Consider the following 86,535-nt stretch of genomic DNA (forward strand, 5'->3'; position numbering starts at 1 on the left):
CCGTGGAGGGTGTGATCCGGTCGACGTTCGTCGTCGACCCGGACGGCTCGGTGCGCCTCCCGCTGTACAACGTCAAGGCGACCGGGCACGTTGCGTCGCTGCGCAAGAAGCTCGGCATCGACGCCTGACCGCCATCGACGCCTGACCGGCTAAACCGGCAGCCGCGGGACCGAGGCGAGAAGTCGACGCGTGTAGGGGTCGCTCGGCGAGCCGAGCACCTCGGCCGTCGCGCCCTGCTCCACCACGCGACCGCCCTGGAGCACCACCGTTTCGGCGCACAGGGAGGCGACGACCCCGAGGTCGTGGGACACCATGACGACGGTCATCCCTTCGGTGACGGCGAGTTCGCCGAGCAGTTCGATGATCTGGATGCGCGTGGTCACATCCAGTGCACTGACCGGCTCGTCCGCCAGCAGCACCGTGGGGCGTGACACGATCGCCCGGGCGATGGCGATGCGCTGCCGCTGCCCGCCCGAGAACTCGTGCGGGTACCGTCTCGCGGCGTCCGCCGGCAGCGCGACCGCTTCCAGAGCGGCGGCGACCCGCTCGCGCGCGTCGGCGCCGGAGGCGACCCGCAGGGAGGCGAGCGGCTCGGCGACGATCCGGCCGACACTCTGCCGGGGGTCGAGGGACGAGTACGGGTCCTGGAAGACCGGCTGCACGGCGCGGCGGAAGCGCCGCAACTGCTCCCGGTCGCGTGGGTCGAGGGGTTCGCCGTCGAACAGCACCGCACCGCTCGTCGGCCGGGCGAGGCCGAGGAGGAGGGAGAGCGCCGTCGTCTTGCCGGCTCCGGACTCCCCTACCAGCCCGAGGCTCCGCCCGGGTTCGACGACGAACGAGACGTCGTCGAGTGCGGATGTCGCGGCTCGCCGGTAGCGGAATCCCGCCTCGCGCAGCTCCAGGATCGCCGTCATCGCACCTCCAGCGCCGCATCGAGCTCCCGCGCGCTGCGCAGGAGTTCGGCGGTGTACGGGTCGCTCGGGGCGCGCAGGAGCTGAGAGATGGGGCCCTCCTCGGCCATTCGACCGCCCCGGAGCACGATCGCCCTCTGCGCCATGCGCGACACGACGGCCAGATCGTGGCTCACGAACAGCAGGGACATTCCGCGCTCGGCGACCAGCCGCTCCAGGAGCGCGAGGACTTCTGCCTGAACGGTGACATCGAGGGCGGTCGTCGGCTCGTCCGCGATCAGCAGTCGAGGGCTGCAGGCCAGTGCCGCCGCGATGGCGACGCGCTGACGCTGTCCTCCCGAGATCTCCCAGGAGTAGGCGCGGGCGATGCGCTCCGGCTCGGGCAGGCCGACCTCGGCGAGCGCGTCGAGCACGGATCGTCGAAGCTCGTCGCCGCGGAGTCCCAGATGGCGTCGGAGCGGCTCGGCGACCTGCCGGCCGAGGCGCATCAGCGGGTCGAGAGCGGTCAGGGGTTCCTGGAAGACGGTGGAGGCGACGCGTCCGCGCAGCGGAACCAGGTCGCGCTCGCGCGCGCCGATGACCTGCACACCGTCGAGGAGGACGCTCCCCGATGCGGTCAGGCCGTCGGGGAGCAGCCCTGTGAGCGCGAACGACGTGAGCGACTTGCCCGACCCGGACTCACCGATCAGGCTCAGCCGCTCCCCCGGCGCGAGCCGGAAGGAGACGTCGTGCACGAGCGTCGCGCCGTCTCGTGTCGCGACGGAGAGCCCCTGTACCTCGAGGACCTGCGCATCGGCATTCATCGGGATCTCCTCCGCGTGGGGTCGGCCACGTCGCGCAGTCCGTCGGCGACCAGGTTCACGCCGATCACGAGCACGACGAGCGCCACACCCGGTGCGATCGCACCGACAGGAGCCGTGGATACCGTCCCTTGCGCCTCTTGCAGGAGCCGGCCCCACGACGCGTTCGGCGGAGGTGCGCCGAGGCCCAGATACGACAGGCTGGCCTCCGCCAGAACGGCGACACCGAACTGCAGTGCCAGGTTCACGCTCAGGGTGGGCCAGATGTTGGGCAGGATGTGGCGAGCGATGATCCCGGACCACGAGGTTCCCGACGTGCGGGCCGCGGTGACGTACTGCTGAGCGAGCACCCGCTTCGCGAGCACCCGGGTCAACCGGGCGACCACCGCGGACATCGCCAGACCGATCGCGACGATGGCCGTGCCGAGGGATGCCCCCTGCGCCGCGACGATCAGCATCGCGAGCAGAAGCGTCGGGAAGGCGATCAGGATGTCGAGGGCGGCGGAGAGCGTGTCGTCGACCCACCGGGTGGCGAACGCCGCAAGGAGCCCGAGCGTGATGCCGATGATCGCGCCGATCACGACCGCACCGAGGCCGACCGCCAGCGCAATCCGTGCGCCGATCATCAGCTGCGTCAGCAGGTCGCGCCCGAACCGGTCCGTCCCCAGCCAGTGCGCGCCGCTCGGCTGCTCCAACCGCGTCCCGGACGTGTCCGACTGCGCGTACGGCAGCCAGAAGAACGACACCACAGCGACGATGACGACGATCCCGACGAGCGTCAGTCCGATGCCGAGCGTCACCGAGCGCCGCGCACGCCTCCGGGGTCGCCCCACCGGCTCCGGTGCGGCCGCTTCGGTCGCCTGCTCCACGATCGCACTCATACGTTGCCCGAGATGCTGCGCCGCAGACGCGGGTCGACGAGCCGCTGAGCGATGTCGGCGAGGAAGCCGACGATCAGGACGAGCAGGGTGGAGACGAACAGGATGCCCTGGATGTTCGGATAGTCGTGCTGCTCGATGGCCTTCAGCAGCATGCTGCCCAGCCCGGGCAGCGTGAAGACGCTCTCCACCACGACGGCGCCGAGGAACGTGGTCGCCAGCTCGATGCCGAGCACCGAGATGACCGGAACGGCGCCGTTGCGCACGCCGTGAGCCCACATCGCGCGTGCGAAGCCGGAACCGAGCGCCCGTGCATTGCGCAGGTAGTCGCTGCCGATCACATCCAGCGTCGCACTCCGCACATACCGGGCGATGGAGGCGCTCATCACGATCGCGATCGTGACGACCGGCAGGGCCAGCGAGGTGAGCGCCGCCGACGGATCGGACCAGTCGTCACGCGGGAAGCCACCCGACGGGAACCAGCCCAGGGTGATGGCGAACACATCCACGAGCAGGATGCCGACCCAGAACACGGGGACGGCGATACCCAGCTGCGAGAACGCGGACAGCAGCACGCCGTACCAGCGGTCGGCCTTCCATGCGGCCACGAAGCCGATCGGCAGGGCCAGCACCAGCGCGAGGGCGAACGACAGCAGCGTCAGCGGGACGGTCACCGACAACCGCGCCGCGATCTCCGGGCCGACCGGGAGGGAGCTGATGAACGACTCCCCCAGGTTCAGGGTGAGGAGACTGCCGAACCAGCCGAAGAACTGCTGTAGCAGTGGCAGATCGCTGCCGACCTGACGCTGCGCCGCCGCGATCTGCTCTTTGGTCGCACCGACCGACAGCAGCGCGTTCGACGGGTCGCCCGGGAGCACGCGCAGAAGGAAGAACAGCACGACCATGGCCAGCACCAGCGACACCACGAGGAACGCGGTGCGACGCAGGAGGTAGAGAGCCATGATGTTTTAAGCGTAGATGCTCGGGGAGCCGGGCGACGGCTCCCCGAGCATCTGTGGATAATGCGCGGTTCGGGTTACTTCTTGACGATTCCGTAGGCGTAGAACTGCGAGTTCAGCCCGTTCACCGGGTAGCCGCTCACGCTGCTGTCCGCCACCACGATCTGCGGGTACAGGTACAGCCAGGCGCTCGCGGCGTCCTTCGCGATCTGCTCGTTGACCTGCTTCAGCTTCGCGGTCTGCTCGGCCGTCGTCGTGGACTGCTCTGCCTCGTTCACCCAGGCCGTCACCTGCGGGTTGTCGTAGCCCCAGTAGAAGTCCGGGTTGCCGTACCAGACCACGTCGCGGTCGTTCACGTGCTCCTGCAGGGTCGCCGTGAAGTCGTGGTTCTTGAAGACCTTCGTGTACCACTCGTCCGCAGAGATGGAGTTGATGGTGACGGTGACGCCCACCTTCGCCAGCTCGCTCTTCAGGAACTCGGCCACGGCCGGGTGCGGGTCGTACGTCGGGGTGTCCAGCGTGAAGCTGAAGCCGTTCGCGAAGCCGGCGTCCGCCAGCTCCTTCTTGGCCAGGTTCACGTCGTACGGGTTCACCTTGGTGAGGTCCTCGTACCAGGGGTCGCTCGGCGGCACCATCGAGCCGATCAGCGTGCCGTAGTCGCCCCAGATCGAGTTGAGGAGCTTCTTGGTGTCGATCGCCGAGTAGACAGCCTTGCGGACCTCGACGTTGTTGAAGGGCGCGACTTTGTCGTTGAACGCCAGCAGCTCCTTGGTCGTCGACTTGCCGTCGGAGATCGTGTAGTCCTTGTTGCCCGTGAAGGTGGCCAGCGCATCCGGGCTCTGGATGCTCGTCACGATGTCGACGTGCTTCGTCTGCAGCGCGTTCGAGAGGGCCGAGGCATCGGTGAAGTAGTCGAACTCCACCTCTTTGTTCTTGGCCTGGTCGCCCCAGTAGCCGCTCCAGCGCTCGAGGCTCAGCGAGCTTCCGCGCTTCCAGGTGCCCAGCTTGTACGGGCCGGTGCCGTCCTCGGCCGTCTTGTAGTTCGATGTGCCCGGGCCGTAGATCCAGACGTAGCTGAGGTTGTAGGGCAGCGAGATCGAGCGGGACTTCAGGCTGATCGTCACGGTCTTGTCGTCCGGAGTGTCGATCTTCGAGATGACCGCCAGCTGCGACTTGCGGGCCGACTGCGAGTCGGCCGCGGTGACGCGCTCGATGCTGCGCTTCACGTCGGCGCTGGTCAGCGCCTTGCCGGAGTGGAACTTCACCCCGTCGCGAAGCGTGAACGTGTAGGTGAGGCCGTCCGCGCTTGTCGCATACTTCGTCGCGAGCAGGGGCTCGACCTTGCCGTCGTCGGTCAGCTTGAACAGGCCCTCGTAGACGTTGCCGTTCAACGCCTCGGTGACGCCCTGGCCGCCGCCAGCCGTGTTGTCGAGGTTGACGGGCTCGTAGAGGGAGCCGATGGCGATGGACGCGTCGCTACCGCCGGCGCTGGACGACGAGGCGCCCGCGCATCCGGCGAGCGCCAGCGCCGAGGCGAGGCCGACCGCGAGGGTCGCGAACAGGGAAGACTTTTTCACAGAGGTGCTCCAGTGCTGTGGGGGTGTGGATGCTGGGGTGTGGATGTGACGAGCTCGCGGGCGGCCGTCGCTCAGGGCTGGGAGCCGCCGCGCTGTGTCGCCTCGCGCCGTGCAGCTTGGCGAAGGGCGACACGCTTCTCACCCGCGGTGACCGCGACGGGGAAGCGGTTGTTGCGCGGCGGCAGCGGACAGTTGTACTGGTCCGAGAAGCCGCACGGCGGCACGAAGGCCTGGTTGAAGTCGAGGACGACGCGATCGCCGTCGCGCTCGACGAAGAGGAATCGGCCCGACGCGTAGGTGCCCTCGTCGCCGTCGGCGCCGTTGCTCGGGTCGCCGAAGACGAGCAGCAGCGTCCCGTCGTCGTCGAAGGCACTCAAGGTGTAGTGGATGCCGTCGCGCTCGAATGCGATGTCACCGGGGACGACGAGGTCCCGGGTGAGGCCGTTGTCACGGATGTGCTCGAAGGGGATGGTGCGGTCGTCGCTGACCGGCGTGAAGGTCGCTTCGATCACCCAGCTGGGATCGAAGGGGAAGACGTCGATGGTCTCGAAGGCGCGGATCGCCGACGACGCGGCGTCCCAGAGGCGGATGCCGCGCTCGACCTCCCCGGTCTCCAGGCTCCTCCGCGTGAGCTCCGTCGCGGTGACCGTTTCGGCATGCCCCGCCAGAGCGTCCTGAGCGGTGGTGGTGTCGCCTGCGGCGAGCCAGCGGGTCTCGATCAGGGCGAGGTTGCCGGTCGGCGCGGTGACGCTGCGGAGGCGGTTCGACCGCCAGGCGTCCCAGCCGTCACGGGCGCGCTCGATGGTATCTGCGGATGCGGAGGGAAGTGTGGAGATATCAGTCACGATGTCGGTCATAACGCCCCCAGTCTGCGAGATGTTCCCCGATCGGGCCGATTCGTGTTGCTCAGTGTTGCTAGAGCTCAGTGTTGCTAGAGCTCAGTGTTGCTAGAGCTCAGTGTTGCTCCGGGTCCGTCGTGCGCGGGGTCGCACGCACCACCGACGGCAGCACCGCGAGCACGCCGGCAACCACTGCGGGGACCAGCAGCGCCCAACCCAGGTCCGGCCGCGCATACAAGCCCTCGAAGCATCCCACCGCCACCGCCAGCTGCAGGATCTGGATGGTCACCGTCGAGGCGCGCGCCCAGCTGCGCCGGCGAACGAGCGCGACGACCGTCGCGACGACCCAGACGGCGGCGAGGAACGCGAGCACCGTGATCGCGACGGCCGACGGGTACGAGTCCGGACGCACCGTGAGCAGGTCGATGAGCAGCCACACTGCGACCGCGAGAACGAGCACCGCCTCCAGTGCGACGAGCACTGTGAGCACGATCAGGAGCGCCGGCCGGCGGGAAACCGGCGTCGTCGCAGCACTGTCGGAGGCGACTCGGTCGCCGTTTCGCGGGTCGGGCACTATAGCATCCTGACGTTTCCGGCTCGTGTTCTCAGCGTTATCCCATACAAAACTATTGATTCGGAATAACTGCTATGGGAGCATGTTCTTCGGTCGAGTTTTCGCTCACAGGGTCGTGGGCAGGTCTGATTCCCCCGGATCTATGCACCCTGCAACCCGGCTGCTTACCTGCATTCTATGGCCCCCTCGGGTCTGGAACCCCAGTAAACAAGGAGCACATCTTCATGGATTGGCGCGACAAAGCCGCCTGCCTCACCGCGGACCCCGAGCTTTTCTTCCCGGTGGGCAACACCGGACCCGCGGTCGACCAGATCGACAAGGCGAAAGCGGTCTGCGCGCGTTGCACCGTTACGGAGATCTGCCTGCAGTACGCACTCGAGACCGGCCAAGACTCCGGCGTCTGGGGTGGCCTCTCAGAAGACGAGCGTCGCGCCCTGAAGCGCCGCGCTGCCCGGGCTCGCCGCGCCTCCTGAGGCCGGCACCACCCAACGGCTTCACCGTCGTGGCACGGCTTCCAACCGCGCACACGACATCGCCGAGGCGGCGCTCACTCACCTAGCACCGAGCGCCCCTCGGCTTTTTCACGTTCCGGTCAGATTTTGGTCAGGTAGCGGAGCGGAACCTCGATGGTGACCTCGGTTCCCTGACCCATCAGGGTGTGCCAGTCGATCGCGCCCCCGAGTTCGCCCTGGATGAGCGTACGCACGATCTGAGTGCCGAGGCCCGAGCCGACCTTGCCTTCGGGAAGGCCCGAGCCGTTGTCGACGACCTTCACGGTGAGCGACTCCTCCGAGCGCTTGGCGATGATCTCCACCTGACCCTCACGGCCGGCCAGGCCGTGCTCCACCGCGTTGGTGACCAGCTCCGTGAGAGCCAGCGCGAGAGGCGTGGCGAACTCGGACGGCAGGGAGCCGAATCTGCCGGACTTCTTCGGGTGGACGGTGGTCGTGTGGCTCGCCGCCACCTCTGCGACGAGGAGGAGGACACGATCGAACACGTCGTCGAAGTCGACGATCTGCGCGAGCCCGGTCGACAGGGTGTCGTGAACGACGGCGATAGCGGCGACGCGGCGCATCGCCTGGCTGAGCGCCTCGCGCGCCTCTTCGGAGTGGGTCCGGCGGGCCTGGATGCGGAGCAGCGATGCGACCGTCTGGAGGTTGTTCTTCACCCGGTGGTGGATCTCGCGGATCGTCGCATCCTTGGTGATGAGCTCGCGCTCCTGGTGGCGCTGCTCCGAGACATCGCGGCAGAGGACGATCGCACCGACGCGCTGTCCGCGGTTGCGGATCGGGATCGCGCGCAGCGACACCGTGACGCCGCGCGCTTCGATGTCGGTGCGCCACGGCGCACGGCCGGTGACCACGAGCGGAAGCGACTCGTCGACGGTGATGGTGCCGGCGAGCAAACCGGTCGTCACGGTGGCCAGCGACTCGCCCTCGAGCTCACCGGTGAAGCCCATGCGGTTGAACGCGCTGAGCGCGTTCGGGCTGGCGAAGGTCGTCGTGCCGTCGACATCCAGCCGGATCAGGCCGTCAGCCGCTCGCGGAGCACCGCGTCGCGGGGCGGCGGGCGCGCCGAGATCCGGGAAGTCCCCGGTCGCGATCATGTTGAACAGGTCGTTCGCGCACTCGTTGAAGGTGAGCTCCTGGCGGCTCGGAGTTCGCGCCTCGCTCAGATTCGTGTGGCGGGTGATGACCGCCACCGGTTCGTCGGCGGTGTCGGGCGAGTGGACGGACAGCCGCCTGATCACCGGGACGGCGCGGACGCGCGTCGGCGTCTCCTCGTACCAGTCCGGGGCCGACGTGTCGATGATCTGCTTGGACCGGTACGCGTCGGTCACCTGCTGCCGCCACTCGGGCTTGATCCGCTGACCGACGAAGTCGCGATAGAACAGCGTGGCCGCCGACGAGGGACGCGCGTGCGCAACCGCGACGAAGTCGTCATCGGCGGTCGGAACCCAGAGCACGATGTCTGCGAACGCGAGATCGGCGATCAGTTGCCAGTCCCCCACCAACCCGTGCAGCCACTCGACGTCCTCCTCGGAGGAGCGGCCGTGGGCGTGAACGAGATCGCTGAGGGTGGACACCACCCCATCCTAAACGGCCCATCCTCATCGATGACGGGAGTTATCCACAAGGCGTATATGCCCTGGACCGAGCGATGCGTCCCTGCTTGAGTGAGGAATCGCGCATATCACAGGTCTATTTCAACACGGACCACCGACACACCTCATCAGGGAGATCCATGCACCACTCCGCCCTCGCCCCGACGATGCCGACCGCGAGCCGATCGGTTGTGCTCCGGCGACCCAGGCCGTGGCCCACCGACGTGACGGTCGACCCTGCTCCGACCGACCGCGATGCCGACGACGTAGCGCCCATCGCCGAGTCGGGGAACCCGGACCCGGCGACCCTCTGCTCGAATCTGGCTCGCTGCGTCATCGAGATCCTGGCGGGCGCCCGTCCGCTCGACCAGATCGGCCGCTGGGTGAGCGACTCCGTGTACGTGCACCTTCTCCGGCGCACCATGCTGGCGGTCCGCACGCGCGCCGTCTCGACGGAGGACCCGCTTCGGCCGCGCATGACCATCGGCGACCCGCGGCTCGCGTTCCCGTCCGAAGGCGTCGTGGAGGCGGTCGTCCTGGTGCATCAGCCGGCCCGCTCCCGGGCGGTGGCGATCCGGTTGGAGCGTCACCGGGCGCGCTGGCGCGCGACCGCGATCAATGTGCTCTGAATCGCGGTCCGCGAACGGACGAACGGCGGCCCCTGAAGGGACCGCCGTTCGTTCGTCGTTCAGTGCTTCAGCGGGTCAAGCCGTCAGCGCTTCTTGGCCTGTGCCCGGCGCTCGGCGCGGTTCACGGGGGCCTCCTCCGAGGCGTCCACGCGCTGGCCGAAGGCTCCGCGCTGGGCGGCGCCCTGCGCCGGCGCGGCGGCCGCCGGAGCGGCCTGCTGCTGGGCGCGCTGCGCCCGCGCGGTCGCCGCCTGCTCGATCTGCCCGCGCTGGTCGCGGACCTCCACACCACCCTGCTCGGCGGGTGCGGAGTAGCTGAGCCGTCCGTCGCTCTCGCCGCGGGCGAGGCCCTTGGCTGCGACGGCGGGCGCTTCCACCTCGCCGGCGGCCTGGTTGACCTCGACCTCCAGGTTGAACAGGAAGCCGATGGTCTCCTCGCGGATGGCGCCCATCATCTGCTGGAACATGGCGAAGCCCTCGCGCTGGTACTCGACCAGTGGGTCGCGCTGCGCCATGGCGCGCAGGCCGATGCCGTCCTTCAGGTAGTCCATCTCGTAGAGGTGGTCTCGCCAGCGGCGGTCGATCACGGAGAGCACGACACGACGCTCGAGTTCACGCATGGCGGGTGCGCCGAGCGACTCCTCGCGCCGCTGATACGCGATGCGGGCATCGGACAGGATCTCCCGGCGCATGAAGTCGCGGTTGATCTTGCCCTTGTTGCCCGCCTCGGCGATGACCTCGTCGATGCTCACGCCCACCGGGTACAGCGTCTTGAGTTCGGCCCAGAGCGCATCGAAGTCCCAGTCGTCGCCGCTGCCTTCGCCGGTGTGCTGGTCGAGGATGTCGTCGAGCACGTCGGTCAGGAACTGCTGCACCCGCTCGTGGAGGTCGTCGCCCTCGAGGATGTGCCGGCGGTCGCTGTAGATCGCCTCGCGCTGGCGATTGAGGACGTCGTCGTACTTGAGGACGTTCTTACGGATCTCGGCGTTGCGCGCCTCGACCTGCGACTGGGCACTGCGGATGGCGCGACTGACGACCTTCGACTCGATCGCCATGTCGTCCGGGACGCTGGCGCGGCCCATCAGGCTCTCGGCCGCTCCGGCGTTGAACAGCCGCATCAGGTCGTCGGTCAGCGACAGGTAGAAGCGGCTCTCGCCCGGGTCACCCTGACGACCGGAGCGACCACGGAGCTGGTTGTCGATGCGTCGGGACTCGTGGCGCTCGGTGCCGAGCACGTAGAGGCCGCCGGCCGCCACGACCTTCTCAGCCTCTTCCGCGACCTGCGCCTTCACGCTGTCGAAGACCTCTTCCCAGGCGGCCTCGTACTCGTCCGGCGTCTCCACCGGCGACAGACCGCGTGCGTTCATCTCGGCGACCGCGATGAATTCCGAGTTGCCGCCGAGCATGATGTCGGTACCACGACCGGCCATGTTGGTGGCCACGGTCACCGCGCCGAGCCGGCCCGCCTGTGCGACGATCGCCGCCTCTCTGGCGTGGTTCTTGGCGTTCAGCACCTCGTGTCGGACACCCTTCTTGGCGAGCAGCCGCGAGAGGTACTCGCTCTTCTCGACGGAGGTCGTTCCGACCAGCACCGGCTGGCCCTTCTCGTGGCGCTTGACGATGTCTTCGACGACCTGGTCGAACTTCGACTTCTCGTTCTTGTAGACGAGGTCGGACTGGTCGAGGCGCTGCATCGGCTTGTTCGTCGGGATCGGGACGACACCGAGCTTGTAGGTGCTCATGAACTCGGCCGCCTCGGTCTCGGCGGTACCGGTCATTCCGGAGAGCTTCTTGTAGAGGCGGAAGTAATTCTGAAGGGTGACGGTGGCGAGGGTCTGGTTCTCGGCCTTGACCTCGACGCCCTCCTTGGCCTCGATCGCCTGGTGGATGCCCTCGTTGTAGCGTCGTCCGACCAGGATGCGGCCGGTGTGCTCGTCGACGATCAGGACCTCTCCGTTCATCACGACGTAGTCCTTGTCGCGCTTGAACAGGGCGTTCGCCTTGATCGCGTTGTTGAGGAAGGAGATCAGCGGGGTGTTCGCCGACTCGTACAGGTTGTCGATGCCGAGGTAGTCTTCGACCTTCTCGATTCCGGGCTCCAGCACGCCGACGGTGCGCTTCTTCTCGTCCACCTCGTAGTCGAGCTCGGGCGTGAGGCGCTTGGCGAGACTGGCGAATTCGTTGAACCAGCGGTTCGCCTCGCCGGATGACGGACCCGAGATGATCAGCGGGGTGCGCGCCTCGTCGATGAGGATCGAGTCGACCTCGTCGACGATGGCGAAGAAGTGGCCGCGCTGCACCATGTCGCTCGCCTGCCACGCCATGTTGTCGCGCAGGTAGTCGAAGCCGAACTCGTTGTTGGTGCCGTAGGTGATGTCGGCGGCGTACTGCTCGCGCCGTTCCTCCGGCGTCTGGCCGCTGAGGATCACGCCAGTGGACATGCCGAGAGCGCGGAAGACACGGCCCATCAGCTCCGACTGGTAACTCGCCAGGTAGTCGTTGACCGTGATGACGTGGACGCCGCGACTGGCGATCGCGTTGAGGTATGCTGCCGTGGTCGCGACCAGGGTCTTGCCCTCACCGGTCTTCATCTCGGCGATGTTGCCCAGGTGTAGGGCGGCACCGCCCATGATCTGCACATCGAAGTGCCGCATGCCCAGCGTGCGCTTGGCCGCCTCGCGGACGGCGGCGAACGCCTCGGGCAGGAGGTCGTCGAGCGACTCGCCGTTGCCGTAGCGCTCGCGCAACTCGACGGTCTCGTGCGCGAGTTCCTCGTCGGTGAGTTCGCTGAAGTCGTCTTCGAGGGCGTTGACGGCTTTCGCGTACGCCTCCAGTCGACGGAGGGTCCGGCCCTCGCCGACACGGAGGACCTTTTCAAGAACTGAGGCCACTGATGCACTCCACTTTTTGCTCGGTCGGACCGACGGCCCGGCGCCCCGACGGACGCGCGCCGGACGGCAGACTCCGCCGACGCTAGGGACATGCTACTTGTTCAGCCCGCACGTTCGGGCTGTGCTGTCTGTGAGGGGCCTGGAGAACAGCCGATGGCGACCGCCGCCCGGGCGGCCGCCATCGGTGCTCTCACGAGTGCGGCAGCGGGTCAGCCGAGCTTGCGCGCCGCCGTGGCGACCTCCTGCAACTCGTCTGCTTCGTCATCGAGGGAGATCACGCCGTAGTCCCACCCTTTGCGGCGGTAGACGACGCTGGGACGTTGGGTCTCCTGGTCGACGAACAGGTAGAAGTCGTGGCCGACGAGCTCCATGTAGTAGAGCGCGTCGTCGACGGTCATCGGAACGGAGGCGAAGACTTTCGTGCGGATCACGACCGGGCAGTATTCCTCCTCGGCTTCGGGAGTCGCCTCCGTCTCATCGGACACAACCGGCGTGGAGCCCGTGCGGACCTGGTCGAGCACGGCGACCGGCGCCGCCGCGAGTCCGACCGCACTGAAGCCGTCGGTGCTCGCCTCGCGCAACGAGGTCGGCCTGTGCTGCCCGCGATGGACCTTGCGGCGGTCCTTCGCGCGACGCACGCGCTCCAACAGCTTTCCGAGTGCGATATCGAAGGCAGCGTATTTGTCCTGCCCCGTCGCCTCGGATCTCACCACCGCCCTGGGCCCCACGAGAGTGAGCTCGACACGATCGTCACCGTTCTGACTACCGAGCTTCTCGTTGTGGCGGCTGACCTTGATCTCGAACGAGATGGCTCGTTCGGCCAGGTGTGCGACCTTGTCCGATTTCTCGGTGGCGTACTCCCGGAACCGATCAGTGATGCCCAGGTTGCGTCCGATGATGTTGATGTCCATGGAGACCTCCCTGATCCGGCGCGATGTCCGCTCGATTCAGGAAGGGCGGATCGCTCGCGCCTTTTCGACTACCGTAGTGCCCGTTCACTCGTTCCGGAACCGGAAAACAGGTGGCATTCCCGGTGCGTGTGCTGGATGGTCGCTGGGTATTCGGGCCGGACCGGAGCGGCGTACGCGCAATCGACGCAGCACCGGCCACGAAGCCCCCGGCCGACCGGATCGCGCGCGCGGCCTCGACGACGGTCGCCCCGGACGTGACGATGTCATCGACGATCAGGCAGTCTCGGCCCGCAAGTCGCTTCGACGCGACGAAGCTCCCCTCGCGGTTTCCGGACCGCTCGGTCGCCGTCAGCCCCGCCTGGTCGGCTGTCTGACGCGACAGCCGCAGCGCCCGCCACAGCGGCGGCACGAGGATGTGGGCACGAGCGAGCACCGATCGGGTGGGGTGGTAACCCCGCCGGCGCCATGCGGCCCGCGTGGATGGGATGAGCACCGGCAGCACCGCCGCAGCCGCGCGCTCCCCCGTCCGATCCTGCTCGTGGAGCGCTTCTCCGATGGCGGACCGCAAGGCGCCGGCGAGGGCGCGTGCGACATCGACCCGGCCGCCGTCTTTGTAGGCGAGCAGGACGCGACGTGCGACATCTTCGTAGCGGAGCGCTGCCCAGACGGGGATGCCGTCGACCGACTCGACGTGCACTGCGGGCCGCAGCGCGTCGGCGCACCCGGCGCACAGCGCACGATCGGGACGCCCGCACCCCGCGCAGCGCACGGGGAGCACGATCGCGGCGGCGTCGAGCAGTGATTCACGGATCAGGGTGTGTGCTGTCATGGTTCGAGCATCCCGGGCGGCGGCTCGGCGCGGGCAGCAGATGCCGGGATCGGTGCAGAACTCAGGGATGGTCCGGGGTGTGGACGGGGATCAGGGCTGTCCCTGCTGCACCGCGACAGCACCGACCTTGTCGACCTGGGCCTGCCATCCGGTCCCCGTCGGTGCGAGCAGCGTCCCGTCAGCGCTCAGCACGACGTACGGCGCGAGGCCTGCCGCGCCGACGATCGTGCGCCCGCCGGCGGGGCCCGACGTCGCCGTCTGCGTACCGCCGACGGTCTGCTGCGCGATGCTCGTCGCAGCGCCGGTGGTCGTGGCCAGAACGGCGATCGTGAGGTCGCTGGTCCACGCGGCCGAGGTCGCTCCCGACGCCGGGACGGCGAGCTCGATCGGGTCCGTCAGGGCGTTCGGGGCACCGTTCGCGCCGCGGACGATACCTGCGGCCATCAGCGAGTACCCGGTGGTCGTGTGCAGCAGCGCGGCGATCCGGGTTCCATCGCGGGAGACCGAGAGAGACAGAATCCCGGTCGCGTTCGGCCAGTTCGCGGTCACGGCATGGGGGTCCCCGCCGTTCGCGGCCGCCACCTGAACAGCCCCGGGCGACGCACCGGGGACGCTCCAGACCCACCCTTCCGCATCCAGCGACGGGCCGATCAGGCCGTCCCGTCCGTCCACCCGCACGGGGTCTCCGTTCTTCCGGACGGAGTAGACGCCTGCCCCGGAGAGCACCGCGGCCTGGTCGCGGGACGCGCTCAGCGTGATCGCCGTCGGGTGCAGACCGGCGACCTTGTCGCTGAGCCCGCTGAGACCCGTGACCGTGTCGCCGTTCAGCGGCCCGAAGACGTCACTCCGGTAGACGTACGAGTGCGAGTCGACCGCGGGGTTGCGGACGGGTGCGTCCGCGGCGCTCAGCGACGGCACCTGCTGAGCGTTCCCTTCGATCGACAGCTGGACGCTCTGCGCGAGGCTGCCGAGCGACTGTTCGAGCTGGTACTGCATCCGCTGCAGCTGTGTCGGGTCGGCCTGGGATGCCTCCGAGCTCAGGTCGACGTGGGCGACTCCTCCCACCGTCGTCACCGAGGGAACCGCGAGCTGCGTCCCCTTGGGGAAAGCCGTGGTCACGGCACCGTTGAGCCACGGCGCCGGTCCGACGAGCAGCGAGCTGGCGACGCGTGTCGCGGCGGAGGCGACGCGCGCGGGGAACCAGCGCGCGTCCGGCACGAGAGAGGCGAATCCGGGGCTGTAGAAGTAGAGCGTCTGCTGCGTGTAGACCGCACGGAACGTCGGATCGTCGATCACCACGCCGTTCGGCGCGACGGAGATCCGCCACTCCCCGTTCTCGCGCACGAGCTGGTAGTTCAGCCCGACGGGGGCGGTGTTTCCGACCGGGTGGTAGGTCCCGACGGCGTCGACGTTCGCGACCGGGGTCACCTCGACCCGCCACAGCGACCCTTGGTCGTCGTAGGTGCGGTTGCGGCCGTCGTCCACGGTCACGGACTCGTCCGGGTTCCAGTTCGCGGCCATGCTGTGGGTGAGGTACTCCCGGGCCACCTGGAAGTTGTTCTTCGGGCTCGAGGCCGCGTCGATGAAGCCCTGCACGATGCGCTGCTGGCTCGCGCCCTTCTCCGGCGGGGACGGGTTGAAGTCGAGGTCGAGCGGGTCATTCAGCTGCGCGACCGGGCCGCCCTGCCGGACCGGCCCGGAGTCCGGGATGCTCGCGCAGGCGGCGAGCGCAGCCAGCGTGAGCGCGGCCAGCACGGCCACAGCGGCACGGACCACGCCCGCCCGCCTCCGCGCGGTCATGCGCGCGCCTCGCTACCCGTTTCCGCGGTCTCCCCTGGCGTCGTTCCGACACCGTCAGGCGCGGTGGCGCCCGCATCGGCTGGCGGGAGCGGCAGGGGCGAGCCGGTGATCTCGCGGCCGATCGAGCGCGGCAGCGTCAGCCGGAAGCACGACCCTGCGCCCGGTGACGACCACACCTGCAGCCACCCGGAGTGCAGGGTCGCGTCCTCCAGCGAGATGGCGAGGCCGAGTCCCGTGCCGCCCAGGGTGCGCTTGCGCGACGGGTCGGCTCGCCAGAACCGGTCGAAGACGTGGGCCATGTCCTGGGCGCTCATCCCGATCCCGTAGTCGCGCACGGTCAGGGCGACGGCGCTCTCGTTGCTGTCGATGGCCACCACCACCGGACGGCCCTCGCCGTGCTCGATCGCGTTCCCGATCAGGTTGCGGACCACGCGGCGGATGCGCCGCGGGTCCATCGGCACATCGAAGTATCCGCCCGGCGCGTCGAGTACGAGCTCCGACCCGTTCTGCTCGGAGAGGGTGCGCAGCTCGTCGACGCACTCCTCTGCCAGCCGCACCAGATTCGTCGGCTCGGCATCGAGGACGACCGACCCCGCGTCGTAGCGGCTGATCTCCAGCAGGTCGGACAGGAGCCGGTCGAAGCGCTCGATCTGGGTGTGCAGCAGCTCGGCCGTTCGTGCGGTCGCCGGCTGGAATCCCGCGCGCTGGTCGTAGATGACGTCGCCGGCCAGCCGGATCGTGGTGAGCGGCGTGCGCAACTCGTGCGACACGTCCGAGACGAATCGCTGCTGCAGCTGGGAGAGTGTCGCGAGCTGATTGATCTGGCTCTGCATGCTGTCCGCCATCCCGTTGAAGGAGCGCGCCAGCGTCGCGAAGACGTCCTCACCGCGCTCCGGGATGCGCACCGCGAGATCGCCCGCCGCCAGACGCTCACTCGTGCGCGCGGCGACCCGGATGGGCTCGACCACGAAGCGGACGATGACCCAGGTGATGGCGCCGATCAACAGGATCAGCGCCAGCCCGGCGAGCAGCAGCGTGTTCTGCACGAAGATGAGCGTGTTCTCGGAGTCGCGGAGGTTGTAGCCGATGTAGAGCTCGTACTTGCCGTACGACGGCAGGGTCAGTTGCGACCCGACCACGATTCCCGGGTCGGTGTCGCCGCCGACGGAGGGCAGCGAGACCGACTGGTAGTACTGCTTGGTCCCGCCGTTCTGCACCTTCTCCCGCAGCTCGGGCGAGATGACATTGTTCATCGCCGGGCTGCCGCGGTCGGGCGGCGCGAGGACGCCGGTGTCCTGCCCAGGGACGCGGTAGGCGGCGACCAGCCGGCTCGAGGTCGACGCCTGCACGCTCTGCAGCACCGTGTTGAGCAGGTTCTTGCCCGCATCCCCGGAGGAGACGTCCGAGGCGTTGAGGGTGGACTGCGCGGTGGTCGTGGCACGGCTGGAGTCGCGCAGTGCCTGATCGAGGCGCGACTGGTAGAGGTCGTTGCTGATGCTGAGCGCCATGTAGACGCCGGTGACGAGGATGGCCACGCCGGTCAGGAGCAGCGTGATCGCGACGGTGCGGAGCTGCAGCGAACCGCGCCAGAGGCGCGCCAGACGGGACGGCGCCTGCCGCCACCAGTCCCGCGTCGGCCACCAGCGCATCCCGATCTCCGAACGCTAGCCTGCAGCGCCGGCGCGGTAACCGACTCCGCGCACGGTCATCACGATCTTGGGGTTGTCCGGGTCCTGCTCGACCTTGGCGCGCAGTCGCTGTACGTGGACGTTCACCAGGCGCGTGTCCGCCTTGTAGTGGTAGCCCCAGACCTGCTCCAGCAGCATCTCGCGGGTGAAGACCTGCTGCGGCTTGGAGGCGAGAGCGAGCAGGAGGTCGAACTCGAGCGGTGTCAGGGAGATGCGGGTGTCGCCGCGCCGGACCTCGTGACCGGCGACGTCGACCACGAGGTCGCCGACGGACAGCTCGTCGGCTGGTGGGGAGGCCGGCGCCGGACGGAGCCGCGTGCGGATGCGTGCGACGAGCTCCTTCGGGTTGAACGGCTTGACCATGTAGTCGTCGGCGCCCGACTCCAGGCCTTTGACCACATCGGCGGTGTCGGATTTCGCCGTCAGCATGATGATCGGCGTGCCGGACTCGGCGCGGATGCGGGCGCAGACCTCGATGCCGTCGAGCCCCGGCAGCATCAGATCGAGCAGGACGAGGTCCGGCTTGGCGGACCGGAAGATGTCCACGGCGAGGCTGCCGTCTTCGCAGAAGACCGGGTCGAAGCCCTCCGTGCGCAGCACGATGCCGATCATCTCCGCAAGGGCGGTGTCGTCGTCGACCACCAGGATGCGACTAGTCATGTCTGACGTTCCCCGAACCCCTCCCGCGCGGTGTTTACCGCGAACGACATGACCAGCGTAATGGAGCAGGCTGCTACCGGCTTGAATGAAAGCATCGTGTGCCCTGTGGATGGGACATCGCGGGAGCGGCCGATGTGCCAGCATGGGACCAACGCACGACGCGCGGGGACAGAAGGGCACGGCGTGACCGACGAACAGAACTGGCAGGCTCCCGGCTCGCAGGGGGCGGCGCCCGGGGGCGAGAGCGCGCCGCAGCAGCCGCCGCAGCCGCAGTACGGACAGCAGCCGCCGTACGGGCAGCAGCCGCCGTACGGACAGCAGCAGCCGTACGGGCAGCAGCCGCCGTACGGACAACCCGGCTGGCAGCAGCCGTATGCGCCCGGAGCGGCGCAGCCGGGCTGGGCTCCTCCGCCGAAGCCCGGCCTCATCCCGCTTCGCCCGCTGACCTTGGGTCCGCTCCTGGCCGCGCCGTTCCAGGCGCTTCGCCGCAACCCGCGCATCACCGTGGGCGCCGCTCTGCTGCTGCAGGGCATCCCCTCGATCGTTGCGAGCGCGCTGATCGCCGCGGCGGTCGCCCTCCTGGTCGGCCGGGCTGTCTCCGGCTCGGCGGCCGATCGGCCAACCCTCGAGGCCGGCCTGGTGGGCGGCACCATCGTGCTCGGCGTGCTCTCACTGGTGATCTCGACGGTGTTCAGCGCCCTGCTGCAGGGTGTCATCGTCGGTGAGGTGGCGCGCGAGACGCTCGGAGAAAAGCTGACCTTCCGCGCTCTGTGGCGGCTGGTCCGCGGCCGGATCGGAGCGCTCATCGGCTGGACGATGCTGTTCGCTCTGGCCTGGATCGTCGCCCTCGCGCTGGTCGCGGCAGTCATCGTCGCCCTGGCGATGCTGGGCGGCCAGGCGGGAACCATCGGCGCGGTGCTGGTGGGGGTCGTCGGGGGGATCGGCCTCATCCCGCTCGCCATCTGGATCAACACCAAGCTGGCGATGGTCCCCAGCGCGATCGTGCTGGAGAGGTTGTCGCTCACTGCAGCCGTCGCACGATCGTGGCGGTTGACCACCGGATACTTCTGGCGGACGTTCGGCATCATCGCGCTGGTCGGGGTCATCGTGTACGCGATCACCCAGACGATCAGCATCCCGTTCGGGATCGTCGGCGGCCTGCTCGGAGGGGTGTTCGCGCCGACCTCCGCCAGCTCCCCCGACGCGGCGGACTCGATGTCCCAGCTCCTGGTGACGCAGCTCGGCGTCAACGGCCTGGCCAGCATCGTCACGGCGATCGTCGGTGCGATCGGGAGCGTCATCCAGACCGCAGCGGTGTCGCTGCTCTACATCGATCTCCGGATGCGCAAGGAGGGACTGGACCTCCAGCTCGTCCGCTTCGTGGAGGGCCGGCAGACGGGTCAAGACCTTCCCGACCCCTACTTGCCTCCCGTGGAGCAGCAGCAGCCCCCGTACCAGCCGCCCGCCGGGGCCGGGTGGCCCGCGGGCTGACCGTGATCCACGCCGACATCCCGGTGGACCCGAGCTCACCGGAGGCGCAGCAGTGGCTGCGCGACGAGCTCGCGCGTCCCGAGTACCAGTCCGCCAAGCCGACCTGGTTCGACGTCGCGTCCAAAGCGGTGCAGGACTGGCTGGCGTCATTGTTCCAAGGCCCGGGCGGCAACGCCGGGCCGGTGCTGCTGCTGGTCGTCGTCGTGATCATCGCCGGCCTCATCGTGGCCGCATTCTTCGTCTTCGGGCGTCCTCGTCTCAACCGCCGTTCGACGCTCGAACAGCGGTCGCTCTTCGGTGCGGAGGACGTCCGGACTGCCGCCGAGCTGCGCGCGTCCGCCCAACGGGCCGCAACCAGCGGCGACTGGGTGCTCGCCGTCGAGGAGCAGTTCCGCGCCATCGCCGTCGCACTCGACGAGCGCACGCTCGTTCGGGTGACGCCCGGAACCACGGCGACCGACTTCGCGCACCGCGCGGCCCTGGTCGCCTCGGACGAACGCGAAGCGCTTCGTCAGGCGGCCCGATCCTTCGACGAGGTGCGGTACCTCGACCGGCCGGGGACCGAGGCCGCGTTCCAGCAGCTCGTCGCGCTCGACCAACGTCTTCAGCGGGTCCGGGTCGCGACCCCGGCGGTGACCTCGTGACCGCGCCTGCACCCGTCCGGGAGCGGCCGAAGGCGCCCGACGCGAGAGCGGACGCAGCGGTCGCCGTCTCCCCCACCGTGCGCCAGACCGCCCGCCGAGCCGCCCCCTGGATCGTGCTGGCGGTGATCGCCGTCCTCATCGGGCTGTTCGCCATCCTGGTGACCGGCGGTCGGACAGGCCCCGGAACGCCGCTCGATCCTGCCAACCCGGCGCCGGCCGGAACCAAGGCCGTCGTGCAGGTGTTGCGCGGCCAGGGTGTGGACGTCCGCCCGGTCACGACCCTGGAAGCAGCCCGGTCCGCGGCGGCCGATGACGCGACCGTGCTCGTCTACGACCCCGAAGGCAACCTCTCCGCAGGCGGCTACCGCGGTCTGGCGGGCGACGGCCGCACCCTCGTCGTCGTCGCGCCGGGCTTCACCGCCCTGAAGACGATCGCGCCGGATGTCAGCGCCGCAGGCGAGCCGGGCGGCCCGGTACGCGCGGGATGCGGCGTCCCTGCCGCCCAGCGGGCCGGACGCATCGACCCGCGCAGCACGCCGAACACCGAGGACGCCGTCGTGCCCGGCACGTTCCGGGTCACCGGCGATGGCGTGGCCTGCTTCACCGACGGCACCGGACGGGCGTCCCTCGTCCGCACGACCTACGACGACTCGACGCTCTACCTCCTCGGGTCGGCGGACATCCTCACCAACGAGGGAGTCGACCGCCTGGGCAACGCGGCGCTCGCCCTCAACCTGCTCGGCAAACACCGCACGCTGGTCTGGTACCTGCCGTCGATCGGCGACCGGCCGGTGACCGGACCGCCGGATATCGCGGCGCTGACGCCGGGATGGGTCACCCCGGTCATGCTCCTACTGGTGGCCGTCTTCGTGGCCGCCGCCATCTGGCGCGGCCGGCGCTTCGGCCCACTGGTGGTGGAGAACCTGCCGGTGGTGGTGCGGGCGGGCGAGACCCGCGAGGGTCGCGCGCGCCTCTACCAGCGCTCGTCGGCCAGGCTGCGCGCCGCCGACGCGCTCCGTGTCGGCACCATCGGCCGGTTGGCGACGATCGCCGGGCTGCCGTCGACCGCGAACGTGCAGGAGGTCGCCGATGCGATCGCGGCGCTGCTCCGGGCGGACCGCGGCTGGGTGCGCGATGTGCTGCTCGACCGCATCCCGACCACCGACCGCGACCTGCTCGCGCTCTCCGACGATCTGGCGGAGCTCGAACGCGCCGCCACCGCCGCCGCAACGCCCTCCGCCGCACCGCCCGCTTCGGGCCCGAACGGAAGAATGGATGTATGACCGACGCCACGACGGGAACGACGTTCCCCGCCTCCTCCCCCGACGCCGCCGCCGAAGCCCGCCGGCTGCGGGCCGCCCTGACCGCGGTGCGCGCCGAGGTGGGCAAGGCGGTGGTCGGCCAGGACGGCGCGGTCACCGGACTCATCATCGCGCTGCTCGCCCGCGGTCACGTCCTGTTGGAGGGCGTCCCCGGCGTTGCGAAGACGCTTCTGGTCCGCGCGCTCAGCCAGGCGCTCAGCCTCGACACGAAGCGCGTGCAGTTCACGCCGGACCTGATGCCCGGCGACGTGACCGGATCGTTGGTGTACGACGCGCAGACCGGCGGCTTCGTCTTCCGCGAGGGGCCGGTGTTCACCAACATCCTGCTGGCGGACGAGATCAACCGGACACCCCCGAAGACGCAGGCGGCCCTCCTGGAGGGGATGGAGGAGCGCCAGGTGAGCGTCGACGGCGTGAGCCGGCCGCTGCCCGACCCGTTCATCGTCGCCGCAACGCAGAATCCGATCGAGTACGAGGGCACGTACGCCCTGCCGGAGGCGCAACTGGACCGCTTCCTGCTGAAGCTGACGCTGGACGTCCCGGAGCGCGACACCGAGGTCGAGGTCCTGCGCCGCCACGCGGCCGGCTTCAACCCGCGTGACCTGGCGGCGGCCGGCGTGATGCCGGTGCTCGGGGCCGCCGAGCTGGCGGCCGCACGGGCTTCGGCCGCCGCCGTTGGCGCGAACCCGGACGTCCTGGCCTACATCGTCGATCTGGCGCGGGCGACCCGGCGAAGCCCCTCGGTCAAGCTCGGCGTCAGCCCGCGCGGCACGACGGCGCTGCTGGCCGCCGCCAAGGCCTGGGCCTGGCTGTCGGGGTACGACTCGATCACACCCGACCACGTGCAGGCGATGCTCGTGCCGGTGTGGCGCCACCGCATCCAGCTCCGTCCGGAGGCGGAACTGGAAGGCGTGGGAGCGGACGCGATCCTGCAGTCGATCGTGCAGCAGGTCCAGGTTCCGATCTAGGCCGCGGACGTGACTGTATCCGGACGTTTCGTCGCCCTGCTGGCGCTCGGCGTCCTCCCTGTCGTCGTGCTCGGCGGACGCGAGAGCCTCGCCTACGCCGCGTTGGGCGGCTGGCTCCTGCTCTGCGTCGTGGTCGGCTCGGTCGACCTCATCCTGGCCGCTTCACCGCGCTCGGTGGTGCTCGAGCGAAGTGTGCCGGCGCGGGTGCGGCTCGGCGCGGAGGCGGTCTCCGAGCTGTACGTGACCAACACCGGACGTCGGACGCTCCGCGGCACCGTGCGCGACGCCTGGGAGCCGTCGGCCGGGGCCCAGCCGACGCGCACCGGGGTGGCCATCCCGGCGGGTGAACGTCGGCGGCTGGTCGCTTCGCTGCGTCCCTGGCGCCGCGGCGAGCGCCGCGTCCACAACGTCACCGTGCGTTCCTGGGGGCCGCTACGACTGTTGGCACGCCAGGCGACCCTGGAGGCTCCCGGCCGCGTCCGCGTGCTGCCGCCCTTCAACGCGCGCAAACACCTGCCGTCGCGGCTGGCGCGGCTCCGTGAGCTGGAGGGCAGCACCACCGTCCTGCAGCGCGGCCAGGGGACGGAGTTCGACTCGCTGCGCGAGTACGTGCGCGGCGACGACGTTCGGTCCATCGACTGGCGTGCGACGGCCCGTCGCCACGATCCTACGGGAGGGCGCGGAGCCCGGGTCATGGTCCGGACCTGGCGCCCGGAGCGCGACCGGCGCGTGGTGATCGTCATCGACACCGCGCGGACCTCCGCGGCCCGCGTAGCGGACGAGCCCCGCATCGACACGGCCTTCGAGTCGGCGCTGCTGCTCGCGGCCCTCGCCACGCGCGCCGGCGACCGCGTCGACCTGGTCGCCTTCGACCGTGTCGTCCGCGGCCGGGTGCAGGGGGCGAGCGGTCCGGAACTGCTCTCCCGGATGGTGGACGCGATGGCGGGCATCGAGCCGTCGCTGATCGAACTGGACTGGTCGGCCGTCCCGGCGCAGGTTGCCTCCGTCACGTCGCAGCGGTCGCTCGTGGTGCTGCTCACGTCGATCGAGTCGCCCGGGGGCTCCCGCGGGTTGCTGTCGGTGCTCCCGCAGCTGACGGCGAAGCACCTGGTGGTCGTCGCGAGCGTGACCGATCCGGACACCCTCGAGGCGACCCGGCAGCGGCAGAACCGGGATGCGGTGTACCGCGCCGCCGCCGCGGAACGGTCGCTGCTGGACGTCAGCCGCGTCGCGGCGGCCGTGCGGCGGCTCGGGGGTGACGTGGTGACCGGCTCGCCGGCAGACCTGCCGCCCGCGCTCGCTGACCGCTATCTGGCCCTGAAGGCTGCCGGCCGGCTCTGATTTGCACTGCTCCGGCCCGAGCGGCGCCGCGAGAGCGTTTCAGGCCGCGACGATGCGGCGCGTCCCGGCTTCGTACTCGGTCAGATCGCCGGTCTCCCCGGCACGGACGGCGCGACGACCCAGCACGAGCATGTAGGTCAGGAAAGCGGCCAGTGCGAGCGCCCCGATGGAGATCTTGGCCCAGACCGGGAGGCCGGACGGTGTGACGAAGCCCTCGATGAGACCCGAGACGAAAAGGGAGATCGCGCATCCCACGGCCACGGTGAACAGGGCGCGACCATCTTCGGCGAGCGCCTGGCCGCGGGTGCGGGCGCCCGGCGCGATCCACGCCCAGAAGATCCGCAGGCCCGCTGCCGCAGCGACGAACACGCTGGTCAGCTCGAGGAGGCCGTGCGGCACGATGTACGAGAACAGCACGTCACCGCGTCCGTACGCGAACATCACACCGGCGGCCGTCCCCACGCCGACGGCATTCTGGATGAGGACGTACGGCACGAAGATGCCGGAGATCCCGAACGCGATGCACTGGGCCGCGATCCAGGCGTTGTTCGTCCACACCTGGCCCGCGAACGACGACGCCGGATTGCTGGAGTAGTAGTCGATGAAGTCGTGCTCCACGTAGTGGCGGAGGTTCGCGTCGTCACCCAGGTTGCGGAGCACGTCCGGGTTGCCGGTGATCCACAGGGCGTAGAGGGTCGCGATGACGAAGGTGGCGATGGCGACCCCGAGCACGATCCAGCGCAACCGGTACAGCGCCGCCGGAAGCTGCAGGACGAAGAAGCGGGGCAGCTGCGAGAACAGGTTCGCCCCGGCGCCGGTGAAGCGCAGACGGGCGGAGGACAGAGCGAGGGACAACCGGTCGCCCGCCGCCGTCGAACCCGCGCTGGTCTGGATGGCGGAGAGATCGGCGGCTCCGGACTGGTACAGGTCGACCAACCGGTCGGCTTCCGCCCCGTCGAGGCGTCGTTTCGCGGCCAACCGGGAGAGCTCCTCCCAGTCGGCGCTGCGTGCTGCGGTGTAGGCGTCGAGGTCCATCTGCTTAGATGCTATCTATGATGCAGGCGGGGGCGGGTAGTGCGTCGCAGGCCGACCGCGAGGTGGTCATCGGCGAGGCCGTGACCCTGGACGTGAAGCCGGCCAGCTACATCCTGCGCGCCGCCGGAACCATCATCGACTGGCTCCTCTACATGCTCGTCATGCTGGGCTGCATCCTGCTGCTCGCCGCCACCGGTGGCGGCCTGGATGAGGCGCTCGCCCGGGCGCTCATCGTGCTCATCCTGGTGTTCGGGATGGTCGTCCTCCCGACGACCGTCGAGCTGGTGTCGCGCGGCCGCTCCCTCGGCAAGCTGGCCGTCGGCGCGCGGATCGTCCGCGACGACGGCGGCGCGATCGGCTTCCGCCACTCCTTCATCCGCGCGCTGGTGGGCGTGCTCGAGATCTTCATGACCGTGGGCGCGGTCGCTGCGCTCACCGGCCTCCTGAACTCACGGTCGAAGCGCCTCGGCGACCTGCTGGCGGGTACTTACAGCCAGCTGGTCCGCGTCCCGCGGCCGAAGCCCCTCCCGCTGTACCTGGCGCCGCACCTGGTCGGCTGGGCGTCGATGGCGGACGTCGCCCGACTGCCGGATCGGTTATCGCGGCGGATCGCCCAGTTCGTCCGCCAGGCGCCGGAGTTGACGCCGGCCGCCCGCCTGGGTCTCAGCACCGAACTCGCTCGTGAGGCCGCGCCGTACGTCTCCCCGCTCCCGCCCGTCGACGCGGAGACCTTCCTCGTCGCCGTCGCCGTACTGCGCCGGCAGCGCGATGCCCGCGGGCTCGCGCTCGAACAGCAGCGGCTGCAGCGCCTCGACACCGTGCTCGGCGCGCAGCCGCACGCCTTCCCCGACCGCTGACCGGCCCGACCGCTGACACGACCCGACCGCTGACACGGCCCGACCGCTGACACGACCCGACCGCTGACCGGAGGACCCCCTGTGACCCGTCGCCGCATCGTCGACCTCAGCCACCCCATCCGGGCTGGACTCATCACGTACCCGGGTCTTCCCGCTCCGACGATCACGCCGCACCTGACCCGGGAGGCGTCGCGGAACGTCTACGCGCCCGGCACCGAGTTCGCGATGGACGTCATCACCATGATCGGCAACACCGGCACCTACCTCGACAGCCCGTACCACCGCTATGCGGACGGTCCCGATCTCGCTGGGCTCGACCTGTCGACACTGGTGGGCCTGCCGGCCGAGGTGCTGCACGTCGCCGCAGGCGAGCGCGGCATCCCGGCCTCCGCCCTGAACGGCTTCGGTTCGCCGGGCGCTGCGGTCCTCCTCCACACCGGATGGGATGCGCACTTCGGAACGCCCGCCTACGCCACGGGCGCGCCGTTCCTCACCGAGGAGGGGGCGCGGTTCCTCGCAGACAGCGGAGTCGCGCTAGTGGGCATCGACTCGCTCAACATCGACGACACCGAATCGGGCGGTACCCGACCGGCGCACAGCATCCTGCTCGCGGCCGGCGTCCACGTGGTCGAGCACCTGACCTGCCTCGGCGAGCTTCCGGAGCGCGGCGCATTCTTCACCGCTGCTCCGCCGGCGATCAAGGGCTTCGGCACGTTCCCAGTGCGGGCCTTCGCGGAGCTGCCCGCAGACTCCTGAGCCTGGCTCCGGGGTCCCGGTGGGTGGCTCAGTCGTGCAGGATGCGCTGGAACAGCACGTGGTCCTGCCAGCGCCCGGCGATCTGCAGGTAGTTCGGGGCGACGCCGATCCGCTCGAACCCGACGCGCGTGAGCACCGACTGGGAGGCGTGGTTCGCGAGCAGGGTGGCGGCCTGGAGGCGGTGCAGACCGTAGTTGTCGCGGGCCGCCTCGACGACCGCCGTGAGCGCCTCGGAGGCGAGTCCCCGGCCGGTGTGGTCCCGATCGAGCCAGTAGCCGACGGTCGCCGACTGGAAGGCGCCTCGCACGATGCCGCTCAGCGTCATCCCGCCGGCGATCTCCTGGCCGTCGGCGAGCACGAGCGGGAGGGTCGCATCCATGTCCCGCAGGGCCAGCAGCTCACGGGTCTGCGAGAGCTGGCCCTCTTCGGTGAAGAAGTCTTCGGTGCGGGTGGGGTCCCACGGGGCGAGGTGGCCGCGGTTGCGCTGGTAGGCAGCCGCGAGCGGCGCGGAGTCCTGCTCGGTCCGCACCCGGAGGATCAGGCCGCCGGGCAGCTCCCGGTCGGCGAATTCGAGAGTCATCAGTAGCGGTAGTGGTCGACCTTGTAGGGGCCGTCGACCGGCACGCCGATATAGGCCGCCTGCTCATCCGTCAGGGTGGTCAACTCCACACCGAGAGCGTCGAGGTGCAGCCGGGCGACCTTCTCGTCGAGGTGCTTGGGCAACACGTACACGCCGACCGGGTACTTCTCTGGCGACACGTAGAGCTCCAGCTGCGCGAGCACCTGGTTGGTGAACGAGTTGCTCATGACGAAGCTGGGGTGGCCGGTGGCGTTGCCCAGGTTCATCAGGCGGCCCTCGGACAGCACCAGGATGCTGCGGCCGGTGGGCAGCCGCCACTCGTGCACCTGCGGCTTGATCTCCACCTTCTCTGCGCCCGGGAGCGCCTCCAGCGACGCCATGTCGATCTCGTTGTCGAAGTGGCCGACGTTCGCGACGATCGCGAGGTGTTTGAGGGCGAGCAGGTGGTCGAGCGTGACAACGTTGAGGTTGCCGGTGCCGGTGACCAGGATGTCGACCTGGTCGATCACCGACTCCAGCCGCGCGACCTGGTAGCCGTCCATCGCGGCCTGCAGCGCGTTGATCGGGTCGACCTCGCTGACGATGACGCGAGCGCCCTGCCCGCGCAGCGCCTCCGCGGCGCCCTTGCCCACATCGCCGTACCCGGCGACGAAGGCGACCTTGCCGCCCATGAGCACGTCGGTCGCACGGTTCAGGCCGTCCGGGAGCGAGTGGCGGATGCCGTACTTGTTGTCGAACTTGCTCTTGGTGACCGAGTCGTTGACGTTGATCGCGGGGAACAGCAGCTCCCCGGCTTTCGCCAGCTCGTACAGGCGGTGGACGCCCGTGGTGGTCTCTTCGGTGACGCCGAGGATGTCGGCGGCGATCCGGGTCCAGCGGTCCGTCGAAGCCGCGAGGGACGCGCGGAGCGCGGAGAGGATCACGCGGTACTCGTGGCTGTCGCCCTCCGCGTCGTCCGGCACCGAGCCCGCCTCCTCGAACTCGCGGCCCTTGTGCACCAGCAGGGTGGCGTCACCGCCGTCGTCGAGGATGAGGTTCGGGCCCAGATAGTCGGCGCCGTCGGCCGCCGCCTCGGCGGACCAGTCGAAGATCTGCTGGGTGCACCACCAGTACTCCTCCAGCGTTTCGCCCTTCCAGGCGAAGACCGGCTCACCGGCGGGCGCCTCCGGCGTACCCGTCGGGCCGACCGCGATCGCCGCAGCCGCCTCGTCCTGCGTGGAGAAGATGTTGCAGCTCGCCCAGCGCACGCGGGCGCCCAGGGCCACCAACGTCTCGATGAGGACGGCCGTCTGCACCGTCATGTGCAGCGAGCCCACGATGCGTGCCCCGGCGAGCGGCTTGCTCTCGCCGAACTCGGCGCGCAGGGCCATGAGCCCCGGCATCTCGTTCTCCGCGAGGCGGATCTGGTGACGTCCCGCTTCGGCGAGGGAGAGGTCGGCGACCTTGAAGGGCAGGGCGGTCGAGGTGGGAGCTGGCATGCTCCCTATTCTCGCATGGGCGGTGGAGCTCACGAGGGCCGCGGCCTCTGCCCCGGTCGCCCACGGAAGTGATTTGCCCTAAATGTGCGGATAGCGCGACTCATAACCGCGATTTGGGGCAAATGTCGGGACGGACGGACGGGAGAGGAGGGCGGGAGTCAGGCGCGGATGAGGGAGAGCACCTCGTCGCGGATGCGCGCCATCGTGGCCTGGTCGGCGGCCTCCACGTTCAGGCGCAGCAGGGGCTCTGTGTTGGAGGGACGGACCGAGAACCACCAGAAGGGGTCGTCCTGGCCGACGCGTCCCGTGACGGTGAGTCCGTCGAGCTCGTCGAAGTCGGCGCGGCCGGCGAAGGCCTCGACCACGCGGGTGAACGCGGTGGGGACGTCGTCCACTGTCGAATTGATCTCCCCCGACATCGCGTACGGAGAGTACTGGGCCGCGAACTCCGACAGCGGGCGCTCCTGCGCGCCGAACTCGGCGAGCAGGTGCATCGCGGCGAGCATCCCGTTGTCGGCGCTCCAGAAGTCGCGGAAGTAGTAGTGGGCCGAGTGCTCGCCGCCGAACACGGCGCCCGAGCTCCTCATGGCGTCCTTGATCAGCGTGTGCCCGACGCGCGTGCGCAGCGCCACCGCTCCGGCCGCCTCGATCGTCTCCGGGACGATGTTGGAGGTGATCAGGTTGTGGATGACGGTGATCTCCGCATCCGGATCCTCGGCACGAGCGCGGGCGATCTCGCGCACGGCGACGATCGCCGCGACCGCCGACGGGGTGACCGCCGAACCGCGCTCGTCGACGACGAAGCAGCGGTCGGCGTCGCCGTCGAACGCGAGGCCAAGGTCCGCGCCGTGCTCGACGACGGCGTGCTGCAGATCGACGAGGTTCTTCGGCTCCAGCGGGTTGGCCTCGTGGTTCGGGAACGTCCCGTCCAGTTCGAAGTAGAGGGGGATGATCGTGATCGGCAGCGCCGGGAGGCCCGCGGCCTCCTCCAGCACGGCCGGAACGGTGAGCCCGCCCATCCCGTTTCCGGCGTCCACCACGATGGTGATCGCGCGAATCGTGCTCAGGTCGACGAGCGACCGCAGGTAGGCCGCATAGCGTTCCAGGACGTCCTCCTCGCGGAAGGACCCTGGCCGCTCGAGCGCCGGGATGCCGTCCCGCAGGTACGCGTCGGCGCGGTCGCGGACGGCTCCGAGACCGGTGTCCATGCTCAGACCCTGAGCGCCCGCCCGGGACAGCTTGATCCCGTTGTAGGTGGGCGGGTTGTGGCTCGCGGTGAACATCGCCGCCGGCGCCTGCAGCGATCCGGAGGCGAAGTAGGACTCGTCGGTCGAGCACAGGCCGATCGACACCACGTCCGCGCCGCGGGCCTGGGCGCCGCGGGCGAAGGCCGACGCGAACGACGGCGACGAGTCGCGCATGTCGTGACCGACGATCACATCGCCGCCCGCGGCATCCACCTCGTCGACGAAGGCGGCACCGATCGCTTCGACCACGTCGTCGGTGAGGTCCTTCCCCACCAGCCCCCGGACGTCGTAGGTCTTGACGACGGCCTGCAGTCGGGGGTCCCTGGCGGTGCTCATTGCCCTAACCTATCGCGACGCCCCAGCGGGCCGGTCGTCACTCGGCGATGCCGACGTGCCGGACGATCTGCCAGCCCTGCGGCGCGGAGAGCCGCTCGGCGTGGATCGCGCACAGGTCGTACGAGTGCGGTTCGTGAGAGAGGCTGAGCGGGCCGATGACCGCCATCGAGTCCGCGTAGACGTACGTCAGCGTCTGGATGGCGTCGCGGGGACACGCGACACGGGAACAAGGGCGGCTCAACATCGGGCTCAGAATAGCGGAGCGGAGCGGACGTAGGATGGCGACATGCCCCGCAACCGCCGCACCAGCAGCCAGCCCCCGGCAACCAGCCGCTGGCGCAGCCGCCACGGCCGCGGGGCGCGGGGACCCGTGACGGGACCCCACCTGCCCATGCTGCAGAACCGGATCGACTTCTTCGACATGACGGTCGCCTCCACCGCCGACTACCTGAAGGGCGTCTGGCCCGAGGAGCTCGCGAGCGTCCACTTCGAGGTCGCCGCGACACCGATCGGCAACTCCGGGGGCGACGGCGTCGACCGCTGGCGGGTGGACCCGGTCCGTCAGCGCATCGTGCTGTACCGGGTGCCCATCCAGCGCCTCACCAAGCTGCACCGCGACGACGAGCTGCACCGGCGCATGTACATCGAGGGATGCGTCTTCCGCGCCGTCGCCGAGCTGCTCGGCAAAGACCCGTGGGACCTCGCACCGGACCGCTACCGGCACTTCTGACGGCTAGTTCGGGTACACCGTGATCGGTGCGGCGAGCGCTCCGGGGGGCGACAGCGCGAAGCTGCTCGCGCGTCCATCGGCCCCCACACTGACGCTGCCGCGCAGCCCGTCGGCCCCGGTGACCCGGTAGGCGCCGGGCCACAGCGAGAGCACAGCGCCGCCCTCGGCGGGGACCGTCAGCTTGGCCGGCGAACCGTTCCCGGAGAGAGCCGTGACGGTGACCGCACGATCGGATTCGCCCGCGTTCGAGAGGTGCAGGATCGCCGACCCGCCGGTGGGGATCGTCGCAAGCAGCTTCTTCTGCAGCGGCTGCGCCGACGAGAACCAGGTGAAGTCGCGTGTCGCCGTGCCGATCACCGACGTCCGGACCGCGGCGACCACCGGAACGCTGGAGTTGACCGTGACGGTGTAGTTGCCGTCCTTCAGGTGGTCGAGCGGCACTTCGGCGACCGTCCCGGCCTTGACCGTCGTGGCCGACGAGTTGCCGGCGGCCGTGCCGGTCTCGCCGACAGCGCCGACGGTGATCTGCGCGTCCTTGTCGCCGGGGGCGAGCACCCGGACGACGGGATAGTCGACGCCGACGCCCTCAGCCGACTGCGCGCCGGCGATGGCGTCCATCGACGCGATGGTCACACCAGGGATGATCTGCTGGCGGCCCGGCGCAGCGCTCGCTCCGGCGAGCTCGGCGCCTCGCGGCTGGATGCCCTGCTCGTAGCTCTGCTGCATCGAGGCGACGACTTCGCCTCCGGTGGTGCGCACGCGGACCACCGGGGCGGAGGCGGAGGGTGCCAGCCCGGCGAGCGGCACGACCTTCTGGGCGCCGGCCGGGACGAGGATGCCCGTGGCGCCGGGTGCGCTGACCGCACCCGACTCCGTGTAGATCGACAGCTCGACGGTCGCATCCACCTTGCCGGCGTTCGACAGCAGTACCAGGCTCGTCTGGCCGAGTGAGGTCGCACCGGCCACCAGCCAGGCGTCGGAGCTGGGCTCGTCGCAGGCGGCGACAGCAAGGCCGGCCAGGTCGTCGGTGAACGCCGTCTGGGTCTGTGCGACCGCGAAGAGCGGAGGTGCGGTCGCGCCCTGCGGGGTGGAGACGGACGCCACGAGCGGCGCCTCGTCGCGCGAGGTGCCGTCCGCGTCAGGCTTCAGCGCGTGCTTCTGCACCTCGACGCCGTCCGCGTTGGACGCGAAGGTCGGGGTGCCGACAGCACTCGGCCGGGTCGCGGCGCCCGCGTCGGCGGCGAGCGCCAGCAGCGGCCCAGGGCAGACGCGCTGCTGGTCGGCGGGCACAGGGGTGACCGTTTTCGACGGTGCCGCGATGGCGAAGTCGGGAAGCGGGAGGAAGGTTGCGCCGACGACGGCGACGATCGCGACACCGATGCCGACGATTCCGCCGACGGCGCGCATGCCGATGCGGGCGAGGCCCTTGCGGTCAGCCACGGTCGCCTCCCTCGAAGCGGGCTCGGGGTCGGATGATGGTCTCCTCCAGGCCGTCCTCGAGCGTGGTCGGGGCCGGCGGCGTTGTCACCCGCTCCATCTCGCGATCGACGTCGTGATGGATGTCGCGATCGACGTCGGACTCGACATCGGGCCCGAACTCGGGTTCGGAGTCCTGGGGTGCGACGTCGGCGTCATCCGCCGTCGTCTCCGGGCTCGGCGACGGGACCTCGTCCTCCTCGGCCGACTCGACGACGGCCTCGTCGTCCGGCTCGGCCTCGTATTCGTCGAGGGTCTCGTCGGCAACACCGTCGGCGGGTGCCGGCGGGTCCGGTTCGTCGTCGGGCTCGACCGCCCGTTCGTCGTTCTTCCGGTGCGGACGGCGCGCGGACAGTTCCGAGACGCGGTCGGCGGAGCGCGTGGTGGGGATGGCGAGCAGCAGAGTGGCACCGACGATCAGCCCCTGGACCACCAGCACGATCACGCGCCAGAGGCCGCCGGCGTCGGCCGGGATCCGCGCTGCGGGCGGCACAACGGCCGTGGCGCGATCGAAGGCCCAGAGCCGCCCCGTGCTGGTGGAACCGACCGGCGCCAGCAGCGGGTTCGCATCCATGGCGACCTCGGCACGCACGCGGGTCGCATCGGCGACCGTCCCGTCCGGCGCCCGCAGCGCGCCGGCGGGCGGCGTCAGGAGGACGAAATCCACACCGAGGCGCTTCAGCTCGGAGGACGCGTCGTACCCGCTGCGGGAGGACAGATTGCCGGCGAGCACGGCAAGGTCCCGCTGCCCGGCGGTCATCGCTCGCTGGGTGGACGCGAGGGTGGACTGATCGTCGAGCGTCTGGCCGCTGCCGCGCAGGATGTCGGCGCGGATGCCGCCTCCTGCCTGCGGCACGATCCGCAGGGTCCCGGTGCGTGGCTGCGTCGCCGCCTTGGCGGTCACCACGGCGGGCAGCGTGCGTCCGTCGCTCTCGGCGACGGCGGTCTGGCCGTGCAGGCCGGCAACTCCGATCGGCACCAGGGCGACCGCGAGCGTGACGACGACCACCCACGCCGGATAAACCGCCGCACGCCCGATGGCCGACAGTGCGAGCACCGCCGCGCCGACCAGGCCGAGCCAGTAGAGGCTCACGGCGCTTCCGGGCCAGATGGGCACCACCGTGCCACCCGTGACCGCGAGCTGCAGGTGCAGGGCGACGACGGCCGTCACGAAGCCGGCCAGCGCGACGAGCAGCGCGACGATCGCGCGGACCGTTCCGCGCAGGAAGAGCGCCAGGAGCGCCAGGATGCCGAGCGGCGCGAGCAGGATGGCGACGATGAGGGTGGCCGAGGTGGCGGGCAAGCCGAGGCTCGCGGCGAGGGTGTGCCAGCCGCCGAGCGTGCCGTCCGGGAAACCCAGTGCCAGCTGCCATGCCGGCGTCTGCCGGGCGTCCAGCGGCACGCCGGGGTCGGCGAAGACCGAGAGCCAGGCGCCGCGCCCGATCTGCTGCCAGGCGAGCGGCGCGAACAGCACGACGGCCGGCAGCGGGATGAAGACGATGCGGGCCGCGCGACGCCCGGCGAAGGCGATGGCGGCGATCCACGCGATGGCCAGGGCGGGGATCAGGATGGGCGCGCAGGCGACCGTGGCCGCTGTCAGGAGAGCCGTGGTGGCGCTGGCCGCCCAGGACCGCCGGGCGGCCAGACCGACGAAGAACAGCCACGGCAGCAGGATGTGCGCGAGGACCGCGGCCGGACGTCCGCCCAGCAACGCCACCAGCAGGGTCGGAGCGAGAGCGTAGGCGAGGGCGCCCACCGTCCGGAGGACGCCCCGGTTGGTCAGCCGGGCCGCGGCGAGCCACGCGCCAAGGGCTGCCAGGGGCAGGGCGAGCAGCCAGAGCAGCACCAGCGACTGGGACGGCTGCCAGAACGTGATCGTGCCGAGCACCGCCAGCACCGCGGAGAACGGGTCGGCGGCGCCGGTGAAGCCGAGGCTCACATCCCGCCACCCGTAGCCGAGGTTCGCCCACAGCTGGCCGACCGACGCGTCGAGCGGGAGCAGACCGCCGCCGCTCAGCGCGCCGGAACCGATCAGGGGGAAGAACAGCGCGACGCCGACGAGGAGCGCCACGAGCACCGTCCATCCGCCGCCTGTGCCGAAGAAGTCGAGGTCCTGCCGTTCGCCCTGCTGCTCCACCAGGGCCGCCTCGCGCTTGAGGGCGCGCGCCCTGCGCACTTCCGCGAACGGGATGCGCAGCGGCGCGACGGCCGCCCAGCCCACCTCGCGGGCACCGGCCAGGCGACGTCGCGCGTTGCGGACGGCGAGCCCGGAGAACGCGACGCGGAAAGCCGCACCGAGCTCACCGCCGATCGAGCCCGGCTCCTTCCGGAGCAGGCGGACCAGGCCGCGCACGATGGCGAGCGGGACGAGAGTCAGCCAGTGCAGTGGGACAGCCCAGCCGGGCGCGTAGGCCATCCGGCGGTGCAACTGCGCCCGGCGATGCTCGCCGGCGAGCCGGCGGCGGACCGTCCACTTGCGTGAGAGGTTCGGCCCGGCCAGACCGTCACCGGCGATGGCGACGCGCGCCTGGGCGACCAGGGTGACGCGGAAACCGGCGAGCCGGGCACGCGTGCAGAAGTCCAGACCGTCGTCGACCGGGAGGGCAGGGTCGAAGCCGTCCAGCCGCTCCCACAGGGCCTGCCTGACCAGCATCCCGGCGCCGGAGACAGCGAGGACATCGCTCAGGCCGTCGTGCTGGGCCTGGTCGAGTTCGTTCTCGACGAGGGGTACGGAAGCGCCGAACGGCGTCATCGCCTCGCCGAACTCGCGGATGAAGGCGGGGTCTTCCCAGTCGACCAGCTTCGGACCGACGACGGCGACGGACGGCGAGACCTCGAGTGCGGCCAGCAGGGCTTCCAGCGCCTGGGGCTCCGGGGCGGTGTCCTGCGCGAGCAGCCAGAGCAGTTGTTCCGACCCTGAGCTGGGGGGCAGCACGCCGACCGCTGCGGAGACAGCTGCGCCGAACGGGCGCTTCTCGGGGAGCGAGATCAGCTGGCTGGGCTGCGATTCGGACAGCAGTTGCCTGGCGTCGTCGACGGCGCCGCAGTCGACGGCGATCACGGCGTCCGGTCGGCGGGTCTGCTCCGCGAGGGCGTCGAGAGTGCGCTGCAGGTGTGGCCCGCCGCTCTGGGCGACGACAATGGCGGTGACTCTCGGATACATCGGGAGTCAGCCTAGGTTGGGTGCGCGCCGATCTCGGCTTTGACGTGGGCGCGGCGCGGATCAGCCCGGCGGGTCGAAGGCCGGTTCAGCCTGCGCGCTTGCGGAGCTTGCGACGCTCGCGCTCCGACAGCCCGCCCCAGATCCCGAACCGCTCGTCGTTGGCGAGCGCATACTCGAGGCACTGGGATCGGACTTCGCAGGAGGTGCAGATGCGCTTGGCGTCGCGGGTCGAGCCGCCCTTCTCCGGGAAGAACGCCTCAGGGTCGGTCTGAGCGCACAGAGCGTCGGTCTGCCAGGACAGCGGATTGTCGTCCTCGACCTCCGCCTGGCGGACTCCGGGGACCCCGAGTTTGACCGGGTCGACGAACCAGTCGTCGGGTACCCCCGCACGATATTCTGGAACTGGCATATCGGTCTCCCCACCCATGCACTGCTGAAACACGAGATTCCCGTGTGCCACTAATTACACCGTTGTCATTCGCTCACGTCAAGTCGCGAATCGTAAAGCCTGCACCGCTGGTCGAGAGTTCGCGACGCGCCGGGGAACGACAACAATCGCGACACGCCCGGTCGGGGCAGCCCCCGCCGGAGACGGTGTCAGGACGCCGCCTGGCGTGCTTCCCAGGCGCTGCGCACCATCTCGTCGAGGGTGTGTCGCATCTTCCAGTCGAGATCACGCGCGGCGAGCTCTCCTGAGGCCACGATCCTCGCCGGGTCGCCCGCGCGTCGAGGCCCCACTTCTGGGGTGAAGGCGATGCCCGTCACCTCGGCCACCGTCGACATGATCTCCCCGACCGAGACGCCGTCACCGCTGCCCAGGTTGTAGACCGCCTCGATCGGCTCGCCCGCATCCAGCCGCTTCGCCGCGGCGACGTGCGAGACCGCCAGATCCGCGACGTGGATGTAGTCGCGAACGCAGGTGCCGTCCGGCGTGGGGTAGTCGGTGCCGTTGATGCGCGGGGTGCGACCCTCGGCCAACGCGTCGAACACCAGGGGGAAGAGGTTGTGCGGGCTGGTGTCGCGCAGGCTCACGTCTCCGGAGCCGACGACGTTGAAGTATCGCAGCGAGGTGCGGCGCAACCCGGCGGCAACGCCCTGATCGCGGAGGAGCCACTCGCCGATCAGCTTGGACTCGCCGTAGGGCGACTCCGGGCTCTTCGGAGTCGACTCCGTGACGATGTCCACGTCCGGTGTCCCGTAGACCGCAGCGGACGACGAGAAGACGATCGCGTCGACGCCGGCGTCCTGCATTGCGGCCAGCAGCACGGCGGTCGCTGTCACGTTCTGCTCGTACGTGTGCAGCGGACGCTGAACCGAGACGCCCGCGTACTTGAACCCGGCGACGTGCACGACGCCGCTGATCGGGTTCTCGGCGAAGATCGACGACAGCAGGTCGCCGTCCAGGATGGTGCCGCGGTAGAAGGGGACGCCGGCCGGCACGAACTCCGCATGCCCGCTCGACAGGTCGTCCACGACGACCACGTCGATCCCCTGCTCACGGAACGCCCGCACGACGTGCGCTCCGATGTAGCCTGCTCCTCCGGTCACCAACCACGCCACGGGGGTACCTCCTGCTCGATGGAGCTTCCCACCCTAGCGGCGGGGAACGGAGGAGACCTGCGGCCGAATCGACTCCCCGGCCTCCGATTCCACCCGCCGCACGGCGTGTCCTACGTTTCCTCCTCCCTTCCCGACGCGGCGGGAAACGGAGGATTCCCGCGAACAAATAGCGGAATCGGCGGGAAACGGAGGGCGGCTCAGCCGGGTGACGGCGGAACTCCTCCGGTCGGTCGGCTCGGGTCTCGGGGGCGGGACTCAGACGAACGCGGCCTGCCCGGTGATCGCCCGGCCCACGATGAGGGTGTTCATCTCGCGCGTGCCCTCGTACGAGTAGAGCGCCTCGGCGTCCGCGAAGAACCGCGCGACGTCGTACTCGAGCACGATGCCGTTGCCGCCGAGGGCCTCGCGGCACCAGGCGACCGTCTCGCGCATCCGTGCCGTCGCGAACGCCTTGGCAAGCGCGGAGTGCTCGTCGCGCTGCTCGCCGGCGTCGAGCATCTCCGAGACGCGCGTGCACAGCCCGATGGAGGCGGTGATGTTGCCGATCGACTTCACCAGGAGGTCCTGGATCAGCTGGTGTCCGGCGATCGGCTTTCCGAATTGGACCCGCTCGGTGGTGTAGCGCAGCGCGGCCTCGTAGGCGCCGACCGCGACGCCGATCGCCGACCATGCCACCTCTGCGCGGGTGAGCCGCAGCACGCGTGCCGTGTCCTTGAAGCTGTTCGCGTTCTGCAACCGAAGCGACTCCGGGACGACGACGTTCTCGAGGGTGATGTCGGCGTTCTGCACCATCCGCAGCGACTGCTTCCCCTCGATCTTCGTCGCGGTGAAGCCGGGTGTGGAGTTCGGGACGATGAAGCCCTTCACCTGCCCGTCCTCCGCGCTCTTCGCCCAGATGACCGTGATGTCGCTGAAGGTGGCGTTCCCGATCCAGCGTTTCGAGCCGTTCAGCACCCAGTTGTCGCCGTCCCGCGTCGCCACCGTCTTCAGCCCCTGTGCGGAGTCGGACCCGGAGGTCGGCTCGGTGAGCCCGAACGCGCCGAGCACCTCGCCGCTGGCAAGCTTCGGCAGCCACTCGGCGCGCTGCTCCTCCGAGCCGCAGACGCCGATCGCGCCGAGTGCCAGCCCATTCTGCACGCCGACGTAGGTGCTGACCGATGCGTCGACGCGCCCCAGTTCCAGGGCGACCCAGCCGCGGAACACGGCGGAGTTCTCGAAGGGGGCGGTCTCGGCGAAGCCCATGCCGATGGCTCCGTTGCGGTGCAGCACGTCGACGATCTGGTGCGGGAACTCCGCCTTCTCCCAGTACTCGTTGACGATCGGCTTGACCTCCGACTCCAGGTCCGCCCGGAGCGTCGTGATGAACTCCTTCTCGCGGTCGGTCAGCAGGTTCTCGAAGCCGTAGAAGTCGCCGGCGATGGTCTCGAAGGGCATGTGTGCTCCAGTGCGTCCACAGGGATGGTCGGGCCGTCGCCAGCCTAGGCAACGGATGCCGGACCGGACAAAAGGATTGGTAGTTTGGTCCAAGCGACAAAAGGGATGGGGACGCATGTTTGTGCGCATCGGCAACACTCCGCGCGACTACGCCTGGGGCTCGACGACGGCGATCGCCGGCCTTCTCGGCACCGAGCCGAGCGGAGGCCCGGAGGCGGAGCTGTGGCTGGGCGCGCATCCCGGCTCCCCGTCCCGGGTGCTCGACCCGCAGCTCGCAGACGGCGCCGAGAACCTCGCCGAGTGGGAGCGGACCAGCGACCTGCCGTACCTGCTGAAGGTGCTCGCGGCCGACGGCCCGCTGTCGCTGCAGGCGCATCCCTCCCCCGAGCAGGCGCGGGCCGGCTTCGAGCGCGAGAACGCCGCCGGGCTCGCCGGCGACTCACCGGACCGCAACTACAAGGACCCCTTCCACAAGCCGGAGCTGATCTTCGCGCTGAGCGACCCGTTCGAGGCGCTCTGCGGCTTCCGCGATCCGGCCGAGAGCCGCGCCGCGCTGGAGCGGCTCGCGGCCGCCGGCCGCGGAGGAGCGGTGCTGACCGGCTTCGCCCGCACGCTCGACGGCGAACCCGGCGCTGTCCTGCGCCGCGCGACCGAATGGCTGCTCGGCGGCGACACCGACGTCGACCTGCTGGTGGCCGAGGTCGTGGCGGCGGCGCGCGCCCTGCCCGATGATCGGGATGCGGACACCGTGCGGATGCTCGACGATGCCTTCCCCGGCGATCCGGGCATCGTCCTCGCACTGCTCCTCAACCGCGCCACCCTGCGGCCCGGCGAGGTGCTCTACCTGCCCGCCGGCAACATCCACGCCTACCTGCGCGGCCTGGGCATCGAGCTGATGGCCGCGTCCGACAACGTGTTGCGCGGCGGCCTCACCCGGAAGCGCATCGACGTGCCCGAGCTGGTCTCCGTACTCGACTTCGCGCCCATCCGCGCGACGCCCCTCGCGGCCGAGCATCCGTCCGCAGGAGTGGAGGTGTTCCGCCCGGATGTGCCCGATTTCCAGCTGTCCCGGGTCGAGCTCGGCGACGACGACCGCACCGCCCGGCTCCCGCTCCCCGGCACGGCCATCGCCCTGTGCACGGCCGGATCGCTGGAGCTGACCGGCGCCGGCGGAACGCTGGTCCTGGCCCGCGGTGAGGCGGCGCTGGTGACGGCGGACGAGGGCGAGCTGTCGATCGCGTCGGGACCGGGGACGCTCTTCGTCGCCACCCCCAACCGGTGAGCTATTCTGCGGGAGTGACGAGCCCCCTCCCCGCGCTGAAAGAACGAGTCCGTGCAGCCCGTTCCTCCACCGGCACCGGTGAGGCCGTCTTCGCCTCGGTCGTGCTGTTCACGCTGTTCGCCGGGGAGTTCTGGCGCGACCTGATCAGCTGGCCCGGCTACTTCGTGCTCGCCGCGGTTCTGGGCATCGGCAGCGCTGTGCTCCTCGTGCGGTCCCGGCCCACCTTCCGCTGGCGGACGACGCCGAAGGCGCTCGTCGTCTTCCTGGCGCTCGCCATCGTGTCCATCGCCTGGTCGGCCTACCCGGGGGCGAGCGCGCTGGGTGTCCTGGCCCAGCTGCTGACCACCGTGGGCGGCCTGTTCCTGGGCCTGCGACTCGGCCGCGAGGGGCTGCTGAGTGCTCTCAGCACGGCCTTCCGCTGGATCCTCGGGCTCTCCCTGCTCTTCGAATTCGTGGTCGCGGTCTTCGTCCGCCACCCGGTGCTGCCGCTCACGCCGGCGGAGGCGGTGCCGGCCGGCCCGCTCCCCCAGGCCTTCTACTGGAGTCGCGGCGTCCTGTTCCACGGGGGCCCCATCCAGGGCATCGTCGGCAACAGCAACCTGCTGGCCATGATCGCGCTGCTCGCGATCGTCGTCTTCGGCATCCAGTTCGCCGACCGTACGATTCGTCGCGGGTCCGCGGCGACGTGGCTCGTCATCGCCGTGCTCACGTTCGTGCTCACCCGCTCCGCCACGGTGATCGCGGCCTCCCTCGCGACCGCGGTGGTGCTCGGCTTCGCCCTGTGGACGCGCCGTGCCGGGCCTGAGCGCCGGACCCCCGTGTACGTCGTCGCTGCGGTCGCTGTGGCCGCGGTCATCGTCATCGTGTCGGTGTTCGCCTCCCGCATCCCCGCTCTCTTCGGGAAAAGCGAAGATCTCACCGGACGGTTGGACATCTGGGACAAGGTGATCGGCCTCGCGCAGCAGCGACCGGTCTTCGGGTGGGGGTGGGTAAGCTACTGGGCGCCCTGGGTGAAGCCCTTCAAGGGACTCGCCACGCGCAACGGGGTCGAGTACCTGCAGGCCCACAACGCCTGGCTGGACGTCTGGCTCCAGCTCGGCATCGTCGGTCTGGTGGTGTTCATCCTCCTCGTCCTCACCACGTTCGGCCGCGCCTGGTTCCTCGCGGTCGACCGCCCGCGCAGAACCGTCGCCGACGACCGCCCCTACCGCGCGACCGACCTCCTCCCGCTGCTGCTGCTGGCGGCGCTGATCGCGCAGAGCTTCGCCGAGAGCCGCCTGCTGATCGAGGGCGGCTGGGCGCTGCTCGTGGCGCTGGCGGTGTCCACAAAGCGGACCTGGCGCTGACGGCCCGTATCCTGTGCGTATGGCAACGCCCCGTCGGACTCTGGTGCCGCCCGCGGTGACCGAGTTCCTGGGCTCCGCCCGCTTCACCTCCACTCTCGCCCTGCTGGCGGTGGTCACCGGATTCTCGACGAACGCCATCCGTGCGCTGATCGGCTGGCCGGGCCTCATCGGAGCCCTCGCAGTGCTGGTCACCCTGGCCGCCCTCTCGTTCGCGGCACAGTGGCGACTGATCGAATGGCACGGTCTCCTGCCCATCTCGGCCCTGGTCTTCGTCGGCTGGTGCGCCCTCTCGCTGCTCTGGAGCCAGTACCAGTGGGCGACATTCGGCGCGGTGATCTATCAGCTGATCTTCGCCTTCCTGGCGGTCTACATCGCGCTCGTGCGGGACGCCATCCAGATCGTCCGGGTGGTCGGGGATGCGCTGCGGTTCCTGCTCACGCTGTCGCTGTCGCTGGAGGTGCTGAGCGGCCTGCTGCTCGACACCCCGATGCGCTTCCTCGGCATCCAGGGCAACATCGCGCTCGGCGGGCCGATCCAGGGCCTCTTCGGCACGCGCAACCAGTTGAGCATCGTCGCCCTGATCGCCTTCGTCACGTTCCTGGTCGAACTGCGCACCCGGTCGGTCCGGCCACCGGTTGCGGCGTACTCGATCTCACTCGCCGGTCTCTGCGTCCTGCTGGCGCACTCCCCCGTCATCGCGGCGGTGTCCGTGGTCGTCGGGCTGGCCACGCTGGCGCTCTACCTGATGCGGAAGGCACCGGCGAACCAGCGGCCGTACTTCCAGTGGGGGCTCGGCATCCTGACGGTCGCCGTGCTGGTCACCGCCTACATCTACCGCACCCGCGTCATCGACCTGCTCAACGCCCGCGCCGACTTCCAGGTGCGCTATCAGTTGTGGATCCAGATCTGGCAGCTCATCCCGGTCCAGCAGACAGTGGGCTGGGGGTGGGTGGGCTCCTGGCCGACCGACCTGTACCCGTTCACGGCCGTCCAGGCGGCGACCGGGGTGTACCACTCGAACGGCCTCAACGCCTATCTGGACGTCTATCTCCAGGTGGGGATCATCGGCCTGCTGCTCTTCATCGCGCTGATCGGGCTCGCCTTCGGCCGCTCCTGGCTGCTGGCCTCCAACCGCCGAAGCGTGGTCTACGCGTGGGCGCCGCTGGTGCTCGTCGCACTCCTGGTGACGAGCGTGTTCGAGAGCTCGATCCTGTTCGAGTCGGGCTGGATGCTGCTGGTGATCTGCACGGTCAAGGCGTCTCAGGGCATGAGCTGGCGACTCCGGCTGCCGCACCGCGACGCGAGCTGAGCGAACGACAGCAGGCCTGACTCAGCGCGAACCGCGCCTCACCGGGCCGACGGTGGCGTCCACCACCGTGGGACGGGTGCCCCACGCCGTGGAGTAGGGAACGACGGATCGGACGCTCGCACCGTGCTGCTGTGCAAGTTCGGCGAACGGAGCGGATCGCATGACCACGGACAGCACCCGTTCGGCGCTGCGCTGAAGGTCGCCGAGGCGCAGCGGGTAGCCGGCCGAGGGGTAGTCCCCACGGAGGGCGACCCGGTACGACACGACCGGTGAGGCCGCATCCCCTGGGCTCGCGTGAACGACGTCGGAGACGCTGACGCCGGACTTCTGCGCGGCCGCCATGGTGTCACCGGCCAGCACCGCCGTGACGTGCTGGTAGGCGGCCGCGACGTCGGCGAACGCCGGCTCCGCCGCATGCTTCTCGTTGTTGAGCGCGTCGCGCGTCGTGGCGGTGGAGGCGCGCGCGGCCGTCATCGAGGCGGCGTCGACCACGGTGCTGACGGATTCCGCTCCGGTCGCGGACGGCGCCAGCCCGTTGAACGACCACAACGTGTACGGGGCTCCCACGGCCGGTGTGACCGTGTCGGACACCGGCAGACCGTCCGTGTCGACGGCAGGCGGGTTCTTCTTCAGTGCGTTCAGGACCTCGTCCGGGTTCCACCCCGGCATGATGAGGTCGTTGCCCGCGTAAAGGACGCGGGCCGGTCCGGTGCGGGGACCGGCCCCCCAGTCGGTCATCACCAGCCCGGTGAACCCCCACTCGCCGCGCAGGACGTTGGTGTCCAGGTCGTACGAGCCCGACGTGTAGTCACCGTTCACCCGGTTGTACGACGTCATGACGGCCATCGGGCGCGCGGTCTGCACGACGATCTGGAACCCGCGGAGGTAGATCTCACGCATCGCACGCTCGCTTAGGATCGAGTCGCTCGTCTCGCGCGACGTCTCCTGGTTGTTGGCGAAGAGGTGCTTGACGGTGACGCCGATGCCCGGGATGCTCTGGACGCCCTCCGTCATCGCCGCGGCCGTGAGTCCGGAGACGAGCGGATCCTCCGAGTAGTACTCGAAGTTCCTGCCGTTCAGGGGATCGCGGTGGATGTTCATGCCCGGCGCGAGCCAGAGGGTCACGCCGAAGGCGCGCATCTCGTGACCGATGGCCACGCCGACTGTGCGCACCAGAGCGGTGTCCCAGGTCTGCGCCAGCACCGTACCGACCGGCCAGGCGGTCGCCCGCCGATCCGCTGAGGAGCCCGGAGTTGCCTGCGGAGTGAGGCGCAGCCCGGCGGGGCCGTCGGAGAGCGTCATGCTCGCCACGCCCCGGTCTTCGAGTTGCGCCGTCGTGTAGCCGGCGACGCCGGTCGCCGACCGCGTGGAGCCGCGCGCGGATGCGCCCTCGACGATCTGGGCGAGCTGTCGTGCGGAGAGGCTCGCAACGAAGTCGCTCAGGCGGTAGCCGCCGTTCGCGACATCGAACAGGGTCTTCTTGTCATCCACCGCCACGGAGCGCACCGTTTCGCCTGGCTTCGCGGCGTAGGGGGATCCGGTGCCCTCCCAGTCGGTCTGCCCGGCAGGGAGGCTGGCGACGGTGCTGGACAGCAGGCTGCCGTCGAGGGTCGCCGCCGGCGAATCGGGCGGGGTGGGAGTGTTCTGCGCGTAGGGCGAGCGGGCATCGACGGTCGTCACGTCCGTCGCGGACACGGGGAGGACCGGCGCGGCGGCCACCTGCTTCGCCTCGTTCTGCGGGCGGTAGAAGGCGGCGGGATCGCTGCGCAGGTCACCCGCGACATCCGAGCCGTCGAGCGCATCGGACACGAGCTGGGTGGTCGCGTCCTGGTCGAGGCGGACGACCGCCGCCACCGACGTCGATCGGCTCGAGTCGCCGGCCCGGATGACGTAGTCGCCCGCGGGAAGCACCCAGCGCGAGTGCGCCGTGTCGTACGACGCGAGCGCTGAGGTGCGGAACGAGACCGTCACGGTCTGCGATGCGCCGGGGGCGAGCTCCGCTGTCTTCGCGTAGCCCACCAGCTGCTGGAACGGCTCGTCCTCGACGGTGGCGGGGGTCGAGGCGTAGACCTGCACGACCTGGCGGCCGGACCGCTTGCCGGTGTTGGTCACGTCCACCTGGACCGTCACCGACCGGGCGTCGGCGGTCGCTTTCCGGGTGGTCATCGAGAAGCGCGTGTATCTCAGGCCGTAGCCGAACGGATAGGCGACGACGCTGGCCGGTCTGGCGGCGTCGATCGTCGAGAAGAACGAGTCGAAGTAGCGGTATCCGACGTAGACCCCCTCGCGGTAGCGCTCCTGTTCGCTGTTCCCGTCCGCACCGGCGAAGCTGGCGGCGGCCGGATAGTAGGAGTACTTCGAGGCCCAGGTGTCGGTCAGCCGACCGGACGGGTCCACCACGCCGTCCAGGACGTCGGCGAGTGCCGCACCGGACTCCTGGCCGCCCTGGCCCATCAGCAGCAGCGAATCCAGGCCTCTGCCGCCCTCCGGGTCCCTGACTGTCGCAGCGATCGTCGGGAAGAAGGACGTGTCGACGATCCCGCCGACGTTCAGGACGACGACCACATTGGAATAGACAGCCGCCAGCACCCGGAGGTCCGCCTCCTCGACGGGGCCGAGCAGGTAGTCGCCGGGACCTGAGGACCGGTCCGCGCTCTCGCCGGAGTCACGCGACAGGACGTAGATGGCCGTTCTGGTGGCGCGCGTCGGCTTCGCCGTCTGGGCGGTCAGGGGCTGCTCGACGCCCGCGAAGTCGACGGGAGGCGCCGGTGCGGGTTGGGGGCCGTCGGGGTACTTCGCGTCGTACGCCGTGGTCATGGCCTCCCAGTAGGCGGGGGGCGTTGTGATGGAATGGCCCGTCCGCTCCAGGCCCTCCCGCACGGAGACCGTCGGGCGACTGTTGACGTCACCCGACCCGGTGCCGCCCTTCACGGTCGCGTATGCACCCACTCCGAACACGGCGATGGGACTCTTGGCCTCCAGCGGCAACGAAGCGCCGTGGTTCTCGAGCAGCACCATCCCCTCGGACGCGGCGGAGCGGGACAGTGCCGCGTTGTCCGCCCAGAGACCCGTTTCGACCGGGGCGGGGCTGTGCGACCGAGTGGCGATGACCACCGTCGCAGCGGCGATGACGAGGACCGTCGCCACGGCAGCAGCGAGCCACCACCAGCGCGGCCGGCGCTCTGCGGTCGGGCGCTCGGCGGCTGGGCGCTCGGCGGCTGGGCGCTCGGCGGTCGGACGCTCGGACGTCACAACGCGGCCCGATGCGACTGCAGCAGATCCCGCACCGCGTCGCGTCGGCCCTGGCTCGCGAAGCGGTCGTAGCCGCCCGAACGGAGCAGCGCCGCGACGGCCGGGAGACGCCGGAGCCGGGAGGTCGGGAGGTCGGCCCGGGTGCGCTCGAACGCCGCCTTCCCCACGGCGGCGGTGACGTACGCCCGGGGCACGGCATCGCCGAGCCCCGCCAGCCGGTCGGCGAGCACGGCGAACTTGCGCGCGAGCAGCTCGTTGCGCTCCCCGCGCGGCTCGAGCACCCGGCGGACCTTGTAGCGCAGGGTCGGGGCCGTCACCCCGATCTGGTTGCCGCCGTGCTGCCGATAGTCGATCGTCGCCTCGTCGAGCACGGAGACACCGCCGACCGCGGATGCGATGATCGCCAGCCACTCGTCGTGAACCCACTCCGCGGGGATCGGCTGCGCATACTCCAGCAGCGCGGAGCGGAGCATCACCGTCGCGCCCGTGGCCAGGTTCCGGCGCAGCAGTGCTTCGAAGCCGCGGCCGGTCTCGACCAGCGAGCGCTCGGTCGTCGAGAGTTCGAGATCGCCGAACAGCGTGCGCCCGAGCGGCGCCCCGTCGCCGTCGACCAGGCGCGCGTCCGTCCAGACGAGGAGCGCATCCGTCTGCTCCAGGGCCGTGGTCACCCGGTCGACCTTGTCGGGGTGCCACACATCGTCCTGATCGCACAGTGCGATGGCCGCTTCGGTCGCCCGGCCGAGGGCCGCCGCGAAGTTCCCGGTCACTCCGAGTGCCACCGGGTTCTGGATCACCGTGAGTTCGACGCCGGATCCGGCCGCGGACACCTCGCGCCGCGCACGATCGACGGTGCCGTCACTCGACGCATCGTCGGAGAGGACGATCTGGGATACCGGCGTGGTCTGCCCGAGGATGCTCCGGATCTGTTCCCCGACGACGCTCTCGCCGTTGTGCGTGCAGAGGACGACGGAGACCGGTCCGAGAGTCATGCCGTCTCGGCGACGGCCTGGCCCGCGATCCACGCCTGCAGTGAGCCGATACCGTCGCGCAGGCTCCACTCGGGGGCCCAGTCGAGCGCGATCTCGGTCGGCAGGATGTCGCAGGCCGCGAACCGGACGTCGCCGTCACGGAACTCGCCGGAGACGACCGGGGCGGGAGCGTCGTGGTACCGGGCGATCTCGGTCGCCAGCTCCAGGATCGTGGTCGCGACGCCGGAGCCGACGTCGTAGCGACGAACGCCGACGGCAGGCTCGCCGCGGAGATCGGCGGCGAAGGCGGACACCACATCGTCGATGTAGACGAAGTCGCGGACGATCTGCCCGTCCTCGTAGACCGAGATCGCCTTCCCGGCCCTGGCGAGACGGGAGAAGAGGGAGACGATGCCCGTGTAGGGGTTCGTCAGCGATTGCCCCGGACCGTAGACGTTCTGGAGGCGGAGGATGTCGAGCGAGAGGTCGCGGGCACCGCACCAGACGTCGAGCAGGTGCTCCTGCGCCAGCTTGGTGGCCCCGTAGACGTTCGTGGGAGCCGGCACCGTCGTCGCCACGGAGCTGGGCACGGCGGTGGCTCCGGGCAGATCCCACTCGCCGTTCTCCAGCTGGCGCCGCGACCGCACGCCCGCCTTCACGATCTCGCCGGAGGCGGTCCGCCAGTCGCCCTCGCCGTAGACGGCCCGGCTGCTGCTCAGCACGAAACGGTCGGGGACGTGCCCGCTGCGCGTGAACGCATCCAGCATCGCCGCGGTGCCCACCACGTTCACCGCCGTGTGACGCGTCGCCTCGCTGAACGACTGCGCGGTGCCGGTCTCGGCGGCAAGGTGGATGACCGTTTCTGGCCGGAAGTCCGCGAGCAGGGCGTCCCAGTCGGACGCCGAGGTGACATCCCCCACCACCAGCTCGGCCTCCGCCGGGAGGGCGTCGGGCCGCCGGGCGACGGCGTGGACTTGAGGGTGGAGCGAGTCGAGCGCGACCCACCGGCGCGCGGAAGCGGCGAGCGACTGCGCGAGAGCGCAGCCGATGAAGCCGGCACCACCGGTAACGAGGACGTCACCGAGCTGGTTCATTGTCGGGTTCCTTCGGGCTGAGGGCGAGGGGCAGCTGAGCGGCCAGATCCTGGCAATTCTAGCGGTGCCCACCGAACGGGCGCCCTCTGCGCCCCGGGGGGGCGACTCCCGGAAGTCTTCGGGATTCGCCGTTACAATGATGCCGTCCCCCGGTACTGGCGCGCGCCCTCGCGCGCGGCGCCCACGGCTGCCGGGGCACGGAGAGGACCATATGGCCAACCGCGTATCGATCGTCATGCGCACCCGTGACCGTCCCACCCTCCTCCGTCGCGCCCTGGCGAGCGTCGCGTCCCAGACCCTTCGGGAGTTCGAACTGGTCGTCGTCAATGACGGTGGCGACCCGGCAACCGTCGATGAGCTCCTGGCCGCCACCTCAGGGCTCGGCGAGCCGGTGGTCGTCCACAACACCGACTCCGTCGGCCGCGAAGAAGCGGTCAACGTCGGCGTGGCGGCGTCGAGTGCGCCTCTCGTGGCCGTCCTCGACGACGACGACTCCTGGGCACCCGGCTACCTGGAGGCGACGGTCGCCCGCCTGGAGTCCGGGTCGGACGGCGCCGTCGCCGTGCGCACCGAGGTCGTCTACGAGCGCATCGAAGGCGACGCAGCGGTGGAGATCAATCGGGAGATCCTCCGCTCGGACCTCCGACGGGTGAGCCTGGTCGAGACCCTGTACGGCAACTACGTGCCGCCGAGCTCGATGGTCGTCCGCCGGACCGTCTTCGACGAACAGGGCGGCTGGGACGGCTCGCTTCCGGTGCTCGCCGACTGGGAGTTCACGCTCAAGGTACTGGCCAACTCCTCCATCGCCTTCATCGACGGCGAACCGCTGGCGTTCTGGCACCGCCGCGAGGAGGAGACGGGACCTCTCGGCAACAGCGTGCACGCCCACAGCGCGCACCACGTGGAGTACACGGCGGTCGTCCGCGACGGCTTCCTCCGGTCCGATTCCGCAAAAGGCGGCGCTCTCGGCGACGCCCTGGTGATCGCCGACTCCCACAACAAGCTCTCCCGCCAGATCGACCTGGCGCGTCAGGACCTGATCAACCACGGGGCAGGCAACGCCTTCACCCTCTCCCAGCAGATCGCCTCGCTGGTCGACCGGCTCGACGGGCTGTCTCGTCAACTGGACGGCCTGAAGGACCAGCTGGACCTCCTCAACTCCCGCTCATTCCCCAACGTTTTGCGCCGCGCTGCTTCGAAGACGAAGTCCGGTGTCACGGGTGTCCTCCGACAGACGCATCGTGATCCCGCTACGGGACCCGACAGCCAGGCCGAGAAACGGGAGTGAATCACCGCGCATGACTGACAGGAAGACTTTTCAGGACGGCGACCACCGTGTCATCTTCTACTTCGTCTACGACCCGACGGGCGAGGTGGGCGACTACATCCCGTACAAGCTCGAGAAGCTGCGCCCCTTCGCCGACCACATCTTCGTGGTGGTCAACGGAGCGCTGACCGACGGCGGCAGGAGAAAGCTCGAGAGCGTCGCGGACACGGTCTTCCAGCGCGACAACGTCGGGTTCGACGTGTGGGCGTACAAGTCCGCGCTCGAGGAGTTCGGGCGTGAACGTCTGGCCCAGTTCGACGAACTGATTCTGATGAACTACACATGGTTCGGGCCGGTCCGCCCGTTCGAGCCGGTGTTCGAGAAGATGAACGGGCTCGAGGTCGACTTCTGGGGTCTCACCGACCATGCCGGGATGACGCCCAACCCGTACACGCTCATCGGCTCCATGCACGATCACATCCAGTCGCACTGGATCTCGGTCCGCCGCTCGATGTTCGTCTCCGACGTGTGGAAGAAGTACTGGGACGAGATGCCGATGATCGAGTCGTACACCGACTCGATCGTGAACCACGAGTCCCGGTTCACGCACCACTTCGAGTCGCGCGGGTTCGCCAAGGCCCTGGCCTTCCCGAAGGAGGACTACCCGTCCGACCACCCGGCGTTCGTCAGCGCCCGCGCGCTCCTCGAGGACGGGTGTCCTGCGCTCAAGCGCCGCCCGTTCTTCCACAGCCCGCTGTATCTCGACCGCGAGGCGATCATCGGCCGGTGGCTGCTGGAGGAGACCGCCGAGTACGGCTACCCGATGGAGCTGATCTGGCGCGACCTCGCCCAGCACGCGCAGCCGAAGGTCCTCAACACGAACGCGTCGATGCTGGAGATCCTGCCGGAGACGGTGGAGTCGTACGACCCGGCTGACGTCCAGCGAATCGCTGCCATCGTGCACATCTTCTACGAGGACATGACGGACGAGCTTCTGGACCGTCTCGCCACCCTGCCCTCTTCGTTCGACCTCTACGTCACGACGACGACGGAGGAGAAGGCGGCGGTGATCCGCGAGGCCATCGCGGCGCGCGGGCTGGAGCTCATCGGAAAGTACGACGTCCGCGTCCTGCCGTCCAATCGCGGGCGCGACCTCAGCGGTTTCTTCATCGGCGCCGTGGATGTGCTGCGTCGCGACGACTACGACCTCATCGTCAAGATCCACTCGAAGAAGACGGTGCAGCAGACGCCGAACGCCGGCGACTTCTTCAAGCGCCAGCAGTTCGACAACCTCCTCAACTCCCCCGGCTACACGGCCAACCTGATCGGGTTGTTCCAGAAGGAGCCGGGGCTGGGGATGGTCTTCCCGCCGACGATCCACATCGGCTACCCGACCCTCGGTCACGCCTGGTTCTCGAACAAGGAGCCCACGAAGGAACTCTGCGATCGCCTCGGCATCAAGGTGCCCCTCGACGATGTCTCCCCGCTCGCACCCTTCGGCGCCATGTTCGTCGCTCGGCCGGAGGCACTCAGGATCCTCACCGATGTCGACTGGCAGTATGACGAGTACGCGTCGGAGACCGAACACAGGGACGGCAGTCTGGCGCACGTCCAGGAACGGATCGTGGCGTACGCGGCCGGCCAGCTCGGATACCACGTCCGGACGGTGGCCAACGCCCGCTATGCGGCGATCAGCCACACGTTCCTGGAGTTCAAACTCGACATGATGAGCGCGCCCGTCCCCGGCTACCCGATCGACCAGGTCTTCTGGCTCTGGAACCACGTCGGAGACGCCGCCGATCCACTTCGGGAGCTCAAACGCTTCGTCACCGATCGTCACCCCCGGCTGGCCACCCAGCTGCGCAAGCTGTACACCCCGGCACGGTCGGTCTATCGCCGGAGTCGCGGAGTCCTCCGCCGCGTCAGACGAGACAAGAACAGTCAGTAAGGAACCACCCAGTGCCCAAGAATCTGTCGGAGGTCTTCAACCCCCGCGCTAACAGCATCGGATTTCTCCGATGGCTGATGGCCTTCATGGTCATCTTCTCGCACGCCGGACCCATCGGAGGGTTCTACGGCGGCGAAGACCTGGGAACCCAGATCAGCCACGAGCAGTCGCTCGGCGGCGTCGCGGTCTGCGGGTTCTTCTTCTTCTCGGGCTTCCTGATCACGCAGAGCCGGATGGGCAAGTCGAGCACGCTCCGCTACTTCTGGCGCCGGTTCCTGCGCATCTTCCCGGCATGGTGGCTGTCCCTGCTGACGATCGCGTTCGTGTTCGGACCGATCGCCTGGGTGCAGGAGAAGGGCAGCCTGGCCGGCTACTTCACGACGACCAAGGACTCGCCGCTCACCTACTTCTGGAACAACTTCACACTCGTCATCACCCAGCACAACATCGGCGGCATGGGGTCCAGTCTGCCCTTCGCCCAGTTGCACGGCGGCTACGACTGGAACGGTTCGGCCTGGACGCTGATGTACGAGTTCCGCGCGTACATCCTCGTCGGCGTCCTCGGTCTCTTCGGCGTCCTCGCCCACCGCTGGCTCGCCGGGAGCGTCGCGGTGGCCATCATCATCCTGTCCACACTGCAGTGGGCGTATGCGGGCCAGCTCGCGCACGTGGTGCCCTCGTTCCAGAATATCTACAACCTGCTCTTCCTCGGCCCGTTCGCGTTCGGCATGCTGTTCGCGCTCTTCCCGAAGAAGATCCCCATCGACGACCGATTGGCCATCGGCGCACTGGCGGTGGCGATCGGTACCTACGCCGTCGGCGGCTGGCTCGCCTACGGCCAGTACGCGTTCTGCTACTTCCTGATGTGGGTGGCCATCCGCGCCACCAAGCTCCGGCACTGGGAGAAGTACGGCGACCTGTCCTACGGCATCTACATCTTCGGCTGGCCGGTGATGACGCTGGCCGCGTTCTTCGGCCTGCAGCATGCGGGCTGGCTGGCGTACCACGTCGTCGTCATCGTCGTCTGTCACGTGCTCGCCTTCGCGAGCTGGCACCTGATCGAGAAGCCGGCCATGAGCCTCAAGAACTGGACGCCGAAGTGGCTGCTCTGGGTTCTGGAGCGGTGGGCCCCGATCAGCCTGCGGCTGAAGAACCGCTTCGTCGACCCGGTGTTCTCGTCGACGCACTACGCGGCGAAACTGCGAGAAGCCAAGACCCCGAGTGGGGAGGCTGCACAGTGAGCCTCCGCGAACTCCCGCCCGACCAGCAGGTGAGGGGCGGCCGGCGCCGCTGGGGCCGGCTCTACTACGTGCCCCTGGTCGTCCTCTTCACGCTCTCCGCGGTCGCGGCGGGCACCGGCTACGCGGTCAAGAAGCACATCGAGACCGCGCCCCCGGCCCTCGACAAGCCGGCCGCCGTCAGCGGTCCGGCGAAGACCTCGACGACCGCCCTGCCCGAGGTCTGCCACCCCGCCGTGGAGAAGCCGAAGCAGCAACTGTGGCTGACCGGGAAAGCGGATCAGGCCGAGAAGGTCTGGGACGCGCACAAGGGCGACCTCAGCAAGGACTACGTGACCGGCAAGGACGGCTACGTGTTCTGGAACGACATCCAGGCGATGAACTTCTCCCAGGCCGTCGGGCGCCGTGCCCTCTCGGTCGACGAGGCCGCCGACTGGCACACCTACCTGGCGTCGCTGCGCGACGAACTCAAGGCGAAGGGCATCCCGTTCTACGTCGTCGTCACGCCCGCCAAGTGGGACGTCTACCCGCAGGAGCTGCCCGACTGGGCGCAGTCCATCCGCGGTTCCGGACCGCTCGACCAGCTGATGCACCAGTACCCGGACCTGCCGATCATCGACCTCCGCGCTCCGCTGCGCGACGCGAGCAAGACCACTCCCACCTACAGCCGCGTCAACAGTCACTGGACGGACTACGGCGCGTACGTCGGCTGGAAGACGGTCGCCGACTGCATCAACACGACCGACCCGACCCTCGGGCCGCTCACCGTTCCCGCCTCGACCGGCGTCACCACCACCGACGAGAACAACGAGTTCGCGCCGTACGGCATCTCGAGCCCGGTTCCCGACTGGACCACCCCGACGTACGACCCGCAGCTCAAGAGCGTCGACCTGACGAAGAAGGACGGCACCACCACGACGGTCGACGGCGCGACGGCCACCGACCTCAGCCTCCTTCCGGTCTCGACCAAGACCACGGGGGCCGCGACCTCGAAGTCGCTGCTGTTCCTGCGCGACTCGATGGGCAACGGCCTCTCGGTGACGGTCCAGCAGGAGTTCGCGCAGACCTGGCAGCTGCGGCACAACTTCGACGCAGCCGAGCCCGGCGGATTGCCGGACGTCGCCCAGCTGATCTCCCAGCACAAGTCCGACATCGTCATCCTGCAGGTCGCCGAGCGCCATCTGAACTTCCCGCCCACGACGAAGAAGTGACCATGACCATCGCAGAACGCCTCCCCTCCGCCGAGTTCCGTCGAGCGTCCGCGCTCACGTGGAACCTCGCACTGCGTGCGATCAAGGCCCAGTACAACGGCACCGTGCTCGGGCGCACCTGGTCCCTGATCAGCCCCCTTGTGACGATCGCCGTCTACAGCGTCATCTTCGGCATCGTCTTCGCGAGCCCCGCCCCGGTGGGGCAGAACTCCGGCGTGACGTCGTTCGCCATGTGGGTGGCCGTCGGCGTCGTCGCCTGGACCTTCATCTCCGGCTCCATCGGAACGGCGATGTCTGCACTGGTGAGCAACGCGGGACTGCTCGAGAAGGTCTACTTTCCGCGCGTGGTCCTGATTCTCGCTGCCGTGATCGCCACGACGGTCACGTTCGCGACGGACATCGCCGTGGTGATCGTCGTCATGGCCTTCGTGGGGGGGCCCGAGGTCCTGCTCGGAATCCCCCTGCTGATTCCCTTCATCCTGTTCGCGGCGATGTTCGGGGCGGGTGTCGGCATGATGCTCGCCATCGCCGTGGTCTGGTTCCGGGACATCGAGCACCTCTGGGGACTCGTCAGCCAGGTGTGGATGTACGCGTCCGGCGTGGTCTTCCCCCTCACGCTCGTCCAGAACGCCGCGGCGTCGCTGCAGCGCAGCGGTGTGACGATCAACGGCGATCCGCTCCCCCTGGTCTTCCTCTTCCGGCTGAACCCTGCCGAGCAGTTCCTGGAGGCGTTCCGTTCGATCGTCTACGGCTACGCGGTGCCGCCGTTGGAGGTCTGGATCAGTTGCGCTCTCTGGGGAATCGGCGCATTGATCGTCGGTGGACTCATCTTCCGGGCCAAGCAGGCCAGAATCGTCGAGGAACTCTGATGAACGACATCGCCGTTTCGGTGCAGAACGTCTCGAAGACCTTCCGCATCTATCAAGGCCGCAACCGCTCGCTGAAGTCCGCCGTGCTCTCCGGCGGCCGCGGGGGTCACACCGAGTTCAAGGCCCTCGACGACGTCTCGCTGGAGATCCCGCGCGGCACGACCTTCGGACTGCTGGGGCACAACGGCTCCGGGAAGTCGACGCTGCTCAAGTGCATCGCACGCATCCTGACGCCGGACGCCGGCAGGATCGCGGTCGACGGGCGCATCGCGGCCATGTTGGAGGTGGGCTCCGGCTTCCACCCCAACCTGACCGGGCGTGAGAACGTCTACCTCAACGGCGCCATCCTGGGGATGAGCAAGAAGGAGATCGACGCGAAGTTCGACTCCATCGTCGACTTCGCCGGTGTGGAGCGGTTCATCGACCAGCCCGTGAAGAACTACTCGAGCGGCATGTACGTCCGGCTCGGCTTCGCCGTGTCGATCCACGTGGAACCCGAGATCCTGCTCGTGGACGAGGTGCTCGCCGTCGGCGACCTGCAGTTCCAGGAGAAGTGCATGGAGAAGTTCTCCGAGCTGAAGTCCTCGGGCCGCACCGTGATCGTGGTCAGTCACGCCATCGACCAGATGCGCACGTTCTGCGACACGGCGGCCTGGCTGCGCAACGGGTCGGTGGTCGACATCGGAAACGCCATGAACATCGTCGACGCCTACGCGGACGCCGAGCACAGCGTCCGCCGCGTCGAGTCGGGCGGCGTCCGGTTCGGCAGCGGCGAGGCCATGATCTCGAAGATCGAGTGGCTGGTCGACGGCAAGGACGTCCGCACGAGCAAGACCGGCGACCAGGTGACCATCCGGCTGCACTACCACTCGGAGGTCGAGATCCACCGCCCGACCTTCGGAGTCTCCGTCGACACCCGTGACGGGATCTTCGTCTGGGGTCACCACTCGCTCGACGCCGGCTACATCGCGGAGAGCATCGGGCCGGGCGACGGCACGGTGGACGTGGTCATCCCCTCCCTCCCGGTCCGCCCCGGCACGTTCGACGTGAGCGCGTCCCTCCAGGACGGCAACGCCTCCCACGTGTACGACGCCCTGCAGAAGGCGGTCCGTGTGGACGTCCTCGCCGGTCAGCCGTTCGAGTCCGGAGGTGTCACGACCTTCAACAGCCGTTTTGCGAACCTCAGCCCGGCTCGCCCCCTGCTGGAACCGCGGGTAGACGAAACGGTGCGGTAAGGTCATCCCGAATACCCGCGGTCTCGCGCGGGTACGGGATCGAGAGAAGGTCGTCCGCGGTGAAAGCACGGATGCGCATCGCCGGCATTGTCATGGCCGCTGTCATGGCCGTCGGCGTCATCGTCGCTGTCGGCACGGAGAAGGCGCCGTCCGCTTACGCCGCGAACGCGGCGGACTTCCAGGCCGGCTTCCTGGTCAGCGACCAGAACTTCTACGACGGTGGGGCGATGTCCGCCTCCGATGTGCAGAGCTTCCTGCTGAGCCAGAACTCGACCTGCCACTCGAGCTACGCGTGCCTCTACGGCTACGGTCAGTCCACTCCGAACATGGCCGGCGACGCCTATTGCTCCCCGATGGGCGGAATGGGCTCCGAGCTCGCTTCCAGCATCATCGCCCGCGTCGGCGCAGCATGCGGCATCAGCCAGAAGGCCCTGATCGTGCTCCTCCAGAAGGAGCAGGGCCTGGTGACCTCCTCCAGCCCCACCCAGGGCATGTTCCTGCACGCCACCGGGTTCTCCTGCCCGGACACCGCGCCGTGCGACCCGAACTATGCGGGTTTCTTCTACCAGATGTACTACGGCGCCCGGCAGTTCAAGATCTACAAGGCGCACCCGACGTGGTACAACTACCAGCCGAACGCCTGGAACAACATCCTCTACAACCCGAACAGCGCCTGCGGGAGCGGTTCGGTCTACATCCAGGGTTACGCCACCGCCGGACTGTACAACTACACGCCCTACCAGCCGAACGCTGCGGCCATGGCCAACCTGTACGGCACCGGCGACTCCTGCTCGGCGTACGGCAACCGCAACTTCTGGCGCCTCTGGACGGACTGGTTCGGCTCGCCCACGCAGACGGCCAACCTGATCCGGTTGAGTGGCACACCCAACGTCTACCTCGCGAGCGGAAACGTCCGCTATGCCTTCCCGTCCACCGACATGCTGGCGCAGTACAGCGCCCTCGGGGCCGTCGCGGATCTCACCCAGGCGCAGTTCAACGGCTACATGGACGGCGGCGTCTATGTCCAGCGGGTCCTGCGGGCGACCGATGGCGCCGTCTACTTCATCGATCAGGGCAAGCGGTACCGCTTCCGCGATTGCAACCAGGTCTACAACTTCGGTTACGTCTGCCCCCAGTTCCCGACGATTTCGACGGCCCAGGCGAATCTGTTCACCGACGGCGGCTGGCTCAACGACCTGATCAAGCTGCCGGACGGTTCGATCTGGTTCATGCAGAGCGGTGCGCGGCGCCAGACCCCCGACCCGTCCGTGCTCGCGCCGTACGGCGTCTCCACCAACACCACCAGCCTGTCGAACTTCTCGATCGGCGGCGCCCAGATCGGGTCGCCCGTGGTCGGCGCCGGCGTCTTCACCGACGGCCAGGGCAACTTCGCCGCGTCCACCTACGGCGGCATGTACTCGCTGTCTCCCGCGGCCGCGGCCGGCACTCTGGCCGGCAAGGCGACGCCGCTGCAGAACTACTCCTTCCAGCGGCTGTACCCGACCGGGCAGTTGCCGCTCCGGCTCGCGTCGAGCGGGCGCTACTTCGTGTCCGTCGACGGCGGCTGGCTCGAGGTGGACGGCCCGACGTTCGGGGGCTCGTCGTACTTCACTTCGCTGGGTGCCAACTCTTGGACCGGCGTCCCGCTGGTCGCCACCGTCACGTCGTCCCTCTTCATGAAGGAGCGGTCCAGCACCCAGATCTACCTGATCAGCGGAGGCGCCAAACAGCCCGTCGCGGATCAGGCGACGCTGAACTGGATCTCGCAGACGTACGGCGTCCCCTCGACCGTTTGGACGACGACCGACGGAGCCCTGCGGGGGCTCAACCCGCCCGCGGGAACGATCGTCTCCGTCACCGGCACGCAGACCGTCTACCTCATCGACGGGGGCAAGCGATACCAGTTCCGCGACTGCACGCAGGTGGCCGCGTGGGGGAAGACCTGTGGGCAGCTCCCGACGACGACCGCGGATGCGGTGTCCGAGTACCCGTCCGCCGGGACCCTCACGGATCTCGTCAAGCTGCCGGACGGCACCATCTGGCTGATGCAGGGCGGCAAGCGTCGGGAGACGCCGGACCCGTCCGTGCTCGCGCAGTACTTCATCCCCAGCACCACCACGAGCCTCACCAACGGCGCGGTGGCCGCCATTCCCGTCGGTGTCCCGGTGACCCGCGCGGGCGTCTACACCGACGGCTCCAGCTTCGTGGCCGCGACTCAGGGAGGCAACTTCCTCGTCTCTGCTGCCGCGGCGGCCGGCAAGGTTGGCGGTTCCGCTGTGCGCCTGCAGGCGGCGTCGCTGCAGAACATGTCCGCCAGCACCACGCTGCCGCTCCGCCTGACCAGCGACGGACGGTACTTCGTCTCCGTGGACGAAGGGTGGCTGGAGGTGGCGGCCGGCACGTTCGGCGGCGCCAGTGCGTTCACCGCCCTCGGAACCAAGTCGTGGACCGGTGTCCCGCTGGCAGCGACGACCTCGACGCCGGTGTTCGTCCGGGAGAGGTCCTCCTCGCAGATCTACCTCGTCTCCGGCGGCTACAAACAGCCGATCGCCGACCAGTCCTCGGTCGCCTGGGTGGCGTCCTATTACGGGCTGAGCTCCAGGGTCTGGATCGGCTCGGATGGGGTGCTGGCCGGGTTGATCGGCTGACATCCCGGTGGATGCGGTTGCCGGGTCGGCAGCGATTCGTCCGTTACGATTGCATCGCGCCTCGGCCGACGACTTCACGTATCGCGCCACACCGAGCACTTAGCCGCACCGGGAGGAATCCGGCCCTATGACCACAACGGTGAACGATTACCCAGCGTCCACCCGTCGTCCCCTGAAGAGACTCACGTCACCTCGTTCATCCTTCTGGATCTCGTTCGTCCTCTTCTTCCTGGTCATCGGCAGCTGGTCCGTTGCGAACCCGATGATGGCGTCCCCCGACGAGCCGGCCCACGCCGTGAAGGCCGCGGCGACCGTCCGCGGCGAGTTCGCCGCCGACGAGTCCGCCTACAACCCAGGCCGCGGCGTCTTCGCCGTCCCGCAGCTGTTCACGGATGTCTGGGCACTCCCCTGCTTCGCCTTCAAGGCCAAGGAGCTCGCCAATTGCTCGCCGACGCTGACGGGCGACCTGGGAGCGCCGTCGGAGAGTGTCTCGCACGTCGCGCGGTACAACCCGCTCTACTACGCGATCATCGGCATCCCGAGCCTGTTCCCGATCTCGACCTTCACCCTCGTCGCGATGCGGCTCGTCGGCGCCCTTCTCGTGGCCCTGCTCGCCGCGTTCGCCTGCCGGACGATCGCCGAGCTCCGACGTCCGGGGTGGCCGATGGTGGGATTCGCAGCCGCTGTGACCCCCATGACGATCTTCATCGCGAGTGCGATGACACCCCAGGGGCCGGAGATCTTCGGAGCGATGGCGACCGCGATCATCCTGCTGGCGCTCGTCTTCGAGCCTGATCCCGATCTCCTGCGGCGCCGGCTGTGGCGGCTTGTGGTGGTCTCCGGCTTCTTCGTCCTGGCACGAGGGCTGAGTCCCGTGTACCTGGTGCTCATCGTGCTTCTCGTCCTGCTGGTGGCGCCGAAATTCGGTGTGGTGAAGGACCTCATCATGAATCGCCGCGCGTGGCTGCCCCTCGCGGTGTGCGTCGCGGTCTCGCTTGCCGCCGTCATCTACATCCTGACCGCCGGAAGTCTGGCGCTGGGGGTCGTCTACCCGGACCCGAACCTCACCGCCCCGACGGTCGTCCAAGCCATGCTCAGCAAGACAGACTACTACGTCGAGCAGCTCCTCGGCGTCTTCGGCTGGGGAGAGGTGCACCTCCCCCTGGTCGCCCAGCTGGTCATCGGCGGAGCGGTGATGGTCGTCGCTGTCATCGGCTTCGCCATCGCTCGCCTGCGCGGGCGCCTGGTTCTGCTGGGCCTCGTCCTCCTGATCGTGGCGCTCCCGATCGGCGTCCAGCTCGCGAGCTTCAAGGAATCCGGTCTCATCTGGCAGGGCAAGTACATCCTGCCGCTCGCTGTCATGGTCCCGCTGATCGCCGGCTTCCTGGCGGAGCGGTATCCGATGCCGGCTTTTCTCGGCCGGAGGGTGGTTCCGGTGGTCGTCCCACTTCTGGCCCTCGCCCAGATCGTCGCTTTCGTCATCAACCTCCATCGCTACATCAACGGCGCAAACGGTCCGTGGACCCACCTCGTGCGCGGTGCCTGGCATCCCGGAACGGACGTGTGGGTGGCGACCGTCATCGAACTCGTCGGCTGGCTGGCCCTGGCCTGCTACGCCGTGTACGCGTTCCATCTCCGGGCGCAGGATCGAGCGCTCCCCGACCGAATCGAACGTCATGCCTGAGAACCTCCGGATCGCTGCGATCGTCCCGTGCCACAACGAAGAGGCCGCCGTCGCGAAAGTCGTCACCGATCTGCTCACGGCGGTGCCGGAGATGAAGGTCTTCGTCTACGACAACAACAGCACCGATCGAACGGTCGAGTTCGCCCGTGCGGCCGGCGCCACCGTTCGGCAGGAGACCCAGAAGGGCAAGGGGAACGTCGTCCGCCGCGCGTTCTCGGACATCGACGCCGACGTGTACCTCATCATCGATGGGGATGACACGTACGACGCCCTCGCTGCCGGCACCCTCATCGACACTCTGATCGATGGGCACCTGGACCACGTCCTGGGTGTGCGGAAGCCGGACGGCGATGCGACGGCGTACCGTCCGGGCCACGAGACCGGCAATCGTCTGTTCAACCGGCTGGTCGGGTCGCTCTTCGGGCTGCCCGTCAGCGACATGCTCAGCGGTTACCGCGTCTTCTCGCGCCGATTCGTGAAGTCGTTCCCGGCGCTCTCGCGGGAGTTCGAGATCGAGACGGAGCTGACCGTCCACTCGATGAGCATGCGGGTGCCCCAGGCCGAGGTCGAGGTCGGCTTCCGCGACCGGCCAGAGGGCAGCGAGTCGAAGCTCCGCACGTACCACGACGGCTTCCGGATCCTCCGTCTGATCGTGGAGCTGTTCCGCCACGAGCGTCCGCTGTTCTTCTACTCGGTCTTCGCAGGGCTCTTCTTCTTGATCGGCCTGATCCTCGGTATCCCGGTCCTGATCGAGTTCGTGCAGACGGGTCTCGTCCCGCGGCTGCCGACCGCTGTGCTGTCGTCGTCGTTGGTGATCCTGGCGTTCTTGGCGTTCCTGGCCGGCCTGATCATGGATGGGGTGCTGCGCGGGCGACGCGAGGCCATCCGTCTGCACTACCTGCGGCTACCCGCTCCAGTGAACGTCGACTGGAACCAGCCGTCTTAGGCCGAACTCCGATCTCTCAGGAGACGTTCGTGTCGCGAGGCTCCGGCGCCGTGCGGATGCGTCCGCTCCTGTTCTCCCCGTACACCCAGTAGCGGTAGGCGAGGAATCGGAAGGCCGTGGCGAGCACGAAGCCGATGACGTTCGACGAGATGTTGTCGGCGAGCAGTGACGTGTAACCGAGCAGGTAGTGGGACACGTAGAGGCAGGCGAGCACGATCCCCATACCGGCGACGGCGACCAGGATGAACTCGAACAGTTCCCGCGCCGTGTCCGAACGCCGGCTGCTGCTGAAGGTCCAGTACCGGTTGCCGATCCAAGCGACCAGCGTGGAAACGATGAAGGCGATCGTCCGAGCGACGATCGGTGACGCCCAGGGAGTACCGCTGCCCAACAGCCCCAGGCTGAGAGCGTTGAAGACCGCGACGTCGACGATGTACGCGACGATCCCGACGACTCCGAACTTGAGCGCGTAGTTCCGGAGAAGGTCGATCGCCGCGTGCAGAATCCGTTCCACGGTCACGCCTCGGACGCCATCAGCTCCCGGATGACCGTCGCCTCACCCCAGACCGCGGGCGAGTCGTACTGACGGTCGGGGAAGGCACCGTACTCCAGCGTGATCGGGAGCCCGTTCTCGCGGATGAACTCCTCGACCTGGTCGCCGAGGGACACCGGCGTGCCGCTTCCGCAGTTGACCGTGCCGACGAGACCGCCGGTGGTGGCCGCGACCGCGATCTGGCGCCCGAGCTCGGCGACGTCGATGAAGTCGTACTTGTTCTTGCCGGTCGTGAAGGGGAACGTCGTCTTGCCCTCGTCCACCGCCTGCAACAGGCGGGTGAAGATGGAGTGGTTCCGCCGGTCGTCACCGTAGATGTAGTAGCAACGGAGCCAGGCGAGCTCCGTCTTCGCCGCGAGCGTCGCGAAGGCCGCACGACGGAGGGCGTCCTTGGCGATGCCGTAGAGCGTGCTGGGATTGGTCGGGGTGTCGGCGTCGATGGCGCCCTCCCAGTAGCCGATTTCGTGCATCGTGCCGAGACCGGCGATGCGCGGAACGCCCCACTCGACGGCGTCGGCGAGCAGCGCGTAGTGCGCCGAGAGGTTGAGCATGTGGGACGGCGCGTTGTGCACGAAACCGTCGGTCCAGGCGAGGTGCACGAGGACGTCGGGCCGCTCGGCGGAGGCGGACCGGATGCTGAAGCCGGGGGCGAGGATGTCGGCTTCCACGAGCTCGGCCCGGTCATCGACCTCGGCCCGTTCGATCGAGCGCACGACTGCGAGGACGCGGTGGCCGCGGTCCAGCAGGGCCGCCACCACGTGCCGACCCACGTATCCGCCGGCGCCCGTCACCATCACCGTCTGCGTGCTCATCGAGTCTCCTTCCACACGGTCAAACAGTCTACGGGGTCGTCCCTGTGCCGCTTCGGCCGCAGCACGGGCTGGTTAGACTGGACGGCATATGTCCTCCCCCACCCCGCGTGCCGCCGCCGTCGTGACCGTCACGTACAACTCGAACGCCGTCATCGACGACTTCCTGCGTTCGGTACGCGCCGACGGCGGGAACGACGTCGAGGTGGTGGTCGCCGACAACGGGACGACGGACATCGTCCGGCTGCGGGAGATCGCGGCGATGTGGTCCGCCACGCTGATCGAGTTGCCGGAGAACGTCGGATACGGAGCGGGGATGAACGCGGCAGTGGCCGCCCTCACCGCGGAACACGAGCACATCCTGATCTCGAACCCGGACGTCCGCCTCGCGCCCGGCGCGCTGGCCGAACTGTCGCGCCTGCTCGACGCGGACCCGTCCGCCGGGGCCGTCGGCCCGAAGATCCTCAACGAGGACGGCACCGTGTACCCCTCGGCCCGGCGTCTGCCGTCGCTGCGGACGGGGATCGGCCACAGCATCCTGGAGCCGATCTGGTCCGGCAACCCGTGGACCCGCGCCTACCACGCCGACGCCACCATCGATGTGCGCACGTCCGGCTGGCTCTCGGGGGCGTGCCAGATGGTGCGACGCGCCGCGTTCGACCAGCTCGGCGGGTTCGACGACGGCTACTTCATGTACTTCGAAGACGTCGACCTTGGCCTGCGCATCGGCCAGGCCGGATGGTCGAACGTGTACGACCCGAAGGCCGTCGTCACCCACACCGGCGCGCACTCGACGACCGACATCTCGGACCGGATGCTGCGCATCCACCACGAGAGCGCCTACCGCTATCTGGCCAAGCGCTACCCGCACTGGTACCAGGCGCCGCTGCGCTGGGCGCTCAAGCTCGGCCTGTGGTTCCGCGTGACCGTTCTCGTCACGCGGAACCGGCGGAAGGTCAGGAACGCTCGCGGGCCAGAAGCTCCAGCAGATAGCTCCCGTAGCCGCTCTTGACCAGCGGCTGTGCCAGCTCTGCGAGCCGGTCGTCGTCGATCCACCCGGCGCGCCAGGCGATCTCCTCGACACAGCCGATCTTGAAGCCCTGACGGTCTTCGATCACGCGCACGTACTCGGACGCCTGCATCATCGACTCGAACGTCCCCGTGTCGAGCCACGCGGTCCCGCGGTCGAGCACGTCGACCTGGAGCTTGCCCGCCTGCAGGTAACGCTCGTTGACGGTGGAGATCTCCAGCTCGCCGCGGGCGCTCGGCTCGATCGTCTTCGCGATCTCGACGACGGAGTTGTCGTAGAAGTAGAGGCCGGGCACCGCATAGCTGCTCTTGGGCGCGGTGGGCTTCTCCTCGATGGACAGCGCGGTGAAGTTGTCGTCGAACTCGACGACGCCGTACGCCGTCGGGTTGCTCACCTGATAGGCGAAGATGACGGCACCGTCGATGTCGGTGTGCTGCCGGAGGGATGCCCCGAGCGCGCTTCCGTGGAAGATGTTGTCGCCGAGGACCAGCGCGACCGATTCGTCGCCGATGAACTCCTCGCCGATGATGAACGCCTGGGCCAGTCCGTCGGGCGACGGCTGCACGGCGTACTCGATCCGGACGCCCAGGTCGCTGCCGTCTCCGAGAAGCGCCCGGAACTGGTCGTTGTACTCGGGCGTCGTGATGATCAGGACCTCGTCGATGCCGGCCATCATCAGGGTCGACAGCGGGTAGTAGACCATCGGCTTGTCGTAGATGGGCATGAGCTGCTTCGAGATGCCCTTGGTGATGGGCCAGAGTCGCGTGCCGGAGCCGCCGGCGAGAATGATTCCGCGCACGTTCCTACTTTCCGTTCAGCGAGGCGTAGTAGGCGCGAGCCGCGTCCCACGTGGGCAGGATGCCCGAGTCGCGCGCTTCCAGCAGCGTGGGCGCGTCCGTGTCCTTGGGCGAGACCAGGAGGGCCTCTCGCTCGATCGGGAAGTCGAGGCCGACCTCCGGGTCGAGCGGGTCGATGCCGTGCTCGGCGGTCGGGTTGTAGACGTCGGTCACCAGGTAGCTGACCGTGGCGTCGTCGGTGAGAGCGATGAAGCAGTGTCCGAGGCCCTCTCCGATGTAGACGGCGCGGCGGTCCTTGTCGTCGAGGAGCACCGTGTCCCAGGTACCGAACGTCGGCGAGCCGACCCGGATGTCGACGATGAAGTCGAGCACGGCCCCGTAGGGCGCGGTCACGTACTTGGCCTGGCTCGGCGGGACGTCGGCGAAGTGGATTCCGCGCACCGAACCACGACGGGAGACGGAGGTGTTGCCCTGGCGGAGGTCGAGGGAGTGGCCGACCGCTTCTTCCAGGCGGTCGAAGCGGTACCACTCCAGGAACACCCCGCGGTCGTCCGCGTGCTGCTTCGGCGTGATCTCGTAGGCGTCGGGGACAGCTAGTTCTCGGATTTGCACCTCAGGAGTCTACCAATCGAGCCAACCGCTAGACTCAAAGGCGTTTGCCGACAGAAAGCACCCATCACAACATGAAGATTCTCGTCACAGGTGGCGCCGGTTTCATCGGCTCCAACTTCGTCCGCCGCACGCTCCAGGATGCCTACCCCGGCCTCGAAGGCGCAGAGGTCGTCGTGCTCGACGCCCTCACCTACTCCGGCAACCTGGCGAATCTCGCCTCGGTCGCCGACTCGCCGCGCTACACCTTCGTCAAGGGTGACATCCGCGACGGCGGCCTGCTCGACGAGCTGTTCCCTGGCGTGGATGCGGTCGTGCACTTCGCGGCGGAGTCCCACGTCGACCGGTCGGTGCGCGACGCGTCGATCTTCGTCGAGACGAACGTCCTGGGCACCCAGCAGCTGCTCGACGCCGCCCTGCGCAACAACCTCGAGCGCTTCGTGCACGTCTCCACCGACGAGGTCTACGGCTCCATCGCCGAGGGCTCCTGGGCCGAAGACCGGCCGCTGGAGCCGAACTCCCCGTACTCCGCCTCGAAGGCAGGCAGCGACCTGCTGGCGCGCAGCTACTTCCGCACGCACGGCCTGAACCTCTCGATCACCCGCTGCTCGAACAACTACGGGCCGTACCACTTCCCCGAGAAGGTCATCCCGCTGTTCGTCACGAACCTGATCGACGACGAGCACGTCCCGCTCTACGGCGAGGGCAACAACATCCGCGACTGGCTGCACGTCGACGACCACACCCGCGGCATCGCCATGGTGCTGGTGAACGGCCGCGCCGGCGAGATCTACAACATCGGCGGCGGCACCGAGCTCACCAACAAGGAGCTCACCCAGCTGCTGCTCGACGCGACCGGCAAGGACTGGTCGTACGTCGACCGGGTCGCCGACCGTCTCGGGCACGACCTGCGCTACTCGGTCGACATCTCCAAGATCCAGTCGGAGCTCGGTTACGAGCCGCTGGTGCCGTTCCAGCAGGGTCTGGCCGACGTGGTGCAGTGGTACCGCGACAACCGCGCCTGGTGGGAGCCGCTGAAGTCCCGCGCGGCCCTCGACAACTGATCGGCGTTCAGACCTCGCGGGAGTAGGGATCCACCTGGATCCTGCTGCCCCACCGCCGCAGGAGCAGATCCCTCTCGTAGGGCACCACCTGGGCGACGCGGGTCCGTGACTCGTAGTGGTGGAGCCGCGCGTGCGGCGTCCAGAGCACGGACCTGCCGGAGCTCCGCACCTTCAGGCAGAGGTCGACGTCGTTGTAGCTGCTCGGCAGCAGCGTCGAGAACCCGCCCACCGTGCGGAACACATCGGCATCCATGAGCGCACACGCTGCCGTCACGCCGGACGTTTCGCGGACGACGCCGAGGCTGTCCAGGGTGTCCCGCGCATCCTGCGCCCAGCCGATCGCGAGGTGTGTGGGCTCGCCCCGACGGTACGCGTGGCCCGCATGCTGCACGCTGCCGTCCTCGAAGAGCAGGAGCGCGCCCACCATCCCGACGCCGGGTTGCTGAGCGAGGCCGAGCATCCGCTCCACCCAGTCGGGGCTGAGGACCTCCACGTCGTCGTTGAGGAGGAGCAGGTACTCGCCTCGCGCGTGCAGGGCACCGCGGTTCATCTTCGCGGCGAAGTTGAACGGCGCCGTCCACTCCACCATCGTCAGGCGATCACCGGCGATGGCCTCGAGTTGATCGCGAACGGTCCTCGGCGTCGCCTCGTCGGCGACGACCACGATCTCGATCTCCTGGTAGGTCGACCGTTCGACGATGCTGCGCACCGCCTCCACGACGAAGGCCCGCTGCTCGCCGTGCACCGTGCCGGCACCCCCGCGCGTCGGGATGACGATCGAGACCAGGGGTCGGCCGGACAGTGCGTACCGGACATCGAGGACCCCGCGTGGCGTGGGCGTCACCGTCGCGTCGACGCCGAGCCGGCCGAGGTGGAGGCGGACCAGCTCCGCGTCCGCCTCTGTCATCGGGGTTCTCGGCGTCATCGGGGTTCCCGGCGATTCCGACGCCGTCAGCGGCCGCGGTATGCGGATCGCGGAGCCGCCTGCGGCGATCACCTCGAGCACGAGAGCCCAGACCAGGCGATCCGCCGCCGGCTCCGCGTCACCCAGCTGCGCGAGCGCTGCACGCGCTGCCGCGGTGCGGAACACGACGACGTCGCCCAGGTAGTCCTGCTCCCGCAGGCGCAGCGGCGAGAGCTCCGGGCGCAGGACGCCGGGGCCATCCGTGTAGATCAGGTCGACGTCTCCGAAGCGGTCGACCACCGATCGCAGTTCTCCGACGGCGCCCGACGACAGAGTGGCCCCGTGGCGGACCACGACCACATACTCTCCGGTGGATGTCCGAAGGGATTCGGTTCGGTCTCCGGAGAGGACGGCGAAGACGGGCTCGACCCCTGGCTCGCCGCTCATCGCGGGCGGCGGGCGACGGCGCGCCGGGCGATACGCGCCGGGGCGGTGAGGGCGTGGCCCAGGCGGAGTTCGGCGCTCGACCGGAGCCGCGCAAGCTCCTGCTCGGCCGCGAGCTGCTGCCCGGGAGAGAGGGACCGCGCCACGCTCAACTCCGCGACCTCCGCCTCGAGACCGAGGATGCGGTCCATCAGTGCCAACTGGCGCTCCTGCTCCCGCAACCGCTCTTCGTCCGTCACCTGCTCCACCGACCCCTCGTGCGTCCGTCGTAGACTACTTTAACCGCCGCGTCCCCCTCGCACTGCGGCGAGAAGGGCCGGTATCCGTGCAGGACGTCGTCGCGGTCATCCCGACCTATCAACCCGACGATCGGCTGGCCGAGCGGGTCGACGCCATCCTCGCGCAGGGCGCAGCGGTCATCGTCGTCGACGACGGCAGTCCGGCCGGGCACGGTCCGGCACTCGACGAGCGGGACGGGCTGGTGGTGCTGGGCGACGAGCAGAACAGAGGCATCGCGGCCGCCCTCAACCGCGGTGTCCGCGAGGCGCTACGTCGCGGGGCGAGTCACATCCTCACCCTCGACCAGGACAGCCTGATCCGGCCGGGATACCTGGAGCGTGCGCTGGAGGTGTATCGGACGGCACCGGCGGATGCCAGGGTCGGCATGGTGGTCCCCGACCTCGTGGACGGACGCCGCGACGTACGGACTCGGACGCTCGGCGGCCTCCGGGTGGTGGAGGAGGCGATCCAGTCGGGTGCCGTCATCTCCGCAGCCTGCGTCCGGGAGGCGGGCCTTTTCGACGAACGCCTCGTCATCGATGCCGTCGACACGGAGTTCTGCCTGCGCATCCGCACCCGTGGCTACCTCATCGCCGTCGCCGACGGCACCGACCTCGAGCACGAACTCGGCTCCGTCGTCCCTTTCCGCCCCTTCGGTCTGTCCCTGACGCGGCACGGTCACCCGGCGGTCTACCAGTACCACCAGCCCTTCCGGCACTACTATGTCGCGCGCAACAGCGTCGACCTCGCGTTCCGCTATGGGCGCCACTATCCGCGCTGGACCCTCCGCCTGCTGCGCCGGGAAGCCCTGCTGCTGGCCACCACGGTGTCCGCGGGACCCCAGCGCTGGCGTCACTTCGTCGCGGGCACCGTCGGCCTCTGGCACGGAGCCGCCCGCCGGCGCGGCCCGATGCCGTCGGCGCTGCGCGCCTACCTCATAGGCGGCGAACGCCCGCGAAGCGTTCCCGGCGGGCACTGAGAGCGCCCTGATAGGGTCTGGGCCTGGAGCGGGGACACCCGCGCGATCACGATTCCGGGAGTTTCATGACGACCCTCAAGGTGGTGCTCGACGAGCTGGTCGGCGATTCGCCTCGAAGCCTGCGTCGCCACACCGAGGAACTCACGCGGCAGCTCATCGCCACGGCACCTCCGGGCTGCGATGTGGTGGGCATCGTCTCCAACGTGCCGGACGCCGAACTGGCCCAGTTGCAGTTGCGTCTTCCCGGCATCCGGGACATCGTGAGGCTCCCGGTCGGTTCGCGTGAGCTGGCCATTGCCTGGCAGTCCGGCATCCGGCTGGGAGGCGAACCGGGGATGCTCCACTCGCCGACCCTCCTGGCGCCGCTGCGCAAGCAGGACCCGGCCGCGGACGTCAATCAGGTCACGGTGACCATCCACGACACCCTCGCGTGGACGCACCCGGGAACGCTCGGATCCGGAACAGCGCGCTGGACGCGCGCGATGGCCAAACGCGCGCGGAAGCATGCGGACGCGGTGATCGTGCCCACACACGCCGTCGCGCAACGGCTGGCGGCCGAGCTCGACTTCGGCGACCGCATCCGGGTCATCGGCGGCGCGCCGGCGACAGCACTGCGCCTGCCTGCCGACGCCGACGCCCGCGCGGAACGGCTCCAGCTCCCCGCTGAGTACGCCTTCACGCTGGGATCGATCGAGCCGCGGAAGGGCATCTCGGCGCTGATCCGCGCGATCGCCCGCCCGGAAGCGGAGGGGATCCCGCTGCTGATCGCCGGTCCCGACCGGTACGGCGATGGCACGGCCACCGGTGTCGCCGCCGCGGCGGGATTGCCGGAGGATCGCGTGCGTGCACTCGGTCGGCTGAGCGACGAAGACCTGGCCGTCGCGCTCGACCGCGCCACCCTCTTCGTCTTCCCAAGCGTCGCGGAGGGCTTCGGCCTCCCCATCGTCGAGGCGTTCAAGTTCGGCAAAGCCGTCATCCACTCCGACGACCCGGCGCTCGTGGAGGTGGCCGCCGGTGCCAGTCTGGTCGTGGATCGGCCCTCCTCCCCCGAGGACGACGGATACCCCGAACGGCTCGCCGGAGCGATCGGCCGGGTGCTCTCCGACACCGCGCTCCGCACACGGCTGGGCGTGCTGGCCTCGGATCGCGCGCGCGCCTTCAGCTGGCGGGACTCGGCGGAACGGGTGTGGCAGCTGCACGCTGACCTCTAATCGAGGGCGGTTCCCGCGGTCTGATAGCCTCCCACGGTGGTCACGTCCTTCTACCCCCGCAGGCGCGACCGGTACTCTTCGCTGGACGGGCTTCGCGGCGTCGCAGCCATCGTCGTCCTCCTCCACCACACCGCGATGATCGTGCCCGGAATGGTGGCCGCCTACACGGGCGCCGCCGTCCCCGCGAACGGTTCGCTGACCTGGTGGTTCAGCTACACGCCTCTCCGGCTCCTGACGGCAGGGTCGGAAGCGGTGACCCTGTTCTTCGTGCTCAGCGGGTTCGTTCTCGCGCTGCCCGTGCTCCGGTCGGAAAACTACGACTGGATCGCCTACTACCCGCGTCGCGTGGTCAGGATCGGCCTGCCGTCGGCAGCATCCGTCGTGCTGGCGTTCGGGCTGCTCGTGCTGGTACCGCAGATCCCCCACGACGGCATCAGTGCCTGGCTGGCGGGTTTCAGCATCGACCCGCTGGACTGGAAGGTACTGGTACAGGCACTCGACCCGTTCGCCGGAGACCACAGGATCAACGGCCCGCTCTGGTCGATCTATTGGGAGATGGTGTTCTCGATGACCCTCCCGCTGTTCGTCGGCATCGCGCTCGTCGCCCGCCGGTTCTGGCCGGTGCTCCTGGCCGCTGCGACGGTCATCGGGTTCTTCGGTGCGCACATCGGCGCGGATGGTTTCCGCTATCTTCCGGCCTTCCTCGTCGGCACGGTCGCTGCGGTCGGGCTGCCCCGGATCAGAGCCGCCGGCGCCATGCTCTCCGGCCGCTGGTTCGGTCATCTCGCCTGGGTCGGCATCCTGAGCGCCAGCTGCGCCCTGCTCATCCTGCGCTGGCTGGTTCCCGTGCCCGGCGGCGAACGCGTTCTTACGAGCGGAATGAGCGCGCTGTGGCCGATCGCTGCACTGGGCATCCTGATCTGCTGCCTGGAGTGGCGGCCGGCGGCGAGACTATTGAGCGGCGAGCCGTTCCGCTGGGCGGGGAAGATCTCGTTCAGCCTCTACCTCGTCCATGTGCCGATCCTCTTCGCCTTCCGTTATGCGTTCGATGGCTCCCCGCTCACGGTCGTCCTCCCTTGCGCCGCCGCGACGGCCATCGTCGCGGCGATGCTGTTCCACTGGCTGGTGGAGAAGAGGACGAACGGCCTCTCGCGGTGGGCGGGTCGGGTGGTCGCCGACGCTTTCCAACCGGCGCGGCGTTACGCCGAGCGCTGACCGGCTTCGCGGTGCTCGGACGGGCTCCGCTCTGCTTCGCGCTCGTCGGCACCCTCGTCGTCGCGGCCGAACCAGGTGCGGTACCGGTCGGACGCCCAGGCCCCGACCGCCTTCGACCAGCCGTGGCTGCGCTGCTCGATCAGCCAGGTGAAGCCGACGGCGACGACCGCGGCGACCGGCATCCCGAACAGCGGACCCACGTACCATGCCGATCCCGCGAACAGGTAGGTGCTGAAGATGAGGATCGGCACGTGGACGAGGTAGAGACTGAACGAGATCTTCCCGCTGAACTGCACAGGGCGCGTCTCGAGCGTCGCGCGCAACGGCTTCCAGCCCAGCGCGACGACCACCAGCCCGGCGGCGGCCAACGGCACCATGCCCTTCAGGATCGGCTCGAGTTCGGTGATCTCGCCCACGTTCGGCCCGACCAGCCACGGAGCGATGAGCAGCAGCAGACTGGCGATCGTGAGGCCGGCCCACAGCGGGTGGCGGTACCAGCGGGCGTTGATGCGGTCGGCGACGTTCCGCACGGCGTCCAGGCGGACGGCGATCACCGCGCCGACGAAGAACGCGGGCAGGTACTGCAACTCGCCCGAGCCGGCGTGGACGCCGAGGTAGGTCAGCGCGCAGGCCGCCGCCAAGCCACCGACCCACCACTTGCGGACCGCCAGTGCCAGGACCGCGAAGATCGGCAGTGCGAGCGAGAACACCAGCTCCCAGCGCAGCGACCACAACGGGTTGTTGATCTGGCCGTCGCCGCCCAGCAGATCCCAGCCCTTGACGATGTACTCCCAGCCGAAGCGGGGCGTCGACGAGTTGCTCAGCCACGTGCCGTCCGGCTGGGTGGACGTCTGCGGGATGGCCATGACCCACACAGCGGCGAGGAGAACGGACGCCACCACCGGCACCAGCAGGCGCACCGCGCGCCGGGGGAAGTAGGCGATCCAGTCGAACCCCCGCTTCCGGATGACCGGAAGGGTGACGACCAGACCGGAGAGCACGAAGAACACGATGACGGACTCGACCCCCGCAGTGAACAGCTTCAGCGGGGTGTAGCTGATCCACCACATCGGCGACCCGGCCGGGGCGGTCCCGCTTCCGGGCGTTCCGGGGAAATCGGGGTTCGTGTACATGGCGTGGTGCAAGAGGACGACGACCGCGGCGATGCCCCGGAGGCCGTCCAGCGCAGCCAGCCGGCCGCCCGTCATTCGTCTCCTGTCTTCTGCCACCATTCCACCTGTACCCGTCATAGGCGGGCGACGCTACGGGCTTGCCCTGGGCAGTTCCTGTGACCTGTTCAGGGGGTAGCTGGGGACGCCCCGCGTGGCTAACGGGTCCCGCGCCGGGTGCCACTTAGCATGATCGCTATGCCCGCATTCACTTCCCCGCTGGTCTCCGTCGTGATGGGGTCCGACTCCGACTGGTCGGTCATGGAGGAGGCATCCCGGGTGCTGACCGAGTTCGACATCGCGCACGAGGTCGAGGTCGTCTCCGCCCACCGGACGCCGGAGAAGATGATCTCGTTCGGCAAGGCCGCCGCCGGTCGAGGCATCCGCGTGATCATCGCCGGGGCCGGCGGAGCCGCGCATCTGCCGGGCATGCTGGCCGCCGTCACCACCCTTCCCGTGGTCGGCGTGCCGGTGCCGCTTGCCCGGTTGGACGGCCTCGACTCCCTGCTCTCCATCGTGCAGATGCCCGCCGGCGTGCCGGTAGCGACCGTCTCCATCGGCGGCGCGCGCAACGCCGGACTGCTCGCCGTGAAGATCCTGGCCACCTCGGATGACGCGCTGGCGGGGAAGCTCGCGCAGTTCGCCGCCGACCTGGAGGCCAGCGTGGAGCAGAAGAACCAGGCCCTCAAAGCCCAGCTGTGAGCCGCACCCCATGACGATCGCAACGCCCCTCCGCCACCCCGACGCCTCCTCGTCGCACACGATGACGAAGCGCGGCTGGTGGCTCGTCACGATGAACGTGCTCCTGCCCGGCTCGGCGCAGGTGGTCGCCGGCAACCGCACGTTGGGCCGCGTAGGCGTGCTCGCGACTCTGCTGCTGTGGCTGCTCGCGGTGGTCACCCTAGTGGTCTACCTGGTCGCCCCCTCCGCCATCTACACGATGTTCACCCAGGCCGGCAGCCTCACGCTCGTGCAGCTGCTGCTCATCGCATACGCCGCACTCTGGGTGCTGCTGACCCTCGACACCCTCCGCCTCGTCCGTCTGGTCCGCACCGCACCCAATTCGCGCGGCTGGATCGCCGCCTTCTCCGTTCTCGTGCTCGTCGGCCTGACCGGCACAGCGGGGTACGCGTCCGTCGTTGCCGGCTCCGCGCGCGGCGCGCTCAGCGACATCTTCTCGGCGGCGGCATCCCAACCTCCCGTCGACGGCCGCTACAACATCATGCTGCTCGGCGGAGACGCCGGCCCCGACCGCGACGGTCTACGCCCGGACAGCATGTCGATCGTCAGCATCGACGCGAACACCGGCCAGGCGGTGACGATCGGGCTGCCGCGCGACCTCGACCCGGTGCCGTTCCCGACCTCGTCGCCGCTGCACGCGCTGTACCCCGACGGCTACGGCTACCAGGACCGCTGCGACGTCGACGTCTGCCAGCTGAACTCCATCTACACCGAGGTGGAGCTGTACAAGCCCAAGCTCTACCCGAACGCGGGCAAGGACAACAGTCAGCCGGGCATCGAGGCCATGCGGGATGCGCTCGAGGGCGCCACCGGCCTGACCATCCAGTACTACGTCCTCATCGACATGCAGGGCTTCGCCGACCTGATCGACGCGGTCGGCGGGGTGGATGTCACGGTGAAGGATCGCGTTCCGATCGGCGGCGACGAGAACCTCAACGGGGTCGCCGAGTGGATCGAGCCGGGCAATCGTCACCTCGACGGCTACCACGCGCAGTGGTACGCCCGGGCGCGCCACGGCTCGAGCGACTACGACAGGATGGCGCGTCAGCGGCAGCTGCAGGACGCCATCCTGAAGCAGGTGAACCCGGTGAACGTGGTGTCCAAGTTTCAGGGGATCGCCAAGGCCGGTGCGCAGGTGATGAAGACGGACATCCCGCAGTCGATGCTGGGCTACTTCGTCGACCTCGGTCTCAAGACCCGCAAGCTGCCCGTGCAGCAGCTGGAGCTCGTGCCGCCCACGATCGACCCGCAGAACCCCGACTACACGCAGATCCAGCAGTTGGTGCGGAAAGCGGTGCACCCCGCCACAGCGAAGCCCGCCGGTTCGTAACGGCCGAGTGGCCGATCCCCTGCCGGCTCAGCCTTCGAAGAACGCCGCCGCCGCGCGGGCCCGGTGCACGACGTCGTCGAGGTCGTCCCCTCCCGCGGTGACGTGCCCGACCTTCCGACCGGGTCGCGGTGCCTTGCCGTAGCCGTGGAACTTGACCTCGGGATGCGCGGCGAGCGCGGCCGGGTAACGGTCCTGCAGCGTGCCCTCCGACGGGCCGCCCAGGATGTTGACCATCACCGACCAGTCGGCGCGGGCCTCGGTCGAGCCGAGCGGCAGGTCCAGCACGGCACGGAGGTGCTGCTCGAACTGGCTGGTGACGGCGCCCTCGATCGACCAGTGGCCGCTGTTGTGCGGCCGCATCGCGAGCTCGTTCACGAGCACCCGCCCGTCCGTCGTCTCGAAGAGTTCCACCGCCAGCACCCCGGTGACGCCGAGGCCCTCGGCGACCCGCTGGGCGATCTCGGCGGCGGCCTCCGCGACGCGCCCGGTCGAGCCGGGGGCCGGTGCCAGGACCTCCGCGCAGACACCGTCGCGCTGGACGGTCTCCACGACGGGCCAGGCCGCGATCTCGCCGGAAGGACGGCGCGCGACCAGCTGCGCGAGTTCGCGGCGGAACGAGACAAGCTCTTCCACCAGCAGGGCGCCGCCGCGGCCGTCCTCCGCGAGCGCGAGGAACCAGTCGTCGGCGCCGGTCGCGTCGGAGACGACACGGACCCCTTTACCGTCGTAGCCGCCGCGCGCGGTCTTCACCACGGCGCGGCCGCCGTGGCCCGCCAGGAACGCCCCGAGCTCGTCCGCAGACTCCACCGCCGCCCAGTCCGGCACGGGCAGCCCCAGCTCGCTGAGCTTGGCGCGCATCTGCAATTTGTCCTGCGCATACTGGAGGGCGTCCGGGCCGGGATGCACCGGGATGCCACGCGAGACCAGCTCGTGCAGGATGGCCTGGGGCACGTGTTCGTGATCGAACGTGACAACGTCCACCGTCTCGGCGAAGGCCAGGACGGTGTCGAGGTCGCGGTAGTCCCCGACGCCACTCGCGGCCAGGTCGGCGCTCATGCCCTCGGCTTCCTCCAGCACGCGGATCTCGATCCCCAGCTCGATCGCGGGCGGGATCATCATCCGGGCCAGCTGCCCTCCGCCGATCACTCCGACGATCTGACTAGACATGGCCGTCCGCCTCTCTGATACTTTTCATACTGGCCGGGGAAACTCACAGGAACGCGATACCTGCTCCGCGTACCGTAAGGAACGCACTGACCATCTTCCCGCATCTCCAGGCAGGGGCATGACGACCGAAACCGAGACACCGGCGCACAAGGCGCGACTGTTCCCGCAGCTGATCAAGTTCGGCGCGGTCGGGGCGGTCGGTTTCGTGGTCAATCTCGTCGTGTTCAACGTGCTGATGGTCGTCGTTCTGGTGAACGTGCCGCACAAGACACTCTGGTCGACCGCCATCGCGACGCTCGTCGCCATCGGAGCGAACTGGCTCGGCAACCGGTACTGGGCTTTCGCGAGCAACCGCAGTGACAACGCCACGCGCGAGGGCATCGAGTTCTTCGTCGTCAGCCTGGCCGGCATGGCGATCCCGCTGATGTGCGTCTGGGTGTCGCACTACCTGTTGGGCTACCAGAGCCTCCTGGCCGACAACATCTCCAACAACATCGTCGGGCTGGCGCTCGGAACGGTCTTCCGGTTCGCGTTCTACCGCTGGTGGGTGTTCTCGCCGGACCGCGCTGCCGCGCGCGCTGTGCGCACCTCCGAGGGCGCCGGGCTCGCAACGGGCACGCACGTGCCCGCACATGGTCCCGCGCGCGGACTGCGCGAGAAGGCGCCGATCACCGGTTCGACGCTAGCGAGCGCCCCAGACCGTCGTCTCGTCGGTGACTGATTCCGACTGCTGACGCCGCACGGCCACGACGGTCTGCGAGTGATCCATCAGCTCCGACAGTGCCCGCTGCACCTGGTCGGCTTTGGGCACATCCTTGAGGACCACCGGATGCTCGAGACCGGAGTTGATGAGCACATCCCCGGAACGGAACAGGCTCTGCAGCCAGCTCCGCCGGACGGCGACGTCGTAGCCCCGGCTGTGCAGCAGCTCCTGCCGCACGCGCACGAAGAAGCCGTGCCGGATGATCAGCCGGCGCGTAGTGATCGTGTAACGGCGGCTGAGCCAGGCGGCCAACGGCAGCAGGAACAGCAGCAGGAGCACGGCTGCGGCCGCCGACCACAGCAGCACGATCTGCCACACCTCGACGACCTGGCCGGCGAAGTAACCGACCGCACCAGCGACGGCGATGAGCACCAGGCTCGGCCAGAAGAGCCGGCGGGCGTTGGAGCGCAGCCGGGCGATCACGCGCTCGGGTGGTTGGGCGGGCTGCGCGGAGGTCCCGTCCATGGTGCTGCTCATGCTCAATTAATACCGCAGGTGCGTGACGTCGCCTGCTGCGATCGCGGTGCGGCCCGTATCCGACTCCACGATGAGTCGTCCGTCCTCGTCGACACCGACCGCCGTGCCGAGCAGATCGTCGCCGGAGGGAAGTTGGACGCGCACCGCGCGGCCGACGGTGTGGCAGGCCTCGACCACCTCGTCGCGCAGCGCGCTGCGCACCGGGTCGCCCCCCGCCGCGAGGAAGTCCCGGTAGAGCGTCGACAGCTGGATGAGGTAGGCCGAGAGCACGACGTCGGCATCGACATCCTGGGCACCGGCCAGCGCCAGGGAGGTGGAGGTGTCGGTCGGCAGCTGCTCGTCCGTCTGCGAGAGATTGACGCCGGCGCCGATCACCAGCCCGGACATCCCGGGCAGGAGCTCGGCGAGGATCCCGCACACCTTGTCGCCGTCGATGAGGACATCGTTCGGCCACTTCACCTGCACACCGCCCGGAACGAGCGGGCCGAGCGCGCGACTCATGGCGAGCCCCGCCAGCAGCGGGAACCAGCCGTACGACGTCGGCGGCAGGCCGACCGGCTTCAACAGCACCGAGATCGCGAGCGCCGTCCCCGGCGGGGTCACCCACTCCCGGCCGAGCCGGCCGCGGCCGCCCGTCTGGTTGTCGGTGACGAGCACCGCGAGATCCGGCAGGTCGCCGGCTCGCGCGCTCAGGACGTCGTTGGTCGAGCCCGCCTCGGGCAAGACCTCGAGTACGGGGACGATGGATCGGCTGCGTCGGAACTCCACGAACCCAGTCTCTCGCACTGGGCCACCCTGCCAGCGCAGGCGGGCGGATTTGTAGGGTTTCGTCAACGGCACGGCCGTTCGGCTGGCCGGTAGAGTGAACGGCGTGACCGACACCGAACCACGTCAGACCGAACAGCTCCCCGACCTGACCACCACCGCCGGCAAACTCGCCGACCTGAAGGAACGGTTCCACGAGGCCGTCACCGCGAGTGGACAGGCCGCGATCGAGAAGCAGCACGCCAAAGGCAAGCTGACCGCCCGGGAGCGCATCGACCTGCTCCTCGACCACGGCTCGTTCGTCGAGCTGGACGAGTTCGTCCGCCATCGCACCCACGCCTTCGGGATGGAGGCCAAGCGTCCCTACGGCGACGCCGTCGTCACCGGGGTCGGCACCATCCACGGCCGCAATGTCGCCGTCTTCAGCCAGGACTTCACCATCTTCGGCGGGTCGCTCGGCGAGGTGGCCGGCGAGAAGATCATCAAGGTCATGGACCACGCCCTGAAGACCGGCGTGCCGATGATCGGAATCCTCGACTCGGGCGGAGCACGCATCCAGGAGGGTGTGGTCGCGCTCGGCAAGTACGGCGAGATCTTCCGCCGCAACACCGCCGCCTCCGGCGTCATCCCGCAGATCTCGATCGTGATGGGACCGGCCGCGGGCGGTGCGGTGTACTCCCCCGCGCTCACCGACTTCGTCATCATGGTCGACAAGTCGAGCCACATGTTCGTCACCGGTCCCGACGTCATCAAGACCGTCACCGGCGAAGACGTCGGCTTCGAAGAGCTCGGCGGCGCCCTCACCCACAACAAGATCTCCGGCGTCTCGCACTACCTGGCGAGCGACGAAGAGGACGCCCTCGACTACGCGCGCACCCTGCTCAGCTACCTGCCGCAGAACAACCTGGCCGAGCTCCCGACCTTCCAGTCGGAGCCGGAACTCGAGATCACGGACGCCGACCGCCGGCTGAACACGGTCATCCCGGACTCGCCGAACCAGCCGTACGACGTCAAGAGCGTCATCGAAGGCGTCGTCGACGACGGCGAGTTCCTCGAGGTCCAGCCGCTGTTCGCCCCCAACATCGTGATCGGCTTCGCCCGGGTGGAGGGGCGCTCGGTCGGCATCGTCGCCAACCAGCCCAGCGCCATGGCCGGGACGCTCAACATCGACGCTGGCGAGAAGGCGTCGCGCTTCGTCCGGTTCTGCGACGCGTTCGGCATCCCGATCCTGACCCTGGTGGATGTGCCCGGCTACCTGCCAGGCACCGACCAGGAGTGGACGGGCGTCATCCGGCGCGGCGCCAAGCTGCTGTACGCGTACGCGGAGGCGACCGTCCCGCTCGTTACGATCATCACCCGCAAGGCGTACGGCGGCGCGTACATCGTCATGGGCTCCAAACAGCTGGGTGCGGACATCAACCTGGCCTGGCCGACCGCGGAGATCGCGGTCATGGGCGGCCAGGGCGCGGTCAACATCCTGTACCGCGGCGAGATCAAGCGTGCAGAGGAGGCCGGTGAGGATGTGGCCGCCGTCCGGACGAAGCTGGCCAACGAGTACACCTACAACGTGGCCAGCCCGTTCCTCGCTGCCGAGCGCGGCGAGCTGGACGGCGTGATCGAGCCGGCCGCGACACGCGTCTCGGTCATCAAGGCGCTTCGCGCGCTGCGCACCAAGCGTGCCTCGCTGCCGCCGAAGAAGCACGGGAACATCCCGCTGTGAGCGGCGCGCACGCCAAGGAGACCGCCGGGTCGGACCTCGACCCGTCGCAGCTCCGTTTCATCACGCGCGGCGTGACGCCGGAGGAGGTGGCCGCCGTGACGGCTGTGCTCGCTGCCGCGGCCGCTGAGCAGGCCGCCGCCAGCAGGGAGGCCCGGGAGGACCGGGGGCCGGACGCCTGGGCGCGCACTCAGCGCGCGCTTCGGTCGGAGTTGCGCCCGGGCGCAGGAGCGTGGCGTTCCTTCTCCGGGTGAGCGGATTCTGTACCCCGGTCGGGGTGCGCATGGGACCGGCGCTGGTCCAGATTTACAGCATGCGCCTCAAACGGGGGGCGGACGGTGTCCCCCATGTCCTCCAAAATGACGACTTTGTATTTACTGGGAACCCGACGACTATAGAGATTGCTAGGTGTCTCTCCTCGTGAGTCACACCGCCAAACACTCGCCGACTAGGGTAAGCGGGCGAGTGCTTTGGGGGCGAGTCAGGGCGATATTCGGGTTGTCGCCCTGACTCGGGGTTTGAAAAGGGCCGACAATTCGGGTGTCGGCCCTTTTCCCCGTTAACGAGCACGTGCCGTGAAGGCCCAGCGGTGTCGGTCGCCGGTGACGTGATGCCTCAGGCGACGGGTCGCGGGATCTCCAGCCACAGGTCGACCTCGTCGTCCTCCGAGTCCGCTCCGAGCGCGTTCGCCGCGCCGTCGTCGGACATGCGCAGCCCGACGACCGTGACCGCCGTCTTGGACGAGCGAGGCACGGTCCGGACGATCAGCTTGTCGGTCGTGGTTCCGCGGATGGCCTCCGCGAGGCGGCGCAGCACCGCCTCGAGGCCGCGCTGGTCGAGGTCGTCGATACCGCCCTCGTCCAGCAGACTGACGACCACGCCGCGCCGGCGCGCATCCATCACCTCACGGCGCACGTCGTCGTTGAGCAGGCGCCGGCCGCGGATCTCGTCGCGGATGGCACCCTCCAGATAGCGGCACTCGCGCCGCTCGGCTTCGGTCAGGTCGCCGCCGCGCCGGACGATCTCCGCCAGCATCGGGGCGGCGACCCGGTAGGTCTGGCGCAGGCGGAGCTGGCGCTCCATGACGTGCGCATCCTGGGCGGCCTGCCACTCGGTGGCCTCGCGTTCGGCCCGAGCGAACTGCAGGGCATCGCGACCCGCCTTGGCGAGGGAGCCGGAGATCACCACGGCGACGCCCACCCAGACCACGGAGCCGATGACCCCGAGTCCCGCCAATGCGCCTGGGCCGGCCCAGATCACGGTCTGGACGGCCAGGAACCCGACGCCGGCCCACGCCACCACCTGCTGCCGGCGGACGGCGCAGATGGTCATCAGTGTGCCCACCGCTGCGACGTACCAGGTGGCGTAGCCGTTGTCCTTCGATGCGTCGAGCTGGCTGGCCACCAGAATCGGGATCACCACGCAGACGGCCAGGTCGAAGGCGGCCAGCCACAGCGGCATCTTCGTCGGGCTGGTCGGCCACAGGCTGATCACGGTCGCGATCCCGTAGAGCACCATAGCGACGATGACCGGCCCTGCCGAGCGCGGCGTCGAGAGAGACGAGAGCGCGAGGAACAGGTGATAGGCCGAGAAGAGCGCCCCGAGCGTGAGGAACAGGACCCGGTTGAGGGTGATCACTCGCCCGCCTCCGATCCGGTGGCGACAGTCGGACCGTGCAGCGCTGACGCGACAGTGGAGCCGGGCATCTGGCTGTCAGCGGACGGCCACATGATCGCCACCGTCGTCCCCACTCCGGGCTCCGACTCGATGCGCGCCCGGCCGCCGACCTTGGCGAGCCGGTCCCGGATGCTGATCCGCAGTCCCAGGCGCTCGGCAGGAACCTCCGACTCGGTGAACCCGCGGCCGTCGTCCCGGATGACCACCTCGACGGTGGCGGACGGGCCGCCGCCGCGGATCGAGACGCTGCGCTGCACCCCGGCGCCGCCGGCGTGCTGCATGCTGTTCACCATCGCCTGCACGGTGGCGGAGTACACGGCCTCGGCCACATTGACCGGCAGGGTGTGCACCTCGACATCGCGCACCTCCACCTGGAAGGGTGACGAGAAGGCGTTTGCGGCCGTCACCAGCCGTTCGGTGAGGCGGTCGAGGCCCACCGCCGACTGGTCCTCCGGAGGGGCGGCCTCCGCGGCGTGCAGGTGCCCGATGGCGTCCGCGGCCATCGCCGCCGCGAGCTGCTTCTGCTCGGGCGAGCGTGCGGATGCGGCGGAGAGGAGAGTGGTGAGGACGCTGTCGTGGACGATCGCGTCGACCTGCACGCGCTCCACCTCCGTCGCGTGCTGCCGGACCGCGTTCGCGTAGCGTGCGAGAGCCTGACTCTGAGCGGTGTCCACGGCGCTCGCGGCCTGCCGCATCATGGCGATGATCGCCAGGATGACTCCACCGAGGATGATGGCGTAGATCGTGTCCAGGCCGGCCAGCTCGACGCCGACGCCGCCTCCGGCTGGCAGTGCCCGGACCACGCCGTACGCGATCGGTGCCACGAACGTGTACGCGATGGCGAGCCACAGCGGATACGCCACGGCGGCGAAGGCGGTGAACACGGAGCAGAGGAACCAGACCCACGGCTTATCCGCGCCGAATGCGGCGGGGTCGTCCACCAGGAGCGGCCAGGTGACGATAGCGGCGAGATAGACGACGGCGAGCACGCCCATCGCGATCTTGACGCCGCGCTGGATCACCGCGAGGACGACCGTCAGGGCCAGCCCGCCGAAAATGACGATCATCCAGACGCCGCCCCACGGCTCGCGCAGGTGACTGAGCTGGCCGAGAGCCGTCGGGAGGGTCTGCAGCCCGAAGACCAGGCCGAAAGCGGAGACCGTGCGGTCCGAGATGCGCTCGATGCGAGCGCGGCTGAGGGGGTTACGGGGTTTCGCCGACTCGAGCGGCAGCCCCGCGCGGGCCCCGTCAGGAACGCTCATTGCCTGTCTCTGGATCGAGCCCCGGGAGGATGCCGTCCTCCACCGCCCGCCGGAGGAGGTCGACCTTCGTCGGCGCCGGGCGGCCGACTTCGACGTACTTGACGCGGATGCGGTCCAGGTACTCGCGGGCGGTCGAGTTGGCGATGCCGAGCTGTGCGGCGACCGCCTTCAGCGGCAGACCGGAGGCGTAGAGGTGGAGCACGTCGCGCTCGCGGCGACCCAGCTGGGCCTTCGCGAAGTCGCTGTCAGCGTCGATCGCCGTCGCCCACTCGAGGTTGTTGAGGACGTCGCCGCGCGCGACCGTGGCGATCGCGCTGATGACGGTCGTCGTCGGGGAGGACTTGGGGATGACGCCCGCTGCCCCGGCGGCCAGCGCCTCACGGACACTCGCGACGCGATCGGCGATGCTGTGCACCAGGACGGCCGCGCCGGTGGCCTGCGCGCGTTTGACGTTGTCGGTGACCTTGGAGCCGTCGCCCAGCGACAGGTCCAGCACGACGACGTCGCACTCCTGGGAGCCCAGCTGGGCGACGAAGTCGTCCACGGTGGGCGCGGTCAGCACGACCTCGTACCCCGCGTCCTGACAGGCCGCCTTCAGCCCCAGTCGCACAGACTCGTGATCGTCGACGATTGCCACCCGCACCATGTTGACCATCGTAGGGGGTCAATGCATGCCACCGGGCAGTACCTCAGCGCGTCAGCGTGGCGACCGCCTCGACGTGGTGCGTGTTCGGGAACAGGTCGAACGCGCGCATCCCCCGGAGTTCGTAGCCGTGACCCGCGAAGAAGGCGAGGTCGCGCGCCAGCGCCACCGGGTCGCAGGCCACGTAGACGACCTGCGCGGGTGCGACCGAGGCGATGGCGTCGACGACCTCGCGCCCAGCGCCGGAACGCGGCGGGTCGAGCACGATGGTCGCAGCGCGCAGCCGCGAGCGCTCAGCGGCGGATGCATCAGCGGCGACACGGGTGATGTACCGCTCGACGCGATCCGTGATCGCGGACGCACCGACCCAGTCCGCGAGGTTCTCCGCGGCGTCGTCGGTCGCCGCCTCGCTGCTCTCCACGGATGTGATGCGCAGGGTCGAGCCGAAACGGTCGCCGAGGGCCGCGGCGAGGAGGCCAACACCGCCGTACAGGTCGAGGTTGGCCGCCCGGGGGTCGAAGAGTGCCTCATCGACCGCGGACTGCACCGCCGCGGTGAGGGTCTGCGCCGCCCCGCGGTGCACCTGCCAGAAGCCTCGTGCGTCCAGCCGGAACTCGCGGTCCCCCACCCGCTCCCGGATGGGGACGGGGATCCGCCGCTTGCGCGTGGCGCGGTTCCCTGTGCGGGTCGGCGCGTCGTTCACGAGGACATGCGACGTGCCGACCCCGGTGGCCACGACGTCGACCGACTCGGCACCGGGGAACAGCTGACCGAAGGGCGTCGCCGCCTGGACCGGCTCGGTCGCGAGGGGCAGGTCGCTGACCGGGATGACGGTGTGCGAGCGCGGCGCGTACGGGCCCAGGCGACCGCGGTCGTCGACCTGCAGTCGGACGCGCGTGCGCCATCCCGTACCGTCCGCCGTTTCGCCTGCGACCGCTTCGACGCGGACCGGGCCCCCGTCTGCGCCCGCGCTCGCGATCGCAGCGGATGAGAACTTCGCCGTGCGCTGCAGAGCATCCTCGATGACCCGCTGCTTCAGTTCGCGCTGGTGCGGGAGCCGGATGTGGCCGAACTCCGCCCCTCCTGCCCGTTCGGCCGGCGGCCGCTCGACCGCTGCCGCGGACCAGACGTGCGGCTGCCGTTCGGCCGACGCCTCGAGGATCTCCACCACCTCGCCCCGCCAGAACCGGTCGTGGCTGGTGTCGCCGATGCGCGCGCGGACGCGCTCGCCCGGCATCGTGTCGGGGAGGAAGACGACGCGGCCTTCGTGCCGGGCGACGAACACCCCGCCGTGGGCGACGTTGGTAATGTCGAGCTCGACCTCGCGCTTCGGGAGGTCTCCCTCATCTCTCTGGGGCATCCTTCGAGCATTACACAGGTGACCATGCGCCTCTACCTCGCCTCCACCTCGCCCGCCCGGCTCGCCCTGCTGCGGACCGCGGGCGTCGAGCCGGTCGTCGTGCCGTCGTACGTCGATGAACCAGCCGCGGTCGCCGCCGCCGAGGCGGATCACGGCCCGCTCGACGCCCACACCATGGTGCAGCTGCTGGCGCGCCTGAAGGCGGAGGCTGTGCGGGGAACACGGGACGGCGAACCGCTCGACGGTCTCATCCTGGGCGGCGATTCCGCTTTCGCGATCGACGGCGCGATCCACGGGAAGCCGCACCTGCCGGAGGTCGCCCGCGAGCGCTGGCTGCAGCAGCGCGGTCGCACGGGCGTCCTGTATTCCGGCCACTGGCTGATCGACCACCGCGACGGCCGCGAGAACGCCGCCGCCGGAGCGGTCGCTGCCGCGTCCGTCACCTTCGCCGATCTCACCGACGACGAGATCGACGCCTACGTGGCCAGCGGCGAACCGCTGGAGGTTGCAGGGGCATTCACGATCGACAGCCTCGGAGGACCGTTCATCACGCGTGTCGAGGGCGATCCGAGCACCGTGGTGGGTCTCTCGCTCTCGACTCTGCGCGGCCTGGTCCGCAAGCTCGGTGTGGAGTGGACCTCACTGTGGAACAGGGCCTGGTGAACCGGCTCGTTGTAGGCTCCATGAGCTTCCGGTCATCCATTTTTGTGGGGATCGGCCAAATCCCCTTCGTTATCGAGCAATAGGCTAGGGAACTGTGCCACGTATCACCAAGGTTTTGATCGCCAACCGCGGCGAGATCGCCGTCCGCGTCATCCGAGCGGCGAAGGACAGCGGAATCGCGTCGGTCGCCGTGTACGCGGACCAGGATCGCGACGCCCTCCACGTCCGCCTCGCCGACGAGGCCTACGCGCTGGACGGGAGCACGAGCGCCGAGACGTACCTGGTCATCGACAAGCTGCTGTCGGTGGCTCGTCGTTCCGGGGCGGACGCGGTGCACCCGGGCTACGGGTTCCTCGCCGAGAACGCCGATTTCGCCCGCGCCGTCATCGGCGCCGGCCTGACGTGGATCGGCCCGTCGCCGGAGGCGATCGAACGGCTCGGTGACAAGGTCTCCGCACGGCACGTCGCCGAGAAGGTCGGCGCTCCGCTGGCTCCCGGAACACTCAACCCTGTCGCGGATGCCGCCGAGGTGCTCGACTTCGTCGACGTCTACGGCCTCCCGGTCGCCATCAAAGCGGCGTTCGGCGGTGGCGGCCGTGGACTCAAGGTCGCCCGCACCCGCGAAGAGGTCGGGGAGCTCTTCGAGTCGGCCACCCGCGAGGCGATCGCGGCATTCGGTCGCGGCGAGTGCTTCGTCGAGAAGTACCTGGACCAGCCGCGTCACGTCGAGACGCAGTGCCTCGCCGACGCGTACGGCAACGTGGTCGTGGTCTCGACGCGAGACTGCTCCCTGCAGCGTCGCCACCAGAAGCTCGTCGAGGAGGCGCCCGCGCCGTTCCTCACCCCGGAGCAGACGGAGAAGCTGTACTCCTCCTCCAAGGCCATCCTCAAAGAGGTCGGCTACCAGGGCGCCGGCACCTGCGAGTTCCTCATCGGTAAGGACGGCACCGTGTCGTTCCTCGAGGTGAACACGCGCCTGCAGGTCGAGCACCCGGTCTCCGAAGAGGTCACCGGTATCGACCTCGTCCGTGAGCAGTTCCGCCTGGCCGAGGGTGGGGAGCTCGACTACGACGACCCCGCGCCGCGCGGGCACTCCTTCGAGTTCCGGATCAACGGCGAGGACGCCGGCAAGGGCTTCATCCCTTCGCCCGGCCCTGTGCACGTCTTCAAGGCTGCGGGCGGCCCCGGTGTCCGCGTCGACAGTGGCATCCAGGCGGGCGACGTCATCAGCGGCGCGTTCGACTCCATGCTCGCCAAGCTCATCGTGACCGGTTCCAGCCGCGAGGAGGCCCTCGAGCGCTCCCGTCGCGCCCTCGACGAGTTCGAGGTCGCCGGCCTGCCGACGGTACTCCCGTTCCACCGCGCCATCGTGCGCGACCCGGCCTTCGCCCCACAGGACGGCGAGCCGTTCTCGGTCTACACCCGCTGGATCGAGACCGAGTGGGTCAACGAGATCGAGCCGTGGTCGGGCGAGCTGGGTGGCCAGCAGCCGGCCGAGCGACGCAGCAACGTCGTGGTGGAGGTCGAAGGGAAGCGCATCGAGGTCTCGCTTCCGGCGAAGCTGCTCGGCGGCGTTGCCGGCGAGGCGGCGTCGGTTCCTGCACCGCGTCGCCGTGGCGGCGCCCACAAGGTCGACACCGCGACCGGCGACTCGCTCACCGCCCCCATGCAGGCGACCGTCGTGAAGGTGGCCGTCGCTGACGGAGACCCTGTGGTGAAGGGCGACCTCGTCTTGGTGCTCGAAGCCATGAAGATGGAGCAGCCGCTGACCGCCCACAAGGACGGCACGGTCTCCGGCATCAATGCCGCCGTCGGCGAGACGGTCTCGTCGGGCCACCTCCTGCTCAACATCGTCTGACCCCGCATCGCCCAACCCCGCATCGCCCAACCCCGAATCCCCCAACCGGGCTGCGCCTGACCGCTTCTGCTTCATCGGGCAAGGGAGGAACCACGGCTCGACTCGAGCCCGGATTCCGCCCTTTCCCCTGTTATGCGGTCGGTGAGTTCGTGCGGTGAGTGCAACACCTTTCGTTTTCGGTGAGGGGTTGGGATGGGGTCGCATTCGTCGTTGGAGGTTCGGGTTCGAGCGTTGGGGCTGCTGGTGGGTGGCGCTTCGGCGGTTGGTGCGGGAGCTCAGTTGGGGGT

The 86,535-nt window shown here is 69.3% G+C and carries 75 protein-coding genes and 1 pseudogene (1 of these 76 only partly in view); 35 read left to right on the plus strand and 41 right to left on the minus strand.

Going from position 1 to position 86,535, the window contains the following annotated elements:
- Positions 1-128, plus strand: partial view of a thioredoxin-dependent thiol peroxidase gene (gene bcp, locus AB4079_RS15690; RefSeq protein WP_441788246.1) — the end only. 349 nt of this gene lie to the left of the window's left edge; 128 of the gene's 477 nt are visible here — the last part of the coding sequence; its start codon lies off the left edge, out of view; its stop codon occupies positions 126-128.
- Positions 129-149: 21 nt separating this feature from the next.
- Here bcp and AB4079_RS15695 read toward each other — a convergent pair whose 3' ends face one another.
- The 7 genes from AB4079_RS15695 to AB4079_RS15725 all read right to left on the minus strand — a co-directional run bounded on the left by AB4079_RS15695 (position 150) and on the right by AB4079_RS15725 (position 6,538).
- Positions 150-914 carry an ABC transporter ATP-binding protein gene (locus tag AB4079_RS15695; protein WP_441788247.1) on the minus strand — a complete coding sequence of 255 codons (765 nt, stop codon included), beginning with the start codon at positions 912-914 and terminating at the stop codon, positions 150-152.
- Positions 911-1,714: an ATP-binding cassette domain-containing protein gene (locus tag AB4079_RS15700; RefSeq protein ID WP_441788248.1), complete on the minus strand. Its 804-nt coding sequence runs from the start codon at positions 1,712-1,714 to the stop codon at positions 911-913. The genes AB4079_RS15695 and AB4079_RS15700 overlap by 4 nt, the downstream gene beginning before the upstream one ends.
- Complete coding sequence (locus AB4079_RS15705) at positions 1,711-2,592, minus strand: ABC transporter permease (RefSeq protein ID WP_441788249.1); 882 nt, start codon at positions 2,590-2,592, stop codon at positions 1,711-1,713. The genes AB4079_RS15700 and AB4079_RS15705 overlap by 4 nt, the downstream gene beginning before the upstream one ends.
- A complete protein-coding gene (locus tag AB4079_RS15710) occupies positions 2,589-3,551 on the minus strand; it encodes an ABC transporter permease (RefSeq protein WP_441788250.1) in 963 nt (320 codons plus the stop codon). Before AB4079_RS15710 ends, AB4079_RS15705 begins: the two co-directional genes overlap by 4 nt.
- A gap of 74 nt (positions 3,552-3,625) precedes the next feature.
- Positions 3,626-5,125 carry an ABC transporter substrate-binding protein gene (locus tag AB4079_RS15715; protein WP_441788251.1) on the minus strand — a complete coding sequence of 500 codons (1,500 nt, stop codon included), beginning with the start codon at positions 5,123-5,125 and terminating at the stop codon, positions 3,626-3,628.
- A 71-nt stretch (positions 5,126-5,196) separates the two neighbouring features.
- Positions 5,197-5,982 (minus strand): DUF1684 domain-containing protein, encoded by a 786-nt coding sequence (locus AB4079_RS15720; RefSeq protein WP_441788252.1) that lies wholly within the window; start codon positions 5,980-5,982, stop codon positions 5,197-5,199.
- A 97-nt stretch (positions 5,983-6,079) separates the two neighbouring features.
- Positions 6,080-6,538: a hypothetical protein gene (locus tag AB4079_RS15725; RefSeq protein ID WP_441788253.1), complete on the minus strand. Its 459-nt coding sequence runs from the start codon at positions 6,536-6,538 to the stop codon at positions 6,080-6,082.
- Between the two features lie 224 nt (positions 6,539-6,762).
- On the opposite strand from AB4079_RS15725, the gene AB4079_RS15730 reads away from it, so the two are divergent.
- Positions 6,763-7,011 carry a WhiB family transcriptional regulator gene (locus tag AB4079_RS15730; RefSeq protein WP_018190103.1) on the plus strand — a complete coding sequence of 83 codons (249 nt, stop codon included), beginning with the start codon at positions 6,763-6,765 and terminating at the stop codon, positions 7,009-7,011.
- Positions 7,012-7,130: 119 nt separating this feature from the next.
- Here AB4079_RS15730 and AB4079_RS15735 read toward each other — a convergent pair whose 3' ends face one another.
- Positions 7,131-8,624, minus strand: a complete 1,494-nt coding sequence (locus AB4079_RS15735) for a sensor histidine kinase (RefSeq protein ID WP_441788254.1) — start codon at positions 8,622-8,624, stop codon at positions 7,131-7,133.
- 158 nt (positions 8,625-8,782) lie between these two features.
- Between AB4079_RS15735 and AB4079_RS15740 the strand changes: the two genes are divergently transcribed.
- A complete protein-coding gene (locus AB4079_RS15740; protein WP_441788255.1) occupies positions 8,783-9,271 on the plus strand; it encodes an Rv3235 family protein in 489 nt (162 codons plus the stop codon).
- Positions 9,272-9,354: 83 nt separating this feature from the next.
- On the opposite strand, the gene secA is transcribed toward AB4079_RS15740, so the two are convergent.
- From secA to mtrA, 6 genes are all read right to left on the minus strand, one after another.
- On the minus strand, positions 9,355-12,159 hold the full coding sequence (gene secA, locus AB4079_RS15745) for a preprotein translocase subunit SecA (protein ID WP_441788256.1): 2,805 nt from the start codon (positions 12,157-12,159) through the stop codon (positions 9,355-9,357).
- A gap of 209 nt (positions 12,160-12,368) precedes the next feature.
- A complete protein-coding gene (hpf, locus tag AB4079_RS15750; RefSeq protein ID WP_441788257.1) occupies positions 12,369-13,070 on the minus strand; it encodes a ribosome hibernation-promoting factor, HPF/YfiA family in 702 nt (233 codons plus the stop codon).
- Entirely contained in the window at positions 13,030-13,899 is an 870-nt protein-coding gene (locus AB4079_RS15755; protein ID WP_441788258.1) for a ComF family protein, read from the minus strand. The genes hpf and AB4079_RS15755 overlap by 41 nt, the downstream gene beginning before the upstream one ends.
- A 90-nt stretch (positions 13,900-13,989) precedes the next feature.
- Entirely contained in the window at positions 13,990-15,699 is a 1,710-nt protein-coding gene (locus AB4079_RS15760) for an LpqB family beta-propeller domain-containing protein (protein ID WP_441788259.1), read from the minus strand.
- On the minus strand, positions 15,696-17,348 hold the full coding sequence (mtrB, locus tag AB4079_RS15765) for an MtrAB system histidine kinase MtrB (protein ID WP_441788260.1): 1,653 nt from the start codon (positions 17,346-17,348) through the stop codon (positions 15,696-15,698). The genes AB4079_RS15760 and mtrB overlap by 4 nt, the downstream gene beginning before the upstream one ends.
- Positions 17,349-17,363: 15 nt before the next feature.
- The gene (mtrA, locus tag AB4079_RS15770; RefSeq protein ID WP_441788261.1) at positions 17,364-18,047 is read right to left on the minus strand and encodes an MtrAB system response regulator MtrA; all 684 of its coding nucleotides are present in this window, start codon (positions 18,045-18,047) and stop codon (positions 17,364-17,366) included.
- A gap of 183 nt (positions 18,048-18,230) precedes the next feature.
- Between mtrA and AB4079_RS15775 the strand changes: the two genes are divergently transcribed.
- The 5 genes from AB4079_RS15775 to AB4079_RS15795 are packed head-to-tail and all read left to right on the plus strand — an operon-like array spanning position 18,231 to position 23,813.
- Positions 18,231-19,538, plus strand: coding sequence for a hypothetical protein (locus AB4079_RS15775; protein WP_441788262.1), 1,308 nt, complete (start codon positions 18,231-18,233; stop codon positions 19,536-19,538).
- Positions 19,523-20,182 (plus strand): DUF4129 domain-containing protein, encoded by a 660-nt coding sequence (locus tag AB4079_RS15780; protein WP_441788263.1) that lies wholly within the window; start codon positions 19,523-19,525, stop codon positions 20,180-20,182. The genes AB4079_RS15775 and AB4079_RS15780 overlap by 16 nt, the downstream gene beginning before the upstream one ends.
- A complete protein-coding gene (locus tag AB4079_RS15785; RefSeq protein ID WP_441788264.1) occupies positions 20,179-21,465 on the plus strand; it encodes a DUF4350 domain-containing protein in 1,287 nt (428 codons plus the stop codon). Before AB4079_RS15780 ends, AB4079_RS15785 begins: the two co-directional genes overlap by 4 nt.
- On the plus strand, positions 21,462-22,472 hold the full coding sequence (locus tag AB4079_RS15790) for an AAA family ATPase (RefSeq protein WP_441788265.1): 1,011 nt from the start codon (positions 21,462-21,464) through the stop codon (positions 22,470-22,472). The genes AB4079_RS15785 and AB4079_RS15790 overlap by 4 nt, the downstream gene beginning before the upstream one ends.
- 9 nt (positions 22,473-22,481) lie before the next feature.
- Complete coding sequence (locus tag AB4079_RS15795) at positions 22,482-23,813, plus strand: DUF58 domain-containing protein (RefSeq protein WP_441788266.1); 1,332 nt, start codon at positions 22,482-22,484, stop codon at positions 23,811-23,813.
- Between the two features lie 39 nt (positions 23,814-23,852).
- Here the strand turns inward: AB4079_RS15795 and AB4079_RS15800 are convergent, their stop codons facing one another.
- Positions 23,853-24,848 (minus strand): stage II sporulation protein M, encoded by a 996-nt coding sequence (locus tag AB4079_RS15800; RefSeq protein ID WP_441788267.1) that lies wholly within the window; start codon positions 24,846-24,848, stop codon positions 23,853-23,855.
- Between the two features lie 17 nt (positions 24,849-24,865).
- On the opposite strand from AB4079_RS15800, the gene AB4079_RS15805 reads away from it, so the two are divergent.
- Together AB4079_RS15805 and AB4079_RS15810 are read left to right on the plus strand one after the other, a co-directional pair.
- The gene (locus tag AB4079_RS15805) at positions 24,866-25,705 is read left to right on the plus strand and encodes an RDD family protein (RefSeq protein ID WP_441788268.1); all 840 of its coding nucleotides are present in this window, start codon (positions 24,866-24,868) and stop codon (positions 25,703-25,705) included.
- An 81-nt stretch (positions 25,706-25,786) separates the two neighbouring features.
- Entirely contained in the window at positions 25,787-26,461 is a 675-nt protein-coding gene (locus AB4079_RS15810) for a cyclase family protein (protein ID WP_441788269.1), read from the plus strand.
- A gap of 28 nt (positions 26,462-26,489) precedes the next feature.
- Here the strand turns inward: AB4079_RS15810 and AB4079_RS15815 are convergent, their stop codons facing one another.
- The 4 genes from AB4079_RS15815 to AB4079_RS15830 form a co-directional block, all read right to left on the minus strand.
- The gene (locus tag AB4079_RS15815) at positions 26,490-27,041 is read right to left on the minus strand and encodes a GNAT family N-acetyltransferase (protein ID WP_441788270.1); all 552 of its coding nucleotides are present in this window, start codon (positions 27,039-27,041) and stop codon (positions 26,490-26,492) included.
- Complete coding sequence (gene ahcY, locus AB4079_RS15820) at positions 27,041-28,519, minus strand: adenosylhomocysteinase (protein WP_441788271.1); 1,479 nt, start codon at positions 28,517-28,519, stop codon at positions 27,041-27,043. The genes AB4079_RS15815 and ahcY overlap by 1 nt, the downstream gene beginning before the upstream one ends.
- A gap of 158 nt (positions 28,520-28,677) precedes the next feature.
- Positions 28,678-30,102: a phosphomannomutase/phosphoglucomutase gene (locus tag AB4079_RS15825; protein ID WP_441788272.1), complete on the minus strand. Its 1,425-nt coding sequence runs from the start codon at positions 30,100-30,102 to the stop codon at positions 28,678-28,680.
- A 37-nt stretch (positions 30,103-30,139) separates the two neighbouring features.
- Positions 30,140-30,346 carry a DUF3499 family protein gene (locus AB4079_RS15830; RefSeq protein ID WP_441788273.1) on the minus strand — a complete coding sequence of 69 codons (207 nt, stop codon included), beginning with the start codon at positions 30,344-30,346 and terminating at the stop codon, positions 30,140-30,142.
- Between the two features lie 42 nt (positions 30,347-30,388).
- Here AB4079_RS15830 and AB4079_RS15835 point away from each other — a divergent pair, with 42 nt between their 5' ends.
- Positions 30,389-30,832, plus strand: a complete 444-nt coding sequence (locus AB4079_RS15835) for a metallopeptidase family protein (protein WP_441788274.1) — start codon at positions 30,389-30,391, stop codon at positions 30,830-30,832.
- Positions 30,833-30,835: 3 nt separating this feature from the next.
- On the opposite strand, the gene AB4079_RS15840 is transcribed toward AB4079_RS15835, so the two are convergent.
- The 5 genes from AB4079_RS15840 to AB4079_RS15860 form a co-directional block, all read right to left on the minus strand.
- Entirely contained in the window at positions 30,836-32,272 is a 1,437-nt protein-coding gene (locus AB4079_RS15840; RefSeq protein ID WP_441788275.1) for a DUF5719 family protein, read from the minus strand.
- Positions 32,265-35,471 carry a glycosyltransferase gene (locus AB4079_RS15845; RefSeq protein WP_441788276.1) on the minus strand — a complete coding sequence of 1,069 codons (3,207 nt, stop codon included), beginning with the start codon at positions 35,469-35,471 and terminating at the stop codon, positions 32,265-32,267. The genes AB4079_RS15840 and AB4079_RS15845 overlap by 8 nt, the downstream gene beginning before the upstream one ends.
- 85 nt (positions 35,472-35,556) lie before the next feature.
- Entirely contained in the window at positions 35,557-35,880 is a 324-nt protein-coding gene (locus AB4079_RS15850) for a WhiB family transcriptional regulator (RefSeq protein WP_441788277.1), read from the minus strand.
- A 188-nt stretch (positions 35,881-36,068) separates the two neighbouring features.
- On the minus strand, positions 36,069-37,031 hold the full coding sequence (gene galE, locus AB4079_RS15855; RefSeq protein WP_441788278.1) for a UDP-glucose 4-epimerase GalE: 963 nt from the start codon (positions 37,029-37,031) through the stop codon (positions 36,069-36,071).
- Positions 37,032-37,286: 255 nt separating this feature from the next.
- Positions 37,287-38,465, minus strand: coding sequence for an acyl-CoA dehydrogenase family protein (locus AB4079_RS15860; RefSeq protein ID WP_441788279.1), 1,179 nt, complete (start codon positions 38,463-38,465; stop codon positions 37,287-37,289).
- A gap of 115 nt (positions 38,466-38,580) precedes the next feature.
- On the opposite strand from AB4079_RS15860, the gene manA reads away from it, so the two are divergent.
- From manA to AB4079_RS15875, 3 genes are read left to right on the plus strand one after another with little or no spacing between them, the layout of a single operon-like run.
- Positions 38,581-39,747: a mannose-6-phosphate isomerase, class I gene (gene manA / locus AB4079_RS15865; protein WP_441788280.1), complete on the plus strand. Its 1,167-nt coding sequence runs from the start codon at positions 38,581-38,583 to the stop codon at positions 39,745-39,747.
- A gap of 14 nt (positions 39,748-39,761) precedes the next feature.
- Positions 39,762-41,093 carry an O-antigen ligase family protein gene (locus AB4079_RS15870; RefSeq protein WP_441788281.1) on the plus strand — a complete coding sequence of 444 codons (1,332 nt, stop codon included), beginning with the start codon at positions 39,762-39,764 and terminating at the stop codon, positions 41,091-41,093.
- 19 nt (positions 41,094-41,112) lie between these two features.
- On the plus strand, positions 41,113-42,402 hold the full coding sequence (locus tag AB4079_RS15875) for an O-antigen ligase family protein (protein WP_441788282.1): 1,290 nt from the start codon (positions 41,113-41,115) through the stop codon (positions 42,400-42,402).
- A 21-nt stretch (positions 42,403-42,423) separates the two neighbouring features.
- On the opposite strand, the gene AB4079_RS15880 is transcribed toward AB4079_RS15875, so the two are convergent.
- Genes AB4079_RS15880 through AB4079_RS15890 form a run of 3 tightly spaced genes read right to left on the minus strand, consistent with a single transcriptional unit; the run spans position 42,424 to position 47,716 of the window.
- A complete protein-coding gene (locus tag AB4079_RS15880; protein WP_441788283.1) occupies positions 42,424-45,654 on the minus strand; it encodes a glycoside hydrolase family 3 protein in 3,231 nt (1,076 codons plus the stop codon).
- Positions 45,651-46,643: a glycosyltransferase family 2 protein gene (locus tag AB4079_RS15885; RefSeq protein ID WP_441788284.1), complete on the minus strand. Its 993-nt coding sequence runs from the start codon at positions 46,641-46,643 to the stop codon at positions 45,651-45,653. Before AB4079_RS15885 ends, AB4079_RS15880 begins: the two co-directional genes overlap by 4 nt.
- On the minus strand, positions 46,640-47,716 hold the full coding sequence (locus AB4079_RS15890; protein WP_441788285.1) for an NAD-dependent epimerase/dehydratase family protein: 1,077 nt from the start codon (positions 47,714-47,716) through the stop codon (positions 46,640-46,642). The genes AB4079_RS15885 and AB4079_RS15890 overlap by 4 nt, the downstream gene beginning before the upstream one ends.
- Before the next feature lie 211 nt (positions 47,717-47,927).
- On the opposite strand from AB4079_RS15890, the gene AB4079_RS15895 reads away from it, so the two are divergent.
- The 9 genes from AB4079_RS15895 to AB4079_RS15935 all read left to right on the plus strand — a co-directional run bounded on the left by AB4079_RS15895 (position 47,928) and on the right by AB4079_RS15935 (position 60,762).
- Positions 47,928-49,004 (plus strand): glycosyltransferase family 2 protein, encoded by a 1,077-nt coding sequence (locus tag AB4079_RS15895; RefSeq protein WP_441788286.1) that lies wholly within the window; start codon positions 47,928-47,930, stop codon positions 49,002-49,004.
- 10 nt (positions 49,005-49,014) lie between these two features.
- Positions 49,015-50,931 carry a rhamnan synthesis F family protein gene (locus AB4079_RS15900; RefSeq protein ID WP_441788287.1) on the plus strand — a complete coding sequence of 639 codons (1,917 nt, stop codon included), beginning with the start codon at positions 49,015-49,017 and terminating at the stop codon, positions 50,929-50,931.
- 11 nt (positions 50,932-50,942) lie between these two features.
- Positions 50,943-52,172: an acyltransferase family protein gene (locus AB4079_RS15905; RefSeq protein WP_441788288.1), complete on the plus strand. Its 1,230-nt coding sequence runs from the start codon at positions 50,943-50,945 to the stop codon at positions 52,170-52,172.
- A complete protein-coding gene (locus AB4079_RS15910) occupies positions 52,169-53,380 on the plus strand; it encodes an alginate O-acetyltransferase AlgX-related protein (protein ID WP_441788289.1) in 1,212 nt (403 codons plus the stop codon). The genes AB4079_RS15905 and AB4079_RS15910 overlap by 4 nt, the downstream gene beginning before the upstream one ends.
- Before the next feature lie 2 nt (positions 53,381-53,382).
- Entirely contained in the window at positions 53,383-54,249 is an 867-nt protein-coding gene (locus tag AB4079_RS15915) for an ABC transporter permease (RefSeq protein ID WP_441788290.1), read from the plus strand.
- Positions 54,249-55,484 carry an ABC transporter ATP-binding protein gene (locus AB4079_RS15920; protein ID WP_441788291.1) on the plus strand — a complete coding sequence of 412 codons (1,236 nt, stop codon included), beginning with the start codon at positions 54,249-54,251 and terminating at the stop codon, positions 55,482-55,484. Before AB4079_RS15915 ends, AB4079_RS15920 begins: the two co-directional genes overlap by 1 nt.
- Positions 55,485-55,543: 59 nt before the next feature.
- On the plus strand, positions 55,544-58,132 hold the full coding sequence (locus tag AB4079_RS15925) for a hypothetical protein (RefSeq protein WP_441788292.1): 2,589 nt from the start codon (positions 55,544-55,546) through the stop codon (positions 58,130-58,132).
- Between the two features lie 127 nt (positions 58,133-58,259).
- On the plus strand, positions 58,260-59,816 hold the full coding sequence (locus AB4079_RS15930; RefSeq protein ID WP_441788293.1) for a DUF2142 domain-containing protein: 1,557 nt from the start codon (positions 58,260-58,262) through the stop codon (positions 59,814-59,816).
- Positions 59,809-60,762: a glycosyltransferase gene (locus tag AB4079_RS15935; protein WP_441788294.1), complete on the plus strand. Its 954-nt coding sequence runs from the start codon at positions 59,809-59,811 to the stop codon at positions 60,760-60,762. Before AB4079_RS15930 ends, AB4079_RS15935 begins: the two co-directional genes overlap by 8 nt.
- A gap of 16 nt (positions 60,763-60,778) precedes the next feature.
- Here the strand turns inward: AB4079_RS15935 and AB4079_RS15940 are convergent, their stop codons facing one another.
- Both AB4079_RS15940 and AB4079_RS15945 read right to left on the minus strand, forming a co-directional pair.
- Positions 60,779-61,282: a GtrA family protein gene (locus AB4079_RS15940; protein WP_441788295.1), complete on the minus strand. Its 504-nt coding sequence runs from the start codon at positions 61,280-61,282 to the stop codon at positions 60,779-60,781.
- On the minus strand, positions 61,279-62,127 hold the full coding sequence (locus tag AB4079_RS15945; RefSeq protein ID WP_441788296.1) for an NAD-dependent epimerase/dehydratase family protein: 849 nt from the start codon (positions 62,125-62,127) through the stop codon (positions 61,279-61,281). Before AB4079_RS15945 ends, AB4079_RS15940 begins: the two co-directional genes overlap by 4 nt.
- 88 nt (positions 62,128-62,215) lie before the next feature.
- Here AB4079_RS15945 and AB4079_RS15950 point away from each other — a divergent pair, with 88 nt between their 5' ends.
- Positions 62,216-63,136: a glycosyltransferase family 2 protein gene (locus AB4079_RS15950; RefSeq protein ID WP_441788297.1), complete on the plus strand. Its 921-nt coding sequence runs from the start codon at positions 62,216-62,218 to the stop codon at positions 63,134-63,136.
- On the opposite strand, the gene rfbA is transcribed toward AB4079_RS15950, so the two are convergent.
- Positions 63,081-63,953: a glucose-1-phosphate thymidylyltransferase RfbA gene (rfbA, locus tag AB4079_RS15955; protein ID WP_441788298.1), complete on the minus strand. Its 873-nt coding sequence runs from the start codon at positions 63,951-63,953 to the stop codon at positions 63,081-63,083. The two genes, AB4079_RS15950 and rfbA, sit on opposite strands and share 56 nt — an antisense overlap.
- Positions 63,954-63,957: 4 nt before the next feature.
- Positions 63,958-64,563, minus strand: coding sequence for a dTDP-4-dehydrorhamnose 3,5-epimerase family protein (locus AB4079_RS15960; RefSeq protein WP_441788299.1), 606 nt, complete (start codon positions 64,561-64,563; stop codon positions 63,958-63,960).
- A 71-nt stretch (positions 64,564-64,634) separates the two neighbouring features.
- Between AB4079_RS15960 and rfbB the strand changes: the two genes are divergently transcribed.
- Entirely contained in the window at positions 64,635-65,624 is a 990-nt protein-coding gene (gene rfbB / locus AB4079_RS15965) for a dTDP-glucose 4,6-dehydratase (protein ID WP_441788300.1), read from the plus strand.
- 7 nt (positions 65,625-65,631) lie between these two features.
- Here rfbB and AB4079_RS15970 read toward each other — a convergent pair whose 3' ends face one another.
- On the minus strand, positions 65,632-66,882 hold the full coding sequence (locus AB4079_RS15970) for a glycosyltransferase (RefSeq protein ID WP_441788301.1): 1,251 nt from the start codon (positions 66,880-66,882) through the stop codon (positions 65,632-65,634).
- Between the two features lie 89 nt (positions 66,883-66,971).
- Positions 66,972-67,220 (minus strand): hypothetical protein, encoded by a 249-nt coding sequence (locus tag AB4079_RS15975; RefSeq protein ID WP_441788302.1) that lies wholly within the window; start codon positions 67,218-67,220, stop codon positions 66,972-66,974.
- 77 nt (positions 67,221-67,297) lie between these two features.
- On the opposite strand from AB4079_RS15975, the gene AB4079_RS15980 reads away from it, so the two are divergent.
- From AB4079_RS15980 to AB4079_RS15990, 3 genes are all read left to right on the plus strand, one after another.
- Positions 67,298-68,230 (plus strand): glycosyltransferase, encoded by a 933-nt coding sequence (locus tag AB4079_RS15980; protein WP_441788303.1) that lies wholly within the window; start codon positions 67,298-67,300, stop codon positions 68,228-68,230.
- Positions 68,231-68,295: 65 nt separating this feature from the next.
- Positions 68,296-69,441 carry a glycosyltransferase family 4 protein gene (locus AB4079_RS15985; protein WP_441788304.1) on the plus strand — a complete coding sequence of 382 codons (1,146 nt, stop codon included), beginning with the start codon at positions 68,296-68,298 and terminating at the stop codon, positions 69,439-69,441.
- 36 nt (positions 69,442-69,477) lie between these two features.
- Positions 69,478-70,656 (plus strand): acyltransferase family protein, encoded by a 1,179-nt coding sequence (locus AB4079_RS15990; protein ID WP_441788305.1) that lies wholly within the window; start codon positions 69,478-69,480, stop codon positions 70,654-70,656.
- Here AB4079_RS15990 and AB4079_RS15995 read toward each other — a convergent pair.
- Positions 70,641-71,864 carry an acyltransferase family protein gene (locus AB4079_RS15995; protein WP_441788306.1) on the minus strand — a complete coding sequence of 408 codons (1,224 nt, stop codon included), beginning with the start codon at positions 71,862-71,864 and terminating at the stop codon, positions 70,641-70,643. The two genes, AB4079_RS15990 and AB4079_RS15995, sit on opposite strands and share 16 nt — an antisense overlap.
- A gap of 159 nt (positions 71,865-72,023) precedes the next feature.
- Here AB4079_RS15995 and purE point away from each other — a divergent pair, with 159 nt between their 5' ends.
- Complete coding sequence (gene purE, locus AB4079_RS16000; RefSeq protein ID WP_441788307.1) at positions 72,024-72,527, plus strand: 5-(carboxyamino)imidazole ribonucleotide mutase; 504 nt, start codon at positions 72,024-72,026, stop codon at positions 72,525-72,527.
- A gap of 10 nt (positions 72,528-72,537) precedes the next feature.
- A complete protein-coding gene (locus tag AB4079_RS16005) occupies positions 72,538-73,896 on the plus strand; it encodes an LCP family protein (protein WP_441788308.1) in 1,359 nt (452 codons plus the stop codon).
- Between the two features lie 27 nt (positions 73,897-73,923).
- On the opposite strand, the pseudogene AB4079_RS16010 reads toward AB4079_RS16005, so the two are convergent.
- Positions 73,924-75,066 (minus strand): annotated as a pseudogene (locus AB4079_RS16010) (5-(carboxyamino)imidazole ribonucleotide synthase); the annotation flags it as partial.
- A 115-nt stretch (positions 75,067-75,181) separates the two neighbouring features.
- Between AB4079_RS16010 and AB4079_RS16015 the strand changes: the two are divergent.
- Positions 75,182-75,784 (plus strand): GtrA family protein, encoded by a 603-nt coding sequence (locus AB4079_RS16015; protein WP_441788309.1) that lies wholly within the window; start codon positions 75,182-75,184, stop codon positions 75,782-75,784.
- On the opposite strand, the gene AB4079_RS16020 is transcribed toward AB4079_RS16015, so the two are convergent.
- Positions 75,746-76,303 (minus strand): PH domain-containing protein, encoded by a 558-nt coding sequence (locus AB4079_RS16020; RefSeq protein WP_441788310.1) that lies wholly within the window; start codon positions 76,301-76,303, stop codon positions 75,746-75,748. The two genes, AB4079_RS16015 and AB4079_RS16020, sit on opposite strands and share 39 nt — an antisense overlap.
- A gap of 6 nt (positions 76,304-76,309) precedes the next feature.
- On the minus strand, positions 76,310-77,071 hold the full coding sequence (locus tag AB4079_RS16025; RefSeq protein WP_441788311.1) for a biotin--[acetyl-CoA-carboxylase] ligase: 762 nt from the start codon (positions 77,069-77,071) through the stop codon (positions 76,310-76,312).
- 94 nt (positions 77,072-77,165) lie between these two features.
- On the opposite strand from AB4079_RS16025, the gene AB4079_RS16030 reads away from it, so the two are divergent.
- The gene (locus AB4079_RS16030) at positions 77,166-78,788 is read left to right on the plus strand and encodes an acyl-CoA carboxylase subunit beta (protein WP_441788312.1); all 1,623 of its coding nucleotides are present in this window, start codon (positions 77,166-77,168) and stop codon (positions 78,786-78,788) included.
- A complete protein-coding gene (locus AB4079_RS16035) occupies positions 78,785-79,039 on the plus strand; it encodes an acyl-CoA carboxylase epsilon subunit (protein ID WP_441788313.1) in 255 nt (84 codons plus the stop codon). Before AB4079_RS16030 ends, AB4079_RS16035 begins: the two co-directional genes overlap by 4 nt.
- Before the next feature lie 361 nt (positions 79,040-79,400).
- On the opposite strand, the gene AB4079_RS16040 is transcribed toward AB4079_RS16035, so the two are convergent.
- From AB4079_RS16040 to AB4079_RS16055, 4 genes are read right to left on the minus strand one after another with little or no spacing between them, the layout of a single operon-like run.
- Positions 79,401-80,423, minus strand: coding sequence for a hypothetical protein (locus AB4079_RS16040; protein WP_441788314.1), 1,023 nt, complete (start codon positions 80,421-80,423; stop codon positions 79,401-79,403).
- Complete coding sequence (locus AB4079_RS16045; protein ID WP_441788315.1) at positions 80,420-81,724, minus strand: ATP-binding protein; 1,305 nt, start codon at positions 81,722-81,724, stop codon at positions 80,420-80,422. The genes AB4079_RS16040 and AB4079_RS16045 overlap by 4 nt, the downstream gene beginning before the upstream one ends.
- On the minus strand, positions 81,711-82,370 hold the full coding sequence (locus AB4079_RS16050) for a response regulator transcription factor (RefSeq protein WP_441788316.1): 660 nt from the start codon (positions 82,368-82,370) through the stop codon (positions 81,711-81,713). The genes AB4079_RS16045 and AB4079_RS16050 overlap by 14 nt, the downstream gene beginning before the upstream one ends.
- Positions 82,371-82,413: 43 nt before the next feature.
- Positions 82,414-83,727, minus strand: coding sequence for a class I SAM-dependent RNA methyltransferase (locus AB4079_RS16055; protein WP_441788317.1), 1,314 nt, complete (start codon positions 83,725-83,727; stop codon positions 82,414-82,416).
- 24 nt (positions 83,728-83,751) lie between these two features.
- Here AB4079_RS16055 and AB4079_RS16060 point away from each other — a divergent pair, with 24 nt between their 5' ends.
- Together AB4079_RS16060 and AB4079_RS16065 are read left to right on the plus strand one after the other, a co-directional pair.
- Positions 83,752-84,390: a Maf family protein gene (locus AB4079_RS16060; RefSeq protein ID WP_441788323.1), complete on the plus strand. Its 639-nt coding sequence runs from the start codon at positions 83,752-83,754 to the stop codon at positions 84,388-84,390.
- A gap of 94 nt (positions 84,391-84,484) precedes the next feature.
- The gene (locus AB4079_RS16065) at positions 84,485-86,248 is read left to right on the plus strand and encodes an acetyl/propionyl/methylcrotonyl-CoA carboxylase subunit alpha (RefSeq protein WP_441788318.1); all 1,764 of its coding nucleotides are present in this window, start codon (positions 84,485-84,487) and stop codon (positions 86,246-86,248) included.
- Positions 86,249-86,535 lie beyond the last annotated feature (287 nt).

Source organism: Leifsonia sp. 2MCAF36, from assembly GCF_052115525.1.
Lineage (GTDB): Bacteria > Actinomycetota > Actinomycetes > Actinomycetales > Microbacteriaceae > Leifsonia.

Excerpts from the sequence above, each read along its gene's own strand:
- AB4079_RS15845 (WP_441788276.1), bottom strand. The coding sequence starts at position 35,471 with ATGTATCCGAGAGTCACCGCCATTGTCGTCGCCCAGAGCGGCGGGCCA.
- AB4079_RS15895 (WP_441788286.1), top strand. The coding sequence starts at position 47,928 with ATGGCCAACCGCGTATCGATCGTCATGCGCACCCGTGACCGTCCCACC.
- manA (WP_441788280.1), top strand. The coding sequence starts at position 38,581 with ATGTTTGTGCGCATCGGCAACACTCCGCGCGACTACGCCTGGGGCTCG.
- AB4079_RS15740 (WP_441788255.1), top strand. The coding sequence starts at position 8,783 with ATGCACCACTCCGCCCTCGCCCCGACGATGCCGACCGCGAGCCGATCG.
- AB4079_RS15755 (WP_441788258.1), bottom strand. The coding sequence starts at position 13,899 with ATGACAGCACACACCCTGATCCGTGAATCACTGCTCGACGCCGCCGCG.
- AB4079_RS15985 (WP_441788304.1), top strand. The coding sequence starts at position 68,296 with ATGACGACCCTCAAGGTGGTGCTCGACGAGCTGGTCGGCGATTCGCCT.
- AB4079_RS16060 (WP_441788323.1), top strand. The coding sequence starts at position 83,752 with ATGCGCCTCTACCTCGCCTCCACCTCGCCCGCCCGGCTCGCCCTGCTG.
- AB4079_RS15835 (WP_441788274.1), top strand. The coding sequence starts at position 30,389 with ATGCCCCGCAACCGCCGCACCAGCAGCCAGCCCCCGGCAACCAGCCGC.
- AB4079_RS15700 (WP_441788248.1), bottom strand. The coding sequence starts at position 1,714 with ATGAATGCCGATGCGCAGGTCCTCGAGGTACAGGGGCTCTCCGTCGCG.
- AB4079_RS15860 (WP_441788279.1), bottom strand. The coding sequence starts at position 38,465 with ATGCCCTTCGAGACCATCGCCGGCGACTTCTACGGCTTCGAGAACCTG.
- AB4079_RS15760 (WP_441788259.1), bottom strand. The coding sequence starts at position 15,699 with ATGACCGCGCGGAGGCGGGCGGGCGTGGTCCGTGCCGCTGTGGCCGTG.
- AB4079_RS15900 (WP_441788287.1), top strand. The coding sequence starts at position 49,015 with ATGACTGACAGGAAGACTTTTCAGGACGGCGACCACCGTGTCATCTTC.
- rfbB (WP_441788300.1), top strand. The coding sequence starts at position 64,635 with ATGAAGATTCTCGTCACAGGTGGCGCCGGTTTCATCGGCTCCAACTTC.
- AB4079_RS16020 (WP_441788310.1), bottom strand. The coding sequence starts at position 76,303 with ATGAGCAGCACCATGGACGGGACCTCCGCGCAGCCCGCCCAACCACCC.
- ahcY (WP_441788271.1), bottom strand. The coding sequence starts at position 28,519 with ATGCCAGCTCCCACCTCGACCGCCCTGCCCTTCAAGGTCGCCGACCTC.
- AB4079_RS15995 (WP_441788306.1), bottom strand. The coding sequence starts at position 71,864 with ATGACGGGCGGCCGGCTGGCTGCGCTGGACGGCCTCCGGGGCATCGCC.
- AB4079_RS16015 (WP_441788309.1), top strand. The coding sequence starts at position 75,182 with ATGACGACCGAAACCGAGACACCGGCGCACAAGGCGCGACTGTTCCCG.
- AB4079_RS16050 (WP_441788316.1), bottom strand. The coding sequence starts at position 82,370 with ATGGTGCGGGTGGCAATCGTCGACGATCACGAGTCTGTGCGACTGGGG.
- AB4079_RS15950 (WP_441788297.1), top strand. The coding sequence starts at position 62,216 with ATGTCCTCCCCCACCCCGCGTGCCGCCGCCGTCGTGACCGTCACGTAC.
- AB4079_RS15935 (WP_441788294.1), top strand. The coding sequence starts at position 59,809 with ATGCCTGAGAACCTCCGGATCGCTGCGATCGTCCCGTGCCACAACGAA.
- AB4079_RS15945 (WP_441788296.1), bottom strand. The coding sequence starts at position 62,127 with ATGAGCACGCAGACGGTGATGGTGACGGGCGCCGGCGGATACGTGGGT.
- mtrA (WP_441788261.1), bottom strand. The coding sequence starts at position 18,047 with ATGACTAGTCGCATCCTGGTGGTCGACGACGACACCGCCCTTGCGGAG.
- AB4079_RS15830 (WP_441788273.1), bottom strand. The coding sequence starts at position 30,346 with ATGTTGAGCCGCCCTTGTTCCCGTGTCGCGTGTCCCCGCGACGCCATC.
- AB4079_RS15850 (WP_441788277.1), bottom strand. The coding sequence starts at position 35,880 with ATGCCAGTTCCAGAATATCGTGCGGGGGTACCCGACGACTGGTTCGTC.
- AB4079_RS16055 (WP_441788317.1), bottom strand. The coding sequence starts at position 83,727 with ATGCCCCAGAGAGATGAGGGAGACCTCCCGAAGCGCGAGGTCGAGCTC.
- AB4079_RS15720 (WP_441788252.1), bottom strand. The coding sequence starts at position 5,982 with ATGACCGACATCGTGACTGATATCTCCACACTTCCCTCCGCATCCGCA.
- AB4079_RS15790 (WP_441788265.1), top strand. The coding sequence starts at position 21,462 with ATGACCGACGCCACGACGGGAACGACGTTCCCCGCCTCCTCCCCCGAC.
- purE (WP_441788307.1), top strand. The coding sequence starts at position 72,024 with ATGCCCGCATTCACTTCCCCGCTGGTCTCCGTCGTGATGGGGTCCGAC.
- AB4079_RS15890 (WP_441788285.1), bottom strand. The coding sequence starts at position 47,716 with ATGAACCAGCTCGGTGACGTCCTCGTTACCGGTGGTGCCGGCTTCATC.
- AB4079_RS15710 (WP_441788250.1), bottom strand. The coding sequence starts at position 3,551 with ATGGCTCTCTACCTCCTGCGTCGCACCGCGTTCCTCGTGGTGTCGCTG.
- AB4079_RS15800 (WP_441788267.1), bottom strand. The coding sequence starts at position 24,848 with ATGGACCTCGACGCCTACACCGCAGCACGCAGCGCCGACTGGGAGGAG.
- AB4079_RS15695 (WP_441788247.1), bottom strand. The coding sequence starts at position 914 with ATGACGGCGATCCTGGAGCTGCGCGAGGCGGGATTCCGCTACCGGCGA.
- AB4079_RS15705 (WP_441788249.1), bottom strand. The coding sequence starts at position 2,592 with ATGAGTGCGATCGTGGAGCAGGCGACCGAAGCGGCCGCACCGGAGCCG.
- AB4079_RS15825 (WP_441788272.1), bottom strand. The coding sequence starts at position 30,102 with ATGAGCACCGCCAGGGACCCCCGACTGCAGGCCGTCGTCAAGACCTAC.
- AB4079_RS15875 (WP_441788282.1), top strand. The coding sequence starts at position 41,113 with ATGGCAACGCCCCGTCGGACTCTGGTGCCGCCCGCGGTGACCGAGTTC.
- AB4079_RS15930 (WP_441788293.1), top strand. The coding sequence starts at position 58,260 with ATGACCACAACGGTGAACGATTACCCAGCGTCCACCCGTCGTCCCCTG.
- hpf (WP_441788257.1), bottom strand. The coding sequence starts at position 13,070 with ATGGACATCAACATCATCGGACGCAACCTGGGCATCACTGATCGGTTC.
- AB4079_RS15815 (WP_441788270.1), bottom strand. The coding sequence starts at position 27,041 with ATGACTCTCGAATTCGCCGACCGGGAGCTGCCCGGCGGCCTGATCCTC.
- AB4079_RS15885 (WP_441788284.1), bottom strand. The coding sequence starts at position 46,643 with ATGACTCTCGGACCGGTCTCCGTCGTCCTCTGCACGCACAACGGCGAG.
- AB4079_RS15920 (WP_441788291.1), top strand. The coding sequence starts at position 54,249 with ATGAACGACATCGCCGTTTCGGTGCAGAACGTCTCGAAGACCTTCCGC.
- AB4079_RS15730 (WP_018190103.1), top strand. The coding sequence starts at position 6,763 with ATGGATTGGCGCGACAAAGCCGCCTGCCTCACCGCGGACCCCGAGCTT.
- AB4079_RS15805 (WP_441788268.1), top strand. The coding sequence starts at position 24,866 with ATGATGCAGGCGGGGGCGGGTAGTGCGTCGCAGGCCGACCGCGAGGTG.
- AB4079_RS16045 (WP_441788315.1), bottom strand. The coding sequence starts at position 81,724 with ATGAGCGTTCCTGACGGGGCCCGCGCGGGGCTGCCGCTCGAGTCGGCG.
- AB4079_RS15915 (WP_441788290.1), top strand. The coding sequence starts at position 53,383 with ATGACCATCGCAGAACGCCTCCCCTCCGCCGAGTTCCGTCGAGCGTCC.
- AB4079_RS16005 (WP_441788308.1), top strand. The coding sequence starts at position 72,538 with ATGACGATCGCAACGCCCCTCCGCCACCCCGACGCCTCCTCGTCGCAC.
- mtrB (WP_441788260.1), bottom strand. The coding sequence starts at position 17,348 with ATGCGCTGGTGGCCGACGCGGGACTGGTGGCGGCAGGCGCCGTCCCGT.